At 41.7% G+C, this 115343-nt stretch carries 105 protein-coding genes, 2 pseudogenes and 2 riboswitches (2 of these 109 running past the window's edge); of the genes and pseudogenes, 78 read left to right on the top strand and 29 right to left on the bottom strand.

Going from position 1 to position 115343, the window contains the following annotated elements:
* A protein-coding gene (locus tag J2T13_RS06385; protein WP_429369426.1) for an S-layer homology domain-containing protein crosses the window boundary here: on the top strand, positions 1-1826 show its 3' portion. It extends 241 nt beyond the left edge of the window; 1826 of the gene's 2067 nt are visible here — the last part of the coding sequence; the start codon falls outside the window, past its left edge; the stop codon is at positions 1824-1826.
* A 104-nt stretch (positions 1827-1930) separates the two neighbouring features.
* Here J2T13_RS06385 and J2T13_RS06380 read toward each other — a convergent pair.
* Positions 1931-2873: pseudogene (locus J2T13_RS06380) on the bottom strand (aldo/keto reductase).
* 78 nt (positions 2874-2951) lie between these two features.
* Positions 2952-3758, bottom strand: a complete 807-nt coding sequence (locus J2T13_RS06375; protein ID WP_429369424.1) for an SDR family NAD(P)-dependent oxidoreductase — start codon at positions 3756-3758, stop codon at positions 2952-2954.
* A gap of 287 nt (positions 3759-4045) precedes the next feature.
* Between J2T13_RS06375 and J2T13_RS06370 the strand changes: the two genes are divergently transcribed.
* Both J2T13_RS06370 and J2T13_RS06365 read left to right on the top strand, forming a co-directional pair.
* Positions 4046-4603, top strand: coding sequence for a TetR/AcrR family transcriptional regulator (locus J2T13_RS06370; protein ID WP_429369422.1), 558 nt, complete (start codon positions 4046-4048; stop codon positions 4601-4603).
* A 311-nt stretch (positions 4604-4914) separates the two neighbouring features.
* On the top strand, positions 4915-5466 hold the full coding sequence (locus J2T13_RS06365) for a hypothetical protein (protein ID WP_429369420.1): 552 nt from the start codon (positions 4915-4917) through the stop codon (positions 5464-5466).
* A gap of 223 nt (positions 5467-5689) precedes the next feature.
* Here J2T13_RS06365 and J2T13_RS06360 read toward each other — a convergent pair whose 3' ends face one another.
* Positions 5690-6529, bottom strand: coding sequence for a S1 family peptidase (locus J2T13_RS06360; RefSeq protein ID WP_429369418.1), 840 nt, complete (start codon positions 6527-6529; stop codon positions 5690-5692).
* A 199-nt stretch (positions 6530-6728) separates the two neighbouring features.
* Here J2T13_RS06360 and J2T13_RS06355 point away from each other — a divergent pair, with 199 nt between their 5' ends.
* The 16 genes and pseudogenes from J2T13_RS06355 to J2T13_RS06280 all read left to right on the top strand — a co-directional run bounded on the left by J2T13_RS06355 (position 6729) and on the right by J2T13_RS06280 (position 26876).
* Complete coding sequence (locus tag J2T13_RS06355; RefSeq protein ID WP_429369457.1) at positions 6729-7244, top strand: class I SAM-dependent methyltransferase; 516 nt, start codon at positions 6729-6731, stop codon at positions 7242-7244.
* Positions 7245-7679: 435 nt separating this feature from the next.
* Complete coding sequence (locus tag J2T13_RS06350; RefSeq protein WP_429369416.1) at positions 7680-8474, top strand: Cof-type HAD-IIB family hydrolase; 795 nt, start codon at positions 7680-7682, stop codon at positions 8472-8474.
* A gap of 115 nt (positions 8475-8589) precedes the next feature.
* Positions 8590-9349 (top strand): annotated as a pseudogene (locus tag J2T13_RS06345) (IS3 family transposase); the annotation flags it as partial.
* Positions 9350-9516: 167 nt separating this feature from the next.
* The gene (locus J2T13_RS06340) at positions 9517-10224 is read left to right on the top strand and encodes a DNA alkylation repair protein (RefSeq protein WP_429369415.1); all 708 of its coding nucleotides are present in this window, start codon (positions 9517-9519) and stop codon (positions 10222-10224) included.
* Between the two features lie 146 nt (positions 10225-10370).
* Positions 10371-10451, top strand: a riboswitch (glycine riboswitch).
* Between the two features lie 129 nt (positions 10452-10580).
* The gene (locus tag J2T13_RS06335) at positions 10581-11957 is read left to right on the top strand and encodes an amino acid permease (RefSeq protein ID WP_429369413.1); all 1377 of its coding nucleotides are present in this window, start codon (positions 10581-10583) and stop codon (positions 11955-11957) included.
* A gap of 126 nt (positions 11958-12083) precedes the next feature.
* Positions 12084-12683 carry a YdeI/OmpD-associated family protein gene (locus J2T13_RS06330; RefSeq protein ID WP_429369411.1) on the top strand — a complete coding sequence of 200 codons (600 nt, stop codon included), beginning with the start codon at positions 12084-12086 and terminating at the stop codon, positions 12681-12683.
* Positions 12684-12909: 226 nt separating this feature from the next.
* Positions 12910-13899 (top strand): ABC transporter ATP-binding protein, encoded by a 990-nt coding sequence (locus J2T13_RS06325; protein WP_429369409.1) that lies wholly within the window; start codon positions 12910-12912, stop codon positions 13897-13899.
* The gene (locus tag J2T13_RS06320) at positions 13871-14644 is read left to right on the top strand and encodes an ABC transporter permease (protein ID WP_429369407.1); all 774 of its coding nucleotides are present in this window, start codon (positions 13871-13873) and stop codon (positions 14642-14644) included. Before J2T13_RS06325 ends, J2T13_RS06320 begins: the two co-directional genes overlap by 29 nt.
* Positions 14645-14895: 251 nt before the next feature.
* Positions 14896-16398 (top strand): malate:quinone oxidoreductase, encoded by a 1503-nt coding sequence (locus J2T13_RS06315; RefSeq protein WP_429369404.1) that lies wholly within the window; start codon positions 14896-14898, stop codon positions 16396-16398.
* A 397-nt stretch (positions 16399-16795) separates the two neighbouring features.
* Positions 16796-17392 carry an adenylyl-sulfate kinase gene (gene cysC / locus J2T13_RS06310; RefSeq protein ID WP_429369403.1) on the top strand — a complete coding sequence of 199 codons (597 nt, stop codon included), beginning with the start codon at positions 16796-16798 and terminating at the stop codon, positions 17390-17392.
* On the top strand, positions 17371-19611 hold the full coding sequence (secA2, locus tag J2T13_RS06305) for an accessory Sec system translocase SecA2 (protein ID WP_429369401.1): 2241 nt from the start codon (positions 17371-17373) through the stop codon (positions 19609-19611). Before cysC ends, secA2 begins: the two co-directional genes overlap by 22 nt.
* Positions 19580-20491, top strand: a complete 912-nt coding sequence (locus J2T13_RS06300) for a hypothetical protein (RefSeq protein ID WP_429369399.1) — start codon at positions 19580-19582, stop codon at positions 20489-20491. The genes secA2 and J2T13_RS06300 overlap by 32 nt, the downstream gene beginning before the upstream one ends.
* 86 nt (positions 20492-20577) lie before the next feature.
* On the top strand, positions 20578-24345 hold the full coding sequence (locus J2T13_RS06295; RefSeq protein WP_429369397.1) for a carboxypeptidase regulatory-like domain-containing protein: 3768 nt from the start codon (positions 20578-20580) through the stop codon (positions 24343-24345).
* Positions 24346-24529: 184 nt separating this feature from the next.
* The gene (locus tag J2T13_RS06290) at positions 24530-24655 is read left to right on the top strand and encodes a hypothetical protein (protein ID WP_429369395.1); all 126 of its coding nucleotides are present in this window, start codon (positions 24530-24532) and stop codon (positions 24653-24655) included.
* A 467-nt stretch (positions 24656-25122) separates the two neighbouring features.
* The gene (locus J2T13_RS06285; protein ID WP_429369393.1) at positions 25123-25329 is read left to right on the top strand and encodes a hypothetical protein; all 207 of its coding nucleotides are present in this window, start codon (positions 25123-25125) and stop codon (positions 25327-25329) included.
* A 71-nt stretch (positions 25330-25400) separates the two neighbouring features.
* The gene (locus J2T13_RS06280) at positions 25401-26876 is read left to right on the top strand and encodes a protein adenylyltransferase SelO (protein WP_429369391.1); all 1476 of its coding nucleotides are present in this window, start codon (positions 25401-25403) and stop codon (positions 26874-26876) included.
* Positions 26877-27003: 127 nt separating this feature from the next.
* On the opposite strand, the gene J2T13_RS06275 is transcribed toward J2T13_RS06280, so the two are convergent.
* Positions 27004-27279, bottom strand: a complete 276-nt coding sequence (locus tag J2T13_RS06275; protein ID WP_429369389.1) for a hypothetical protein — start codon at positions 27277-27279, stop codon at positions 27004-27006.
* A 257-nt stretch (positions 27280-27536) separates the two neighbouring features.
* Between J2T13_RS06275 and J2T13_RS06270 the strand changes: the two genes are divergently transcribed.
* Both J2T13_RS06270 and J2T13_RS06265 read left to right on the top strand, forming a co-directional pair.
* The gene (locus J2T13_RS06270; protein ID WP_429369387.1) at positions 27537-28250 is read left to right on the top strand and encodes an ABC transporter ATP-binding protein; all 714 of its coding nucleotides are present in this window, start codon (positions 27537-27539) and stop codon (positions 28248-28250) included.
* Positions 28243-29844: a hypothetical protein gene (locus J2T13_RS06265; protein WP_429369385.1), complete on the top strand. Its 1602-nt coding sequence runs from the start codon at positions 28243-28245 to the stop codon at positions 29842-29844. Before J2T13_RS06270 ends, J2T13_RS06265 begins: the two co-directional genes overlap by 8 nt.
* A 6-nt stretch (positions 29845-29850) precedes the next feature.
* Here the strand turns inward: J2T13_RS06265 and J2T13_RS06260 are convergent, their stop codons facing one another.
* A complete protein-coding gene (locus J2T13_RS06260) occupies positions 29851-30765 on the bottom strand; it encodes a phosphatidate cytidylyltransferase (RefSeq protein ID WP_429369383.1) in 915 nt (304 codons plus the stop codon).
* Between the two features lie 97 nt (positions 30766-30862).
* On the opposite strand from J2T13_RS06260, the gene J2T13_RS06255 reads away from it, so the two are divergent.
* From J2T13_RS06255 to J2T13_RS06230, 6 genes are all read left to right on the top strand, one after another.
* Positions 30863-31405, top strand: coding sequence for a hypothetical protein (locus J2T13_RS06255; protein WP_429369381.1), 543 nt, complete (start codon positions 30863-30865; stop codon positions 31403-31405).
* Between the two features lie 14 nt (positions 31406-31419).
* Entirely contained in the window at positions 31420-31812 is a 393-nt protein-coding gene (locus tag J2T13_RS06250; RefSeq protein WP_429369379.1) for a TetR/AcrR family transcriptional regulator, read from the top strand.
* A gap of 410 nt (positions 31813-32222) precedes the next feature.
* Entirely contained in the window at positions 32223-34496 is a 2274-nt protein-coding gene (locus J2T13_RS06245; RefSeq protein ID WP_429369377.1) for a sulfatase-like hydrolase/transferase, read from the top strand.
* 54 nt (positions 34497-34550) lie between these two features.
* Positions 34551-35588, top strand: a complete 1038-nt coding sequence (locus J2T13_RS06240; protein ID WP_429369375.1) for an aliphatic sulfonate ABC transporter substrate-binding protein — start codon at positions 34551-34553, stop codon at positions 35586-35588.
* 236 nt (positions 35589-35824) lie between these two features.
* Entirely contained in the window at positions 35825-37480 is a 1656-nt protein-coding gene (locus tag J2T13_RS06235) for a hemoblobin-interacting domain-containing protein (protein ID WP_429369373.1), read from the top strand.
* 67 nt (positions 37481-37547) lie between these two features.
* Positions 37548-39185 (top strand): S-layer homology domain-containing protein, encoded by a 1638-nt coding sequence (locus J2T13_RS06230; protein WP_429369371.1) that lies wholly within the window; start codon positions 37548-37550, stop codon positions 39183-39185.
* Positions 39186-39386: 201 nt separating this feature from the next.
* On the opposite strand, the gene J2T13_RS06225 is transcribed toward J2T13_RS06230, so the two are convergent.
* Together J2T13_RS06225 and J2T13_RS06220 are read right to left on the bottom strand one after the other, a co-directional pair.
* Entirely contained in the window at positions 39387-39686 is a 300-nt protein-coding gene (locus J2T13_RS06225) for a DUF2752 domain-containing protein (protein ID WP_429369455.1), read from the bottom strand.
* A gap of 91 nt (positions 39687-39777) precedes the next feature.
* Positions 39778-40116 carry a DUF4234 domain-containing protein gene (locus tag J2T13_RS06220; RefSeq protein ID WP_429369369.1) on the bottom strand — a complete coding sequence of 113 codons (339 nt, stop codon included), beginning with the start codon at positions 40114-40116 and terminating at the stop codon, positions 39778-39780.
* 339 nt (positions 40117-40455) lie between these two features.
* On the opposite strand from J2T13_RS06220, the gene J2T13_RS06215 reads away from it, so the two are divergent.
* On the top strand, positions 40456-40716 hold the full coding sequence (locus J2T13_RS06215; RefSeq protein WP_429369367.1) for a YqkE family protein: 261 nt from the start codon (positions 40456-40458) through the stop codon (positions 40714-40716).
* Positions 40717-40854: 138 nt separating this feature from the next.
* Here the strand turns inward: J2T13_RS06215 and J2T13_RS06210 are convergent, their stop codons facing one another.
* Positions 40855-41007 carry a hypothetical protein gene (locus J2T13_RS06210; protein ID WP_429369365.1) on the bottom strand — a complete coding sequence of 51 codons (153 nt, stop codon included), beginning with the start codon at positions 41005-41007 and terminating at the stop codon, positions 40855-40857.
* Between the two features lie 92 nt (positions 41008-41099).
* On the opposite strand from J2T13_RS06210, the gene J2T13_RS06205 reads away from it, so the two are divergent.
* Complete coding sequence (locus J2T13_RS06205) at positions 41100-42062, top strand: LacI family DNA-binding transcriptional regulator (protein WP_429369453.1); 963 nt, start codon at positions 41100-41102, stop codon at positions 42060-42062.
* Positions 42063-42073: 11 nt separating this feature from the next.
* On the opposite strand, the gene J2T13_RS06200 is transcribed toward J2T13_RS06205, so the two are convergent.
* The 5 genes from J2T13_RS06200 to J2T13_RS06180 form a co-directional block, all read right to left on the bottom strand.
* Positions 42074-43660, bottom strand: a complete 1587-nt coding sequence (locus J2T13_RS06200; protein ID WP_429369364.1) for a M56 family metallopeptidase — start codon at positions 43658-43660, stop codon at positions 42074-42076.
* Positions 43629-44006, bottom strand: a complete 378-nt coding sequence (locus J2T13_RS06195) for a M56 family metallopeptidase (RefSeq protein WP_429369362.1) — start codon at positions 44004-44006, stop codon at positions 43629-43631. The genes J2T13_RS06200 and J2T13_RS06195 overlap by 32 nt, the downstream gene beginning before the upstream one ends.
* A 72-nt stretch (positions 44007-44078) precedes the next feature.
* Positions 44079-44348, bottom strand: coding sequence for a M56 family metallopeptidase (locus tag J2T13_RS06190; protein ID WP_429369360.1), 270 nt, complete (start codon positions 44346-44348; stop codon positions 44079-44081).
* Between the two features lie 31 nt (positions 44349-44379).
* Positions 44380-44763, bottom strand: a complete 384-nt coding sequence (locus J2T13_RS06185; protein ID WP_429369358.1) for a BlaI/MecI/CopY family transcriptional regulator — start codon at positions 44761-44763, stop codon at positions 44380-44382.
* A 393-nt stretch (positions 44764-45156) separates the two neighbouring features.
* A complete protein-coding gene (locus J2T13_RS06180; protein WP_429369356.1) occupies positions 45157-46347 on the bottom strand; it encodes a coenzyme F420-0:L-glutamate ligase in 1191 nt (396 codons plus the stop codon).
* Positions 46348-46473: 126 nt separating this feature from the next.
* Between J2T13_RS06180 and J2T13_RS06175 the strand changes: the two genes are divergently transcribed.
* Entirely contained in the window at positions 46474-47364 is an 891-nt protein-coding gene (locus tag J2T13_RS06175) for a LysR family transcriptional regulator (RefSeq protein WP_429369354.1), read from the top strand.
* A gap of 58 nt (positions 47365-47422) precedes the next feature.
* Here the strand turns inward: J2T13_RS06175 and J2T13_RS06170 are convergent, their stop codons facing one another.
* On the bottom strand, positions 47423-48424 hold the full coding sequence (locus tag J2T13_RS06170; RefSeq protein WP_429369352.1) for a lipoate--protein ligase: 1002 nt from the start codon (positions 48422-48424) through the stop codon (positions 47423-47425).
* Positions 48425-48598: 174 nt separating this feature from the next.
* Between J2T13_RS06170 and cobD the strand changes: the two genes are divergently transcribed.
* The 13 genes from cobD to J2T13_RS06105 all read left to right on the top strand — a co-directional run bounded on the left by cobD (position 48599) and on the right by J2T13_RS06105 (position 62433).
* A complete protein-coding gene (gene cobD / locus J2T13_RS06165; RefSeq protein WP_429369350.1) occupies positions 48599-49708 on the top strand; it encodes a threonine-phosphate decarboxylase CobD in 1110 nt (369 codons plus the stop codon).
* A gap of 8 nt (positions 49709-49716) precedes the next feature.
* A complete protein-coding gene (locus J2T13_RS06160) occupies positions 49717-50442 on the top strand; it encodes an adenosylcobinamide amidohydrolase (protein ID WP_429369348.1) in 726 nt (241 codons plus the stop codon).
* Positions 50443-50447: 5 nt separating this feature from the next.
* A complete protein-coding gene (gene cbiB, locus J2T13_RS06155) occupies positions 50448-51416 on the top strand; it encodes an adenosylcobinamide-phosphate synthase CbiB (RefSeq protein ID WP_429369451.1) in 969 nt (322 codons plus the stop codon).
* The gene (locus J2T13_RS06150) at positions 51407-52024 is read left to right on the top strand and encodes a histidine phosphatase family protein (protein WP_429369346.1); all 618 of its coding nucleotides are present in this window, start codon (positions 51407-51409) and stop codon (positions 52022-52024) included. The genes cbiB and J2T13_RS06150 overlap by 10 nt, the downstream gene beginning before the upstream one ends.
* Positions 52025-52297: 273 nt before the next feature.
* A riboswitch (cobalamin riboswitch) is annotated at positions 52298-52479 on the top strand.
* A 182-nt stretch (positions 52480-52661) separates the two neighbouring features.
* Positions 52662-53672: an ABC transporter substrate-binding protein gene (locus J2T13_RS06145; RefSeq protein WP_429369344.1), complete on the top strand. Its 1011-nt coding sequence runs from the start codon at positions 52662-52664 to the stop codon at positions 53670-53672.
* Complete coding sequence (locus tag J2T13_RS06140) at positions 53672-54718, top strand: FecCD family ABC transporter permease (protein ID WP_429369342.1); 1047 nt, start codon at positions 53672-53674, stop codon at positions 54716-54718. The genes J2T13_RS06145 and J2T13_RS06140 overlap by 1 nt, the downstream gene beginning before the upstream one ends.
* Positions 54715-55500, top strand: a complete 786-nt coding sequence (locus J2T13_RS06135) for an ABC transporter ATP-binding protein (protein ID WP_429369340.1) — start codon at positions 54715-54717, stop codon at positions 55498-55500. Before J2T13_RS06140 ends, J2T13_RS06135 begins: the two co-directional genes overlap by 4 nt.
* 88 nt (positions 55501-55588) lie before the next feature.
* On the top strand, positions 55589-56659 hold the full coding sequence (gene cobT, locus J2T13_RS06130) for a nicotinate-nucleotide--dimethylbenzimidazole phosphoribosyltransferase (RefSeq protein WP_429369338.1): 1071 nt from the start codon (positions 55589-55591) through the stop codon (positions 56657-56659).
* Positions 56656-57228: a bifunctional adenosylcobinamide kinase/adenosylcobinamide-phosphate guanylyltransferase gene (gene cobU / locus J2T13_RS06125; RefSeq protein ID WP_429369336.1), complete on the top strand. Its 573-nt coding sequence runs from the start codon at positions 56656-56658 to the stop codon at positions 57226-57228. The genes cobT and cobU overlap by 4 nt, the downstream gene beginning before the upstream one ends.
* Positions 57225-58031, top strand: coding sequence for an adenosylcobinamide-GDP ribazoletransferase (gene cobS, locus J2T13_RS06120; protein ID WP_429369335.1), 807 nt, complete (start codon positions 57225-57227; stop codon positions 58029-58031). The genes cobU and cobS overlap by 4 nt, the downstream gene beginning before the upstream one ends.
* A gap of 14 nt (positions 58032-58045) precedes the next feature.
* Positions 58046-59623, top strand: a complete 1578-nt coding sequence (locus J2T13_RS06115; RefSeq protein WP_429369333.1) for a cobyric acid synthase — start codon at positions 58046-58048, stop codon at positions 59621-59623.
* Positions 59624-60002: 379 nt separating this feature from the next.
* Positions 60003-61397: an L-cystine transporter gene (locus tag J2T13_RS06110; RefSeq protein WP_429369331.1), complete on the top strand. Its 1395-nt coding sequence runs from the start codon at positions 60003-60005 to the stop codon at positions 61395-61397.
* 352 nt (positions 61398-61749) lie between these two features.
* Positions 61750-62433, top strand: coding sequence for a queuosine precursor transporter (locus J2T13_RS06105; protein ID WP_429369329.1), 684 nt, complete (start codon positions 61750-61752; stop codon positions 62431-62433).
* 657 nt (positions 62434-63090) lie between these two features.
* Here J2T13_RS06105 and J2T13_RS06100 read toward each other — a convergent pair.
* Positions 63091-64179, bottom strand: a complete 1089-nt coding sequence (locus tag J2T13_RS06100; RefSeq protein WP_429369327.1) for a M24 family metallopeptidase — start codon at positions 64177-64179, stop codon at positions 63091-63093.
* Between the two features lie 205 nt (positions 64180-64384).
* Between J2T13_RS06100 and J2T13_RS06095 the strand changes: the two genes are divergently transcribed.
* Together J2T13_RS06095 and J2T13_RS06090 are read left to right on the top strand one after the other, a co-directional pair.
* Positions 64385-65224 (top strand): SDR family oxidoreductase, encoded by an 840-nt coding sequence (locus tag J2T13_RS06095; protein WP_429369325.1) that lies wholly within the window; start codon positions 64385-64387, stop codon positions 65222-65224.
* Positions 65225-65242: 18 nt separating this feature from the next.
* Positions 65243-65752, top strand: a complete 510-nt coding sequence (locus J2T13_RS06090; protein WP_429369323.1) for an N-acetyltransferase family protein — start codon at positions 65243-65245, stop codon at positions 65750-65752.
* 78 nt (positions 65753-65830) lie between these two features.
* Here the strand turns inward: J2T13_RS06090 and J2T13_RS06085 are convergent, their stop codons facing one another.
* Entirely contained in the window at positions 65831-66175 is a 345-nt protein-coding gene (locus J2T13_RS06085; RefSeq protein ID WP_429369321.1) for a winged helix-turn-helix transcriptional regulator, read from the bottom strand.
* Between the two features lie 171 nt (positions 66176-66346).
* Here J2T13_RS06085 and J2T13_RS06080 point away from each other — a divergent pair, with 171 nt between their 5' ends.
* The 3 genes from J2T13_RS06080 to J2T13_RS06070 all read left to right on the top strand — a co-directional run bounded on the left by J2T13_RS06080 (position 66347) and on the right by J2T13_RS06070 (position 69547).
* On the top strand, positions 66347-67093 hold the full coding sequence (locus tag J2T13_RS06080; RefSeq protein ID WP_429369319.1) for a GTP cyclohydrolase II: 747 nt from the start codon (positions 66347-66349) through the stop codon (positions 67091-67093).
* A gap of 60 nt (positions 67094-67153) precedes the next feature.
* Positions 67154-67783 (top strand): VOC family protein, encoded by a 630-nt coding sequence (locus J2T13_RS06075; RefSeq protein ID WP_429369317.1) that lies wholly within the window; start codon positions 67154-67156, stop codon positions 67781-67783.
* A 105-nt stretch (positions 67784-67888) separates the two neighbouring features.
* On the top strand, positions 67889-69547 hold the full coding sequence (locus tag J2T13_RS06070) for a copper amine oxidase N-terminal domain-containing protein (RefSeq protein WP_429369315.1): 1659 nt from the start codon (positions 67889-67891) through the stop codon (positions 69545-69547).
* 188 nt (positions 69548-69735) lie between these two features.
* Here J2T13_RS06070 and J2T13_RS06065 read toward each other — a convergent pair whose 3' ends face one another.
* Positions 69736-70503, bottom strand: coding sequence for a TIGR02206 family membrane protein (locus tag J2T13_RS06065; RefSeq protein WP_429369313.1), 768 nt, complete (start codon positions 70501-70503; stop codon positions 69736-69738).
* Positions 70504-70689: 186 nt separating this feature from the next.
* Between J2T13_RS06065 and J2T13_RS06060 the strand changes: the two genes are divergently transcribed.
* From J2T13_RS06060 to J2T13_RS06045, 4 genes are all read left to right on the top strand, one after another.
* Positions 70690-72309, top strand: a complete 1620-nt coding sequence (locus tag J2T13_RS06060; protein ID WP_429369311.1) for an S-layer homology domain-containing protein — start codon at positions 70690-70692, stop codon at positions 72307-72309.
* Positions 72310-73435: 1126 nt separating this feature from the next.
* Complete coding sequence (locus J2T13_RS06055) at positions 73436-76306, top strand: 2-oxoglutarate dehydrogenase E1 component (protein WP_429369309.1); 2871 nt, start codon at positions 73436-73438, stop codon at positions 76304-76306.
* Between the two features lie 5 nt (positions 76307-76311).
* Positions 76312-77640, top strand: a complete 1329-nt coding sequence (gene odhB, locus J2T13_RS06050) for a 2-oxoglutarate dehydrogenase complex dihydrolipoyllysine-residue succinyltransferase (protein WP_429369307.1) — start codon at positions 76312-76314, stop codon at positions 77638-77640.
* Positions 77641-77773: 133 nt separating this feature from the next.
* A complete protein-coding gene (locus tag J2T13_RS06045) occupies positions 77774-78094 on the top strand; it encodes a rhodanese-like domain-containing protein (protein ID WP_429369305.1) in 321 nt (106 codons plus the stop codon).
* A 113-nt stretch (positions 78095-78207) separates the two neighbouring features.
* Here the strand turns inward: J2T13_RS06045 and J2T13_RS06040 are convergent, their stop codons facing one another.
* Positions 78208-78372 carry a hypothetical protein gene (locus tag J2T13_RS06040; protein ID WP_429369304.1) on the bottom strand — a complete coding sequence of 55 codons (165 nt, stop codon included), beginning with the start codon at positions 78370-78372 and terminating at the stop codon, positions 78208-78210.
* Between the two features lie 175 nt (positions 78373-78547).
* Here J2T13_RS06040 and J2T13_RS06035 point away from each other — a divergent pair, with 175 nt between their 5' ends.
* Positions 78548-78745, top strand: coding sequence for a hypothetical protein (locus J2T13_RS06035; protein ID WP_429369302.1), 198 nt, complete (start codon positions 78548-78550; stop codon positions 78743-78745).
* A 101-nt stretch (positions 78746-78846) separates the two neighbouring features.
* On the opposite strand, the gene J2T13_RS06030 is transcribed toward J2T13_RS06035, so the two are convergent.
* From J2T13_RS06030 to J2T13_RS06020, 3 genes are all read right to left on the bottom strand, one after another.
* Positions 78847-79194 (bottom strand): hypothetical protein, encoded by a 348-nt coding sequence (locus J2T13_RS06030; protein ID WP_429369300.1) that lies wholly within the window; start codon positions 79192-79194, stop codon positions 78847-78849.
* A 111-nt stretch (positions 79195-79305) separates the two neighbouring features.
* Complete coding sequence (locus tag J2T13_RS06025; protein WP_429369298.1) at positions 79306-79569, bottom strand: SemiSWEET family sugar transporter; 264 nt, start codon at positions 79567-79569, stop codon at positions 79306-79308.
* Positions 79570-79706: 137 nt separating this feature from the next.
* Positions 79707-80717 carry an RluA family pseudouridine synthase gene (locus tag J2T13_RS06020; protein ID WP_429369449.1) on the bottom strand — a complete coding sequence of 337 codons (1011 nt, stop codon included), beginning with the start codon at positions 80715-80717 and terminating at the stop codon, positions 79707-79709.
* A 181-nt stretch (positions 80718-80898) separates the two neighbouring features.
* Between J2T13_RS06020 and recQ the strand changes: the two genes are divergently transcribed.
* Both recQ and J2T13_RS06010 read left to right on the top strand, forming a co-directional pair.
* Positions 80899-82764, top strand: coding sequence for a DNA helicase RecQ (recQ, locus tag J2T13_RS06015; RefSeq protein ID WP_429369296.1), 1866 nt, complete (start codon positions 80899-80901; stop codon positions 82762-82764).
* A 15-nt stretch (positions 82765-82779) separates the two neighbouring features.
* Positions 82780-84588, top strand: coding sequence for a B12-binding domain-containing radical SAM protein (locus J2T13_RS06010; RefSeq protein WP_429369294.1), 1809 nt, complete (start codon positions 82780-82782; stop codon positions 84586-84588).
* Positions 84589-84707: 119 nt separating this feature from the next.
* Here the strand turns inward: J2T13_RS06010 and J2T13_RS06005 are convergent, their stop codons facing one another.
* The 4 genes from J2T13_RS06005 to J2T13_RS05990 are packed head-to-tail and all read right to left on the bottom strand — an operon-like array spanning position 84708 to position 88222.
* The gene (locus tag J2T13_RS06005) at positions 84708-85637 is read right to left on the bottom strand and encodes an alpha/beta fold hydrolase (RefSeq protein WP_429369292.1); all 930 of its coding nucleotides are present in this window, start codon (positions 85635-85637) and stop codon (positions 84708-84710) included.
* A gap of 53 nt (positions 85638-85690) precedes the next feature.
* The gene (locus J2T13_RS06000; RefSeq protein WP_429369290.1) at positions 85691-86659 is read right to left on the bottom strand and encodes a type I phosphomannose isomerase catalytic subunit; all 969 of its coding nucleotides are present in this window, start codon (positions 86657-86659) and stop codon (positions 85691-85693) included.
* A gap of 26 nt (positions 86660-86685) precedes the next feature.
* Positions 86686-87267, bottom strand: coding sequence for a class I SAM-dependent methyltransferase (locus J2T13_RS05995; RefSeq protein ID WP_429369288.1), 582 nt, complete (start codon positions 87265-87267; stop codon positions 86686-86688).
* A gap of 1 nt (position 87268) precedes the next feature.
* On the bottom strand, positions 87269-88222 hold the full coding sequence (locus J2T13_RS05990; RefSeq protein WP_429369286.1) for a TIGR01212 family radical SAM protein: 954 nt from the start codon (positions 88220-88222) through the stop codon (positions 87269-87271).
* A 247-nt stretch (positions 88223-88469) separates the two neighbouring features.
* On the opposite strand from J2T13_RS05990, the gene J2T13_RS05985 reads away from it, so the two are divergent.
* Together J2T13_RS05985 and trmB are read left to right on the top strand one after the other, a co-directional pair.
* Positions 88470-88658, top strand: coding sequence for a hypothetical protein (locus J2T13_RS05985; RefSeq protein WP_429369284.1), 189 nt, complete (start codon positions 88470-88472; stop codon positions 88656-88658).
* A gap of 207 nt (positions 88659-88865) precedes the next feature.
* A complete protein-coding gene (trmB, locus tag J2T13_RS05980; protein ID WP_429369282.1) occupies positions 88866-89633 on the top strand; it encodes a tRNA (guanosine(46)-N7)-methyltransferase TrmB in 768 nt (255 codons plus the stop codon).
* Between the two features lie 36 nt (positions 89634-89669).
* Here the strand turns inward: trmB and J2T13_RS05975 are convergent, their stop codons facing one another.
* Together J2T13_RS05975 and J2T13_RS05970 are read right to left on the bottom strand one after the other, a co-directional pair.
* On the bottom strand, positions 89670-90803 hold the full coding sequence (locus J2T13_RS05975; RefSeq protein WP_429369280.1) for an MGDG synthase family glycosyltransferase: 1134 nt from the start codon (positions 90801-90803) through the stop codon (positions 89670-89672).
* A gap of 51 nt (positions 90804-90854) precedes the next feature.
* Positions 90855-91382, bottom strand: coding sequence for a phosphatase PAP2 family protein (locus tag J2T13_RS05970; RefSeq protein WP_429369278.1), 528 nt, complete (start codon positions 91380-91382; stop codon positions 90855-90857).
* Between the two features lie 592 nt (positions 91383-91974).
* Between J2T13_RS05970 and J2T13_RS05965 the strand changes: the two genes are divergently transcribed.
* The 9 genes from J2T13_RS05965 to J2T13_RS05925 all read left to right on the top strand — a co-directional run bounded on the left by J2T13_RS05965 (position 91975) and on the right by J2T13_RS05925 (position 100176).
* Complete coding sequence (locus J2T13_RS05965; RefSeq protein ID WP_429369276.1) at positions 91975-93213, top strand: glycosyltransferase family 2 protein; 1239 nt, start codon at positions 91975-91977, stop codon at positions 93211-93213.
* Between the two features lie 278 nt (positions 93214-93491).
* A complete protein-coding gene (gene infC / locus J2T13_RS05960) occupies positions 93492-93989 on the top strand; it encodes a translation initiation factor IF-3 (protein ID WP_429369274.1) in 498 nt (165 codons plus the stop codon).
* Between the two features lie 18 nt (positions 93990-94007).
* Positions 94008-94208, top strand: a complete 201-nt coding sequence (gene rpmI / locus J2T13_RS05955; RefSeq protein WP_044878148.1) for a 50S ribosomal protein L35 — start codon at positions 94008-94010, stop codon at positions 94206-94208.
* 30 nt (positions 94209-94238) lie between these two features.
* Positions 94239-94598, top strand: a complete 360-nt coding sequence (gene rplT / locus J2T13_RS05950) for a 50S ribosomal protein L20 (RefSeq protein WP_429369272.1) — start codon at positions 94239-94241, stop codon at positions 94596-94598.
* Positions 94599-94870: 272 nt separating this feature from the next.
* The gene (locus J2T13_RS05945; RefSeq protein WP_429369447.1) at positions 94871-95920 is read left to right on the top strand and encodes a BMP family lipoprotein; all 1050 of its coding nucleotides are present in this window, start codon (positions 94871-94873) and stop codon (positions 95918-95920) included.
* A 131-nt stretch (positions 95921-96051) separates the two neighbouring features.
* The gene (locus J2T13_RS05940) at positions 96052-97593 is read left to right on the top strand and encodes an ABC transporter ATP-binding protein (protein ID WP_429369445.1); all 1542 of its coding nucleotides are present in this window, start codon (positions 96052-96054) and stop codon (positions 97591-97593) included.
* Positions 97586-98665, top strand: a complete 1080-nt coding sequence (locus J2T13_RS05935) for an ABC transporter permease (protein WP_429369270.1) — start codon at positions 97586-97588, stop codon at positions 98663-98665. Before J2T13_RS05940 ends, J2T13_RS05935 begins: the two co-directional genes overlap by 8 nt.
* On the top strand, positions 98666-99628 hold the full coding sequence (locus J2T13_RS05930) for an ABC transporter permease (RefSeq protein WP_429369268.1): 963 nt from the start codon (positions 98666-98668) through the stop codon (positions 99626-99628).
* A 200-nt stretch (positions 99629-99828) separates the two neighbouring features.
* Positions 99829-100176: a hypothetical protein gene (locus J2T13_RS05925; protein WP_429369266.1), complete on the top strand. Its 348-nt coding sequence runs from the start codon at positions 99829-99831 to the stop codon at positions 100174-100176.
* An 8-nt stretch (positions 100177-100184) separates the two neighbouring features.
* Here J2T13_RS05925 and J2T13_RS05920 read toward each other — a convergent pair whose 3' ends face one another.
* Positions 100185-100628: a GNAT family N-acetyltransferase gene (locus J2T13_RS05920; RefSeq protein ID WP_429369264.1), complete on the bottom strand. Its 444-nt coding sequence runs from the start codon at positions 100626-100628 to the stop codon at positions 100185-100187.
* Positions 100629-101193: 565 nt separating this feature from the next.
* Between J2T13_RS05920 and ilvB the strand changes: the two genes are divergently transcribed.
* The 4 genes from ilvB to J2T13_RS05900 all read left to right on the top strand — a co-directional run bounded on the left by ilvB (position 101194) and on the right by J2T13_RS05900 (position 106269).
* On the top strand, positions 101194-102942 hold the full coding sequence (gene ilvB / locus J2T13_RS05915; RefSeq protein WP_429369262.1) for a biosynthetic-type acetolactate synthase large subunit: 1749 nt from the start codon (positions 101194-101196) through the stop codon (positions 102940-102942).
* Positions 102939-103427, top strand: coding sequence for an acetolactate synthase small subunit (ilvN, locus tag J2T13_RS05910; protein WP_429369260.1), 489 nt, complete (start codon positions 102939-102941; stop codon positions 103425-103427). The genes ilvB and ilvN overlap by 4 nt, the downstream gene beginning before the upstream one ends.
* 137 nt (positions 103428-103564) lie before the next feature.
* Entirely contained in the window at positions 103565-104560 is a 996-nt protein-coding gene (gene ilvC, locus J2T13_RS05905) for a ketol-acid reductoisomerase (RefSeq protein WP_429369258.1), read from the top strand.
* A 191-nt stretch (positions 104561-104751) separates the two neighbouring features.
* Complete coding sequence (locus tag J2T13_RS05900) at positions 104752-106269, top strand: 2-isopropylmalate synthase (protein WP_429369256.1); 1518 nt, start codon at positions 104752-104754, stop codon at positions 106267-106269.
* An 82-nt stretch (positions 106270-106351) separates the two neighbouring features.
* On the opposite strand, the gene J2T13_RS05895 is transcribed toward J2T13_RS05900, so the two are convergent.
* Positions 106352-107332: an aldo/keto reductase gene (locus J2T13_RS05895; RefSeq protein WP_429369254.1), complete on the bottom strand. Its 981-nt coding sequence runs from the start codon at positions 107330-107332 to the stop codon at positions 106352-106354.
* Between the two features lie 267 nt (positions 107333-107599).
* On the opposite strand from J2T13_RS05895, the gene leuB reads away from it, so the two are divergent.
* The 8 genes from leuB to J2T13_RS05855 form a co-directional block, all read left to right on the top strand.
* Entirely contained in the window at positions 107600-108679 is a 1080-nt protein-coding gene (gene leuB, locus J2T13_RS05890; protein WP_429369252.1) for a 3-isopropylmalate dehydrogenase, read from the top strand.
* 158 nt (positions 108680-108837) lie between these two features.
* Positions 108838-109377 carry a peroxiredoxin gene (locus J2T13_RS05885; RefSeq protein WP_429369250.1) on the top strand — a complete coding sequence of 180 codons (540 nt, stop codon included), beginning with the start codon at positions 108838-108840 and terminating at the stop codon, positions 109375-109377.
* Between the two features lie 226 nt (positions 109378-109603).
* Complete coding sequence (locus J2T13_RS05880; RefSeq protein ID WP_429369249.1) at positions 109604-110011, top strand: hypothetical protein; 408 nt, start codon at positions 109604-109606, stop codon at positions 110009-110011.
* A 245-nt stretch (positions 110012-110256) separates the two neighbouring features.
* A complete protein-coding gene (locus J2T13_RS05875; RefSeq protein ID WP_429369247.1) occupies positions 110257-111360 on the top strand; it encodes an ATP-binding protein in 1104 nt (367 codons plus the stop codon).
* A 165-nt stretch (positions 111361-111525) separates the two neighbouring features.
* On the top strand, positions 111526-112497 hold the full coding sequence (locus tag J2T13_RS05870; protein WP_429369245.1) for an AAA family ATPase: 972 nt from the start codon (positions 111526-111528) through the stop codon (positions 112495-112497).
* A 1-nt stretch (position 112498) separates the two neighbouring features.
* Positions 112499-113659 carry a DUF58 domain-containing protein gene (locus J2T13_RS05865; protein ID WP_429369243.1) on the top strand — a complete coding sequence of 387 codons (1161 nt, stop codon included), beginning with the start codon at positions 112499-112501 and terminating at the stop codon, positions 113657-113659.
* Positions 113616-114878, top strand: coding sequence for a DUF4129 domain-containing protein (locus J2T13_RS05860; RefSeq protein WP_429369242.1), 1263 nt, complete (start codon positions 113616-113618; stop codon positions 114876-114878). The genes J2T13_RS05865 and J2T13_RS05860 overlap by 44 nt, the downstream gene beginning before the upstream one ends.
* 346 nt (positions 114879-115224) lie before the next feature.
* Positions 115225-115343, top strand: partial view of a FeoA family protein gene (locus J2T13_RS05855; protein WP_429369240.1) — the 5' end (the start) only. 133 nt of this gene lie beyond the right edge of the window; the window shows 119 of its 252 coding nt (coding positions 1-119); it begins with the start codon at positions 115225-115227; the stop codon falls past the right edge of the window.

Genomic DNA, 115343 nt, shown 5'->3' with positions numbered 1-115343 from the left:
GCTATGTAAGCGACGGGGATATAAGCTGGGTTCCGGACCATGGATACGGGCTCCCTAATATTGTTAATCTAACCGTCGAAGATACCCAAAGACCCGCTACCCCTGCAGCTTATGCCGTCCAGAATACGCCAATACCCGATATCGATTCTTCAGGTTTCTTTAGTGTTACATTTGACGTGTATGGAACCGATGGGGAACTCGTGACGGGTCAAACAGAAATTTTTGCCCATTCTTCTGATTCCAATACCACGTTCTACAATACAGACGGCGGAGATCTATCTTATGTAAAAGAAGGCATCTCTTCTTACACGGTCGATGGACATGTCACCTTCAGCATCGAGTCCGACAATCTAAGTAGCTTCTCATCTATACCTCTCACTCTAGAATCAGGTCCTACATTAATTTTTGATAGCGCAGGAATTATTCAGGCTACTAAATTATTAGAAATTGGATTTGCCTCCGGAGATACGGCCCAGCACGTTAGCCAGAATCTATCGTTGCCGACTTCAGGGTCTAATGATACTACCGTATCATGGACAAGTGACCATCTGGATATTGTCTCATTGACAGGGATCGTATATCGTCCTGAAGTGGATACCAAGGTGAATCTGACAGCGACGGTACAAAGCAATAATTATCAATCACTTACTAAAACATTCGAACTGTCAGTCGTGAAGAAAGAGCTTATATATAGCGACAATAATTCGCTCCGATTGCTGGAATTAAGCGGTATGATGTTGACCCCATTGTTCAAATCCAACGAATATATGTATACGGTAACGGTGCCTTACGAAGTTAATGAGACGACGGTCACTTATACGACAGATGAAAGTCATGCAACGGCTGCTCTACTGCTGAATGATGCCCCTGTAAATAACCCAATTACTCTACAGGTAGGCGAGAATATTATTAAAGCTGTAGTTACTGCTGAGGATGAAAGCCAGCAACGGTATGTAGTGATGGTTACCCGGAACCTGGCGCCTGTCATTCCAACACCAACACCAACACCAGCACCAGCACCAACACCAACACCAGCACCAGCACCAGCACCAACACCAGCACCAGCACCAACACCAACACCAACACCAGCACCAGCACCAGCACCAGCACCAGCACCAGCACCAGCACCAGCACCAGCACCAGCACCAGCACCAGCACCAGCACCAGCACCAGCACCAAAGAGCTCTTTTTCTTCGGCGGTCGTAAAGAATGTTGAACAGCTATCTGCTACTATAAAAGAATCGCTGGAAGCAAATAAGAATACGAAGGTGACCTTCGGAGATACTGCCTTGCATTGGGCATCGGGCGATATTGGATTGGCATCGCGCCTTCAAATCGTTGCAGGCTATAAGGATGGTAGCTTCAAGCCGAATGCTACAGTATCCCGTGCAGAATTCAGCGCCATGATCGTAAGAGCCTTCCACTTAGAGGCAGACGATAAAAGGGCCTTTTTTAGCGACATAGCCCAGACGAACTGGGCCAAGGCAGATATCGAAATATTGGCATCTAACGGAATCCTAAGCGGCTATCAAGATGGAACATTCAAGCCCAATCAAGAAATTACCCGCGCTGAAATGTTAACGATTATTTCCCGGATCTTGGATTTAACATCATTGAATCAAGGGGGGGCGACTCCATTATTTGCGGATATTACAAATGGGTACTGGGCTCAGAAAACCATTGAAGATGCAACAGCCGCAGGTCTCATTCATGGCATAAGCATGGATCAGTTCGCACCGGATAATAAAGCTACCCGCGCTGAAGCATTAAGCCTTATCATCCGTTCATTGAAGACGGATAATCGTATAGCTAAACTTCTTCAATAGAAGAATAGAACGAAGGTTAAACTTCTGCACGTAAAAATCAAAAAAACTCCTATCTAGGAGTTTTTTTGATAAGCAATGTTAGCAGGTGAATAGCTTCTGTAAATTTAGAAACGTCCCCCAGCAGCGAAGCCTTTTGGAGAGATACGTTCAATTTCTTCGAAATCCGCTGGAGTAAGTTGAACCTGCAGAGCGCCAAGGTTCTCCTTCACCCGGTCTATTCGCGTTGTACCGGGAATTGGCACAATGAAGTCTCCTTGGGCGAGCAACCACGCCAATGCAAGTTGAGCAGATGTACACATTTTTTTTGCAGCCATCTCTTCAATCAGCGTTGCAACTTCCACATTTTTAATGAAGTTATCGCCTTGGAACCGTTCATAATTTCGTCTATAATCATCCTCTGCCAAATCTTCAAACTTTTTAATTTGTCCTGTCAGGAATCCCCGTCCCAGCGGGCTATAAGGTACAAAACCAATTCCTTATGGAGTAGAGAACCGGAAGTACTTCATCTTCCACTTCTCTACTCCATAAGGAATACTCCGTTTCTACTGCAGTACTAGGATGAATGGCGTGAGCACGACGGATGATATCAGTAGGGGCTTCGGATAGACCGATATAACGAATTTTCCCATCTTTGACCAACTCAGCCATCGTTCCAATGGTTTCTTCAATAGGGGTATTCGGATCGTAGCGGTGTTGATAATAGAGGTCGATGTAATCCAATCCTAGATGATAAAGACTAGCATCTACGGATTTTTTGATATACGCCCGATCACCTTTGGGTCCCTGGGTATGTGTTACACCAAATTTCGTGGCAATCACCGCTTTATCACGTCTGTCCTTAAGCGCCCTCCCTACCAACTTCTCGTTTTCTCCGAACCTCTGCTGCGCAAATTCACCATAAATATCCGCTGTGTCAAACATCGTGACGCCGATATCCAGCGCCTCATGAATTACGCGAACCGATTCCTCGTTATTCGGCATCATCATAGTTCCAAGTCCTAATACTGAAACCTCTAATCCCTCACGTCCAAGGGTTCTTTTTGTTATGTCTTTGGATATCATCCAATCAACCTCCTAGAAATAATATTAATGGAACATTACAAGATTTTCCTTCGTTTGAGCCTCTTATTTGGTTTTGCTCGAAGCTGGTATTGAAGCGGCAGTCTTAGATGAAGCTGGACGCGTCATTCGCTCGGTTATGATGGCCGTGAGTTTTCGTGTGAGAAAGCGAGGGCTTTGAGCCAGCCAATAATTAGAGGTTCCATCTATGATATAGCTTCGCCCTTTCTCGATCCCTCGGAAGCCAGCTTTCACAACTGACTCGGGAGTGCCGTTAATTCCTCCTGGCATTTCCGTTGTACCAATCACATCGAAAAATTCCGTCTTGGTCGTTCCCGGACATAATGCAAGGACGCGCACTCCAAGGTGGCGGTTTTCTGCAAAGATTGACTCAGTGAACGAAAGAACAAACGCTTTGGTAGCTGCATAAGTAGCCATATAGGGGATTGACTGAAAGGAGCCAAGGGAAGCTACATTAACAATAATTCCATTCTTTTGCTGCTGCATGTAGGGCAAAAATTGATGGGTCATATCCACGAGTGAGGCTACATTCAGGCTAATCATTTCCTGTTCCCGCTCACTTGAAATCTCCTCGAAACGACCGTGGGTACCGAAACCTGCATTATTGATAAGAATGTTGACGTTCAGGTTAAGCTCCGCAATTTGTTCAGCCAACAGTCGCGCCGCACCTGTTTTGGATAAATCGGCTGGTAAGGCATATGCCTTTATACCATATTTAGATGATAATTCCTTCGCCAGCATCTCTAATTTGTCCTTCGAACGCGCTACCACAATCACATGGCAGCCTATAGCAGCCAGTTCCTTAGCATATGCCTTGCCTATTCCTGCTGAAGCACCGGTAACCAGTGCCACCTTGCCTTTGTAATCGACCATTGTTAAAGCCTCCTGTATAAACAATTATAGTTTTTAGCTGTTACCAATAATTACATTGGAATGTTTATTCCAATTCACTATAGGCATTTAACATAAAAAAGTCAATGGAATCAGAAAAAATATTCTATATTAATTGATTATTTGCTATTTATAGCTGTAATTAAACTTAAATCGCTATTTTAATAGAATAATAATTCCAATAATTGACGAGGTATTAATCGAGTTATATAATTAATTAGAAAAAATATTCCTTGATGGGGTGCAAAATGAGTAAACGTGAAGACATTTTGGTTGCAACTCTTGATTTAATTATTGAAGAGGGCCTGCAATCCGTTACCTTTTCAAAAATTTTTAAGAGGGCAAATGTGGGTTCTAGCACCTTTTATAATTATTATAAAAGCAAAGAGGAACTGGTTAGTGAGCTATTTATGAATGCTCGTACGCATATGGGAGATTCAGTTATGATCGGGAATGATCCCAGTCTGACTGTCTATGAAAGAATAAAAGGTATTCTAAAAAGCATGGTGGATTATGCACTCAGCTATCCCAAGGAACTTTCGTTTATTGAGAATTATTGCGAGTCACCCTATATCTCCGAAGAATTGAGGAATAGGCTAGATCCCTCGGCTATCGAAATTTTCTCAATCATTGAACTGGGACAAAAAGAGGGTGTTATTCGGGAAATGGATATCATATTATGTTGCCAACTCGTCACTGGAATGGTCAACTCCGTTATAAAAGGCTATCTGGCAGGTAAATATTCTTTAGATGAATATCAGATTCAGCAGACTCTTGAAGCTTGCTGGAAAGCAATTAAGGTTTAGTGAAAGAGCTTGTGACAATATTAGGCGGGAGTCCCACAACAAGTGTCTAGAAAGTGATCCTCAACGTCCAATAAGTGGTTCAGCGCCAGATTTTCCTGCTGAAAATAACAGACGGATTGTAAAAATTAGGCACCCCACACATGTGAAGTGCCTAATTTTGATGGTACTGAATTAATTGTGACAGTTTAAATGTAATGAACGTATCTCAATTGTGAGTGCTGTAGTGTCATGTCAATTAAACAGCAAACATGCCGGTTTTTGTCGTTTCTTGACATCTGAAATATGATATAAATCGCATGTTCCTAACAAGAATGAGAAAGCTTTTAATTAATGCAACATCGTCAGTGTTAATATTGGGGCTAATATTAACAGGGTGTGGATCAAATAACCAAGGAAATTCAACAATAAATAGCTCAGCAATAGAATCAGCATCGTTAGAGTCAACACCGGAAATAATTGATGATACTGAATTAACAGGTGTAAGAGGAGTATTTGACTCCGATGACGATTCCTTTAAGGTTGATACAGTACAAATTAAGGGGATTAACCGAGCAACTTCAATCCCTGCTGATCTTAGTGAAACGCTCATCGTTCAGGAAGAAAACAATATTCGGAAGATACGATCAGATCTTGGGTACTATATGGAAGTAAAGATTTCGACTTCTATTTCAGGCGGCACGGTGACGTACGCATATCACTTAAAAGACGATCTTCCACTCGAGCAAATAGACGCCATGAGAACCCAATTAGAAGAGAAGTATGATGAAAGTACAGAAATACTTCAATCCGCGTTGGAACCACAAATTGCTTTTCCGTATGCCCGATCCTGTGGGCGTTTGGATGGTACTAGAAGTTCGTATTAAATTAACAAAAGAAAGAACGCTGTATCTAATCGATATGTATTTTGCCGAAAAAGAATAGTCAGCAAAAAGGTGAATGCTAATTTCATTGGTAACTCAATTACCTTGCTTAATTTATTTTTATCACACTATTTGATTGCTATTGCTATTGCTATTGCTATTGCTGTTTATGGACAATAAATTGGAACCATTTACTTTAAACTGTTTCACCAGGGGTAATTCGGATTTACGGCATCAGGTCTCGCAGCAGGTTGTCCAGGTCGTCAAGCGGTACGGCCAAACCGGCCTGAACAATCTTATCTTGATGCGAGATCTCCGCTGTGGCGTAAATAACGGCAATGGCTTTGCCATACTCGTTGATGACTGGAGAACCGCTATTGCCATTAAATACGGGTGCATCAAGGGCCATCGCCGGTTTTTCTCGGCCTTGAACCGGTACCATGCCTAGTATTTTTCCTTCATTGGCGATTTGCGTGAAATAAAGCGGATTCCCGATAACGTAGACGTGTTCCCCCGGTTCCCACTGCTGCTTCTCCCGCTCGATTTCAATGAAAGGAAGCTCTTGACCGCCCATGTCCACCTTCAATAGGGCAATATCCAGATCAGGGTCGCTCCCCGCCAACTCCGCTTTGTATACCCGATCATTGTCCGGGAATTTAACTAAGGTATAAGCGTTGTCATCGATCACATGAAAGTTTGTCACAATATATCCACCCGAAATGTGGAAGCCCGTGCCTTTGCCTTTGTCCGAGCTGACCGAGACAACCGCCTCTTTATAGCCTTGGATTTCTTCCTGGTTGGATAGCTCCTTAGATTTGAATAAGAAGGGCAGCGTCGTCGTGTTGTAAATTTGCGGCCAGAACGCCAATGTATTTCCGATTAGAGCGGCCACGAGCAGGAAAATAATGGTATTCCTGATCCACTTTCTCTGAGCGACAGGAGGAGACTCGGATTGTTCATCTTCGTCCCATTCGTCCCATTCGTCCTCCATATCCGTCTCGATGTCTTGTTCATCCTCGGAAACATGCAAAGATTTCTCATCGGTTCTATTTGAGTTATTTTCCACGCTCTGACCTCCTCGGACTGTCGTTATCTTATCATGTCATTGTATCATATTAGAATCGCTTCTAAGGCTCGTTTTGTATTTTAGGGAGTAAAGGCAACACGCGACACGGATTTTTAAGACCTCTTTCTTATTCTTTGAATAGGCAGAATGGAACAGCCACCTAGATGTCTTCTATCTTGGGTCGGTATCATCAGATGCCATTCGTGAATATTTAGTTGACGCTAAAAGTAAGAGTGCTATCGATTTTGGGTGTGGAACTGGTCTTCTCGGTATGAACTTGCTAAACGATTTTCATTCCATGCTCTTTCTGGATACATCATCAAACATGATTAATCAAATTAAGCATAAAATTTCCGATTTCAATATTCAGAATGCAGATACATTATGCTTTGATTTTGAAAGGGAAGGTTTATCGGATTTACGTGCAGACTGTATTTTTATGTCTCAGGTTCTACTTCATATTGATGATTATGAATTCGTTTTATCAAGATTATTTGATGTTCTCAATGAAGGAGGATATTTGCTTATCGTAGATTGTAATAAAAATGAAAATATCGTTTCAGATATTGTTCATAACGGATTCCATCAAGATGAATTAACCGACATGATGACGAAAATTGGGTATGAGAATACTCAATCCAAAACTTTTTATACCGGAAGTAAAATATTCATGGGACAAGATGCATCGATGTTTATACTTGATGCTCAAAAGTAACTTGCCGTTACGGACATCGCGGTGAACCGTATCACAAATAGTGGTGAATCGGAGAGTGCCTTAATAATGAGCGACATTGGTTAACTATTTAACACAAAATGACCGAATAAGTATATTCTTGTTCGGTCATTTTGTGATCGCCACCGCCTTGAAGCAGGGATGAGTGGAAAAGACTACGTTTTTGTACACTATGGAACACTCTGAAATCTTTACTGGCGTGGTTTTAGAAGTCTACATTGCGATATTTTGCTTGTTTTCACCTCGAAAACCACCCTCTACTTTTGGCTGTCCACCAAATTCGACCAGGTTAATCTGGAAAAGTTGAGTAACGGGCAGGATACTAAATCATAGGCTCAGATTAATTTAATAGTGAGTCTAGCATCTCTCCTGAATTTAGGATATTATTGGAAGAATTACTTGCGAGGAGAGATAAAGATGTCGGACATAAAGGCAATTGTATTAGACTTGGACGGAACATTGCTCGGTAGTGACAAATCCATATCACCTAGAAATTATCAGACTGTTAAAAGATGTTTTGATTCTGGAATTCATATTATTGTTGCCACGGCGCGACCGCCTAGAGCGGCTAATCAATTTGTAAACAATTTTCCTTTTGTAGACTACTTGGTTTATTACAATGGTGCTCTAATAACATGCAAGTCTAAGCAAACTCAGCGGCACATTAGTATTCCAATGGAGATTAGCCAACAGATTAACAATTTCATCGAATTACATGCACCTCAATCGATAATTTCATACGAGGTCAATGACTCATGGTATACGTGTACACCAATTCCCGACTCGCAACTTGGTCATTTCGGCATCCGTTCAAATGATCCTAAACCGGCGGTTGTTAATAAGGATTTTATTAGTTCACTATCCCCAACCAAAATATTGGTTCATGATTACAGCACATGGAGGGATGTTATCGAGCAATTCGGCGACCATGTGAACGTAATCGCAACCGATGGAGGAGTATTGATTCAAATCATGCAAAAATCAGCCTCAAAGGAAGAAGCTGTGCAATGGGTGCTTAATGATATCGGGGTGAAGTCAGAAAATGTAATGGTATTCGGGGATGACTTTAACGATTTAGGAATATTCCATAAGTGCGGATTTCCGATCGCTATGGAAAACGCGATAATTGAGCTGAAAAATTGTGCGAAACACATTACCGAATCAAATGATAACGATGGTGTTGCTGTTGCTCTTGAGAAATTTGTGCTGTGAATCACAAGCTGATAATGATTCAAGTATCGGATAACGCTAGTTTAATAAACCACCTTATTATGAACTGCTCCCCAATTGTTAGACACCATCTAACTATTGGAGGTGCAGTTTTTTTATGACCAGGTACAGTACAGATGACAAAATCCAAGCCATTGTACGTTACCAAAAGGGATCAGACAGTTTGAAAAGAAACGCAAAATCCATAGGGCTACATCATTCTGTCTTTTCAAATTGGATAAGAGAATATGAGCAAGAAGCTTTTAAAAAGGGCAATACATCATACCCTGCACAGATTAAACTAGACGTACTTAATTATATGAACCAATTCGGGATGTCTGTTAGAGAAACGGCTGCGAATATGGTCATAGTACCATTTTAAGCTGGCGAAGATGCTTAGAATTACATGGAATGGACGCCACACAACCAAAGAAAAAGGGGGCTCATCCTTGAAAAAAATCTAATAAACGGAAGAATCAAACGTTAGTAGTAGGGTCTGTACAAACAAGACAAAGCTCAAGTAGTCTATGAACTAAGGAACGAGTTTTCGGTGAAAGCACTCCAACAGCTAGCAGATATCCCTCGTAGCACGTATTATTACGTGGTAAAAATGTTTTGGTATGCCAGATAGAGATAAGGAGCTAAAAGACGTTATTCAAGCGATTTATGAGGAGCATGAGGGGGTTATGGTTATCGTCGCATTCGCGACGAGTTACTGAATCGTGGGCACCATGTGAATCATAAAAAGGTACAACGTTTGAAAGGTATTGGAATTAAAGTGCTTGGTACGTATGAAGAAATATCGTTCATATAAAGGAACGATTGGCAAAATCACACCGAACATATTAGAACGCAACTTCCAGGCTGAGAAGCCAAATGACCCAACAAGTCGCCTAATTATATAACCTTGTCTAACTTTTAGGGGTGACTTCAAAATACAATATAGCTACCGGGGCTTACCGTATGAACCTTGCGGTTTTATGATATATTCAAGTAAAGATGGCTTAATCCCTAACGAAAAGCATTAAAAAAGGGAGTGCGAACAATGAATCTAGAAATGGTCATGCAAGAGCTTGAAGCTCTTGGCAAGGAACGCACCAAGAAGATATACCAATCCAATGGTGCGCACGAACCGCTGTTTGGCGTGGCTACAGGTGAGATGAAGCCCATCTTTAGGAAAATCAAACGCAATCAACCATTGGCCGAGCAGCTTTATGCTACAGGGAATTACGACGCCATGTATTTTGCCGGAGTGATCGCGGACCCGAAAGCCATGACTGAGGCAGATTTTGAACGCTGGATCGATGGGGCATATTTTTATATGTTATCAGATTTTGTGGTGGCAGTAACTTTGGCAGAAACAGATATTGCGCAAGAAGTATCCGATAAGTGGCTCGCAAGCGGGGAAGAACTCAAAATGTCTGCGGGCTGGAACTGTTACTGCTGGCTAATTGGAAATCGTCCGGACAGTGAATTTTCCGAAGGGAAAATAGCTGATATGTTGGAACTTGTAAAAAATACGATTCATGATGCCCCTGAACGCACGAAATACGCGATGAACAATTTCATGTACACTGTGGGAGTATCCTATCTGCCGCTTCATGATAAGGCGGTCGAGATCGTGGAGGAAGTTGGCCCGGTGGAAGTCAATCCCGGTAGCGCAAAAGGCAAGTTCTTGAACGCTTCGGTTAATATTCAAAAGGTGGCAGATAGAGGGAAGCTCGGCTTCAAACGAAAACATGTAAGATGTTAGTCAATCATTGCCGTACAATACAAAGAGACTATTATCACTGATCATATACTCACATCCAAGTAATATGGTAGAATATCACAACAGTATCACCGTTTAATTAACTTCATAAATCACAAGCTATGATTGCTATGGGTCACACTATAGCAGGAGCAGCTTCTGGAGAGACCGCGGGAATTCCGCGGCGCCGAAGGGTTCACAATCTCAGGCAAAAGGACAGAAGAGTACTGAATATGTATTTGTTATGCTGATCGCCATTATCAGGGCAAATATATATTTGATATTCTTATGAACTGGGAGATTGGATGACATCCAATCTCTTTTTTTTATATTAGTGTATTCATAAGGGGGAACTAAGTATGGCACAACCAGAATTAAAGAGAGAGCTGGCTAATCGGCATGTTCAACTTATTGCTATCGGCGGAACCATTGGTACAGGATTATTCCTGGGATCGGGCAAGGCGATAGAAAAGGCAGGCCCATCCATCATGATCACGTATTTAATTGTGGGCATCGCAGTGTTTTTTGTGATGAGAGCACTAGGAGAACTCCTATTATCTAAAGCGGGTTATCAATCGTTTACGGATATCGCAGAAGACTACCTTGGATCTCGGGTTGCATTCATCACGGGTTGGACCTATTGGTTTTGCTGGATCATGACCGCTATGGCTGATGTCATTGCCGTTGGCGTATATGTGCAGTATTGGTTTGATATCCCGCAATGGGTCCCTGCCATCGCCTGTCTAGTCATTTTGTTAGGACTTAATCTATTGACCGTCAAGAGTTTTGGAGAACTCGAGTTTTGGTTTGCATTAATCAAAGTAGTCACGATTCTCGCCTTGATTGGCCTTGGGATCGTTTTACTGGTTATGGGTTTTAAGACGGATGCAGGATCGGTGACGATACGAAACCTCTGGGAACACGGGGGCATTTTTCCGAACGGCGTTTCAGGTTTCTTACTTTCCTTTCAAATGGTTGTATTCGCTTATGTTGGTGTGGAATTAGTGGGTGTATCGGCAGCGGAAACAGCGAATCCAGAAAAAAATATCCCATCTGCAATTAATAAAATTCCTCTGCGGATTCTATTTTTCTATGTTGGTGCTCTTTTCGTCCTGCTGTGCATTAACCCGTGGACGCAGCTCAGTCCTGCAGAAAGTCCATTCGTGAGAACCTTTACTCTAGTAGGGATTCCAATTGCTGCGGGGATTATTAATTTCGTTGTATTAACCTCAGCCGCTTCCGCCTGCAATAGCGGGATGTTCTCGACAAGCCGGATTCTATTTAACTTGAGTAGGAAGGACCAAGCGTCCCCTCATTTTGGCAAACTGAATAAAAATCATGTACCAGCGAACTCATTATTTATTTCTACGTTTGTCATATCCGTGGGTGCTCTTTTGAGTAAACTCATTCCGGAGCAGGCCTTTGGAATCGTGACAACGATAAGCGCCATTTGTTTCATATGGGTATGGGGCATTGTACTTATATGCCATATTAAGTATAAGAAAACCCGTCCGGACTTACAGGCTAAATCCAAATTCAAAGCACCGTTCACGCCGGCCATTAATTATGTGGTCTTAACGTTGTTTGCTGCGATTCTCATCATTATGTTGTTCGCTGGAGAGACCCGTCCGGCGCTATTGTGTACCCCGTTGTGGTTTATTTTATTATTCATTCTGTATTCTATTAGAAGCAAAAAGGGGAAAAATAACCAAGATAACAGCATGATCAATACATGAGGTTTGTCTATGGTAAAATGATGGGAGACAATTTATTCAGGACTGGTGAGATGTTCAAATATCGTAAAGCAATTAGTTGATGAGGGTATAGACACAATATTATGATGATGAAGAGGGGGGGCCCAGATGACAAATAGTAGTATGAATCCTAAGGTTGAGTTTTTTTTTTTTTTCAGTAAAGCCGAAAAGTGGCAGGAAGAATTCGAGAAATTGAGAATGACCATTCTTGACTGTCAGCTGACCGAAGAATTGAAGTGGGGTGTTCCTTGTTACACGTTTCAGAAAGGAAACATCGTTTTAATACATGGCTTTAAAGAATACTGTGCGCTTCTGTTTGTCAAAGGTGCCTTGTTACAGGATCCCCAGGGCATTCTAATCCAACAAACGGAGAAGGTACAAGCGGGGCGCCAGATTCGGTTCACTAATGTTCTAGAAATAGCTGAAATGGAAACGATCTTGAAAGCCTATATTCATGAAGCCATGGACGTTGAAAAAGCCGGGTTGAAAGTGGATTTTAAAAAGAATGAAGCATTCACCATCCCTGAAGAACTTCAAAATAAATTCGATGAAATCCCTGCATTGAAAACTGCTTTTGAAGCATTGACGCCTGGACGGCAAAGAGCATACATTCATTATTTATCTGAAGCCAAACAATCCAAAACTCGAGCTTCAAGGGTTGAAAAATATACGCAGAAAATTCTCAATGGAGAGGGATTAAATGATTAGGGTGTGTATGCAAGCTTAAGCAAATATAAATAGGATTCCAGCCACATCTCAAAGAGATGGGGTTTTTCGTCGTTACTTGTACAAACACAACCAATACAAATCTCCTTCCTCAGACGGAGAAAGTATCCATCTGAAGCCCGTTAATTAAATTCAGATACTAGAATAAAATAAATAGATAAATCAATTGAATCACTTTTTATATCGTACGGGAGAGGATGGTTATAGGGTGGAGAAAATTATAGAAGTACGGGGTATTAGCAAGGTGTATGGGAAAAGAAAAACGAAAGAGAAGATACATGCCGTTCGTGATGTTTCTTTTGATGTGAATCGTGGAGAGGTTCTCGGTTTATTAGGGCCCAATGGTGCTGGGAAAACATCAACGATAAAGATGCTCTGTGGTTTGTTGGAATCGGATGCTGGTTCTATATATATTAATGGCTTAGATATTTGTAAGAAGAGACTCAAAGCTCTAGAGCATATTAGTGCTGTATTAGAAGGGAACCGAAATCTATATTGGCGTCTTACTGTCCGGGAAAACCTAGAATATTTCGCGGGTAATCGGGGTTGCTCTCGGAAGCAAGTCGCCTATCAAGTGGATAAATTATTAGAGCAATTCAACCTTAAGGAAAAGGAGAATGAGCTTGTCAATGGATTATCTCGGGGGATGCAGCAAAAGCTGGCAATCGCTGTAGCACTATTAGCTAATACAGATGTCATCTTGCTGGATGAGCCAACGCTCGGTTTGGATGTTGAGGTTAGTTATGAATTACGTAACATTTTAAAAACGATAGTTAAAGAAGAAAAACGCACGATTATTATTAGTTCACATGACATGCCCGTCGTTCAGGAGTTATGTGACCGTGCCATTATCATAAATAAAGGTGAAGTTGTGATTGACGACAGGGTGGAGAATTTACTTAAGTTATTTGAAACAAGGGCATATTCAATAAAGTTGGGTGAAAAGTTAAGCGTAGAACAGGAGAGTAAACTGTTGAGTAGATTCCCTCTAAGTACTTATAAAGCAAGCCCACATGAAACTATCGTGGATGTGAATTTAGAGCACAGTCAGGACATCTACGAGTTGTTCGACGTTCTGAAAGAGGAAGGAACGATGGTGGAAAGTATTGATCGTATAACCATCGACTTTGAACAAGTGTTTATTCAGATTGTTAAGGGAGGGAAGACCCATGAAATGGCTCCATTTGTTCAATGCTAATTTTCGTAAGGAATATATTGAGATGAAACGTTATCTACCGAATACTATTGCGTTAGTATTCACTTTTTATATTATATTTCTGGCTGCATTTTTTGGAATTATGTTCATAGGTGATCCAGCCAGTTTTGATACGAATGTTCAATATTCAATTGTAAGTGTAGTCTTTTGGAGCTTAACGATGATGACGATGAACTTTATTGGATTTTCGGTGATAACAGAAGCGACGCGTGGAACGTTAGAACAAATATATATGTCTCCCATGGGTGTGTGGAAAATCATGCTTACGCGGATCATTGGGCAATTTGGCTTACAGTCTGTTATTATGGTTTTCTTGCTTTTTGGTGCGATGCTAACCTCTGGACAGTGGTTGAGTCTTAATCCCATGACAACGATCCCCATCATTGTAGTTACGATGATAAGTATGGTAGGTATTAGCTTTATGATTGCTGGGTTAGCTATTATTGTGAAGCAAATTGAAGCGTTTTTACAGATTTTTCAATTTGTGTTGATGGGGCTTGTATTTGTTCCGTTAACTGTAGCTCCGTTTCTAGCATTCGCCCCATTCGTCAAAGGAGTGAATATGGTCAGAACGGTGATGATAGAGGACCTGACGTTGACACAATTGCCATTGTCAGATTACGGGGTCTTATTATTAAATTCGCTGGTATATTTGATTTTAGGGCTCGTTGTTTTTCAACGCTGCGAGAAAATAGCCATGAAGAAGGGTCTTCTAGGGCAATACTAGCTTACAAAGTGGACTATTTTTTGAGCTCCATTGAGGATTCCAGACGAATCATTCCTTTGAAATTATTAGATAATAGTAGATATTTTAATCTGAAAATAATTATAATAGATTATGATATGCTTACAACAGATTATGATATGCTTATAATTGAGACAGAAACGTTGTGTTCCTAGGTCGCGCTGGGGTTCTTGTTTCACCTAAGCAGGAGCGCCTACATATTTTTGCAAATATAAGGGATAAGGAAGGTCATAATGAGCAACAGTCCAAAAAAAACAGACGTTATCTTAATTGGTGCCGGAGTGATGAGCGCGACATTGGGATCATTACTGAAAGAACTAGCACCAGAATGGGAAATTAAAGTGTTTGAGAAGCTCACAAATGCAGGAGAAGAAAGCTCTAACGAATGGAATAATGCGGGTACGGGGCATTCTGCACTGTGTGAGCTTAACTATACATCCGAAAAATCTGATGGATCTATAGACATTAGCAAAGCTATAAAAATTAATGAACAGTTTCAACTTTCCAAACAGTTATGGTCTTATCTTGTAAACAGCAAGCTGATAAGTGATCCGCAGGACTTTATTATGCAAATACCTCATATGAGTTTAGTACAAGAGGAGAAAAATGTTGCTTTTCTGAAAAAACGATTTGAAGCGCTGTCAAACAATCCCCTGTTTCAAGGGATGGAATTTTCTGATGACCCTGAGAAACTGAAGGAATGGATTCCGCTGATCATGGAAGGCCGTACATCGAATGAACCGATAGCCGCTACAAAAATCGACTCTGGAACGGATGTCAATTTTGGGACTTTAACACGTATTTTGTTTGACCACTTAAAGAGTAAAAACGTCGAGATAAACTACAAGCATAGTGTTAAGGATATTAAACGTGCTAGCGACGGCTCGTGGGAAGTGAAAGTAAATAATATCGATAGCGGTAAAATCGAATATCATACGGCAAAATTCATCTTTATCGGCGGTGGGGGCGCAAGTCTACCTTTACTACAAAAAACGGGTATTCCTGAATCCAAACACATTGGAGGATTCCCGGTAAGTGGACTATTTATGGTGTGTAACAATCCGGAAGTGATAGCGCAGCATCATGCAAAAGTATACGGTAAAGCTAAGGTGGGTGCACCGCCAATGTCTGTTCCGCATCTTGATACAAGATATATCGATAACAAAAAATCATTACTGTTCGGACCGTTTGCCGGATTCTCACCCAAGTTCTTAAAAACAGGTTCAAATTTAGATTTGATAGGTTCCGTAAAACCGAATAATATCATCACGATGTTAGCGGCAGGGGTTAAAGAGATGGGATTGACCAAATACCTGATCGAGCAAGTTATGTTATCAAATGAAAAGCGTATGGAAGAGTTGCGAGAGTTTATTCCCAATGCCAAAACCGAGGATTGGGATATCATGGCAGCGGGCCAACGTGTCCAAGTTATCAAAGATACTGAAGTTGGTGGTAAAGGAACACTCCAATTTGGTACGGAACTTGTTACTGCTGCTGATGGCTCGATAGCTGCATTACTTGGTGCTTCTCCGGGTGCTTCTACTGCCGTTCACGTGATGCTTGAGTTAATAGAAAAATGTTTCCCGCAACATGTGAAAGAGTGGGAACCGAAAATAAAAGAAATGATTCCGTCCTATGGGCTGTCACTAGAGGAAAATCCAGAGCTTCTGCAAGAAATTCATACTTCAACAGCGCAGACGCTTGGTCTAAACGGAAAAGAAAGGCTCTATAGTTAATTCTTTGGATCTATCAAAGCCACTCCATTCGAAATTGAAAGGAGTGGCTTTGTGTATATATGAGGTCATCTATACATAATCCTTACCCTTAAACAGGAGAATCGGAATCCAAGTGAGCAAGAAATATTCTCCATTTATCTATACCCCCCCCCCCCAAACGGGGGATGTTTTTAACAAAGGAAAAGTGATAAAGTTGTACAAAATAGAGCATAATAAAACATTTTATTCCAATTTGTCACATGACAATATTGATGACAACAGTCACTATCATACGTAAAAAATGCTATTTATATTAGATATAGCTAATGTATTTGTTAGTAGAGCAATGCTCAAGAGATGAGTAAAGTCATATTAAGATGAGGGTCATTCTAATGGTGGGTGAACAGGTCACTAAAGAGTGACCCTTTTAACAATAGAATCTAGCAGGAAGAGGTATATATCAATGAGTCAAATGATATGGCTAACAGGGCTGTCTGGTTCAGGTAAATCAACGCTTGCGGAGGCATTGAGACCGCTTATTGAAAATTCTTATATTTTGGACGGAGATGTTCTAAGGAAAGGAATTAATCAGGATCTTCAATTCAGAGAAGAGGATCGGTTGGAAGTAGGTAGAAGAATTGGCGAGATTGGCAAGATTCTACTTGATGCGAACCTGAATGTGATCGTAGCCTCGATCTCTCCATACCGCTCCACACGTGATAAGGTCCGTTCTCTCATCGGGGATTCCTACATGGAAGTTTATGTTCAATGCCCTTTGGAAGTGTGTGAGAAGCGAGATCCGAAAGGCCTCTATAAACAAGCGAGAGCCGGACAAATTAAGCATTTTACGGGTATCGATTCTCCTTATGAAGAGCCTATTCGTCCAGATGTGATCTTGGAGACAGATAAGCTCTCCTTAGATGAATGCGTGTCGAAGATCATTCAATACAAATCACCCATGCAAATTAGAGAGGTATCTGGGGGGATGGGCATATGGGACTCTCCGGAAATTTAACAAGAAGGTTCTGGAATCGAGCGAATTCGAGTGGGTATTTGAACCTAATCACACAATATGGTGATGCACTACAGCATGTCCGAGACGAGGAGCTTAGCCATTTCGTTAGTCAATTACGTGAGAACGCCCCAATGACATTAAACGATGAAGATCGGATGTACCGGTTGTTCGCTGCCGTGAAGGAAGCAGTAAGACGGGTACACGGCTTTGAGTTGCATGATGTACAGCTCACCGGGGGCCTCAGAATGGCACAGGGGCATATCGTAGAGATGGCAACGGGAGAAGGCAAGACTGTAACCGTGGCGTTGCCGGCGAGTTGGTATGCTCTTCAGAACAAAGGCGTACATGTGATGACGTCTAATGCCTACCTGGCTGAGCGCGATTACAAGCATATGAAGTCTGTATACGAAATGTTAGGTTTAAGCGTCGGGTTGAATGGAAGCGGTATTGATGTGGAATCGAAGAAACAAGTATATCAGCAAGCGATTACCTATGGTATCTTTAACGAATTTGGGTTCGATTATTTAAGAGATCATCTTGTTTATGACGGCAGGCAAAGGGTACAGCGAGCTTTACCTTATGCGATAGTGGACGAAGCGGACAGCATAATGATCGACGAAGGGAAGACACCGTTGATTATTGCCGACCGGAACAAGGAACCATCGGAATGGTATGCGATTTGCTCCGATTTGGTCTGCAATTTCCAAATCAATGATGACTATGATTTGGATTACAAGACGAAGCAGGTAAGCTTAACCGATTCAGGTATTGAACGGGCAGAGAGAGCGCTCGGTATCGGTCATTTATTTGATCTTGCGAATGCGCATGTCTTACATATATTGGATCAGAGTCTGCAGGCACATTTCATCATGAAACGAGACTCTGATTATATCGTCGAAGATCAACAGATGAAGATTATCGATTCATTTACTGGAAGAGTGTTAGAAGGGCGTCTATTCAACGAGGGTCTGCACCAAGCGATTGAATCAAAGGAGAGAATTCCTCTATCCATGGAGAATAGCGTACTGGGAGAGATTTCGGTTCAACAATACTTAGCGTTGTATGAACGCGTAAGCGGGATGACGGGAACGATCAAGACGGACGGAGAAGAAGTCGGACGCCAATATGGATTAGCAATCTCCGCTATTCCGACGGCAAAGCCGGTGCGACGGCAGGATGAGCGCGATCTCATCTGTCCATCGAAGGGTGAGAAATGGGAAGCCGTTCTCCGGGAAATCAAAGGCTGTCATCAGGTTGGTCAGCCCGTCTTAATCGGCACGATGACGATCGCGCAATCGGAAGAGCTGGCTCATAAATTAGAGCGAGAGGCGATTCCATTCCGGCTATTGAATGCGAAGAACGAATGGGAGGAAGCGGAGATTATTGCGAATGCTGGACAGAATGGGGCGGTTACAGTCGCCACCAATATGGCCGGAAGAGGGACGGATATTCGGATTGGACAAGGGGTAGCGGAATTAGGAGGGCTCTATGTCATCGGTACGGAACGCCACGAGAGCAGACGGGTCGACGATCAGCTGCGCGGAAGAGCGGGACGACAGGGTGAACCCGGGCGTTCAAAGTTCATTGTGTCTTTGGAAGATGAGCTTATCCTTCGATACGTGAACGAGAATGATATGCATCGCAAGAGACCTGAGCTCCTCTTTAGGCAAGCCCAATGTCGAGCAGAGAATCGCGGGCAAGAGATGCGTACTTATCTAGCACGCATCGACTTGATCGTGGGCGAGCAACGTCAACTGATCTATACCCATCGGAACGAGCTGTGGCAGAGAGGCTCACTCAGATCCATTCTGAACCAACATGTTGTAGAGTATATCAAATCTGATATGCGGCCTAGTTCATTAAATGAAGAAATAGATCTGGAACGATGGCCATCCTACTGGCAGGAAGCGCTCCATTCGCCCAGGCTTAAACATTACATACCGGTGTGGCACAAACGGTATTTGAAGATGCTTGATCGTCATTGGATAAGTCATTTGGAGAGACTGAGGGATCTGATGTGGAGTGTCCACTATCAAACGTATGCACAAGAGGATCCCATCCGTATGTTCCGTCACGCAGCCTATGAGCAGTTCGCGGAAATGCAGCGGCATCTGACGAGGCAAATAGGGGAATGGATGCTTGGGCAAGCTTTGCCGAATTTACTAGAAGGGAAAGGAGGAGGAGTAGATGGTCAACGCACAGCAGATAGAAGTGAGTGAACGTAAGGTTGAAATGCTGTTGCCCAAGAGGCAAACGATTTATTCCGAAGTGGATGTCGAAGGAACGTATCTGATCGCTACCAACAGGGGCCTATTTCTTATTCGCGACTGTGCACTCACGTTACTGTTACGCGGTAATTTTTATGGAATCACTCGCGATGGACTTTCGTGGTATGTCTATGAGTCTGTTGGAAAGGTTGGCCGGATCTTAAAGTTGAATGAAGGCTTCGATCAGGAAATGGACACGAAAGCAGAAATCGCATTCGCTGATCTGCCAGGATGGATCCATCAAATCGACATGATCGACGGCAGTCTGATGATAACCGATACGCCGAATAATCGAATTATTAAGTGGAGCTTCGAAGCAGAGTGTTGGGTTGAATATTATCCTCTGGGCAAATTAGTCGACAAGGAGGAATCTGTAAATTATGGTCATATCAATTCCATCTATAAGCACGATGGAGCCATCCATTTGGTCTGTCATAATCAAACGGTCAAAACCGGAAGGCTCAGTGAAATCTTGAAGGTAGACGCTAACTTCAATGTTATAGAGCGAATCGTTACGGGTTCATCCTGCGCACATAATCTAATTGTTCATCAAGGCGTTAGCTATCATTGCGACTCGACCCATCAATCGTTAAAGGCAGACGGAAAGGTCGTGTTCGAGTCCCAGCACTTTACAAGGGGATTATCCCTCTCGGACGATCAAATTGTAATTGGGGGCTCTGTATTCCTGAGAAGGGAGGAAAGGCATAACGGCAACGGCCACCTGTACGTGCTTCATTCGGACTATTCGCCCCGCACTTCTTTTCTTATTCCAGGGATGGTTCAAGAGGTGCGGAGAGTTGATCGGAGAGACTATTCATTCTCTGAAAAGTAAATGAAAATACGTTATAAAAATTCAAACCAGTAGAGGAGGAATCCGGATTCAAGGGAAGGTAATGACACTTGATCCGGTACAACGACATGATTAGATTTATAAGCGCTGAAGAGAAAGATAAACCGAAACAATTATGGAAAAAAGGGGTCATCAAGACCCTGTCAGCGGCGATGATCATCAGCCCGATGGTCGCGCTAGTTCCGACTGCTGCTCAGGCGGCGCCTTTAGTAGGTGTAGTTCCTACTGTCGGTGATGGGACTTCCATTTCTCCCTATATCATTACAACGCCTGAAGAACTGTACTATATGAATACGAAGCAGAACGGACACTACAAGCTTGGCGCTAACATCGATCTTAGTAATTACGAGTGGAGTCCGATCGGCAATTTCTCAGGAACGTTAGATGGAGCAGGCCATTATATTAAAAATCTGAAGATTACTCAATACAAATTGGACATTGGATTGTTCGGTACTGTTGCTGCTGGAGGTATCGTCAAAAATCTGGGGATTCTGCATGCGGATTTTGCTATTCCTTCTGCTTCAGGAGTACTTAATAATGTTCAAGGCAAAGCAGGAGTCATAGCTGGAACCAATTGGGGTGAAATTGAGAATTGTCACGTGTCCGGTACGATTAAGGTTACTGGTATTCAAACTTATTATACTAATTCGAGAGAGGATGGTGGATTGGTCGGGTATAATGCAGCAGGGGCGACAATTAAAAATTCCCTTGCTCAAGTGGACGTAGGGCAAACCGGATATGCCTTCTATGAAAATGGTCGAATCGGGGGCCTTGCCGGAACGAATGATGGCAGCATCTCCTATAGTTATTTTGTGGGAACCGTAAAAGATGATGTGAATCAATATTATCCACGTTTTGATACTAGTGACCCAGGCGGCAGCGTTGGGGGTGGGTCTCCGGGTACGGTCTTGGCGACCTTCTGGGATTCCACGGTTGGTGGTTCGATCAATAATAACTCCGGTGGTACTCCGAAGACTACGACAGAGATGAAGAGTCAACTCACATACGCGGGTTGGGACTTTACTAACGTGTGGGCGATTCAGGAGGGCGTTACTTACCCCTTCTTGCGCAACTACCAGCCTACGGTTCAAGAGATTTCTGATAAGATGATTAATATAGCAGATGGATCGTACAGCATCGATCTTACCTCCTCGTTCACCGATCCTGCGGGCGAGCCCTTGACGATTACCGCTGTCTCAAGTAATCCGGCGGTTTTAACAACTCAGGTGAGTGGGAATCAGCTATTGCTAACGCCGATTGCACAGGGTACGGTAACGGTTACGGCAACGGCTATAAATTCGCAAGGCGCGGTTGTTACGGACTCCTTCGAAGTAACGGTAGTAACAACAGGATCGGTAACAGGCGTCGTGTATGGATCTGGCAATAGTCCAATTAGCGGAGCGAGCGTATCTATTGGCGGAATCAGTGACGTTACCGATGCGCAGGGTGAATTCACACTCACCAACATTGCGCCCGGAAGTCAGACGGTCACCGTAAGCAGCGCGGGATATAACAATGGATCGGCGACCGTGACGGTAACGGCGGGACAGAGCGTAAGCGCGGGAACGATAACACTTACTGAGGTGGCAACAACAGGAACGGTAACGGGTATTGTGCATGGATCTGGCAATAGTCCGATTAGTGGAGCAAGTGTATCTATCGGCGGAATCAGTGTGATTACAGATGTTCTGGGTGAATTCACACTCACCAACATCTCGCCAGGAAGTCAGACAATCACTGTAGGCAGCGCTGGATATAACAACGGATCGGCGACTGTGACGGTAACGGCGGGACAGAACGTTAGCACGGGAACGATAACACTTACTGAGGTGGTAACAACAGGAACGGTAACGGGTGCGGTATATGGACCTGGCAATAGTCCGATTTGTGGAGCGAGCGTATCGATCGGTGGAATCAGTGACGTTACCGATGCGGAGGGTGAATTCACACTCACCAAAATCGCGCCAGGAAGCCAGACGGTCACCGTAAGTAGCACGGGTTATAACAACGAATCAGCGACCGTGACGGTAACGGCGGGACAGAGCGTAAGCGCGGGAACGATAACACTTACTGAGGTGGCAACAACAGGAACGGTAACGGGTGCGGTATATGGACCTGGCAATAGTCCGATTAGTGGAGCGAGCGTATCGATCGGTGGAATCAGTGACGTTACCGATGCGCAGGGTGAATTCACACTCACCAACATTGTGCCCGGAAGTCAGACGGTCACCGTAAGCAGCGCGGGATATAACAATGGATCGGCGACCGTGACGGTAACGGCGGGACAGAACGTTAGCACGGGAACGATAACACTTACTGAGGTGGCAACAACAGGAACGGTAACGGGTATTGTGCATGGATCTAATAATAGTCCTCTTAGCGGAGCGAGCGTATCTATCGGCGGAATCAGTGTGATTACAGATGCGCTGGGTGAATTCACACTCACCAAAATCGCGCCAGGAAGCCAGACGGTCACCGTAAGTAGCACGGGTTATAACAACGAATCAGCAACTGTGACGGTAACGGCGGGACAGAACGTTAGCGCGGGAACGATAACACTTACTGAGGTGGCAACAACAGGAACGGTAACGGGTATTGTGTATGGACCTGGCAACAATCCGATTAGTGGAGCGAGCGTATCTATCGGCGGAATTAGTGTCACTACAGATGTTCTGGGTGAATTCACACTCACCAACATCTCGCCAGGAAGTCAGACAATCACTGTAGGCAGCGCTGGATATAACAACGGATCGGCGACTGTGACGGTAACGGCGGGACAGAACGTTAGCACGGGAACGATAACACTTACTGAGGTGGTAACAACAGGAACAGTAACGGGTATTGTGCATGGATCTGGTAATAGTCCGATTAGTGGAGCGAGCGTATCTATCGGCGGAATTAGTGTCACTACAGATGTTCTGGGTGAATTCACACTCACCAACATCTCGCCAGGAAGTCAGACGGTCAACGTAAGCAGTGTGGGTTATAACAATGGATCAGCGACCGTGACGGTAACGGCGGGACAGAGCGTAAGCACGGGAACCATTTCGCTTACTGCGGTGACGGGAACCACTCCAACGGGTCCGATTACGCCAACCACTCCAACTCCGGCAACGCCAACGCCAACAACGCCAACGACTCCTGAGCCTTCCAAGCCGGTAGATCCGACGCCTGCAGGAGCAAATGTGTTTAATAGCGGTATCATCGATATCTCCAAGCTAATTTCATTCTTGGAGAGCAAACTGGAAGAAGCGAATCAGTCTCCAATCTCCTTGCAGTTCTCAGATACGAAAGGACATTGGGCAGAACAGGCCATCCTGGCTTTCGTAAAGCTTGGTGCCGTCCAAGGAAATGGCACAGGAGAGTTTATTCCGAACGGCAATATTACCCGAGCCGAGTTTGCGACATTCATGGTACGAGTGTTTAATATCCAGTCAGGAACGGCAACGCATTCGTCGTTTACGGATATAACAGGTCACTGGGGAAGTGATGCGATTCTGAAGCTTGCTCAAGCGGGGGTTATTAAAGGCTATGCAGATTCGACCTTCCATCCAGACCAATTTATTTCCCGGGAAGAGATGATGCTCATGCTAACTCGCATTCTGAACTTTGACTCGGTTTCGAAGGATAGCACGAAAGGCGAGTTCACCGACTTGTCCAATTCCTTCGCAGCAGCGAGCATTAAGGAAGCTGCTCAAGCAGGAATTATCAATGGCACAGGAAACGGTAAGTTCAAGCCGAAGAGTAGTACTACACGAGCGGAAGCATTAACGATCATTATGAATGCATTGAGCCTTGACCCGCAATTGAAGAGTCTATTGGATTCCTTGAAATAATACCATCTACGATTAGAAAAACAATCAATATTTGATGATCCGAAATCGAATAGTATTCCGGATGGGGGGACCTCTGACATAGGGGTCTCCTTTTTATTTCGCTCTATAGATGTTACGCTGAACGTATCAGCTTTCAGCTGCCTTTCGTGTCGAAAAACGGAGTAACAAATGAGGAGAATCACGAATGAAGACAAATGAAAGATTAAAGGTACAGACCTTATCTGATATCGACAATTTAATGGTTCATGGTAGAACAACAAGGTGTCTTTCCCATTGGCTCTTTTTTGGACAGAAAGTGCTATTGAATTAAATGCAAGGGGTCTGAACTATGGATTGAGGTAGAGGCGGATTAAGATAGTTATGAGCCTTGGATTAGCATTGTGATTAACTCTGCTCCTGTAAGTAGACAAATGCTGACAGCAGGAAGGTATTGGGTGTGTGTATTTAGATGGATGAGTGAAGACCCTGATTGCTCGCTACAGATCCATGCCGTGAAATTTGATGGAGAATTGTTGGCAGTTTAGGAGCATTAAAAGAAAATGATTTTGAGTCGTGGCAACCTGACGTTGTGGTGGTTAATCTCGGATCAAACGACGGGGGAGCTTTTCTTTCACCAGAGTGGAACGATGAAGTAACAGGGAAGATGTATAAACAGCGATAAACGAAGATGGCACGTATAATGAAGGAGACTTAACATCCTTTGAGGAAGCAGTCGATAAATTTCTTATTAAGCTTAGAAAATATAATAAAGAGGCATATATCATATGGGCATATGGCATGCTAGGTGCATCGATGATGCCAGCGATCTACCGTGGAGTAGATTCTTATATTAAGAAAACGGGAGATCAGAAGGTTTCGGTTTATCAACTTCCCAATATGACAGATGAAACGGTAGGTGCAAGAAGTCATCCTGGAAGATTAGCCCACGAAAAAGCAGCGAAAGAGTTAACGGGGTATGTAAAAGAAGTATTGTCGATAAATTAGGCTTTGTGTTTAACTTAGCTGTATAGAATGCCATAGAATTCAAAAAAATAACGAAAAGAAGGTTATGCGCGATGACAAAGAGAGATGGAAGATTAGAAGCAGGTTGGAACTTGGATAATAGTTATGCGCGTCTGCCCCAATTGTTTTCTACCCGTATTGATCCAACGCCTGTAAAATCTCCACAACTAGTTATTCTCAATGAGAAGTTGGCAACATCCTTAGCATTAAATATCAAGGCATTGCAGAGCGAAGAAGGCGTTGCGGTTCTTGCTGGAAACAGAATTCCTGAGGGTGCTTTACCTCTTGCTCAGGCTTATGCAGGTCATCAATTTGGGAATTTCACGATGTTAGGGGATGGGCGGGCTGTTTTACTTGGTGAGCAGATAACTCCTCAAGGTGAGCGGTTGGACATACAACTAAAGGGTTCAGGTCGAACGTCTTACTCCCGCGGAGGGGATGGTCGAGCTTCACTTGGGCCGATGCTACGTGAATACATCATTAGCGAAGCCATGCATGGGCTTGGAATTCCTACGACTCGAAGCCTAGCGGTGGTGACAACAGGTGAATCCGTCATTCGTGAAAATGATTTACCAGGTGCCATTCTTACTCGCGTGGCTGCTAGTCATTTGCGCGTAGGTACTTTTGAATATGTTTTACAATCGGGAAATGTTGAAGATATTCGGGTTCTCGCAGAGTATACATTACAACGGCATTACCCAGATGTTGAGGAGGATGATAACCGTTATCTTCATTTACTTCAGGAGGTCATCAAACGTCAGGCTAAGTTGATTGCCAAATGGCAATTAGTTGGCTTTATTCATGGGGTAATGAATACGGATAATATGGCTATTAGTGGAGAAACGATTGATTATGGTCCGTGCGCATTTATGGATACCTATGATCCTGCAACGGTGTTTAGTTCCATTGATAGACAAGGTCGTTATGCCTATGGAAATCAGCCTAATATTGGGGTTTGGAATCTTACACGATTTGCGGAAGCCCTTGTGCCATTACTTCATGACAATCAATCTGAAGCCATCGAACTGGCTCAGGGTGCGTTAGAAGAATATGCTACGTTGTATTATGATACTTGGATTGCGGGAATGAGAGCGAAGCTTGGCATATTTAACGAAGAGATACAGGATGATTCGCTTATCAAAGATCTCCTAAGTATAATGCAGGAGTATCAAGCAGACTATACGAATACTTTCCTTGCCTTAACCTTTAATAAGGTAGAGGATACGGTTCTGTCTGGCACGCCAGAATTTACTGGGTGGTATACGTTGTGGCAGAAGAGACTAGGAAGGCAGCAAGAATCCAAAGACGCAACACATGAGTTGATGCGAAACAGTAATCCTGCGATTATTCCTCGAAATCATCGGGTAGAAGAAGCTCTAGAAGCCGCAGTGAAATGTGGAGATTACAGTGTCATGGAGCAACTACTTGAGGCTCTTTCTAATCCGTATGCACATTCACCAGAACAGGCTGTTTATGCAACTCTACCTGTAGAATCAGCGCTTCCTTACCGAACTTTTTGTGGAACATGATATAGGAATATTTACATAGCGGCCGAATCCTGAGTTTTCCGAGGACCGGCCGTTTAGCTTTTTTTGAAGTCATTGATGGTAGATATATAGTGTATGCAGGATGTTGTTTTTGGTTTTGTTTCTTTAACTATCCTGCAAGCTTGAGATTGACCCATATTAAATAAATACATATAGCGACTAGAATAAAGAAGATGGCGGCAATTTTAGGGTTTCTTCGCATTTTGATTCCATATGCACATAGAAAGATTGCTGCAGCTAATTTGGCGCCACTTTGATAATAACCATTGTTCGAGAATGATGAACTGCTAAATATAATTGAAATCAGCAACGTTGTTAGGATAAGTAATTTAAACCACAGAGGTTCTCTCAAAAATTGTTTGTACATAAATTTAATCTGTTGCATAATCGCATAAGTCCTCCCTAGGATCTTTTCTTTATAGATATAATATAAGGAAAAAAACCAAATATTCTATTTATTTCTAATCTACTATTTTCCTATATGTTAGTGACTCAGACTTACTTATTCCATATTGAGCTAGACAAATGAACGTTTTACATAAGCTATACGTATAATAGTTATTCTGTTAGTAAGTGTATGGGGTTGAAGACATGACGCTATTCAAGAATTATATATACATACCAATGAAGAGGTGAAGGAAGATGCTCACAATAAAACATTTTACCAAGAGCTATAAGGGTGGTAAAAAGGCAGTAAACGATTTGAATTTAGTGGTTGAACGTGGTGATATCTACGGCTTTATCGGTCATAACGGTGCAGGGAAAACAACGACTCTTCGGGCAGTAGTAGGTGTCCTTGACTTTGAAGAAGGAGAAATTGAAATTGACGGTATCTCTATTAAGAAAGACCCAGTCGCCTGTAAGGCGATGACTGCGTATATTCCTGATAATCCAGATTTATACGATCATCTTACCGGCATACAGTACTTGAATTTTATAGGTGATCTCTTTAGCGTATCCAAAGCGGATCGTGAGTCACTCATCAAAAAATACAGCGATGCTTTTCAGATCACGAGCAATTTAGGGGATATGATCTCATCGTATTCTCATGGTATGAAGCAGAAACTGGCTATAATCTCTGCTCTCATTCATAAACCACAGTTGTTAGTGCTAGACGAACCCTTTGTGGGGCTTGATCCCAAAGCTGCTCATATGTTAAAGACAATCATGGTAGATCTGTGCAGCCAGGGGAGTGCAATCTTCTTCTCAACCCATGTGCTGGATGTGGCAGAGAAGCTCTGCAATAAGATAGCGATCATAAAAGCGGGGCAATTGATAACTCATGGCAAGACAGAAGAAGTAAAGGGTAACCATAGTCTTGAAGAAGTATTCCTGGAGTTGATAGCCAATGATTAATATATGGAGATTAACAAAGATACAGTTATTTTCTTCATTTGGCTTGAATAAAGCATTACATACGCGCGATGTTAAGGAAAGACGCAAATTCCTTCTGCTGAGCATCGGTATTCTAATGGGTGTGGCCATGATTGCAGTAGCTTCATTTGGATACAGCTATATGATGGCACTGACCTTTGAACAAATGGGCCGGATGGATCTGTTGCTTGCTATTATGATGGCTGTAACTTCTATTATTGCGTTCTTCACAACGATCTATAAAGCAAGCGGTGTACTATTTAGCTATAAAGATTACGATTTGATTATGTCGTTACCCATGAAGACGAGTCATGTTGTAGCAAGCCGTGTTCTTCAGCTCTATGTGCTGAATTTGTTTTTTACTTTGATGATCATGCTACCAGCAGGTGCGGTATATGCTATAAAAGTGAATCCTGGGGTTTTATATTATCTGTTTTTTCTCATAACACTTTTATTTATTCCGTTACTACCCATCATTGCGGCAACGATCATTGGTGCCCTTATTAGCTGGATCTCTTCCCGGTTTAAAGCGAGTCGAATGATAAGTCTTGTGTTAACCTTTGCCGTAATTATTGTATTCATGGTGGGTTCATTTCGTATTGATGGGAACGAACAGGTAATGATTGATAATATGGGTACGGTGCTGGCAGATATGATATTTAAGCTGTATCCTCTATCAGCTATGTATGTAGATGCCCTTTGCTCGTATCGGATGAGTTCATTCTTATTATTTATTGCGATATCATGGCTTTCATTTATGATATTTTCTACGGTGCTTGGTACAAGATATAAAGCTATTCATACAGGTTTATCGACCTCTCATGCAAGTAGTAAATATATCATGAAGCCGTTAGTAGCTTCATCTCCATTTCGTGCCCTGTATAAAAAGGAACTGCGTCGATATATTAGTTCTTCTTTATATGTGCTGAATACGAGTATTGGCATGATTCTATTACTGGTGATGTCAATTGCGTTATTGTTTACCAGCTCGGAGAAGTTAGGTGAACTGATCGAAATCCCGGAATTGTCACAATATCTGAGTACGCTGGCTCCGATTTTTGTTTCTTTTTTTGTGATTATGAGCTGCACAACATCAAGTTCCATTTCGCTTGAGGGTAATCATTTATGGATACTAAAAAGCTCACCCGTTTCGCATCGATCCATACTCTTTAGCAAAGTTGCGGTGAATCTCACCGTTACAATACCTATCCTGGTCATCAGTTGTGTGATGCTCATGATATCGCTCAGAACGGGATGGATTGAAAGCTTCTTATTGCTTGCGATCCCAATCATATATGCGTTCTTTTCAGCAATGATGGGTGTTATTGTCAATCTGAGACTGCCAAAAATGGAGTGGACAAGTGAGGTTCTGGTGGTCAAACAGAGTGCAGCGGTCCTCGTATCCATGTTGATTGGATTTATCAGTCTAGTCATTCCATTGGGTATATCTCTGCTCCTTTCCCAAGTCAATGGAAGTCTTATCTTGTTAGGTATTGGAATGATTATGATAGCCGTATGCGGTCTTATGTATAGATATATCCAGACAAAAGGGGAGCAGTTGTTTCGGAAGATTTAAGAATCGCTACATAAAATCGAAAAAATAACGGATGACGTGGAAAAAGACCGGCGAGGTGTAGGTCAAGCTATCGACTCGGCTTAAGTAGCTTTTTTTCAAAGCAACGAATTTATCATCATCGCCAATTAACAAATCCCGCTTCAGTACAGAAACCGTTAAGCTACCGAAGAAACCACTCAGGCTGATCAACATACCGGAAACGAGCCCGAAGGTCGGGTTGAGTGGTGTCAGGTAGGGATAAATCAGATACGAGACCCCTGTCGTTACTAAAAATGCGCAAGCAAAACCCTCCCAAGTCAAATGCGGGTTGGCCGTAGGGACCACTTTTCGTTTACCAACATAGAGTGATGCTAGATAGTGTACGACATCATTGAGTTGCGTCAACACCACTAGAAAAAGAACGAGTCCCGCCCCGTACTGCGGCGTAGCAAATTGGAAATAGGCCAAGTGGCTAAGCCCGAAAACCATCAGCATGAGTCCCCATTGGGTCGAGCTAACGCCGTGCAGAAAGCCTAACGTTCCTTTGTTTATCAATCGCGGGAGCGGTAGGAGCAAGAATACATAGACAGGGATAAAGACAATAAACATCCCGTACCACTCGATATAAATCCAATAGAACTGTAGGGGAATGGATAAGTACGCCCACAGGAACAGTCTGCGGTCAGCCTTTCTCGACCTGATCATGGAGAAATACTCTTTCAGCGCGAAAAAGCTGAGTACCATTAGGGATAGTAGAGAAACGATTGGGTTGAAAAGGGTTGCCAAGCAAAAGACGAAGAGCATGCCCCACCAGGTCTTGATTCGAGATCCAATGGGCGTATAGTCTTTATTCGGTTGTATTCTGCCTATCAGATAGTAAATCAATTGGATGGCCGATAAGGCTGCAAAAATAAGCACTAACGTTAATAGCGAACTGTTCATTGCCGATCACCCACTTTTTGCAAGATAGGATTCTATTAGAGGAATCATATGCTATTATGAAGGAATAGTACTAATTTGATAAGGGGAAATATTGCAAATGACAGCTGATCGATCGGTTTTTATCTTACTTACGAATACCGGAACGATTTTTACGAAGATTATTCAAGGCTATACTAAAGCCCCTTACAACCACGCTTCGATTTCCTTTGACCGGGAACTTTCGGAGTTGTACAGCTTCGGGAGAAAGCATCCGAACAACCCTCTGAATGGTGGATTCGTGAAAGAAGATATTAAGACGGGGACGTACAGTAAGTATCCCAATACGACTTGCGTGATCTATGAGCTTCAAGTATCCGAGCGTGAAATCGAGAAGATGAGGCGGGTCTTGCAGGTCTTTATCCAAAAGCACCAAAAGTATCTCTATAACATACTGGGCGTGATTGGGATTGCACTCAAAGAACCGGTCGAATTCAGTAATTCCTACTTTTGTTCGCAATTCGTCGCGGAAATTCTAGAGCGGTCCGGCATAAAGCTATGGAATAAGCTCCCGGCGCTGGTTACACCGGACGATTTTCGGCAAAGCGACCGACTACATTTGATTTACGAGGGGAAATTAGGTCAGTACGAACCTGGATGCTAGGAGGGGGACTAAAGTTGGCCAGAAATGTGGAGAGAGATGTGCAACTTAGGGAGAAACAGCGGAATAATATTTTAGATAAATCTAGGCAATTGTTTGCTATAAGAGGGTTACAGGGAGTTCGAATGCAGGATATTGCCCAAGCTTCTGGAATTACGCCAGCCAATGTATACCATTATTTTAATTCGAAGGAAGATTTACTAATGGAGGTGATTCTTCAATCTCAGTTACTATCGGGTATCCTTGCTGAAGGACAGCAACAAGGACAGATTAAAGCAGGGGATCCTATGCAAATGGCGGCACGCTACGTGATATCGCTATCAGGGTTTAATGTTTATTGTTCTACTGATCTATACGAAGGAATTCAGTTTGAATTTGAGGATATTATAGCGCATCTGAGGCAGGAATAATGGTTTATATGATCTCTTTAACTCACTCAGAAAGAATAGGGTATCTTCTAAATGGTTAATCACCTGTAAACAGATTGGAATTATAAATAATGGATTGACAGTTATTTTCTTTACTGATAAACTGAGCACAGATTGAATAATATTTAATTTGTGAAATTACATAGCTGACCAGACCACTGGAAGCGAACAATGGATTATTGATGAAGATGCAATATTCCGGCGTGAGCCTCATCCAGTGGTTTTTTGTGTTATTTAGACAAAACGTGAGATTCATAGTGCAGTGAAATTCTAATGTGCCTTGCAAATTGCGGTTGAGAGTGGGGTATGAATAAACATTTACCATAAAAAATTTATTCGTTAAACCTACTAAACATATGTGGATTATATAATTAGAAATTGGAGGCGTGAAGATGGCAGAAGATAGATTGTCCCGTTACGTTGTTAATGAGCAAGGAACCGTAGGTCACACACTTGAGGAGACAGTGCCAAGCTGGCCGGAGCGAGCAAAGCCTCCGAAAGGGGCACCCAACGTTGTGTATATTGTGCTAGATGATTTGGGTTATGCGCAGATAGGGAGTTATGGCTCTACGATTGAAACACCAAACATTGATTCTCTAGCAGCCGGTGGATTGAGATATACCAATTCGCACGTGACGGCGATCTGTTCGCCGACTCGAGCTTCCTTGCTTAGTGGGCGCAATCCCCATTCGATAGGAATGTCTTGTGTATCGGATTTGAATACGGGCTATGCACATACACGAGGTAAAGTGAGCAAGGAAACAGGCTTAATTAGCGAGGTTCTAAAGGATAATGGCTACAGTACTTTCATTTCAGGTAAATGGCATCTTGCACCGTACGAAGATCAGAATGCGGCAGGACCCTTTGATAATTGGCCGCTAGGAAGAGGTTTTGAGCATTTCTATGGCTTTTTGGGTGGGGGTACGAACCAGTTCGAGCCGGTGCTGCATCAAGATAATCATGAGGTATTGGCTCCAAAATTACCCGAGGAGGGTTATCACCTCACAGAGGATCTTACAGATAAGGCGATTGCATATGTCAGAGATCAGAAGGCGGCAGCACCAGATAAGCCTTTCTTCCTATACTTAGCGTACGGGGCGACGCATGATCCCCATCATGCGCCGCAGGAATATATCGACAAGTATAAAGGGAGATTCGATCAGGGGTGGGACAAAGTCCGGGAACAATGGTTCGAAAGGCAAAAGGAGCTTGGTATTATACCGGCGGACACGTTGTTGCCTCCACCAAATCCGGGTGTTCAGGCTTGGGACTCACTGAACGAAGATCAACGACGACTTTATGCCAAGGCGCAGGAAGTATTTGCTGGATTTCTTGATCATACCGACTATCATATTGGGCGGGTCATTCAATTCCTTCAAGATATTGAGCAATTTGATAATACGATCATCGTCCTCATCTCAGATAACGGAGCTAGTGGTGATGGTGGCGAGCATGGTACATGGAATATGTCTAAGAACTACAATGGAATCCAAGGAACCTTAGAGGAGAACTTGGCTCATCTCGAAGACTGGGGAGGACCAACGACGAATATTCATTATCCCGCAGGCTGGGCGCAAGCAGGCAATTCACCGCTGAAGTACTATAAAACATGGCTACATGCTGGAGGGGTTAAGACGCCTCTGATTATTCACTATCCAAACGGGATTAAAGACGGTGGGGGTATCCGCCAACAATATCATCATGTCATTGACGTTATGCCAACGATTCTGGAACTGGTCGGTATCGAACTGCCAGCATCCATTAATGGTGTGCAGCAGCAACCGCTTCAAGGTGTCAGTCTCACCTATTCCTTCGATGACTCTCATGCGGTGACCCGTAGAGGCACGCAATATTACGAGATGATCGGGCATCGCGCTATTTACCACGAAGGCTGGAAAGCAGTGACGAACCATCGTGGTGGCTCTAGCTATGAGGATGATATTTGGGAATTATACAATCTGGATAAGGATTTCTCTGAGACAACGAATTTGGCAAGTGAGTATCCTGAAAAGGTAAACGAGCTTATTGAGAAGTGGTGGATTGAAGCAGAGAAATACGGTGTGCTCCCGTTAGATGGCCGTTCTTTGTGGGGGCGTCTGAAGAATTCCTATGGGGATGAGGGCAATGTTCCGCTCGCGGCTAATCACACTTTTCTAAATGGTACCCGGTTCTTAAGAGGACCTGATCTACGTAATCGTTCATTCTCATTCGATGCTTCGGTAGAACGCGTATCAGCAGACGATGATGGAGTGCTCGTGGCCGAAGGCAGTCGCTTCGGTGGATATTCTTTCTATGTGAAGAACAATCGCCTTGTGTTCGTCTACAACTATGTCGGTGAAAAGTTCAATATCATAACCTCAGATATCGAAGTGCCGCTGGGCAAGTCTACGCTGACCTTTCAATATTCTAAGACGGGCGAGCATACAGGTATAGGTAAACTTTACATTAACGGTGATCGGGTCGGAGAAGGTGTTATTGAGAAAACCGCAGCAGTGATGTTCGGTGGTGGTGGCTTTACCGTTGGTAAAAATCCAATATCAGCGACTACAACCGATTACGAGGCACCCTTTGAATTCAAAGGTAAATTGAGCAAAGTTGAGCTGTATACCGAGAATGGAGCCCGTGATGTTGCAGCGGATTTAGTTCTAGAAATCGCAAGCGAGTAAATATAAAACTTATAAATTGAAATTATACTGTGTTCATAGGGGAGAGTTATAACAATGAAAAAATCAATGCTGCTCGGAACTACACTCATTCTCATATTTGCGATCCTATTAAGCGCTTGTGGCAAGGATAGCAACAATCAGGCATCCGTTTCACCTGGGTCATCCAATTCCGCTGTCTCGGGAGAGGCTTCAACAGTGAAGTCGGAGCCATTCACGATTAGTATCGGTATCAACGGGGGTAGCAACCAGCTCAAGCTGGCGCAAAATAAGGGTTGGTTTGAAGAAGAATTCGCCAAAATCAATGGTAAAGTGGAGATCTCCGATTTCCAAAGTGGTCCACAAGCCATCGAGTCCATAGCTGCTAAGCGACTAGACGTAACGACATTGGTGGATGGCGGGGTCATTACAGCATTGGCTGGGAAGGTTGATCTGAAATTAACCTCGTTTCTTTCTACCGGGCTAAAAGGTATTAATTATATCATTGTCCCTAAGGGAAGTGATGTTAAGGAATTGGCTGATTTGAAAGGTAAACAGATTGCCCTAGCAAAGGGCACGACGAACCATGTGTTTTTTGTAAAAGCATTGAAAAGCGTCGGACTCAAGGAATCAGATGTGAACATCGTAAACCTACTTATCCCGGATGCACAGCCTGCGTTCGAGAGTGGACAGTTGGATGCCTGGGTAACCGCTGATCCGTTTGCTTATCAAGAGGTCAACAAGAACGGTGCAACGATAATTGGCAGTGGGGAATCACTAAACATTGCATCACCCGTATTCACGGCATTCAGGGCTGATTTTACGAAAGAGCATCCAGAAGCGATCGAAGCTTACCTCAGGGTCGTCCAAAAGGCCGTCGACTATGAGAAAGCAAACTATGATGAAGCACTAAAAACGTACGCTGAGTTGAAAAAGCAAGATGTGGCACTAGTTAAGGTACTCGCGGATAACTATGGTTCCCAGAACGAAGTTATTCCTGATGATGTCGTAACGGAACTTCAAGCATCCGCAGACCTGCTTTTGGAGCTAGGATTCCTAAAAGAGAAGATCGATGTGTCGAAGATCGTGGACAATTCCTTCATTCAGAATAAATAAAAAAAGAAAGGGAGTTTCCTTTCCCTTTCATTAAAAAATAATGTGATAGATATTCTCCTCTCTAAGTAGACAATTTAGTTGAGAGAAGCTATACAAAGTTTCGCAATAGGATTTAAATCCCCCTCTTATTGCCCACCTTATCCCCCAAACGGGGGATTTTTTTATGGGAAAAATAGGACTATAGTAATAAAGTTAATAATGTCGAATAAACGATGTGAAAGAGGGAGAAATGGCGAATGATGAAAGATGGGAATAGAGTAACTGCAAAAGGAAAGATGAAATTCAGAATGTTGTCCGTGTTGATGGCGTTGGTCTTAGCTCTATCTATTCTACCGATTGGGGCAATGGCAGCTTCATCCCCTATGGTAAAAGGAGAGAATGATGCAATTAGTGTCAAAGTTGGATTAGATCTACAAATGATAGAAGAATGGGGACAAACTGTAACATGGAGTGTTTACGACGTTGAAGCAGGGAATGAACTTTTAACGCAGACTTATGCGAGTATTGAAGCGGAAACGGGTCTACTGACCGGAATAGAAGCTGGCACAGTTAGGGTCACTGCAACGGATAGTCATGGTGATACAGGTAGTAAGGATATCACGGTGGTAGGAAGAAGCCAAGTAGGTGCACTTTCGCGCACTCTTACGTTGCAAGGTGGATCTATGGTCACGTTGGCGAAAACTAAATTCAATGGAATTGCCGGTTCCAACACCTTCTACGCCACATCTGGTCAGGAAAGTGCTGAACCGAATATCTACGAAGGTACACTGGCTTCTTCGCTCCTTAATATTTACAGTATCAATATAAGCAATAACCCGTTTGTGCCTGCTTCTGTTGGGCAGACTATTTCTGTCATTGAGGTTGATGCGGATGGAGTAGTTGTTGGATTTGGTACATTTACCGTTTCAACGGATGGAGAGATTGGTACGAACAAGCCGCCGGTTGCTATTGTGAATGAAAAAACTGTCGTTTTAGGGGATGCCACACTTAATGGTGTAAATGATCTGTTCAAAGATCCTGAAGGCGAATTCATGAATTTTAGCAATTTTACAAGCTCGAATACGGATGTGGTAATAGCTGATCATAATTGGTACGGAAGCATATATAATCAATATTTAGCTTTACATCCGATCGCAGTAGGTACTGCTACTGTGAGTCTTGATGTTACAGATGCTACAGGGGATAAGATTAGGCATACTATGGAAGTTACTGTTAGAAAGCAAGCTCCTTATGTAAATGACAATGAAACAAGTCCTTTTACAAATACTTCAATCGGGCTTACGTTCGAACCGAATTCAGAATGGGTAAGTAAAATTACAGCGATAGAAGTGAACGGTGAAGTTATACAGCCTGAGAACTATACGATTACGAATGAGAAACAATTTACAGATATTTGGAGAACAAATATATATGGGGAAATCCTGTTCCATTCAGGTGTATTACTTGAAGGTAAGAATAGAATCGTTGTCAAAGCGGATGGTTATACATTTGTAGAAGTGAACCAAGATGTTTATAACTCGGAAGACTCTTACAATATGACTACGCTTGTCGATCAGGCGAGTGGTGGGATCACGGCAACGGCTAAAGTGCTCGTGAATATAAATACTGCAGATATGTACAATGTATACGATGAACAAGGTACTGCTGTATTTCAGTTAATGGATGGGGATGTACCCGTTAGTACGGTTTCTTATACGGTTGATGAATTGAATAATTATTCAACGTTTAAAGCTCATTTCAATTTAGCTGATATATCGACGAATGTTAATTACTCGGTTAGAGCTTTTCTCATAAGTGGAGAGAGCATAGATAGCATGGGATATAACCTTGCAACGGGAGTTACGCAAGCAGAATTTGATGAGCTCTTTGCAGAATATTATAACGGGTGGTAAGGAGCATAAAGTATGTTTCTGTCACAACATCTATATTGAATAATAACAGAAAAGAGGTAAAGCATAAGTGAGAAAACGCACATGGATTTTATCACTAATTGTCGTGTTATGCGTAGCCATGTTTCCAGGTACATTGTTCGCGGCTGTGACGGTTAACCCCGTATCTAGCACAATCCATCCGGGTAGTCCAATCAACATCACGGGCACATCCGATCTATCCGAGGTTATTATTAAAGTCTATCGTCCCGATCATAGCATCCTGTACTTTAACGTAGCCGAAGTAGTGAGTGGCATATATAGCGACACGATTACACTTGGGGAGCATGAAGTAGTTGGCACCTATCAGGTTCAAGTCGGTCAAGGGGAACAGATTTCGACGACACCTATGGTCGTGACAGCAGGATCGACAGTGGCGACAGTGGTCAAACCGTCGGCAAGTCCTGTGAGTGGGGCCGTTGCCTCAGGAACAAAAGTAACATTAAGCAGCTTAACGACAGGTGCGGCGATCTACTACACTATTGATGGTAGTAGTCCAACAAGAAGCAGCACTCTTTACAGCACGCCAATTGTTGTAAGCAGCGCTCAGACGATCCAAGCGATTGCAGTATATGAGGGAATGGTAGATAGCGGGATCATGAGCGCCATTTATTCAATAACTTCTTCATCAGATGATGATGGATCTGGTGATGGATCTGGTGATGGAACTGGTAGTGGAACTGGTAGTGGAACTGGTAGCGGATCTGGAGCTGGACCGACGGTTACTCTCGTACCTGATATTTACGGACCCATCGGGGGAGAAGTAGCTAGTAAACGTGTAAAGATTACATTTCCTAGCAATGCTTTATCAGGAAATATTAAAGTCAAGATTGAACAAGTAACGGATGTATCTAGTCTATTGACGACACCAAAAACCATTTTCGTAGGTGATGTCTTTTCAATTACGAAGGATCAACCAGGCAACTTTGATAAGTTTGTCACGATTACGATGTTAGTAGATTTGGCTGATATAGACACCAATAAGTATAAGTATGCCATTCATTGGTTCAATGAGGTAACGAAAGAATGGGTTGTCTTAGATAATACCCAGTTCAACCCAGTTACCGGTCAAATTAGTGGCGATGTTAAACACTTTACAATGTTTGCTGTATTGGCTACTGAGAAAGATGCAGTAGAAGCTGAAGAGGCTAAGACGATTCTAAAAGATATTAAAGGGCATTGGGCTGAGAAACAAATTCAGCAGTTAGTTGATCTTGGTGCAATTTCTGGGTATACCGATGGTACGTTCCTTCCCAACAAAACCATTACGAGAGCTGAGTTTGTTCAGGTATTAGTTAAAGCCTATCAATTAGATCAGCAAGGTAGTCAAGTGTTCTCGGATACCAAGGGACATTGGGCAGCAAAACAGATTTCTACAGCCATTTCGAACGGTATTGTCTCAGGCTATGATGCAGAGCACTTCGGACCTAACGATCCGATTACACGTGAGCAGATCGCTTTGATGATCATGCGGGCAGCAAAACTAGCGCCTGAAACGGACCTTTCATCATTGAGTGATCATGCTGAGATATCTTCTTGGGCACAAGGTAGTGTAGCTGCACTTGTACAAAAAGGAATCATTTCTGGATATTCAGATGGTAGCTTTAGACCCCTTAAACCGGCCACTCGAGCAGAAGCCGTAACGATGATCTTGAACAGCAAAGAATAATACTGATATAAGAATAAGGGTATTGGATGCATTATGCATTCAATACCCTTATTTTCGTACTGGCAAGTGGTTATTGCGTATGATATGAAATTTTTAAGATTAATAGATGAATAGCTTATCTATATTCGACTTAGAACGTACATTATAGCAATGCTATTAACAGTGTTATGAAAGAAGGGGGTTATGTTGTTAACTAAGATACTAACCAACGATCGTTGGAGCTAAGAAATCCAAAAATGGAATATTCCTCAGTAGTCCGAATGCGAGGGTAAGGGTCAACATGACAACCATAATCCCATTACTTGAACGCCGCATTTGCTTTTTTTTTGTAAGGAAATACATCGTATATAAAGGAAGTAAAATAAAAATCAAGGGGTTATATCTAAATGCCTGAGCGAAATCTAATCTTAACAAGGAAAGAACAGCCCTCGTTATTCCACATCCCGGACAATATAATCCTGTTAATTCGTGAAAAACACAGGGAATAGAAATTTGGGTCATTGGCAACCATACTTTAAGATACAATAGTCCTGCAACGCCAAGCGAGACACCCCAATATAGTCTGGGGTGTCTCTTTGGATCAAGGTTAAACTTAGACAAGTTTATTGACATCCGATTGAACTAGGGCGTACGTAACGATACTCAGACCGAAGATCGTAAGGATGACGTATAGAACCGAATTATCTGATACCAATGCACCACGTCGTCTTTGTACTTCTGTGAGTTTTTGACCTATCTGATAAGCCCAAATGAAACTCCAAATTCCACATGTGACCAGTGTTAGAAGGAAATGTTTTCCTCCCGTAAATGAGCTGTCTCCACTTAGATCTCCGACATCATTGGTTAGAACAATAAACCAATAGATCCCATAAATGCCGCATGTGAGTACTGTAAATATAATTGCTAACGCGATATCTCTTTGATTAGTCATTACACACCATCCTGTAAATTTATGTACTTCTAGAATATAAAGAGGGTCTAGAATCTGACCCGTGGAACATCATGATAGATTGACGATCTGAGTAGGTTGGATGCGGTTTTTGGATTACAGTATATTACATAAAATGAACTAATTCGACAATATTATAATAAATGATGAATATATATACAAGACAATAATTTACAATATATGGCGTCCTATTTGTTTGTGAACTTGAATATTTATCTAGTATCTATTAATAATGGGCATTGAAATAAATAAGTCCATTCTTTAATCCTAGAATGAGCTATCTAAAACTGTTATAATGTGGTTGGAAATGGAGATGATGATATGGCTAATAAGAAAAAACCTACCCATGCTCCAAAGCCTGCTTCTGACTATACCCCAACCACGCTGAAAGATTTACTAAGTGGTGAAATCCTTGATCAATTGAAGGCACAGGCAGATGAGATGAAGGCAGAGGAACAGAAGAAGAAGGAAGCTGAACAACTTAGAATTGTAGAGGCACGTCAAGCTGAACAGAAGAAGCTCGATAACAACTTCGAACACTTACTAGAGAATAGTAGTCAAGATTGGCGCAAATTCAAATAAACACAGATAGGCTGCCTATTGAGCTCATTCATTCGAGTGAAGGTAGCCTTTTGTTTGTGGGAAGACATGAAACTTGGATAGTTGCTCACTTAATGAAATACAATAATAGGAGTCGAGTATTTAGAGAGATCCTATTTATTACTCATCGTAGACCTCGAATAAATAGCTGTAGGGGTCTTTTTTCTTTTGTGGAGACTCCTCTTGTTGATAGAGTGAAATAGCTATTGCCGACAAAATGATTATAGAACTACACAACAAAACGTAGCACATTATACCCACTAGTACTACCATATAACATTCCTCCTTTTAGTTAGAGGCTAAGCTTAATGGATGAAACGCGTTTCAGAGCAAGAGAAAGTTTTATTGAAAAGGTGGGCATTCGTATGGCTAATATTAAAGATATTGCAAAGATGGCAGGAGTATCGGTAACGACAGTTTCTCGTGTAATGAACAATCATCCTTATGTAAGCTCAGATAAGAGGGATGCGGTTAAACGAGCCATTGAGGAGAGCAATTATCAAAGGAATATAAATGCAGTTCATTTAAGCAAGGGGAAAACCTTCCTTATAGGTGTTGTTGTCCCGTTCTCGAATCATCCCTACTTTGGGTTGTTAATTGAAGGTATAGCCAATGAAGCTCTACAAAACAACTATAAGTTAGTTCTGTTCCAAACGAATTACGAGGTGGAAAGAGAGATTGAAGCTTTGACTATGCTAAGCGATAAGCAAATAGATGCATTAATCATATGTTCCAGAATATCAGAGTGGAGTACTATAGAAGAGTATGTGTCTTACGGTCCAATTGTTCTATGTGAGGATGCGAGAGGTACAAAGATATCTTCAACGTTTATCGACCACTATAAAAGTTTCTCTAAAGCTTTAGAGTATTTACATGATAAAGGCCATCAAAAAATTGGCTATAGCATAGGAAGAAGAACAGGAACCAATAGCAATCAAAGAGCAACAGCTTATCAAGATTTTCTTACGAAATTCAATCAGCCTTTTGATTCAAATTATGTTTTCTATGATTGTTTTAACTTTGAAGATGGCGAACAGGTAGTACAACGTTTAATAAATATGAGTAATCCACCTTCGGCATTATTAGTTTCTAGTGACCAAGTAGCTGCTGGAATATTAACCTGCTGTAATAAACATCATATTGTAATTCCAAATGAGCTTGCATTAATGGGATTTGATAATCAACCTATAGCGAAAATCATGAATATAACGACGCTTGAAATCCCTTTATTTGAAGTCGGAAGAAAACTATTTCTTCAAGCAAAAGACAACACAACGATTTCTCACGAAGAGATCGTAGTTAGATTAATTGAACGATTAACGGTTTAGGTATCTTCAATCTATTGAAGAGGAGCGAGCACCAGACTGTTCAGGTTTTCTTCTTGGTTCTTGTCCATACCCAAGAAGATGGCGGCATAATAAATATCATCTTGTTTCCAAGAGTAATAGGTTTGACTTTTGACCTTCGTCTTGTCTAAGCCGTTGCCAGAATAGAGGGGTCCAAAGTAAATATGATCGTTGTCGACGTAGGCTGAGATTTCGATGTCGTTCATCTCCAGCTTCCGAATGAGCGAGAGTCTGGTCGTATCGAAAAGCGGTGTTTGGCTCTGATAAAGCGAGAGCTCGTCGTTCTGGCCATAGATTTGGGAATCGTATGCTGCGTGATAGGTATTCCACAGGGCATCCGATCCCTGTCGAAACGAGAACCCGGTGTTCTGATCTCCAGCCTTCAGCAATGTCGAGTCGATCAGCGTCAGCCCAGTGTCGGGTAAGTCGAACGGGAGCTTCACCGTAAAGCCGAGAATATTCTTCGCTTCGAGCAAATCCGTCTGATCGTTTAGAGGAAATGAATTTCCCTCCCCGTCGTAACGGACATGCTGGATCTGCTGCGGGAAAGTAAAGGATTGCACGACTTTTGCCAACTCCCCTTGCGTGATGTTCCTCCGGTTCTGAGGAAGTTCATCTTGTAAGGTATTATTCTCGCTATGATAATTGATCGCGTACGATACGTCCCTGTCCTGCCAGAGGAAGCTTTTGGCTATTTCCTGCTTGTTCTTGTTGCCTTGCGTTTTCGTGAATAAAGTACCTTTGATATTGCCCATCGTAACCATGTCCTGCTGGGTAGAAGGAGCTAGTCCGGCCTGTTGTGAATACGGAGCGCCCCACAATAAATTGTGCTTCAGCATAGTACCCTTACCTTTGGAAGCGATCAAATACATGTTTTTTTCGTCTTTTGTTCCGAAATTGGATACAAAAGTAATGGTTACTATATCAATAAGGTCAGCTTGATTAGCGCTACTGAAAAGCTTATTCAATTCCACATTCCTAAGCTGATAACCTTCGGGCAGATAGTCAGGTACTTTAAAGTCAAAATTGGCAAAATCGTTCGCTCGATCCAGATTATTGAACCATTTGAACGTATCTATCGGTCTGACGATCTTGAACGAAGAAGTCATTTCCTCCATGGGGCCTGTGTTAGCATTAACGTTCGAATCGGCGATCTTTGTAGTTCCCGCCCGATTGGTGAGCAAGATGACGCTCAAGGCAAGAACCAAGATTATAGCGGCAGCAGATAGTTTATACGAACCTTTTCTGAACTTTGCGATCATTGTAATTCTCCGTTTCATATTATTATTGTTGTCAAAGAAATGCGAAAGATTGACCTGGGGGGAAGAGCTTTGAGAAAATAACCGTGACAGCATAAGGAGTGTCATACCGTAGGATGAAGATTCCTGCTCGCCAAGCACTTCAAGTACGCTTGCATCGCATGCGACCTCCCGGTCGACCTTCATTTTTCTCATGGAAAGCCACACAACTGGATTGTACCAGTGGATCATTACAGTCAGCGTCCACAGAGAATTGAACCATAAGTCTTTACGTTTATAGTGGGTCAGTTCATGTAGTGCGTAAGCTGGCGTGAGGGGCAATCGTTACGATATCCTCGGGCAAATAAACTCTCGGCTTCGTCAGGCCATAAATACAAGGGCTATGGAGGGTATTGGTCTCATAAATAGGAATCGTTTTTGTAATGTCCAATTTCTCTTTGCACGCCTCCAGAATGAAGAGTACCTCTTTGTTGTCTAACTTGCGGGATTCTCCAACTCTTATTCTGAATCCCAGGGTAAGAAATAGGAAGTACAGACCCAAGGATATAAGTCCTACAAGCCATATAAGTGAGCTGATCGTTAGCATGTTATCTAGCCAATCCCAATCTGTTGCATACGGATTCGCTTTGGGGTATGGATTTACGATTATAGAACTTAGTTCTTCCATTGGATGGGGACCAGGACTAAGATGTACTTCTTCTTCGCTATTCTGTAAAGCTACACTGGATTCAAAGTTGGTTTACGCCGAAACTTCATGCATATCACTCTTTTTATGTAAAATAAATTCATACTGCATTGCCTGTGGGATAAGATTAAACAGGCTGACAGGGCTTTGTGGAGCTATAGGAACAAGTAGTCTAATCAATACAATAAACCACAATATAAGGAAAATTCTAGGGCCAAGTCGCTTGTTAAGCAGCTTCCGAATCAAGAGCAAAGGCAATATGATTAAAGTTGATGCCAGGGATGCGGTCAACATGAGGGAAAAAATCGCTTCTATTATTTTCATGTACGAGCTCTCCTTCTATCAGACGATATGCTTAGCTATCGTCTCTTTTCGCCTTTTCCAAAAGCTGTTGAAGCTGTTCAATATCTTTTTCGGAGAGTTTTTCTTCTTCGAGAAATTTAGCAAACAACATTCCGACGGCCCCATTATAAATCCTATCTAGGAAGGATTTGTTCTCTACTTTTATATAGTCATTGTGTGAAACCAGTGGATAATATAAGTAGTTCCTACCAGACTTTTCAAATCGAATAGCATTCTTCTTGTGTAGCCGATTAATAAATGTCTTTATCGTCTGATCCGACCAGTGCATCTGATTCTTCAACTCGGAAATGATTTCAATAGCTGACAAAGGTTCCTTCTGCCATAGAAGCTTCATCACTACACTTTCGGCTTCAGTAATGTGTGGAGGATTGTTCATAGTCATCACCATTTTCGAATGATTTTGTTTACAGGTGTAAACGTTAATCAAAGTTTACACTTGTAAACAAAGCGCGTCAAGGAAAATCGAGATCACCGAAAGGGCGAGCTGAAGGTGAAGCAATAGGAAGGAGTACAGGGGCAGAGGTGAACATAAAGGTGAGTTACGGGCATCCTTTCGTGACGTTGTCAATTGATTAGCGGGGAAAAGAGCTTCACTTAGAGCATGTTTTGTTAGATACAGGCTTGACGGGGACAATCTCAGTGCAGATAGTGGTAAAGCAGAGGGACGGAATTCGTATTGCTGAAAGAAACAGAAAAGCTACCCTTAACACTCATTCTATTGAGCGTGAGGATAGCCTTTTATTTATCAAGTAAGCCTGAGTTATTAAGATTAGTTTGTATAGTTATCAAAATATCCTTGTATAAAGATAATCGGTGTTCCTTTGTCTCCGCTTCCTGAAGTTAGATCGGATAGAGAACCTATAAGATCAGTAAGCTTTCTAGGTGTAGTCCCTTGGGCTTCCATCGAGCCTACAAGATCTGATTCTTTATTGCTAATATATTGAGAGATAGCTTGTTTAAGTTCTTCACCTCTTAAATCAGCAAAGTTATTATCGGCAAGATATTTCAACTTTACTTCATTAGGTGTACCCTCAAGTCCTGCTGTGTAAGCTGGGGATACAACGGGATCAGCAAGTTCCCATATTTTACCCACGGGGTCTTTGAATGCGCCATCTCCGTAAATCATGACTTCAACATGTTTGCCTGTTTTTTCTTTGAGTATATCCTGTATTGTATCAACGGTAGGTTGGCAATTCCGTGGAAAAAGTTTCACAGCATCTTCTGTTGATTTATTGGATCCAAGTAGACCGTATTCTTCATTATATCCACTACCATCTATAGACTCTGATAAAATGTTATCGAGGCTATACACTTTATCTCCGCCATTGGCTAATAATATTTTCTTCGTTCTGAATCTTGTGTGTATATCACAAGTAAGAACGTTCTTGGTATATTCTAGAATGGTTTTTGGATTGTTGGAGAATATAACTTCACATTCAACACCATACTCTTCAACTAACGATTTATAGTAAGCAATATAATCAACACCGGTAAAAGGATGTTTATTAATCCCGAAATGATCGCGGAATTGTTGTTCTGTTAGAACATCTATCCAAGGATTAACGCCCTTTTCATCAAGCATGTCTATATCGACTAAGTGATTACCCACTTCATCAGATGGATAGCTAAGCATGAGAACAACTTTTTTAGCCCCTTTTGCAATACCACGAAGACAGATTGCAAAACGATTACGACTTAGGATCGGAAATATAACGCCAACCGTTTCTTCTCCAAATTTAGAACTTACATCTTTAGCGATATTATCGATCGTAGCATAATTACCTTGAGCACGAGCAACGATGGATTCCGTAATCGTAACGATATCTTTATCATTAATGGTAAATCCTTCAACTTCTGCAGCTTTTAACACACTATCTACAACGATTTCCTCTATATTGTCCCCTCGATTTATGATTGGGCAACGCAGACCTCTAACCACTGTTCCAACGACTCTTTCCAATATAATCGCTCCTTATAACCATTAAAGTTAATTTAGATTATTTGTTTGCTTGTACTTGTAATATACATCAATCTAATGATATAAGTAAAATTAATATATAGAATACCAGACATAAGGAGAACTTATATGGCAGGCAAATTGGACTTATATAAAGTATTTTGTAAGGTGGGAAAAAGTGAAAGCTTTTCCAAGGCGGCAAAAGATCTCTACATGACACAACCCGCTGTTAGTCAAGCGATTATGCAATTAGAAAAGGAGTTAGATACAACTCTTTTTAAGAGAACACCAAAAGGGGTATCTTTAACAAACGAAGGTAGTATTTTATTTGAGTATGCAAATTCGGCTATTAATTTAATTCATGTTGGAGAAGAGAAAATTCTGGAATTCAAGAATCTAACGACGGGTGAGTTAAAGATAGGCGTAGGTGATACGATTTCTAGGTACTTTTTACTTCCCTATTTAGAAGTTTTTCATAACAGATATCCTAATATTAAGTTCAAGATTGTTAATGGCACAACATTAGAGATCTGTTCCATATTGAAATCGGGTGAGGTCGATATTGGAATTTGTAATTTTCCGCTTGATGATCCTACGTTAGAACTACGATCCTGTATTGACATTCATGATATTTTTGTTTGTGGGGAGAAGTATAAGACGATATTATCTAAACCGGTAAGTCTTGATGAAGTTGTAAAACTGCCGTTAATCTTACTTGAGCCGAAATCAAATTCTAGAAAGTATGTAGAGGATTATATGATATCTAAAGGAATAAGGGTTTCGCCAGAATTTGAATTAGGCTCACATGATTTATTATTGGAGTTTGCAAAGATAAATTTAGGGATCGCATGTGTAACTAAAGAATTTTCCCAAGATTATTTAAATAAAGGATTGTTATATGAAGTACAACTAGATGAAGAGATACCAAAGAGAAATATAGGCGTATGTTTTTTGAAAAGTGTACCGTTATCACCCACATCTACTAAATTTGTTGAGATCATTGAGAATAAACAGGTGTAAGGTAGAAGGTAGAAGAAGGAACGGATTCCTAAGTGGAACCCGCTCCTTGTATACATACTTACCCTTCCAGAAATACCAGCCCGATGAAATCATCTAGCTCAATGTTACCGAAGTAGTGTTGGATCTCAAATTTCTCCAACGTTTCTCTAACCTCAGCCTCTTCATAACGCTTATCCCGTAATGTATTCTCGATATCAGCAACATCACCTACGCCGAAAAAGTCACCATAGATCTTGATATCATGGATACGACCTTCACTGATGTTCATGCGTAAATCGATAATACCAGCTGGGAATTTCTTCGTATGCTTCACATTAGACTCTGGTGAATTACCGTAGTTCCACTCCCAATTCTGGTAGTGTTCTTTGGAAATTTCGTGGATCTTCTCCCAGTCTTTATCTGTTAAATGGTATTGTGGAACATCGATTGGGTCCATATCGAAGATCGAACGAAGTAACTCGGAACGGAACTCTTCAATCGTCATGGTAACTTCCATCAGGTCACTAATGTTAGCTACACGGCTACGCACCGATTTGGTACTCTTGGATTTGAACTTCTCAGGATTAACACGTAGTGAAGCTTGTACATCATCCAGATTAAGATTGAACATTAATGTACCATGGCTGAACATGCGACCACGTGTGGAGAATTGAGCGTTACCCGAAATCTTTTGTTCACCTACTTGAAGATCGTTACGACCTGTCATTTCGGCATTGACGCCCATCTGATGCAACGCATCGATCACGGGTTGAGTGAATTTCAAGAAGTTATGAAAAGATTGTCCATCATCTTTGGTAATAAAACTGAAGTTTAGGTTACCAAGGTCATGGTATACAGCGCCTCCACCAGATAAACGACGTACCACTTGTACATTGTTATTCTTGCAGTATTCCTGATTGATCTCTTCAATTGTATTTTGATGTTTGCCTATAATTATAGAAGGACGATTAATATAGAAAAGCAGGTAGCTTTCTTCCATAGGTAAATGTCGTAATGCATATTCTTCTATGGCGAGATTAATTGCAGGATCGTGAATCCCTTGATTATCGATAAACAGCATGGTCTGAATCCTCCATTTATATGAACTGATATATAACTAGTATATCCATTGTCATTGTAAACGAAATGTTGTAGAGAAACAAAAGGGGAAATAGAAGAGACATTGACGTAGTTGAATAAGCGGCATGATAATAACAAGATCAACCTTAAATTAAGGCGTAGGGGGAATGAAGAAATGCTCGAAGTATATGGACATGGTGGTGACTTAGAGAGTGCAGCGCAACTTTACGGAAGAGGAGTAGATACTTTCCTTGATTTCAGCGCTAATATCAATCCGCTTGGACCTCCTCACGAAGTATTGGAGAGCCTTCAGGACGCTGTAGCCTCTATTATCCGATATCCTGATCCTGGTCACCGTAAGTTCAAAGAGATTCTAGCAGCGAAGCTAGACGTAACAACAGATGCTATCTGTGTAGGGAATGGTGCGGCTGAGTGTATGGCGCTCCTATTACTTGCTCTTCATCCACGGAAGGTGGGGGTTATCGAGCCATGCTTCTCTGAATATCGTCAATTATCGGAGCAGTTTGGCGCAGAGGTGTCCGCTGTATATGGAAATAGAGAAGACGATTGGAAGGCGCCGGTGAGTGTTATCGAGCAGTTAATACAACAGGTTGACCTTCTATTCATCGGACAGCCGAATAATCCGAATGGTGTGCAGTATAGACTGGAAGAGTTACGAACATTAGCTGAAGCGGCTGAGGAATATGATACATATATCGTAGTGGATGAAGCCTTTATTGATTTCATTCCGGAAGAACAGCGGCAGTCACTGTTATCCGAACTTGCTCGATTTCCGCATCTTCTGTTCGTGCGTTCCATGACGAAGTTCTATGCGATTCCGGGCTTGAGATTAGGCTATACGTTGGCGAATCCTCAAATTGTGAAGCGCATGCAGGGTAAACAAGTCTCATGGAGTGTGAATGGACTTGCTTTGCTGGCAGGCGAGATTTGTCTGCAACTTAGCGAGGAATATGAGCAGAGAACGATGGAGGTGATCTCTACCGAACGTAAAGTTCTGATGATGGGCCTCAAGGATCTCGGGTGCGTGGTAAGTCCAGGAGAGGCCAATTTCCTCTTAGTGGAGCTGCCACATCCTTGGAGTGCTGAAGAGTTGCAGCGTGAGCTAGGAGTGAGAGGTATACTCATTCGTAGTTGTGCGATGTATCCTGGGCTTGGGCCACAGTATATCAGAATAGCAGTTAAGGGATATGAAGCTAATCGTGTGCTGCTTAAGGAAATGTTAGAAGTATTAACGGACAGATCTGAAATTGGATCACAAGAATAGGAGCTGTAATGATGACAACACCTTTTGTGGACGGTATAACGAAGCAATATCATTCTACAGTATGGCCTGAACTCACTTTGACTAGAGAAGATCAACATCTATTACTGCATTCACCAATTCTTTTAGATAGCCTTAGTAGTGCGGTTCACGGTGGAGGCAAAGGTTATATTAACCGGGTTACGAATAGGTATGTAGATCGTTTCTATGAATGCGACGATCCTGAACGAGATATTACGAAATGGCTCGGGGAGTGGAACTATCCACTTGAATCAACTGCAGGATTACTAACTGCGGTTAAGTTAGAACATGCGGCAGTATTGGAGGAACAAGGGGAGTCTGCCTCTCTCTTCTGTTGTACAACAGCTGGAGTATCGAATGGTGCGCGAGCGGGTTCAGAGCGAACTACTTTTCCTGCCTACAGAGCGGGAACGATTAATATAATGTTAATGATTGATGGTCAATTGACGCAAGCAGCCATGGTGAATGCAATCATGACGGCGGTAGAGGCAAAGGCGGCGGCGCTTGCTGATCTAGATATACGCGATTCCGAGAATGGTCTAGTGGCCACGGGAACGACTACGGATGCGATTGTGCTCGGAGTTAGTCAGCACAAGGCATATGTAGCAACGCATGCATATGCTGGAACGGCGACTGAACTAGGTGCGGCTATTGGACGTATCGTGTATGGAACCGTGATGGAGAGCCTTATAGCAGCCAAGGCAAGTCTTCGATGATGGTTATGAATGCCATATGGATTGTAATAACCGCGTATGTTATAGATCTATGGATAGGTGACCCGCGCTGGCTCCCTCATCCTGTTATTTTTATGGGTAAAGCCATAAAGCGTATAGAAAAACTTATACGCCGATACTTTAGCCAACCTGCCGCTCTAAAAAAAGCAGGTATACTCTTACCGATTGTTCTGGTAGGGGGTTCTTTTGCACTGACATGGGGAATTCTGAAAGGGCTATATATGATCCAGCCCTGGGCTGCATGGATAGCGGAGTCAATATTTATAGCCACTACGATTGCTGTCAAAGGATTGAGAGCTGCGGGAATGGAAGTATTCGGTCATCTTAGTAGGGGTGATTTACCTGCTGCTAGGCATGCACTTAGCATGATTGTGGGTCGTGACACGGAACATCTAGAAGAGTCTGAGATCGTACGTGGAACGGTAGAAACGGTAGCCGAGAATATCGTAGATGCGATTGTATCGCCATTATTCTATGCCCTGATTGGAGGCGCACCGCTTGCTATAGCTTATCGTGCAGTGAATACGTTAGATTCCATGGTAGGTTATAAGAATGAGAAGTACATGAATTTGGGCTGGGCTTCAGCCAGATTAGATGATATAGCCAACTATATCCCTGCAAGAATCACAGCGGTATTACTAATCATTAGCGCTAGAATCATGCGACTAGATTATAAGAGATCGTACAGAACTGTAAAGCATGATGCGAGGCTCCATCCTAGTCCTAATAGTGGCTTTCCTGAATCTGCCGTTGCTGGAGCCTTAGGTATAAGAATGGGTGGCGAGAACAGGTATCAAGGGATTGTATCTTTCAGAGCTTATATGGGAGAAGCAACGCGGATTATGAATGCAAGTGATATCAAAGCTACGATCGGACTCATGATCCTGACATCATTGGCATTTGTAGTTGTAGGTCTGTTTGTTATATGGGTTGTAGGAGGGACATTATGGCAGTGACGTTGGAGCTGTTATTGATGCGCCATGGCCAAACACAGTGGAATGTTGATAAACGCTACTTGGGACATCGTGATCAAAGTATATTAGAAGAAGCGCGAGATCAATTGATCCCCCTGCGGGGTCAAGTCAGTGGAAGAAAGTTTAATAAAATAGTCTGTAGTGATCTTAAACGTTGCCGAGAAAGTCTTGCTTTTGTCGCTCCCGAACTTCTAGACGGTGTCGTTTATGATAGCCGTCTGAGAGAGATGGATTTTGGGGATTGGGAAGGAAGGACATATGAAGAATTAAAGGGACTCCCTCTGTATTGTGAATGGCTAGATGATCCACAGATAATCACTCCGCCGAATGGAGAAGCTTGGGATTTATTTCACGGAAGGATCAAGGACTTTCTACATAGCTTAATCCCATTAGCGTCTGAGTCAGGAGGAGATCGTACGAACCCATCGGTGTTCATTGTTACGCATGGCGGGGTAATCAGACAGCTAATAACGATGATTATTCCACAGACATCCTTCTGGGATTTGTCTGTAGAACCCGGGAGCTTAGTAAAGGTACTACTCACTTTAGATGATGAATGTTGGACAGGTACTTTGCGTGGTGAGTATTGAAATATCCTATTTGCTTGGCAGTATTCATATATGGAGATCATATATTTTTGATGGAATCGATCGAACTAACCCGTTGAAATTACAAAAACTTGGTTGTAACAGTCATGCTTTTCACCTATAATCATCAACAGAGATGTAGCGTTCGAACAATCAATTATATATTGTTGATTCTCAAGGTCCCGTAAGGCAAACTGACTATATAGAATGAACTGAAGACCAACCTTACTATTGATTTTTTTTAGAGTCTATAGAACTGTGGGGGAAAACTTTAGTTTAGTCTATCTGCTTGCTGTTCATTCGGGTTAAAAGGGAAGCTGGTGTAAATCCAGCACGGTCCCGCCACTGTATAACAGGAGATATCCTTCTATGTCACTGTTCTGCCATAAGGTAGAATGGGAAGGCTAGGATGTTGATTACCTGTAAGTCAGGAGACCTGCCTATGAGAAGAATGACGGTCCTTCGAGGAAAGGATTACGTATGCAAATAAGTACCTACTGGCGTAAGTTCTAGTTAGAGTACTCTGGACATTTATGAGCAACATAAAGTCTTGTAGACGTAATCCCTGATTCTTTGCATAAAGGATCAGGTTTTTTTGTTGTTATATGTTAGTCAGATAGAAGGGGAGTTAAGAAATCATATGAATAAATTAATGAAGTTGTGGACCACAGGCCTACTCGCACTAGTACTGGCGTTATCACTTGCTGGATGTGGTGCAAATAACACTACCAACAAACAAGCACAGATTACACCAACGGTAGAGCAATCTGTAACGCCTAAGGACCAGCCAGCGACAACAGATGAACTAAGAACGGTATATCCATTAACGGTAATGGATTCAACAGGGGAGTCATTCACTTTCACCGAGGCCCCTAAACACATCGTATCCGTGTCGCCTGCAGAGACGGAGGCGTTATTCGCGATCGGTCTTGATAGTGAAATTGTAGGTGTGGCTGACTATGATGATTACCCAGAGGCTGTTGTGTCCAAGCCAAAAATGGGGGGGATCATGAAACCAAATGAAGAAGCTATTATTGCGGCTGAAGCGGATATTGTATTCACAGGGATTTCGATGAGTGAAGAAGCAGTGAAGAAGTTGCGTGATATGGGAATTCAAATCTTCAAGACGGATCCGAAGACAGTAGATGATATCCTAAGCAATATTGAGCTATATGGCCAAATTACCGACCATCAGGCTGAAGCTAAAGTGGTTACGGATCAGATGAAACAAGAACGTGACGAAGTGATTGAAGCGGTTAAATCGGTTACTGCTGAACTGAAAAAGAAAGTATATGTAGAATTCTCTCCAGGTTGGACTGTAGGTAAGGGAGAATTCATGGATGAGTTGATTACTCTTGCCGGAGGGATTAACGTAGCATCTGACATGGTAGGATGGAATGAGATTAGTGAAGAGAAGATTATTCAGGATAACCCTGATGTGATTCTATACTCTAAGAATGTCATTGATGATACAACGAAAAAGGGTCTAGACGAGATTATTAAAGCACGTAGTGGCTGGGATCAAATAACGGCTGTGAAGAACGAAGCTGTATTCGGTATGGATGATAACTTGCTAAGTCGTCCAGGACCTAGAGCAACGGCAGGGCTTAAAGAAGTAGCGAAAGCTATTTATCCGGATTTGTTTAAATAATGAGTAAGAAGCTAGCGGGTTATGTCGGAGTCGGGATCATACTGCTAGTGCTGACTTTACTGATTTGTCTAGGAATAGGTTCAGTAAAGCTGCCGGTGAAAGATATCGTTATGATTTTAATACATCGCTTACCTTGGATTGGGGATGCTGTGACGCCTACTTGGAGTGTATCTTTTGAACAGATAGTAATCAAAGTACGACTTCCGCGGATTATTCTGGGTATGTTGGTAGGAGCGGCACTCGCTGTAGCGGGTTCAGGCTTTCAGGGTGTTCTTCGGAATCCATTAGCAGATCCTTATACCCTTGGGGTATCTTCTGGATCAGCTGTAGGGGCGTCTATTCTTATCTTTTACGGTCTCCAGTATTCATTATTTGGGGTATGGACGTTACCGCTTGTGGCTTTTGTGGCTGGTGTAATTACGTTGTGGGGTGTATTGGCTCTAGCAAGAGAAGGTGGAAAGATCCCAACAAATAGTCTGATATTGTCTGGGGTAGTGATGCAATCATTTTTGGGAGCGATTGTAGCCTTTCTATCAGCAATGTCTAGCAAAACCATTAACGAAATTTTGTTCTGGACAATGGGAAGTCTGAGTTTGCGAGGATGGTCGTATTCGGTCATCCTTTTCCCGTATCTATTACTCGGATTAATCTTCATATGGAGTCGCGCTAGGTCACTTAATTTGTTATCCCTTGGAGAGCGTCAGGCCACTCATCTCGGACTTCATGTAGAAGGGCTCAAGATCAGTATCTTGTTAGTGTCTACGCTACTGACAGCCGCGGCCGTGTCGGTCTCTGGTATTATTGGTTTTGTTGGTCTAGTTATTCCTCATATGATTCGACTGATTGTAGGTCCAGATTATAGGCTCATTGTTCCCTTGTCTGCGATCGGTGGGGGAATATTCATGGTATTGGCGGACACGGTTGCCCGTTCCTTACTTGCACCGACTGAAATTCCACTGGGTGTCGTTACTGCCTTTGTTGGAGCACCTTTCTTTGCTTATTTGTTATATAGGAATAAAAAGCAGAAGAGAGGGATGATGCTATGATTCAAGTGAATGATGTAGGAAAAAGTTATGGTAACCTTGCGGTACTTCAAGATGTGAACTGGACAGTGCAGGAAGGTGAATGGTGGGGAATTATTGGTCCGAATGGGAGCGGTAAATCGACATTACTACAATTGATATCTGGTGTGGAGAAGATGACTTCTGGTGACATTACGATTAAAGGTAAGGATATCAAAGGCTATAGTCGTAAAGTACTCTCTCAGATGATGGCAGTACTAGAGCAGGATGGACTTCCAGCAATGGACTACCCTGTACGGGATGTGCTGGAGATGGGGAGATTTCCCTTTCAGGATTGGCTAGGTCGCGATCAAGTTGACCATGCGGATATTCTTATAGAGGGAATTATGGCAAGATTAGAGTTGCTTGAGCTATCGGATCGTTCTGTTGCTGAATTAAGTGGAGGGCAAAGACAACGAGTGGCACTAGGGAAGGTAATGGCACAGGAGCCACAAATATTGTTACTTGATGAACCTACGACATTTCTGGATATTCATTATCAACTTCAATTTATGGAATTAGTAGCGAATTGGCGTGCGAATTCAGGAATTACTGTGATTGCTGTTTTACATGACTTGAATTTGGCTGCACAATTCTGTGATAAGCTGTTGGTATTACAGGAAGGTCAAATTGCCGGCATGGGTACACCTCAGGATATTTTAACTGAAAGTCGTATTCAAGATGTGTATGAGGTCGATCCTGTCATTGTGAATCATCCCGATATTGAGGTTCCCCAAGTGCTCCTTGCTCGTAGTAAGCTGAAGTGAAATTAACGTAGGTTGGATAAGTAGATCTCTCAACACTGATTTTTATTTTGGCTATAACACTATTATCAAATAATTAGGAGGATAAATAATGAAATATGATTTCTTGGAACAGATTGGCGAAATAAGCCAACTAGATACGGAAGCTATGGCGGCAGCACAAGCACACATTGCAAATTTGACGGTACCTCCAGGTAGTTTAGGGAAGTTAGAGAAACTAGCTGTCCAGCTTGCGGGAATTACAGGCGAAGTGAAACCAACGTTCACGAAACGCGAAGTTATTATTATGGCAGCAGACCATGGCGTATGTGAAGAGGGCGTAAGTGCCTTCCCACAGGAAGTTACTCCGCAAATGATACACAATTTCCTAGCAGGTGGAGCCGCTGTTAATGTCCTTGCTCGTCATGCAGATGCCGAAGTGGTATGTGTGGATATAGGCGTTATGAGCGATTTGTCTCACCCTAACCTTCTAAGTCGCAAGATTCGTTATGGTACAGCAAATATGGCCAAAGGCCCAGCCATGACACATGATGAAGCTATTCAGTCGATTCTCACTGGAGCAGAAGTTGTTCAAGAAGCTGTACAACGAGGTGTTCGATTATTCGTAACAGGAGAAATGGGGATTGGGAATACGACAGCAAGTGCTGCTGTCATGTGTGCGCTCTCGAACATAGAAGTAAAAGACGCTGTCGGAAGAGGAACAGGGTTGGATGATGCAAAGTTATTACATAAAATAAAAATAGTGGAGCAAGCGCTTCGGGTTAACTCACCTGATGCCGCAGATCCGTTGGATGTGTTAGCTAAGGTAGGTGGGCTTGAGATTGGGGGGCTCGTAGGTGTCATTCTAGGTGCCGCAGCTAATCGTTGTCCGGTCGTTATCGATGGTTTCATTTCTAGCGCGGCAGCCTTGATCGCTAAGATGATTTCACCTGTAGCATCTGAATATATGGTCGTGTCACATGTTTCTCATGAACAAGGACATCGGTTACTTCTTGAACAACTAGATCTAAGTCCTGTCTTGCATCTGGATATGCGAATCGGTGAAGGAACTGGGGGCGTTATCTGTCTACATCTTATTGATGCAGCCTGTAGAATTGTTAGTGAAATGGCTACCTTTGAGAGTGCTGGAATATCATCAGGGGCACAGGAGAATAACGAATGAGTATTCTCGTAACTGGGGGTGCACGTAGTGGGAAGAGCGCTTTTGCTGAGAAGCTATGCAAGATATTAGCACCCGAGGCAATCTATATCGCAACGGCGCAAGCTTACGATAATGAGATGCGGGAGCGCATTGCACTTCATACGATGGAGCGTAGTCAAGCGGACTACGCTTGGACAACTGTAGAGGAACCTATAAATTTAGCTGAGCTTCTTCAAGAATGGGGACAGACAGATCACACGAACGGGGCGAAAGCTCCTACAATTATGGTGGATTGTCTCACACTGTGGTTATCCAATGTGTTGCTGTCTGTAGAAGAACAGCATGAGGTAACTTGGAAGGTGAAAGTTGAAATACAGCGACTTGTTGAACTAGTGGCATCTTATCCAGGAAATCTCATTCTCGTAACGAATGAAGTGGGCGACGGTATCGTACCGGAGTATCCGCTTGGGAGACTGTACCGTGATTTTGCTGGGCTTATGAATCAGGCAGTGGCTCGTGTTTGCTCACAGGTATTTCTAGTTACGGCAGGGATTCCAATTGAACTGAAGAGGTTGGAGTATAAGTTATGAGCAAATGGAGGCAAGCGGCTGCGGCCGCTTTTCAATTTCTAACTCGGTTCCCCGTACGTGGGAATCTTGATTATTCACCCGAGTTGTTTCGTCAAAGTGTGAAATTCTATCCACTTGTTGGCGCGGCTATTGGTTTGTTCGTATGGTCAGGTGCTGCTATATTTTCCTTATTACTTCCCCCACTTCCAGCGGCTGTCTTGACTCTTCTATTATGGGTTGGCGTGACAGGCGGGCTGCATTTGGATGGCTGGATGGATACAGCTGATGGTCTTCTAAGCTACCGTTCCCGTGATCGAATGTTAGAGATTATGAAGGATAGTCGGGTCGGAGCCATGGGTGTTCTAGCCTGTGTGTTACTTCTTATGTTGAAAGTTTCGTTAATTTATTCCCTTCTGGTGGATAGGAGTTACTCGGGTCTCCTATTGTTACCTATGATTTGGAGTCGCTGGTTTATGGTGTACGCGATGTCGGCTTGGCCGACTGCTCGGGGGAAGGAAGGTTTAGCGGCGAATTTCTCAGGATTAGGCCGAGGACCCATACGTCTGACTTTGTTGTGGGCGATTCTGTTGTCAGGTCTTGCAGCAATAGTGCTACCGATGATGGGTGGGGGAGATCAATTATGGACCCCTGTATTCATAAGCTGGATCGTACTTCCACTAATCGCTTGGATCATGGGTGTCTGGATGGCCAAAGCAATGATCGCTAAGTTAGGTGGATTAACTGGTGATACCTATGGGGCACTCAATGAATTTTTAGAAGTGGTCATGCTACTTCTGCTAGTCATATTACACCAACACATATAGGAAGTGGAGCGAATATGCAGAACTCAGAATCAAATATATGTGAAGGTACAAAACAAGCTACCGTGCTGATGATGCAGGGAACAGCCTCAGACGTAGGCAAGAGTGTCATCACTACGGCTTTTTGTCGTATTTTCACGCAAGATGGCTATCTTACGGCTCCTTACAAGTCACAAAATATGGCTCTCAACTCTTATGTGACAGAGGATGGTAAAGAAATTGGCCGCGCACAGGGCGTACAGGCTGAGGCATGTGGTATTCAGGCTACGACAGATATGAACCCGGTGCTAATTAAACCCATTAAGGATATGTATTCACAAGTTGTAGTCCATGGGACGCCCTTTCAGACGATGAGTGCTTTAGATTATCGAAATCTGTTTCTGCCAAAAGCTAAAGACATCGTGATGGATGCACTAGGTCGTTTGCGTGAGCAATATGACATCGTGGTGATGGAGGGTGCAGGAAGTCCGGCAGAAATTAATCTGAAAAGCAATGATATTGTCAATATGAATTTGGCAGGCTGGGCAGATGCCCCTGTAATCCTGATCGCAGATATCGATCGTGGGGGTGTATTTGCTTTTATCGTTGGAACGCTAGAGTTACTTGAACCCCATGAGCGTAATAGAGTGAAGGGTTTTATTATTAATAAATTTAGAGGGGACATAACCTTACTAGAACCCGGGTTAACATGGCTTACGGAACGGACGGGTATTCCCGTGCTCGGAGTTCTTCCCTTTATTGAGGAAATAAAGATCGAGGCTGAGGATTCTGTTGCTCTAGAAGCAGTGCGACTGTTAAATAACGATCACAAGGACATTGATATTGCCGTGATTCAATATCCACGGATCTCCAACTTTACGGACTTTGATCCATTACGAGAGGAACAAGATGTAGCCCTTCGGTATGTGAGGACAATAGAGGAACTAGGACAACCTGACGTCATTATTTTACCTGGGACTAAGGATACGATTGGCGATTTAGAATATCTTCGTAAGCAGGGATTTGAAGAGGCTTTGGAGCGAGCGCTACTTACAAATACACAGATTGTAGGCATATGCGGAGGGTATCAAATGCTTGGTGAGGTGTTGCATGATCCCTATGCAGTGGAGGCAGGTGAACCTCGTAGCGCCAAAGGGTTGGGTTATCTTCCTGTCTCAACTACGTTTCTGAAGGAGAAAACGACGGTTCGCGTCATAGGAACCGTTGCTCCAGAACATCCCATATTCATGGAATCTTGCAGTGGCACTATGGCTGTGGAAGGGTATGAGATCCATATGGGTGAAACGGTATGTTTGGAACAAGGTCAAGCTGTGCCCTTATTTCATCTTCAGCATTTAGAGGGGCAAGTGGAGAATGAAGGATGGGGAACGCCGGATGGTAGCAAATGGGGAACATATCTGCATGGGATATTCCATAATGACTCTATCCGAGATGCTTGGCTTAATCGTCTTCGTGTGGATAAAGGGCTTATCCCAGTAAGTCACACTATCAGTACTAGCATGCGCAAGGAGCAGGAATTTGATCGTGTCGCGGATATCGTTCGGAGTCATGTGGATATGCAGGCAGTGTATACCATCATGGGCATATGTAAGTAGATATAAGAGAAGTAAATCGATCCGTTATTATAAGATTCATATAAAAGGATGTCTCTCAGGTCTGTATAACCTGAGAGACATCCTTTTATATATGGTTACCTAGTTCTTTATGAGGCGATTAATACCATAATGAGGAGGGGGATTTCAGCATACATAGGAATAAGGATAACCATTGTGGAGAGGATAAAAGTAACAAGTAACCATAGATACCGAATGATTAGGAATAATGGTAATGATTTTATATGTAAATAATTAAACCTATAAATATACTCGGTTATATGCTATGATATGAATCGTCTTTTATGTGGTTAGGGTTATCCTATAAGTGGTTATGGTTTATATGAAGTTAAATATTTCATTTAGGAGGAAGAACAATATAATGAATACCTTATGGATTATCATTAATATTATCGTTATGCTGGTTCTCATTGGATTACTGGTATGGATGCAGAAGAAACATATTTCCTTCACTAAGCGTGTATTTACTGGTTTAGGACTCGGGATCGTATTTGGCGTGATTCTCCAATTTTTCTTCAAACCCGACTCCTATGTTATAGGTAAGTCCACGGAGTGGTTTAACTTGGTAGGTTACGGTTATGTTGGATTGCTTCAAATGATCGTGATTCCGCTTATCATGGTATCGATTATCTCTGCCATCATGAATTTAAAGGGTGCTCAGAATCTTGGGAAAATGACTATCTCTATTATTGCAGTTCTTCTGATGACGACGGCAATTGCCGCATCCGTTGGTATTATCACTACGCTGAGTTTTGATCTACAGGCTATTGAAATACAGAGCGGTGACAAAGAACAGGCACAGGGCTTGAAATTAGAGGAGAAGCTTGGTGACGTGGAAGATAAATCGATACCGCAGCAAATGCTCGAGTTCATCCCGACGAATCCATTTGCAGATATGACGGGAGCCCGTAGTTCTTCTACGCTTGCTGTCGTTATCTTCTCAGCCTTTATTGGTGTAGCCGTTCTAGGAATAGATCGTAAAAAGCCAAAGCAGGCTCAGACATTCCGCGATATGATCGATGCAGTGTATGCCGTTGTTATGCGGATCGTTACGCTTGTATTGAGACTGACTCCCTATGGTATTTTGGCGTTGATCACTAAGACAATCGCTACGACGAATATAGAAGAAATATTAAAGTTAATTACCTTCGTTATCGCTTCTTATGTCGCTTTGATCGTTATGTTCATTATTCATTTGATATTGCTTACGCTGTTCGGGTTCAACCCACGGGTATATTTCAAAAAAGTGCTGCCTACACTAACATTCGCATTCACTTCGCGCTCTAGTGCAGCTTCTATTCCACTTAATGTAGAGACGCAAACGAAGAAACTCGGAGTATCGACAGGAATCGCGAATCTTTCAGCGACTTTTGGGGCTACGATTGGTCAGAATGGTTGTGCGGGTATTTATCCTGCGATGCTAGCGGTGATGATTGCTCCAACCGTAGGGATCGATCCAACAAGTTGGGATTTCATACTGAAATTGATTCTGGTTGTCGTCATCAGTTCCTTTGGCGTCGCAGGCGTTGGGGGTGGGGCAACATTCGCATCATTAATTGTCCTCTCTACGATGGGCCTACCTGTTGCCTTAGCAGGTCTACTGATCTCTGTGGAACCTCTAATTGATATGGGCCGTACAGCACTGAACGTGAATGGTTCCATGACCTCAGGCCTTATTTCCAGCAAAATATTAAGAGAGAATGATCATGAAGTTTACAATGACCGCAATATAGAGTTAGATACTTCACAAGTGTAAGTAAGTGGTCAGTCTGAATGTTTGAATAAAAAATATGAGAAGCCAAAGCAGCAATTGCTTTGGCTTTTTCTAAATATAAGAAAGTATAAGTTTCACTTGAATCAATTTCATAATCGCCGATGCATCTAAATCGATTTGCGTAATTATGAAATTGATACTTGATACTCTATTCCTTATATTTCCGCTGAAACGGGTGCCGTCTTTGAAAAAGGACGGCATTGCCGTTTCTACTTGATTATTGTCTAGCCTTCTAGTCCATTCTATGATAAAGTGATACATGTTTTGGTCGCTTTGGAGTGATCAATCCGCGGTTCGTAACCATCCCGCGTAATCAAAACTAGGAGGATTACTCATGTTTAATTTCATATGGGGCATTTTTTATGTGCTCGTCAATTTCTCGCTGTTTGTATTGTGTTACCGTCTATTTGGCAAAAAAGGGCTATACGCCTGGATCGGTGTAGCTACGGTCATTGCTAATATTCAAGTCACAAAGACGATTGATATGTTCGGAATTGTCATGACGCTCGGCAATGCCATGTATGTCAGTCTTTATATGACCAGTGATCTGCTTAATGAGAAATATGGCCGTGAAGAAGCACGCAAGGCCGTATGGTTCGGTTTCTTCACCTTGTTGATGACAACGGTTATTATGCAGATGGCATTAGTCTTTACACCGCAAGAGGGTGATCTGGCTCATACCTCACTCAAACAAATATTTGGGCTTATGCCACGCCTAGCTATAGCTAGTCTTACAGCCTACTTCATCAGTCAATTCCTTGATGTGAGGCTATACAGTTGGATCCGTAAATACTATTCTACGCATGGGCAATTCTGGATTCGGAATAATCTCAGTACCATGATTAGCTCTTTTGTGGATACATTAATCTTCTGTACGATTGCTTTTATGGGTGAGTATGAATGGAATATATGGGTAGAGATCTTAATCACCACATATCTTATCAAGTTTGTATTGACGGCTGTAGGGACACCCTTTCTCTATGTTGCGCGGAGCTTTAAGTTTGACGAAGATAAGTAGAGATGTGTGTTTCATAAGCTAGTCTTTTAGTGAATTAATAAGGGGCACCCTGAAGGGTGCCCCTTATTAATGGTGGCTAGGGTAGGCGGCTGATTGAAGCTCGATGATGAGAATCAAGTTAATATACTACGAGTAAGCGTATTGTGGAATATATAATTTTTATGAATGTATGTTATAGTATTATGTAAATATTTGTATGGAGATTATGAGCTGTGAGATCATTTCGCTTTTGGTTAATCCTAATATCGGTGTTGGTCATTATAGTAAATATCTCAGGGAACGACGACTACAATATATTATTGACTTTAATTAGCCCACTGGTTTGGATTTATGAATCATTTGGATTTGCACGAAAAGTAAATATCCCACTAACGATTGTTTATTTAACTGATTTAGGATTTTGGTATTTTATTGGTTTCTTTTTAGATCGTTGGATTATAAAAATAAAGTCTCGCACTAGCTGATTTCTCTTTCTATGTGGGGTTGATTTACTCTTCTAGGTATACTCTGTAGGTGTAGCATCTCCTTATGCAACCTAAAATGGCCGACCCAGGATCATCTCCTAGGTCGGCCTTTCCTGTTATATCAGTCTTTTAATTAAAAAAGAGCATCTCCACAGATGATAGGACTATTCATGAGCACGCTTAGTCTTTCCAACTACCCTATAACAGTCAATTCTTTAGGGAATGAGGTTAATACTTCTACACCCTTTTCCGTAACAACAATATCATCTTCGATTCGTACGCCACCCAGCCCTGACACATAAACTCCAGGCTCTACTGTGAATACCATACCTGCTTGTACAAGATCTTGGTTGCTTCCATGAACAGAAGGATATTCATGAACATCCATGCCAAGTCCATGTCCAAGTCGATGCAAGAACTGTGGACCATATCCAGCAAGATCAATGACGCTACGTGCGGCTTGGTCAATAGAAGCTAAAGTTACACCTGGTTTAATGGCATGAATGGCTTGAAGGTTTGCTTCAAGTACAGTGTTATAGATCGTGGTTAATTCTTGACTAATATCCCCTACTGCGAATGTGCGCGTAATATCCGAAGCGTAACCATTCGCAAACACACCCATATCGAACATCAATAAATCGCCATTCTGAATTTTACGTTGACCAGCAGAGCCATGTGGTAGAGCTGTATTTGGTCCAGAGAGAACCATTGTTTGAAAAGAAGGGCCATCTGCGCCAAGTTTTTTCATTAAATATTCTATTTCAGCAACGATTTCAATTTCGGTCACACCTACTTTAACTTGTGTCAGACCTTGACGTAGTACCTCTTCAATGAGGTCAATGGCACGCTGTAACCGCTCGATTTCTTCGGGTGTTTTCTGAACTCTGATATCTCGAAGCAACGGGCCAGCATCTTGATAACTTTGTACCTGAAGAAATTGTTGTAGTAGCTCATATTTTGCAATGGTAAGCTGTTCCTTCTCGATTCCTAGTGAACGGATATTTCCCTTCAATTGTTGCTGGAGCAGTAAGTATGGGTTATCCGTGTCGGTGTGACTTACAATATGTTGAACAGAAGAAGCGGCATGTGCAGCCTCTGCATCTAGTGCAGGTACGATCAATACAGGCTCTTCTCCGCGTGTAAGGGTTAATCCTAAGAATCGTTCGTGTGGATCACTGGCGAATCCTGTTAAATAATAGACGTGCTTGGGATCAGTGATCAGCAGGCTATCTAGGCCTTGTTGCTGCATGGTTGAGTCAAGTTGTGCTAATCGTTCATTCATGAAATTTAATTCCTTTCTTCATCTATATTCGTATCTCATCAAGACATGAGGCATTCTCATTACATTATAGACCCCTAATCTATAAAAAGAAAAATCAAGTGAAGTTGTGTAGCTACTTCTATATAATAAAGTCATCTAAAATTGAGAAATGAATACATGTATGAAGTTCAGTAAGCGTTAAGCTAGTAAGAGAGGAAGAGGAAATATGAACGATGCAATTGTTGTAGTAACCGGGGCCAACTCCGGGATGGGGCTTGCGACGACAGTAGAATTGGCACGAAGAGGTGCTCATGTTATTATGGTGTGCAGAAGTGCAGAACGTGGTGAAAGGGCTAAGGAAGAGGCAATTAGACGGAGTGGATCGAAGCAGATTGAGCTGATGTTGTGTGATTTAGGAGATTTAGAAAGTATTCGCCAGTTTGTTGTTGAATTTGAAGCTAAATACTCGGTGCTAGATGTCATAATTAACAATGCTGGCGTTGTTTCCTTGAAGCGTCAATTAACGGTGGATGGGTTCGAGATGCATCTGGGTACGAATCATCTAGGGCATTTCCTGCTTACAAATCTTCTCTTAGGGGCACTTCAAGCGGCTAAGCAGGGTAGAGTGGTGAATGTATCTTCTGGTGCATACAAAGTGGGGAAAATTCATTTTGAAGATCCTTCTTTGGAGCGGGGTTACAACGTGGCGAAGGGATACGCTCAATCTAAGTTGGCCAATATTCTATTCACTAAACAGCTAGCTGTGCGGCTAAAAGGTACGAATGTTACTGTGAATTGCCTACATCCAGGTGCAGTAGGCACGAGTCTTGGTGTTGATCGTAAGACGGGATTTGGCAAAAGTATATATGCGCTGTTAAACCCCTTCTTTTTGACACCAGAGCAAGGAGCAGAGACGGGCATTTATTTAGCTACAGCTCCTGAAGTAAGTCAGGTGAGTGGCGAGTATTATTATAAAAAACAAATACAGCAGCTCAAGCCACATGCCATAAATATGCAGGAAGCTGAGAAGCTGTGGATATGGAGTGAGCAGCAAGTTGGACTCTAATGTCGGAGGAGATAAGGTATGAAACTACAAGAGTATACGATTGATTATGCCCAACTCGAAGATTTAAGCGCTATTATTCATATTTACAACTCTACGATAGCAGGAAGAGAAGCAACAGCAGATTTAGAGCCTGTCACTGTGGACAGTAGATTGACATGGTTCCATGAACATAATGACTTTCATAGACCGCTGTGGGTGATGAAGAACGGTGATCATATGGTTGGTTGGATGAGTTTTCAATCTTTTTATGGGAGACCTGCATACAACGGTACTGCTGAAATCAGTATCTATGTGGCTGAGGAGTATCGGGGGGCGGGCGTAGGCAGTATATTGTTGGATAAAGCTATTGTAGAGTGCCCAAGACTGGGCATTCGTAATTTAGTAGGTTTCGTATTCGGGCATAATGGAGCAAGTCTGAAGCTACTCTCTAAATATGGTTTTATTCAATGGGGACTCCTACCGAATGTTGCCGTGTTAGATGGTGTAGAGCGTGATTTAGTTATTGTAGGTAGGAAGTTGAGTGAATAAAAATAAATAAAAGGCATCTGCTTTCAGCAGGCGCCTTTTATTTGAAATATTAGAAAGGTTAACTTTCATTAATATTTCTTATTCATTTACCATTTCATCTTTCGATTCATGATCAACCGTTACCCATGCCTGAGACCATTGCTCAATTCCTCGAATAATAGGCTCCAGGGCACGCCCCTTTTCTGTCAAAGAGTACTCTATACGCACAGGGGTTTCTGGAAAAACCTCTCTTTTTACTACTCCACTTTGTTCTAAATCCTTTAATCTTTCTGATAAAAGTCTGCCGCTGATGGGAAGTGAAGTCTCGATCGCACAGAAACGCTGTGGTCCTGTTAACAGCTTGTAAATAATAAACCCAGACCAGCGGCGGTTAATAATCTCCATCCCCTTCTCAAAGCGAGGACATAGTTCAGATGTTTTCATAGTAGATTCACCTCTTTATATGTATAGTATAGCGCCAAACCACTTTTAAATATATAGTAATAAATAAAAAGCTTATTACTTGACATACGTAATTAATGAATATATACTAACTTACATAAAGTAACTAATTATTTCGGCGTTGAACTTATAGATTAGAGAAGAGGAATATGTATGATTACCACGGACGTTATAAATCTTTTATCTCATAAAATGAATGTTATAGCGAGTCCCCAAGGTCAAAACCTATGTCTTGTGGGTCCCATAGATCTTCCAGTGCAATTGGATGAAGGCATTGTCCATTTTAAATGGTACACATGGCTCAATCTGGATGGAAAGTCTACTGAGAAGGCGGATATTCTGAACGCGTTAGTACATGCAAACCTTGCGGAATATCAACAATCTTCTGTACTTGTATATGGTGATTTTGAGAACTCAGATAAAGCGTTAGTAAGGATGCACAGCATATGTCATACAGGTGATATTTTTGGGAGCAAGCGCTGTGATTGTGGATTTCAGCTTCACCAGTCCATGAGAATGATTGTGGAACAGGGAAGTGGCGCTCTATTTTATTTATCTAACCATGAAGGTAGAGGCATTGGGTTATTCTCTAAATCGTTGGCTTATATTTTGCAACAAGAAGGATACGACACAGTCGAGGCGAATAATGCTCTAGGTTTCGAAGATGATGTTCGCTCTTATGATGAAGCTATTGCTGTTCTGAATACACTTCGTGAATTGCCGGTCACTCTTATTACAAATAATCCTAAAAAACTGAAGGCATTACGTGAGAATGGGCTTTCAGCTATTGACCATATCTCGCTTTGGGGAGATATTAGTGATTATAATCGTCGTTACCTATCCACTAAAATCAATAAATCAGGGCATATTCCAGATGCTCCCGAAGCCATGATTATATAGAAAAGGTTGAATGGTATGCACATTGAGACAATATCACTATGTACGAACCGATTAGAAGAAATGAAGACATTTTATACTGATATTATGATGTGTGATTGTGAAGATAGTGATGATCATGCCTTTACGGTTAGAGTGGGGCAAACACTGCTGATATTTGAACAACATGAACAGTTACATGAGAATCCCTTCTATCATTTCACAATGAACATTCCACACAATACGCTAGAAGAAGCACGTGCTTGGATGGCTAACTGTATTCCACTTGCGGAAGAAGACAGTAAGATTGTGTATGATTGCCCAGAGTGGAATTCACATTCCATCTATTTCTACGATCCTTCGGGTAATATTGTTGAACTCATCGCTCGGCATTCTCTAGATAATGCAATAGAGCGCCCCTTTAATATGAGAATAGATTTGTTATGTGTAAGTGAAATAGGAATCGTGGTACCAGAAGTAGTACCGTTTGTACGTGGTATGAATGATCTGGGGATTCCCAACTGGAAAGAGGATCATGAGGATTTCACTCCCTTAGGTAATGAGGAGGGGCTGATTATTGTCGTAAAGCAAGGAAGAAGATGGTTTTATTCGAATAAACAAGCATTGTTTTTTCCTGTGAGGATAACCATTAGAGGAATAGGGTGCTTAACATTTATGAATAATGGAGATCGAATTATAGCTCATAGAAGCTAATCACGAAATTGAAATATTTTGTTAATAATTACCTTTACAACGACCTGAACCCACTGGCATAATTAGAGTTAGACATTTCAAATGTCTATTTGGGGAGGGAATGTGATGAAGAGATTTAAGAAGAGTTTGGTCATATCCATTGTATTCTTGTTAGTTGTACTAACAGGGTGTCAGGCCATTGGGGGATTGAATATAAACAAGATGATGGTAGACAGACTTTCAGTGATATCATCAGAATCTAAGCAAACATTTTCACTTGAGCTTATACCTTCGAGTTCGGCTCTAAGTGCAGAAGACAAAGAAATGATTGATTTACTAAATTCATTCTCTATCCGTATTGATCATGCAATTACGCAGGATTCAACGACAGCTTCTGTTGAAGGTGCTATTAGTTTAGATGGTAAAAAGGTTCCTTTTCACCTCTCTGTCGATGATAAGACAATCACGATATGGCTTGAGGGAGCTAAGAAGCCACTATTCATTTCACTAGAGGGTTTAGAGGATGAAGCTTTATCTGAGCTACAATTATCTAATGATGAATCGCTCTCATTTATGAAAGATGTAAGTAAGTTCTTCTTCAATAATGCACCTAATCCAGCTAACATCTCACTCACTCCTGTAAGTGAAAAAGTAAATGGCGAAGAGGTTAGTCTTCAAAAGTTACATCTGGATATTCAAGGGGATGAATTAGTAGGACTAGTGAAGTCATTCCTGACCAGTGTGTCTAAGGATAAGGAAGGCGTCAAAGAGCTAATTGGTACAATGTATGATGTATACTATCCAATTATTGAAGCCTTGATTCCAGTGGATAAGGATTACAATGATGAAGATTATGATGATGAAGAATATAATGAAGAAGAATATAATGAAGATTACGATGGATCTGATTTCGATGGATATTATAATGAAATCAAAGAATCAGCTACGTTTGGTACTTTAGAGAGTATCATTGAAGATAAGGAAGCTACCGTGATTTACTTAATTAACCAGTTACAGAAATCTCTGAATGAACTCCTTGTAGATTATGATAAGGATGTCGAAGAAATGTTTACAGAGACGCCAGAACTGAATGAGATATTAGGCAAAGATACGGTACTCTCAGTGGATGTTATGGTGGATAGCCAATTGCATATTCGTAAGCAGAATATGGATTTAACGGTGCAGATGCCTGATATCGAAGATATGCCACTGAAACAATTGAAGATCCATTCTACAAGTGAAATCTGGAATGTGAATAAACCCGTTACCGTGAATAAGGTGGATACTAGTCATGGAGTAATGGATTTAGACTTGAATAATATGATCGATTTGACACCAGGAGAGTTTCTACGTAACTTTGATCAGCAGTCTGATTCATACCATATACTACAAGACAACATGAACATAAGTGAGAAGTCCTTTACCCTAAATACGATAAAGTACGAAGATGAAGAAGATTATTATACTCCGTATCCAATACCATTTAGTAAGAACAATACAATGATGGTACCTCTCAGATATGTTGCTGAACAATTGGATGCACAATTAGAGTGGGACGGAGTATCTAAGACGACTACCATAACCGAGGATTTGACGGGATCAACCATCGTTCTTAAGCATAACTCGAAACAGGCGACCGTGAATGGTGAAGCCGTTACACTGGTTCAACCTGTTACTGTTGTTAAAGGGGAGGCTTTTGTACCTATGCGCTTCATTACAGAGGCTTTAGGAGCAACCTATAAGTGGAATGCTGAGGATCAATATTTATTGATTGAACGCCAATAAAGATTGAATGTGAATGGCTCATAATGGTCTAAAAGAGGTACGAAGAGGTACGATTTTAATACCAAAAACAGTAGGCGAGGTGGTAATATCCTTGGCCTACTGTTTTTGTTTTTTTATTATTTTCGACCTATTTATTATGTCATTGGCAAATAACAATCCACTGCCACTCTGACATCATTGCAGTCTGTTTATCCACGCAATTCATGATTACCAACGGTTGTTGTTGAGGACTCTTTCTTGAATAAGTCAGGGATTACAAAGAAGGCTAGGTGTAGGATGACAAATGTCAGCAGTGCGATAAGCTCCTCGGCTATTAAATAGTAAGGATGGGGCCCAAGTAAATCAAGAATAGAAGAAGAAGATGGTTTATGCATTAAAAACATATAATTAGATCCAGTAAAGTAGTTGATTACTCCAACGAGTAGGGCAAGTATATTTAGTGCAATCATTGTTATTCCAATAGACTTCCAAGTTGGTTTATAGTTCTCAATCCACGTCATGTACAGTGCAGCCACAATAATGGCAATATGTGCGACGAAGAATTGGATGAACCGGAAGTGCGGATAGGAATAGTCTAGACTAGGTGTGAGTAAGGCTTGAACAGCGCCCGCGATTCCAGCAAAGAATACAATCTGGTAGAGTAATCGATTACGTGTTAATAGCATCGCAATGGCAAGAAGTAAGGAGATACTACATAATTCAAGGGGAAGGCTGTTCTTCATATTCCATATTCCTTGTCCAAGATACCAAAGATTTAGAGTGACCTCTGACATGATCAGAATAATCACAATCGACCACCGAATCACTGCTTTTACTCGGGGACTCCTTTTAATAAATCGCTTGGAAACAAACAGTAAAACTAATAAAGTTATAAATATACTCACAACAAACCAATGAACCATAGAGAACATTTGGAAACGTGCAGTATGGCCATAGTCGAAAAAAGAGTGGAACATAGTGATCTCTCCTCATTTCAGATGAATAAGTTGAAATACATTGTTGAATTGACCTTATCATAATATGGATACTTTATCTAATTATCCTTTAATATCCTATCATACCAATATCTTAATGATGTGGGGTATCCATTCTTTTGGTAGCATGAGGAGGTTGTAGACCTTATATATGGAATGAGGATAATTGTGAACAAGTTCGCTAGAGTTACGTTGAGTTGTTGTATTATATTATTTATGGTTAACGTTCTACAGCTACCTGTGGTAGCCAAATCAAGTAATTCATTTACCGATATTGCAGATAGCTATGCTAAGAGTGCCATACTTGCAGTCTCTAGCAAGGGCCTGATGAAGGGAACCGATGCGACTACATTCCAACCTACCCAAGCTATTACTCGCGCTGAATGGATCACCGTGTTGGAACGTCTATTAGCTTTGAAAGAAGTCAATTCCACGATCCCCTCATTTAAGGATGTAGGCAAGAGTAGTTGGTATTATGGCTGGGTTGAGGCTGGGTATTTGCTTGGACTTACAGAGGGTAAGAGTAGCTCGACATTTGAGCCTAACCAACCGATTACTCGTGAAGAAGCAGCGGTCATGCTGATGAGAGCGTTGAAGTTAAAGGGTACAGGGAAGGGTAGTACAACGGTATTTAGGGATGATCAGGATATTTCCTCATGGGCAAAAAATGCAGTTCAGAGCCTTCATAAGCTAGGCATGATGAATGGATCGCAAGGCTTATTCCATGCTAAGAATCTACTTACAAGACAGGAAACAGCCACGTTGATATACAAAATCATACAGCAGAAGAGCTGGATGAAGTCAATTGAGTCATATAAACAAACAAGTATCCAATTAGGTTGGCAATACGGACAAACAACAGAGGAGTATAAACAGTCGATTCTCTCCTCCAACATTAATACGTTATCACCACGTTGGCTTTTCGTTAAGAATGACGGCTCCGTTAAGGATTCTGTGGATGGTTCACTTGTGACATGGGCCCATAAGAATAGTAAGCAAGTATGGGCTATGGTAGGTAATTATTCAGATGCTGTCGCATCTCATAATGTATTATCTGATTCTACCAAGCGTTCCAAAGTGATTGCGAAATTGACCCAAATTGCAAAGGATAATAACTTAGATGGACTGAATATCGATTTTGAGAATGTGTCAGGTCAAGATAAGGCCGATTTTACGACATTTATATCTACATTAGAGAATAAGCTTGATGCAGTGGGTATATCGCTGTCGGTTAATGTCTCTCCTGATCTGGGAACGGATTGGACAGAAGTATTTGACTATGCTGCGTTGGGAAAAGCGGCTGATTATGTCATACTAATGGGCTATGACCAGCATTGGTCAGGAGCACCTAATCCGGGATCGGTATCATCACTTCCATGGATTACTGGCGGACTTGAATCTCTTTTAAAGCAGGTATCGCCAAATAAGATAATACTCGCGGTTCCGTTCTATAGTAGGGATTGGGAAGTAAGCAGTAAAGGAGCGACTATACGATCTACGGATATTACACTTGGAGAACAAGTGGGGAGAGTCACAACTTATCGTTTGAAGCCAGTATGGAATAAGACGATTCAACAATATATAGTTAACTATCAACAGAATTTAGTACAGCACCAGATCTGGTTTGAGGAAAGTCGTTCACTTACCCTCAAATATCAAATGGGATTAGAGCGTAATATAGCAGGATTCGCATATTGGTGGACAAGTGCCGAAACAGCGGATGTATGGAGTGCTTTACATAACGCTGAGCGTTTCGATCGATATATTTTTGATGAAGTTACTAATTAATAATTAACTTCTATTCCATAAGAAAGGGGCTCCCCTAAGAATTAGAGGGGTTCCTTTTTCATAGAGTAAACATAATTCACCATAGGCATTGGATTACCCTAGGACGGTCTCTGCTATAGCTCGGCAGGTGACAACAATGTTGTGGTCTGCCACTTGCTCCCTCTCCAACGATAATAATGAAAGATACCTGTCCATTCATCAGATGGGTGTGCAATCCAGACTCCTAGCACGCCATATCCTTAATAGCTAGATAATAGGAACGGGTCTTTGAGGAGAATAGATGCTCCTAAATTGATAATACTAAGATCGCCTCAATTTAAAAATTAGTGGTTGACAGAGAGAAGACCTCAGAGGAGTTTTGGAGGAATGTGGACAAGCGGAGCGTTCACCTTTAAAGGAGGATTTCTACCTAATTCAATCCAATTCAAGAAAGCTTCCTTTAACAGTGAGGGTAACATCCTCCAAAACGGAACGCTGTTTCTACTACATTCTAGTGTCAACCGCTGATTTTGGTTTTGAGCCCTAAGATCATTTGTAAATAAGGAGATGATTTCATCACGGTAGGAAGAGATCGCTATAATCGATAAAGCAGTAATTCCGAGTGCCCATCTCAGGAAATCCACATCTATTTATATAAGTTACATGCTTCAAGAAACAGTGATCCGCTCACGAGCATCATATAGACTTCGGTATACTCTTTAAATAAAGTCGGGATATGGTAGAATGATAATAGGAAGTCGCGGCTGAGTATACACACTAGACTGAGCCTAATTCCAAATATAAGGTTAAAGAGAGAGGTGAAGCTGTAATCTGGCTCGCATCTTTGAATTTACGTGCGCTAGAAGCTATGCAATGATGACACCGACACCAAGACCTAATGACTAAATAAAATAATGGTGAACTCACTATTGGCCAAGACACGCCGACTGCGGATGAATTGGACGTAAGTTTGTGGATAGCATATTGATGTACTAGTGTGATCGATCTGTTTTTTAGATCATAACTATACTAAATGGTTATTTTAGCTATTGCATTCTTTTGTTTATAATGAGTAGAGAAGCAACTTCTTTACAATTTCCGTCCAAGTGTGACCTATTATAAAATCAAGACGGAGGTATATCCGATAATGATAACCAATGAGCATAACACAAGCGACCCCTGGCAGACGTATTACGGTCCCAATCTAGGTTACGTACAAGAACAATATGAACGGTATATGAGTGATCCACAGACTGTGGATGAGACATTCATACACTTATTCAGTCTTTGGGGTGCTCCTCCTAGTATTGCTGACTTGGAGCCTACACCTAAAGTACCAACAGAAAGAATTTCTTGGGATCGGAATTTGTTGAAGAAAGGGGTAGACGCTGGCAAGCTCGTATGGAATATTCGAACATATGGACATCTAGCAGCAGATATCGATCCACTCGGTCTCATACCCGCTTCCGATACAAGGTTGCTTGAACCTGAGCAATACAATCTTACAAAAGAAGATTTAAAAGCGTTTCCATCTTCCTTAATTTGGGAGTATGCACCAGATGATGTGTTGACTGGATGGGATGCGATCCTTCGCTTACGCCAGTTATATACAGGTACCATTGCCTATGAATTTAGTCACGTACATGAAGTGCAAGAACGGCACTGGTTGAATAATCAAGCAGAAGCGGCTTCATCTTCTTTAACCTCTGAGGAGCGTGCTTCGCTGCTTGAGCGCTTGTATGAAGTGGAACAATTTGAAGAATTTCTACACCGTACTTTTGTTGGACAGAAGCGATTCTCTATTGAGGGAAATGATGTACTCGTTCCTATGCTTGATGAGATGATTCACGCCATGATTGATGGCGGTGCTAAACATATCCTGATGGGTATGGCGCATCGTGGGCGTCTGAATGTATTAGCTCACGTGTTAGGCAAACCCTATAATAAAATTTTCTCTGAATTTCATCATTCTCCGAATAAGAAGTTAATTCCATCCGAAGGTTCAACAGGTATTAATTATGGTTGGACTGGCGATGTGAAGTATCATTTAGGAGCTAAACGTTTGATGAAGGAAGGAAATGAGCTAGAGGCACGTATTACTCTAGCTAATAATCCAAGTCACTTGGAATTTGTGAACCCTGTCGTTGAGGGATTTGCAAGGGCAGCACAAGAAGATCGGGGACAACCTGGTTATCCGCAACAAGATGTGAATAAAGCAGCGACTGTACTCATTCATGGTGATGCGGCGTTCCCAGGAGAAGGCATTGTAGCCGAAACCTTAAACTTTACGAAACTACCAGGATATCAGAATGGTGGTACGATTCATATTATTGTGAATAATAATCTCGGGTTTACTACCGAAAGTAAGGATTCACGTTCAACACATTACGCAAGTGATTTAGCTAAAGGATATGAAATTCCAATTGTGCACGTTAATGCCGATGATCCCGAAGCATGTATCGCCGCGATGCGCTTGGCTAGTGACTATCGTAATCGTTTCAAAAAAGACTTCGTGATTGATCTTGTAGGGTATCGAAGATATGGTCATAACGAAACAGATGATCCCGAAACTACACAACCTTTAACTTATCAAAAAGTGAAGAATCATCAACGTGTAAGTAGTCTATATGCAACTAGACTTCAGTTGGAAGGTTATTTGAGTGAAGACCAAACTGAACAGTTAAAGCAGGGTGTAATAGATCGTTTGAAGGCTGCTTATGATGAAATTAAGAATAATGAAACGCAAGAAGCGAAGCATCAGTCATTTGCTGTGTTAGTGCCTTCGGAGGAAGAAAAAGTAGTTACAGCGGTACCGCTCGATAAATTACGTAAGATTAACAAGGGATTGTTACAACGTCCTGAAGGTTTCAATGTATATCCGAAGTTGCAGCGGATTCTGGAGCGCCGTGAAACGGCTCTAAATGAGGGTGAAAAAGTAGATTGGGGACTCGCTGAGACGTTGGCTTTTGCCACGATATTGGCAGACGGCCAACCGATTCGTATTAGTGGTCAGGATGCAGAACGAGCCACCTTTGCTCATCGTAATCTAGTTCTACATGATCCAACTTCAGGTGCAACTTATTGTCCGCTTCATATACTTCCAGAAGCGAAGGCTTCATTTGCTATTCATAACAGTCCACTCTCTGAAGCTTCAGTACTAGGATTTGAGTATGGATACAATGTATATTCACCTGAGACGTTAGTGATCTGGGAAGCCCAGTATGGAGATTTCTCCAACTGTGCCCAAGTGCTCATGGATCAATTCATATCTGCTGGACGTACGAAATGGACACAGAAATCAAGTCTAGTTATGTTACTGCCACATGGATATGAAGGACAAGGTCCAGAGCATTCAAGTGCAAGGTTAGAACGTTTCCTACAACTGGCAGGAGAGGATAACTGGACAGTAGCTAATCTGACTAGCGCCTCACAGTATTTCCATTTGCTGCGTCGTCAAGCAGCATCTACCGAGACGGAACTAGCTCGTCCATTAGTTATTATGTCTCCTAAGAGTCTCATTCGTAATCCAAGAGTAGCTTCATCTCCAACTGACTTAAGTACAGGATCCTTTCATCCTGTCGTTGAACAGCCGGGACTTGCTAGCAAACCTGAGTTAGTAGAACGATTAATCTTATGTTCAGGTAAAATAGCTGTAGAACTGGAAGAAGCGTTGGATCAGGGTGAGAATAAGCGGCCAGAATGGTTACATGTTGCGAGAGTAGAACAGCTCTATCCATTCCCAGATATTGAGCTCAAGGGTATAATTAACAGGTTCCCGCAATTGAAAGAAATTGTGTGGGTTCAAGAAGAGCCGAAGAATATGGGAGCTTGGCGTTATATTGAACCACGAATTCGTGAAATTGCTAAAGAAGGAACTCCTATTCAGTATAATGGTCGACCAGAAAGAGCAAGTACCGCAAGTGGTTATCAGAAGGTTCATGCCTATGAACAGCAACAGATTATTTCATCGGCACTCCGTCCAATCATAGTTAATACCAATATTTCGATGAGGAGGTAGCTGATTTGAATGAAATTATAGTACCTGCAATGGGTGAGTCTATTACTGAGGGAACGATATTTAAATGGCATGTTGAGGAAGGTAATTCAGTTACCCAGGGAGATGTCCTCCTAGAACTTGAAACGGATAAAGTTAATCTTGAAATTAGTGCTGAACATGACGGTGTAGTTGAGAAAATTCTTAGACAAGAAGGAGACACAGTCCTGATTGGAGAAGTTATCGGTAGAATTCAATCCGGTGGGGAAGCGTCTAATAATACATCTGTGAAGAATAACGCTGCTGAGTCTAAGGAGAAACAACAGACTCAACAGCAAGTCGTTCCGCCGGTGGAGACATCGCCTTCTCAGAGTAGCCCAGCGAACCGCGAAGAGGCATCGCCTTCTAGTGATAATGGAACCTTCCTAGCAGCTTCGCCTTCCGCTAGAAAGTTAGCTAGAGAACGAGGCATTGATCTAGATCAAGTACAGGACCGAGATACTAAGGGACGGATCTATCAAGAGAATGTTCGTAATTTCTCAGATAAGCCACTTGAAGCTTCAAAGGCTAGTGTGGCTGGGCAAGGAAATAATAAGGCCACATCTTTGGCTAAGGCACCTGTTAGCTCGCCATCGGTTAGCGTGACAGGGGGAGACAAACCATCGGAGAGACAACGGATGTCTCGGCGTCGTGTGACGATAGCTAAACGTCTGGTAGAAGCTCAAAGAACAGCGGCGATGCTTACGACATTTAATGAAGTGGACATGACCGCCATACTTGATCTCCGGAAGCGGCGTAAGCAGGCTTTCCAGGATAAGCATGATGTAAGTCTTGGTTTCATGTCATTCTTTACAAAAGCTGTTGTTGGAGCACTCAAAGCCTTCCCACTCCTTAACGCTGAAATTGATGGTGAAGATATTATTGTCAAGAAATACTATGATATTGGCATTGCAGTCTCTGCGAAAGAAGGATTAGTTGTTCCTGTAGTCCGTGATGCAGATCGTCTTGGATTTGCTGACATTGAGAAGCAAATCGTTGATCTGGCGGGTAAGGCTCGTAACAATTCCCTTGCTATCTCTGAGTTACAGGGGGGGACTTTCACGATAACTAACGGAGGAGTGTTTGGTTCTCTGTTATCTACCCCCATTCTCAATACACCTCAAGTAGGTATTCTGGGCATGCACAAGATTCAACTACGTCCGATTGCTATTGATGAAGAAAGAATGGCAAATCGTCCTATGATGTACATTGCACTTTCTTATGATCATCGTATTGTAGATGGTAGCGAGGCCGTACGTTTCTTGGTTGCAATCAAAGAAATGCTAGAAGATCCAGAAAAGTTACTGCTAGAAGGTTAATTACACTTTTGATGTGTTGCTATATCTTTATTGAAGCAGGCCGTGTAGGCCTGCTTATTTTACATATACATGGCGCTGATTTACAATAGGAGAATATTGCAGAATATAAATAATCAGAGGAGTGTTATATAGGATGAACGAGATGCCAATACAAGAATTGGAGCCTTCAGAGGTTCAAGAAAAACTTGCACTAGGAGAGATTACGATCATTGATGTTCGTGAAGATGAAGAATGGGAAGCAGGACATATTGCTGAGGCTAAGCATATTCCTTTGGGGACACTTCCTGAGCGTTATAAGGAAATTGATCTGGATCAGAACACAGTCATTGTATGTAGAAGTGGAGGACGTAGTGGAAGAGCCTGTGAATACCTTGCTGAGCTAGGGTATGAAGTGATTAATATGACTGGCGGTATGTTAAATTGGCAAGGCGATGTCCAATACGGTAAAGAATAAACTTATTTTGTAAGCTTTAAGGCAAGTTTGTCCTCTATGCAGAAAAACCTCCTAATCTTAGGAGGTTTTCTGCATGAACGGCTGACACCATAAATGTCGAACGTTTATTTATGTTAGTTACACTCATATACATGGTGAGAGGAAGAATGATTCATTCTTTGAAGCTTACGTATGATTTCTTTTTGCCATTTGACATCATCTATCTTTTTAGCGAAATTTAAAAGGTCTAAGTAATCATCAATCTGCAAAGTAGCATATTTCGTTGTGGCAGTGACCATATGTTCGACTCCTTCTTTAGTGGATTCGAAATCTATTGTATCATATCCTCATCCTAATTGATAATGTTTCTCATATAAAAACAGAAATAATATTATAGCTTGTTTATTTTTGGAAAATATAGTATTTTTATAAAGGGATAGAAACTATATTTTATATGGAGGGGAGGAACTTATAATGGAAATGATGATGATGGAAATGTGTATGGAAGAAATGATGTGCAAGATGAAGAACATGAAGATGTGTATGGAAAAGATGTCCAACATGAGCATGAAGGACATGGATATGAACATGATGATGACAAAGATGCAAGACTGTGATGAAATGATGACAATGATGATGAAGTCGATGCGTGAAATGATGCAAACGAACTAATCAACCGTCAGAGTTCGTAATAGTTACTTAATGAATCCCTTAAATTCATTAGTAACCTATATTTGGTCTTGGCAGAGCAGACAACTGCATGCCTTTTTTGTTTATGTTAGAGTGTTTCTTATTTCGCTAATATGATGATGAATATTAATCCGCTGAAGCTTCAAATCCCACATTTTCTCCGACAGACGTAATTTCTCATTATCGTCGTTTGAATGTTCCATTCTTGCATATAGTTCAAGAAGTTCGTCATTAATGGCATCAAATTTCCTCCACAATACGTTCTTCTCCTCATCCAGAATGAGGGAGTGTATCGTTTCTTCGGTAGTTGTCGCCAGCTTGTTAATAATTTCCTCTTGCCATGCTAGATCTCCTACTTGCTTAGCGTAATTTAGAAGATCCAAATAATCATCTGTCCACACGCTAGTATATAAAGTTGGTGTCATTATCATGATTAATAGTCTCCTTCATTTGGGTTATACCAAGTATTATACTCGGTATAATGAGAAAATCAAGAACATTTTCATTATTTCTTATATTTATTTTGAAATAATGAGGTGCTTTTATTTGTATTTCCAAATGAGTGATAGGATAATCATAATCAGGAATAAAGACAGTGTATTTGTTACGAGGAAGGCGTAACCAACACCAGCTAACGCTAGATGGACCCCGTATACCTCCATTAAGCCGATCCCTACAAACAATAAAATAAACGTCTTCTTATTTAAATCTTCAACAGACTTTGTTCTGACAATCTGAATAATTTGGGGAACCCACCCACAGGATAGAATGATTCCTCCAAGTAGTTGCATCAAAGCATAAATCATAGGCTAACCTCCTCTACTGAGCTCAGTATATGCAAGTTGCTCCTATGAGGATTGTAAATAATGACTGAAGGAATAATAAAAAGGAACCCCCACATGCTGCAAGAGCATGTTGAGATTCCGTGATTCAAGATATTGTTCTATGTCGCATCTACAGGAGCACTAGTACGTAAAAAGGCTTTAGGAATATCTGTTTTGAAAGTTAAGACTTCACCTTTGGTAGGATGTTCGAAAGCAAGCACTTGCGCATGTAGTCCAAGTCTGCCGATGGCTTTAGATTTAGCACCATATTTCTTGTCGCCTACGACGGAATGTCCAATATCTTGCATATGGACACGGATCTGATTCTTACGGCCCGTTTCAAGGTTCACTTCAAGTAACGAGAACTGGCTATTGGATTGAACCACTTTGTAATGAGTAATCGCTAATTGTCCATCGTTAGGATGAATACTGGAATACATTTTGAATGTACTATTTTCTTTTAACCATGATTTAATCGTTCCTGCTGGTTTTTTGATTTTACCTTCGACTAGAGCAACGTATGTCCGTTCTTTGACCATGTCTTGCCATGAATTTTGTAGTGTCTGTTGGATCTGCTCACTCTTAGCAAACATCATCACACCTGAGGTGTCACGGTCTAGACGATGCACTACAAATATACGATGGTTAGGGTTTTTCTCACGTACATAGGTTGTTAATTGTCGATAGGCTGTCAATTCATTCTCTTGTTGAGCTGCGATGGATAGTAGCCCAGATTCCTTATTAATGACAATAATATCGTCATCCTCATACATGATACGTAGTCCGACAAGTGGCGTCTCTTCAATAATTCTTTCTTTAGAGATGGTTACGGTGTGTCCTGGTTGAAGTGGGAAATTAAAAGCAGTTTCCGCTTTATCGTTAACGTGTATTTGCCCACGGGCTAGCATAGATTTAATGGAATTTCGGCCTACACCAGATACATGACTCAGTAAGAAGGACAGAAGTTCTGCCTGCTCATTAACCGTATATTGTTTATTGGGTATTGGATTTTTGCTTCGGTTATCTTGGGGACGTTTATTTATTTGTTTGTCTGGGGTTGTTTTCCGTTTAGTTGAATTAGGTTTGTTATATGATTGATGTCCTTGGCTAGGACGCTGATTATTTTTCATCGCAGTATTTTCTCCATCCTCTTTGGTTTCCTGTCCAATAATACCATGTGTGTTCATGCATTGCTATATATGGAAAGTTTAATATGAGAACTCAGGTTGCTCAATCCCGGAAAGCCCAGTAAACTTATAAATAGAAATAGATGCTAAACCGATCTAAAGGTGTAGTAAGGAGTATGTAATAATGACAATGGAATTAATGACAATAGACAGGGCACAAAGTTATCTGCAGAAATATTACGGATATCCAGATTTTCGTGAAGGTCAGAGGAATATCGTATCCAGTCTGCTTTCGAGTAAAGATACCCTTGGAATTATGCCGACAGGTGGAGGTAAATCGATCTGTTACCAGATTCCTGCATTGATGTTGCCAGGACTTACACTAGTCGTATCACCGTTGATTTCTTTAATGAAGGATCAGGTTGATGCATTAACAACAGCAGGAATCTCAGCAGCCTATATCAATAGCACACTTAGTGGTAAGGAAGTTAATGAGCGAATTCGAGCTGCTAGACAGGGAGATTTGAAGCTCTTATATGTTGCACCAGAACGCTTGGAACTGGATTGGTTCCGTGATGAGATGGCGAACCTTCCTCTTTCCTGTGTCGCCGTTGATGAAGCACACTGCGTCTCGCAATGGGGTCATGACTTTCGGACAAGTTATTTGTCTGTCTCTCCCTTTGTGGAGGGATTGCCACAGCGCCCGATTGTAGCTGCATTCACCGCGACAGCGACTCCGGAAGTCATGGATGACATAGTAAAGCTTCTACGCTTAAGGGAGCCTCAGGTATTTGTCACTGGACTTGGACGTGATAATCTGGCTATGTCTGTACTCAGGGGTGAGAATAAGCGTGAGTTTACGATGAACTATACGGCTGAACATGCGCATCAGTCAGGGATTATATACTCTGCTACACGTAAGGATGTAGATGATCTTTATCAGCGGCTACAGGGTGCTGGCATCGCTGCAGGTCGTTATCATGCAGGGATGAGTGATACAGAGCGTGCGAACAATCAAGAAGCTTTTCTATACGATGACATCCGAGTCATGGTAGCTACCAATGCGTTCGGTATGGGGATTGATAAGTCTAATGTTAGATACGTCATTCATTACAACATGCCTAAGAACATGGAAGCATACATCCAGGAGGCTGGACGTGCAGGGCGTGACGGGGAACCGAGTCAATGCATTCTGCTGTTTAGTGCACAGGACATTATGACACAGAAATTCTTGATCGAGCAGAATCAGCAGGATTCTGAGCGTAAGCACAACGATTATCGTAAGCTACAGCAGATGCTGGATTATTGTTATACGAATCGGTGTCTTCGGAGTGAGATGCTGGACTATTTTGGCGAAGTACATGACGGAGCAACTTGTGGCATCTGTAGCTCTTGTACAGATGAGAGGGAACTCGTAGACATGACGGTGAATGCGCAAAAAATATTCTCGTGCATCCATCGTATGCGTGAACGTTTCGGGGTATCTATGGTAGCCTCAGTCCTTAAAGGGTCGCGTAATAAAAAAGTGTTACAGTATGGATTTGATAGCTTATCTACCTATGGAGCCATGTCGAATATGACTGAAAAAGAGATTTCTGAGGTTATCAATGTGATGGCATCGGATGGATACTTGTCTCTATCTGAAGGGCAATATCCCGTTCTAAGACTACAGCCATTGGCGGCAGAAGTGCTTAAGGGCCAGCGTCAAGTGATGCAAAGGGTCGCTAGACCGACACGGACAACAAGTGGCACTACTAGTGGAAGTGGTCGTTCCCGTAGTCGGGATCAATCTCCATCTGCCGTCAATGAAACCATATTCGAGCAGTTGCGACTTGTTCGACGTGAGCTTGCAGGCAAAGAACATGTGCCTTCTTATATTATTTTTAATGATGCTACACTTCGTGAGATGAGTGTGGTATGTCCGCAGTCTGAAAGTGAAATGCTTCATATCAAAGGTGTCGGTGAAGTGAAGTTCCGCAAATACGGGAAACCATTTATGGACTTCTTTCAAGCTCAGGATGCGGGAAACACAGATACTGACTATGAATAAAGAGGGTCGTGAAAGATGAGAGTTGTATTGTCTACTTTAAACGCAAAATATATCCATACATCGCTGGCTATCCGTCTTTTGAAAGCATATAGCGAGAAAGAGTTCGATATTGAACTGGCCGAATATACGATTAAAGATCCTGTGATGAACATTGTCTCCGATCTATATCAGAGAAAGCCTGATGTTATCGGGTTCTCCTGTTATATTTGGAATATCGAAGAGACCATTAGAGTTATCGATATCGTCAAACAGGTCATGCCAGAAGTAATCATTGTCGTAGGAGGACCTGAGGTTTCCTATGATACGGATTATTGGATGGATCGGGTTAAGAACATTGATCATATTGTTATGGGTGATGGGGAGGAAACGTTCCACCATTTGCTACAGACGATTGAAGGGGACCGCAAGTACCATTTTGTATATGGTGCTTCCTATCGCAAAGAGGGAGAAAGTGTTATTAATCCTTCTCGTCCTACGATTGATTTGAATACTCTTCCAACTCCTCACCGTTTCGCAGAGGATATTCCGGACCTTGGTAAACGCATCGTATATTTCGAGACCAGTCGAGGGTGTCCTTTTAATTGTCAATTTTGCCTCTCTAGTATTGAGGTAGGTGTACGATATTACGATATTGAGCACGTTAAGTCTGATCTACTATACTTGATTAGTAATGGTGCTAAAATCATTAAATTCCTAGATCGCACATTTAATATCAATCGTAATTATGCTATGGAAATGTTCGAGTTCCTCATTGAGAATCATGGAGGTTGTGTATTCCAGTTTGAGATTACTGCTGATATTATGCGGCCAGAGGTGTTAGATTATTTGGCTGAGAATGCTCCACCTGGAGTATTTCGTTTTGAGATTGGTGTTCAGTCTACCAATGATCCAACGAATGAATTAGTGAAGCGCCGCCAGAATTTCACGAAATTATCTAGAACAGTGACTACGATCAAGGCTAGTGGTAATATTGATCAACATCTTGATCTCATTGCAGGGTTGCCGGAAGAGGACTACGATACATTCCGCAAAACATTCAATGATGTGTTTGCTATGGAACCGGAAGAATTACAGCTTGGTTTCCTCAAAATGCTCAGAGGGACAGGACTTCGAAACGATGCGGAGAAATATGAATATACGTATATGGAGCATGCGCCTTATGAAATTTTAAGTAGTCATAAGCTCTCTTTTGCAGATATTATTCATCTGAAGCGGCTTGAAGATGTTCTTGAGAAGTATTGGAATGCTCATCGGATGGACCATACGTTGCAGTACTTGATGAAATATGAATTTCCGACGCCTTTTGATTTCTTTCAGGATTTCGGTGATTATTGGGAAGGACAAGGTTGGCAAAAGATTGGTCATCAGCTAGAGGATTTGTTTACTCGTCTGCAGTCATTCCTTGAATATCGCGGTGTTCAGCGTATGGATATTATCTTAGGGCTTATGAAGCTGGATTATTTCATGAATCACAAATACAAGCCACGTAAGATCTGGTGGGATTCAAGGGTATCTAAAGCCGAATGGAACACTTATCTCAAGATGCTGATCGAGCGTCCAAGTGAAGTATCACAGGAATTTGCAGACATGAAGCTTCAAGAACGAGAGCTGCAGAAACATATGGTTGTAGATATTCTTCCTTTTAATTTAGAAGAGGTAATCCAATCGGGGCTTGCAGGTACTGAACTTAGTCCTGCACTCAAAAGTACTGAACTTAACGAAACCGATCAACAAACGTTGTTGATTGTTCTTTACCAACAAGATGAGAGTCAGCGTCCAAGATACTTTACCCGTACTATGGCTTCAAGGGTGATTCAGCCATAGGGATCTTCCCCATCCATTGTCCTACTTTCTGTTAGGACAATAGTAGTCAAAAAGGCTGCACAATCCATTACGGACTGTGCAGCCTTTTTGTTGATGCTGCTGATTGTAGGTTTAAATGATCAACTTTTCACTTGATGCTCTAACCAATCTATAATGTCAGCCGTGACTTCATCTCGATTGATTTCATTCAGCATCTCGTGTCGTCCACCTGGATATAAACGGAACTTCACATTTACAATATCTAACTCACAGTATGTTTGGTGAAGGCGAGATACACCTTTCCCATATAAACCAACAGGATCATCATCGCCCGAGAGGATATAGATCGGTTTGTGTTTAGGAATTCTTTCGTAGGCTGAGGGTTTCTGAATGGCTTGTAACAAGCTGAAGAAATCCCGAAAGAACTCAGCCGTACTGACCTTACCGCAGAAAGGGTCGTTAATATATTTATCCACCTCATTCTCATCACGAGACAACCAGTCAAATGGCGTACGAAATGGAGAGATGCGACGATTATATTGACCAAATATGATGGCATTCATAAGTAAACTATGATGAGATGCACCTTGAACTCTCATGAGAACTTGAGCCAGACTTTTTCCCAGTACTAGGTTACTACGTGGACCATTGCTTCCCGATAGAATATAACCTGAGAATAGCTCACCATGGCATTCCATAATATACTGTGTCAGAAAAGAACCCATACTATGTCCGAACAGGAAATGGGGAATATCCCCATATTTATCTTCTATGACAACTTTAAGATCTAGAATGTCTTGTACCATGCCATTAAATCCATCTACACCACAGTCTCCCAAGCGCTCTACGGTTGAAGCTGTTCTGCCATGGCCACGTTGGTCATGAGCATAGACTGCATAGCCAATCTCAGTAAGTGCGAGAGCTAGCCGTTCATAACGCTTCGCTGTTTCTGCCATCCCATGAACAATCTGAAGAATACCCTTGACTGGTATAGAATTCTCTGGGAGCCATTCGTATACATGAACGTTCATTTGCTGATTATTGATCATTGTAAATGATTGTTGTAGCAAACAATATCTACTCCTTTGGGTGAGAATCAGGCACCTGCTTTAAATAATTACAATTAAGGTAAGTATGAACGAAGCACTGTAGCATTTCCGTCAAGCTCATATTGATCTAAATTAGCAGGAAGAAGGAAGCATTCACCTGCGGTGTAATTTTGTGATCCGCCAGCCCAATTAAGGGTACCACTTCCTTCACAAATAACGAGAATGGTGAAACTCTCAGGCTGAGTCGCCAGCTTCCAATTTCCAGATACAAGCCCTTTCTCAACTACAAAATAAGGTGAGTGTGCGAGTTGAAGCCATTCGCCAGCTTGCGTTATATCCGTCTTCATCATGGTAGCTCCCGATCCTTCAAAGGCAATAACATTTAATGAATCTTCAATGTGAAGATCACGAGGCTTTCCGTCCAATCCTGGACGATTGTAGTCAAATAGGCGATAGGTTGTATCCGAATTCTGTTGAATTTCGGCAACGACGACTCCCGCACATAGGGCGTGGACAGTGCCTGCAGGGATATAGAAGGTATCACCAGTGGAGACAGGAACTTCTCTTAGAGAGTCGAGGACAGTTCCTTGATGTAATGCTTCTGCTAAGCTTTCCTTTGTAACGCCATCATTTAAACCATAAATAATCGTAGCTCCCGGTTTAGCATCTAGAACATACCACATTTCTGTTTTGCCCAATTCACCCTCTGGCAATCCATTATATTCATCTGTAGGATGAACTTGAATAGATAAATCATCGTTACAATCCAATAGTTTAATGAGTAGTGGGAATCGTCCGTTTATTTCGGAAAAGCCTCTAGTTCCAAACCACTCTTTGCCATATTGTTCGCGAATTTGATCAAGTCCTTGCCCTGCAAGCTCACCGTTATTTACAGTAGTTGTGCCGTTTGGATGATCAGCGATCATCCAGCCCTCACCAATGTGTCCTTCAGGAATATCAAGTCCAAATTGCTCTAGAGCACGTCCTCCCCATACTCTTTCTTTAAATTCAGGTTGAAATCTTAACGGGTAAGGATTAGTCATGAATGATCTTCCTCTCGGTATTCTTTTTATTTTTTCTCTAGCGCTATGGCATAGGGTGAATCTGAACGTTGTAATTGCCTATAAATAATAGTTTGTGCTACAGATTGTTCTATATGAGAAGCCCAGGCCGTTACAGCAGCAGCTTCTTGCTCGCCACCCGGATGACCTGGATACAGTACTACAGTAATAATACCACCGGGTTTCAGTAGGGATAGTGCTGTGTCAAGGGCCACGATACTGCTGTCTGTCATCGTAATGATGTGTTTATCTGACGTTCCTGAAGGTAAGTATCCAAGATTGAACATGACAGCAGTGAGATGACCGTGATGCTGAATGGGTATAGTGGTGATCATATCAGCATGACTTTGAGCGAACAATGTGACAGGGGACAGAGGCGTATTGGCATTATGATCTAGTCTTTGTTGAGTGAGAATCAATGCTTCTCGTTGGATATCAAATCCGAACACATGTCCACGAGGTCCAACCGAGCGTGCTAAGAACAGTGTGTCTGTACCCGTTCCAATCGTGGCATCCACCACGATGTCTCCAGAAGCAACCCGCTCTGAGACTAGTTTGTGGGCAAAGCTAAGAACGGAAAGGAAGCCCATATCAATCTTTCCTCCAATACTTTCCTTGCCATGAATTACGGCGTTTTAGTTCATCATCGAAGGCATTTAGAACTTCCCACTTTTTAAGGCTCCACATGGGGCCAATCAGTAGGTCGCGTGGCGCATCGCCTGTTAATCGATGAACGACCATTTCGGGAGGCAAAATCTCTAAAGTATCGACAATTAATTTGACGTACTCATCTTTCTCTAAGAAACGGAGTAGGCCTGCCTCATATTGTTTCACCATAGGTGTTTTGCGCATTAGGTGAAGTAAGTGGATCTTTATACCCTGAACATCCATTTGTGCTACAGCACGTCCAGTATCTAGCATCATCTCATGATCTTCGCCTGGAAGGCCGTAGATGATATGTGTGCAGACACGAATATTGTGTTTGCGTAGTTTAGCTACTGCATCAATATAGCATTGTGTATCGTGAGCACGATTGATAAGCTCGGAGGTAGAATCATGAATGGTCTGAAGTCCCATTTCCACCCATAGGTAGGTTCGCTCGTTCAATTCTGCTAAATATTCGACAACATCATCCGGTAAGCAGTCAGGTCTTGTCGCGATGGACAAACCGACTACACCAGGCTGTTCCAGAATAACTTCAAAGTATTCTCTTAACTGTTCTACAGGAGCATAAGTGTTTGTATAAGCTTGGAAATAGCCAATATACTGAGCATTAGGCCACTTTAAATGTTGCTTATCACGAATGGTGTTAAATTGGGTCACGAGGTCGTCGCGTCGACTACCTGCGAAATCGCCTGATCCTCGAGCACTACAGAAAGTACATCCGCCTTTAGAAGTGGAACCGTCGCGATTGGGACAAGTAAATCCAGCATCAAGCATGACCTTAAAGACTTTATCATTAAATTGTTGGTGCATTTCGTAATTCCAAGTATGAAATTTTTTATCATTCCACAGAAGTGGGGTAGGAACAGCTGAATAATTCATGAGGACTCCTTCTTGAAGCACTTTGTCTAAAATATATACACATCATCCATTGTAACAAAAAAAAGGATAAAAGTTAATGTTGGAACTGTGGAATAAAAGGCTTAAATAAGCAGATATGCTCCTTGATACAACTTACATTTTATGTTATATTTTTATTAGATTAAAACAGCATCTTAGAGGGTATAATAATATAAGAATTCAAATTTCATGGCGTCATGGAACACAATAATACCGTGAGGTGATATTCATGAATTCAATAGCTCAATTAGAAGGTAAGAACATCTCGGTACAACTTACACCAGATGAAGCACTTGCGTTAACGGGTGTAGGATTTAATGGAAACCATGAAGTGAAGGCGACTGCCCGGCGTAAGATTCGCATTGCATTTGAGAAGACATTCGAATTCGAGCATGCCAACTCACCAGACTGTGAATAATCAAATTGTTGGACCCCAATTCCAAATATAAATGTAGGAAACGGAATTCTATAATCTCCTGATTAAGGGGAATTGGAATTCTTTTTTCTTTGGTCATATATCATATTACGCTTTACATTTGTCGATAAGTTCGGCACAATATTGCAATAAGTGACTATTTAACCTTACGGGATGATTCCCTTATAGAAATGAAAGTGGAGGTATGACATGCGTTTACGTGGAAGAAAAGGAATCCGGGAAAGCCTGGAGGAACAGAAAGAACTAGTTATTTTGGATCCTCGAAAGCATAAAGGGAAATGGGCGGCTTTATTTGGGAATGACAATCCAATTCATGTTGAATTCGGAATGGGCAAAGGTCAATTTATTAGTGGAATGAGTTATAATAACCCAGATATTAATTTCATAGGAATCGACATGTACGATGAATTAGTTCGCCGTGCCAGCGAGAAAGCGATTGCGGCTTGGTCTGAACGTCAAATAGAGCTTCCTCCCAATCTTCGATTGGCTTTGGCTAATGTTGAATATGCTGAAGAAGTATTCACCCCAGGTGAACTTGAACGTGTATATCTTAATTTTAGTGATCCTTGGCCTAAAAGTAAGCATGCAAGACGTCGCCTAACTCACCCTCGTTTTTTAGAGAAATATGTATCATTTCTGAATCCTAACGGTGAAATCCATCTTAAAACAGACTCCGAGACGTTATTTGAATTCTCATTAAATTCGTTTGCTGATTATGGTCTTCAGATGAACAACATCTCATTGAATCTTCACAGAGAAGGTATTCAGGAATGGAATGTGATGACAGAATATGAATCCAAGTTCGTAGGTAAGGGGATGCAAATTCATCGATGCGAAGTGATTGTGGGTGAGGTTGCATTGCAACGGTATCATGAGGGGAAGATGCACAAGTATCGTCTCAATGAGAATAAACCAGCTTTGATTGAATCTGAGGTTGTTAATGAAGTAGTGAATTGATCTCAAAAACCATAAAACAAGGTGCCCTCTTTTTTATTAGGAGGGCACCTTGTTTAATTCAAGCATATCAATAATGCTTTGAGCACTTTGCATAGGATGGTACTTGGCAATTTGTTCTAGATGTTCATTACGACGGGACTTGATCTGATCATATTCATGAATGAGTTTATTCATCCACTTGATAATAATCTCAGGGGAGGTGATAGGTTCACCAAATCCCTGTGCAGTAAGATACTGACTGTTCTCCTCTTCCTGTCCGGGCAGAGGGTGGTGGAACAGCATGGGTATGCCCTTGGCTAATCCTTCCGAACAAGTCATACCCCCTGGCTTTGTAATCAGCATATCGGAAATTTCCATAAGTTTATCAACTTCACGAGTGAATCCAAGTAAATGGATATTTGGATGTTTATATTGTTGGATATTTTCCATTTGGCTACGGATCTTATCATTGTTTCCAAGACAAAAAATAATTTGAATGTCATCGGCCCACCTTATTAGGGTGTTATTAATGATGTCATCACTGATGATTCCCCAGCCGCCAGCCATGACTAGTACTGTAGGCATATCGAGTAGCTTAAATTCTTCCCGAATATGTTCTTTACTGGGGTGCTCCCAAAAATTGGGGTGTACTGGAATGCCTGTCACCTGAATATTCAACAAAGGTACGCCACGGCTCATAAGTTTATATTTCACTTCAGGTGTAGAGACTAGGAACTGATCAACTTCAGGACTGATCCATGTACCATGCGCATCATAATCAGTAATAACCGTACATAAGGGCACATTAATACCAAGCCTCTTTAACCGAGAAATGACTGCACTAGGGATGGGGTGGGTACAGACAATGATATCTGGCCGTAGCTGATTCACAATATTTTTGGTATGTGTGTAAAAGATACGATGTAGTGCTAAAGTAGTAAACTTATTGAGTGATTTTTTATATTGGTGTCTATACATCATTCCGATAAGACGGGGTTGCGAAATGATCGTTTTTTTATAGGCCGTTATAATTAAAGGAGCAACTCTTGGATTTAGGAAGCTACCGAGCTCAAGCACCTTTGTCTGAATATCCGGCGAAAGTTTACGTAAACTGCTGGAGAGAGCATAGGCAGCTTGGGTATGCCCTGCACCAAAACCTTCAGACAATAATAAAACTCTTTTTTTCGTCACTTTTCTTTCACCTATTCCTACAAGGGTTTTCATAATCTTACCATATCGACTTTAGGTCCATATTGCAACAGTCATAGTCGCTACAGAACTTCCAATGGCCATACCTGCAAGAACATCCGAAGGGTAGTGCAATCCTAGATATATCCGTGAGAACCCAACTAATAAACTGAGGCTACAAAAGAATGCTGCGAAATTTGGAAATGACAGCATGAAAGGAAGCGCAGTGGCAAAAGCCGCTGTAGTATGACCAGATGGAAAAGAATAATCACTTAAAGGATTGCGAAATGTTCTACTATCGGGTAAGGCAATATATGGCCTAACACGTGGATATATTTTCTTGGCTATGGCTACAGGAATGTGGCTGACTGCAAGTGCAACTGCGGCTTGCGAGCCGGCCGTACTCCAGGGAATAGGAGAGAATATCCAAGTCAACAGACTAAGACTAATCGTAAAGAATGCTCCGCCCATGAAGGTGAGATGGTATAACCAAAAATTAAGAAAGCGGTTATGAAGCCGTCCGTTGATCCATTGGAATAACTGTCGGTCCCATAATTGAAGTCTCAAGAATAAACGTTTCATGCCATTCCTCCGCTATTGCCTGAACGTATCAAGATTGCGTCCGGTAGTGGGCTACAGTACTTATTAATCTTTACATACATCATCCATTTTATCATAGTTATAATTGAAATTAATTTCAATTTAGACACTAAATCGGATATAGGGAGAATGCTGGTTCTTTGACTTTCACCCTATTTAACACGTACAATGGTTCAAATGCAAACGATTCAGTTTAAATTATAGGATAGAATCAAAATCCATTGTTTATTTCGTATGTTTTATATAGATAATACTATTTAGAATAGTAAATTTAAAATAAGGGGGGACTTTAGAAATAAAAAGGTAGCAAAGTGATGAAAATAAGAACTAGGTCTCACGATTTGGAGGCTGAAAGCTTACAGGAGCTGTAGAACCCAATTATTATTCGTTTTTTTGACTTAGATGGCGCTATAGGGATTTTGACAAAAACGTCAAAAACATACAGAATCAAATATGGCATTTAAATTCACATGTTTAAAAAGGGTCATAAGGGAAAGAGTGCAGAAAGAACAAAAGAAAAACTAGAGATAGAAATTAAGATGTAAAAGGGTTGAAAAAGGGGGTATAGAGAATTATGATGGACGCCTTGTTTATCGCGCTCCAACTTGTCTTGGCCGTGGTTGGTGTGTACCAATTCGTGTTCTCTCTATTTGGTATGTACAGGAAGAAAAAGAAAGATCATTTTCCTGCTACCAAATCATTTGCCGTGTTGGTTGCGGCGCATAATGAAGAACAGGTTGTTGGGGCTCTAATAGAGAATTTGAAAAATTTAGATTACCCGAAAGAATTATACGATGTATTCGTAATTTGCGATAATTGCACAGATACCACTGCAGATATTGTACGTCAGCATGGTGTTCAAGCTTGTGTCCGTACGAATACTAATCTTCGAGGTAAAGGTTATGCGATTGAATGGATGTTGAAAGAACTATGGAATATGCCTCGTCAATATGATGCAGTTGTCATGTTTGATGCAGATAATTTAGCTGCTCCGAATTTCTTGAGTGAAATGAATGATGATCTGAACGGTGGAGCACGTGTCATTCAGGGTTACATTGATACGAAGAATCCTGAGGATTCGTGGATTACAGCTGCCTATGGTATTTCTTATTGGTACATTAATCGGTTATGGCAGCTTTCTCGTCATAATATGAATATGGCCAATTTCTTAGGAGGCACAGGAATGTGTTTCGAGACTATGATGCTGAAAGAAATGGGTTGGGGGGCAACGAGCCTCGTTGAAGATTTAGAATTTACGATGCGCAGTGTACAAAGAGGGATTTATCCAAAATTCAATTACGATGCCAAAGTATTTGATGAGAAGCCTTTAACATTCAAAGCTTCCTCTAGACAACGCCTTCGTTGGATGCAAGGTCACTTTACCGTGGCACGTCGATATTTCTTTCCGTTACTATGGCAAAGTATTAAAGAACGGAGCCTTGTTAAGTTTGACTTAGCGCTTTACGGCGTAAATGTATACATCGTGTTGCTAACGTTCCTTATGACAGCAATTATGGGTGTAGACGCAGTTTTGTTTAATGGACCTAACATTGCTAATCTATACGGGTATTTACCTTTATGGTTAAGTTTTGTAGCAGTGGGAGCTAATGTTCTTACGTTCTTGGCGGCCATGGCTCTAGAAAAGATTACCTTCAAGAAGGTGTATGCTTATCTAATCCTGTTCCCAATATATTTGTTATCTTGGTATCCAATCACGTTCTACGCCTTCTTCACACAGAACAACAAACAATGGAGCCATACGGAGCATACGCGCGTGGTAAGATTAGAAGAGGTTCAAAGCAAACAAGTTTAAAACTTTATTGAGAAAAGAATTGACAATCAATAGGCTGTGTGATATATTATTTCAGTACGTTAAAAGAATATTTGGATTTAAGCAGAAGCACCGGCTTCTCACCTGACCGATTAACATCGGCTGGTATTTGATCCAATGATTTATGAATGTAATATTTCATGAACTATTGATCAATATGGGATGCTGGTAGATTGAACCAGCATCCCTTTATTTTGTTTTCACAATAAACTATAGATGAAGAAAGAATCTGGAGGTGGACGGTTATCAGTAAGGAACATATGATCAATGACGAAATTCGGGCCAAAGAGGTCCGCTTGGTAGGCGCAGAAGGAGAACAAATCGGTATTACACCGATACGTGAAGCACTGCAGATGGCAACGGATCTTAATCTCGATTTGGTGAATATGGCGCCTCAGGCTAAACCGCCGGTATGTCGTATCATGGATTACGGTAAGTTCCGCTATGAACAACAGAAGAAAGAGAAAGAAGCTCGTAAGAACCAGAAAATTGTGGATATCAAAGAAGTATGGTTCAGAGCTAACATTGATGAACACGATTATCAAACTAAGCTACGCAATGTTGTTAAATTCTTAAAAGAAGGCGACAAAGTGAAATGCTCTGTGAGATTCCGTGGTCGCGAAATTGCACATGCAAGCATAGGCCAGAAAATTCTGGAACGTGTGAAGGAAGAAGTTGCTGAGTATTCCGTAGTTGAGCGTTTTCCTAAGCTCGAGGGTCGCAGCATGATTATGATTTTGGCTTCTAAGCCACAATAATCCCGAGGAGGAAATATAATGCCTAAAATGAAAACACATAGCAGCCTTAAAGGTCGCTTCAAGATTACCGGAACTGGTAAAGTAATGCGTTACAAAGCTTTCAAAAACCATCTTTTGTCTCATAAATCCAAACGTCAAAAACGTGTACTTGGTACAAACCCAGTCATGGCTCCAGGAGATGTAAAACGTTTGAAACAAGGTTTATCTAACTTAAAATAATTAACAACACTTATTGGGAGGTTTACGAATATGGCAAGAGTAAAAGGCGGATTTGTAGTTCGTCGTAGACATAAGAAAGTATTGAAACTCGCTAAAGGTTATTTTGGATCCAAACACCGTATTTTTAAAACAGCAAATGAACAAGTGATGAAATCATTGGTATACGCATACCGTGACCGTCGTCAGAACAAACGTAACTTCCGTAGATTATGGATCGTTCGTATCAATGCGGCAGCTCGTTTGAATGGCTTGTCTTATAGCAAAATGATGCATGGTTTGAAATTGGCTGGTATCGACGTTAACCGTAAGATGCTTGCTGATTTGGCAGTACATGATCTTCCTGCTTTCAACTCTATTGCTTCAGCAGCTAAAGAAAAAATTAACGCGTAATTATATAATTCTAAAAACCGCCATAATCGGCGGTTTTTTTACTGAGAAGAATAAAACATTCCAAAACCAGCATACGATGTCAATTTTAGTAACGCGAAATTAACGACAAATGTTACCTTGTGGACAATTAAGCGCTTACAAGGTGAGTTTAGTTAAAAAATATGTTATATTAATTTACGTTTAGACTAGATTTTATGGGTAGTAAATTGTATAATTTTCATGTTGATAAGAATGTTGTATACTAAGGACTCAATTCTTAAGGGGGAATAATGATGAAAAAATTATTTAATTTATCACTGGTCATGGTATTAGCATTGTCAGTAGTTCTTGCTGGCTGTGGTAAGAATGAAGAAAAGACAACAACAGAGGGCAGTGGAACGACTGGAGAGACCACAAAAGTTGTTAAACTAGGAATGGTAACAGACGTAGGTGGAGTGAACGACAAATCGTTCAACCAATCTGCGTGGGAAGCTCTTCAAGCTTTGAAGACAGAAGGTACAGCAGAAGTACAATATCTACAAAGTAAATCACCTGACAATTATATCCCAAACCTTAACAAATTTGTTAAGGATTCATATGATCTTACTTGGGGAATTGGATTTGACCTTGGTGATGCAGTGAAAGAAGTAGCTGATAAGAACCCGGATGCTAAACTTGCCATTATTGATGGTGTTGTTGATGCACCTAACGTGAAATCTGTTACTTTTGCTGAACATGAAGGATCCTTCTTAGTTGGTGTTGTTGCAGGTTTAATGACTACCTCTGACAAAATTGGTTTCGTTGGCGGATCAAAGATTCCGGTAATAGTTCGTTTCGCGGCTGGATTCGAAGCTGGCGTAAAAGCTGTTAATCCAGATGCTAAAGTGACCATTAACTATACAGGTGCTTTTGATAAGCCTGATCAAGGTAAAGCTGCAGCTGCAACCATGTATAATGATGGTGTAGATATTATTTTCCACGCTGCTGGAGCAACAGGTACGGGTGTATTTAACGAAGCTACTGCGCGTGTTAAAGCAGGAGAAAAAGTATGGGTTATTGGTGTAGATAAAGACCAATCCATAGAGTTTGGTGATGAAGTTACATTAACATCTATGGTTAAACGTGTAGACCAAGCGGTGAAGAAAGTATCTCAAGAAGTCATTGATGGTACATTTAAAGGTGGTATTGAAACACTTACTCTTAAAGACGATGGTGTAGGTATTGCAGATACATCATCGAAGAATGTTCCTGCTGATATCCTAGCTAAAGTAGAAGAATATAAAGCTAAGATTGTTAGCGGTGAAATTATTGTACCTGATGGAGAAGAAGAAGAAAAAAAATAAGCATTAAATCATCTTGATTTGAAGCTTTACTGTAGAGCTCTAATAGTATTTCAGGACAAGGCTGGTTGTTATGACTGGCCTTGTTCTTACGTGTCAGCCGATAAATGAAAATAAGGAATAAGGGTGATCTCATGGATGCAGCAACCCCTGTCGTTGAGTTAAAGCAAATTACAAAACGCTTTCCAGGCATCATTGCCAACGACTCCATTAGCTTAAAGTTGCAAAAGGGAGAGATCCACGCTCTCCTAGGAGAAAATGGTGCAGGTAAGTCCACATTAATGAATATTTTGTTTGGACTGTACCAGCCTGATGAAGGTACTATTGAACTAAATGGTGAGACTGTAGTTATTGATAGTCCCAATAAGGCAATTACTTTAGGAATTGGGATGGTGCATCAGCATTTCAAGCTAGTACAACCCTTCACAGTCACTGAGAATATTATTCTTGGTAAAGAGCCAAAGAAGCTTGGCATCCATGTTGATTATAAAACAGCAGTGGCCAAGATTAAAAGTCTCTCGGATCAGTACGGGTTGAAAGTGAATCCGAACGCAAAGATTCAAGATATTTCTGTAGGTATGCAACAACGTGTAGAAATATTAAAGACGCTTTATCGGGGTGCAGACATTCTCATTTTTGATGAGCCTACTGCTGTATTAACACCACAGGAAATTACTGAATTAATGAACATTATGAGACGTTTGGTAGAAGAGGGTAAATCAATTATTCTGATTACTCATAAGTTGAAAGAGATTATGCAGATCTCTGATACAGTGACTATTATCCGACGCGGCAAGGTGATCAATTCAGTAAAGACTGAGGATACAAATCCTAACACACTTGCGGAAATGATGGTCGGCCGTAGTGTTTCATTTAAGGTAGACAAGAAGCCTGCTTCTCCTGGTGAAGCTGTACTTAGAGTGCAAGATTTGAAGATGAAGAGCAAAGATAACCTTTCTGTTCTAAATGGTCTTACTATGGAAGTCAAGGCAGGAGAAATATTGGGTATTGCTGGTGTTGATGGCAATGGTCAAAGCGAATTAATTGAAGCCTTAACAGGACTCAGAAAAGTAGACAGTGGAACAGTCACAATGATGGACACTGACATTACGAATTGGAAGCCGCGTCAGATTACTGAGAGTGGTGTCTCACATATTCCTGAAGACCGACATAAACATGGACTCGTCCTTGATTTTTCTGTGGGCGACAATATGGTGCTAGAAACTTATTATAAGGCCCCTTACAATAAAAGCGGTTTTCTAAATCAGCATGCGATTACAGAACAGGCTGAACGTTTGATTAAACGGTTTGATGTAAGAACACCTAGTACGGAAACAAAAGCTAGGTCCTTATCTGGAGGGAATCAACAAAAAGCGATTATAGCCCGGGAAATAGATAAGAATCCAGAATTGCTTATTGCTGCTCAGCCTACGCGTGGCTTGGACGTAGGTGCTATTGAATTTGTACAGCAACAACTCATATCTCAACGTGATCAAGGTAAAGCTGTACTGCTCATATCTTTTGAACTAGATGAAATTATGAATGTATCGGATCGAATATTAGTGATCTATGAAGGTCGAATTGTCGGAGAAGTATTTCCTGAAGAAACCAATGATCAGCAACTAGGTTTAATGATGTCTGGTAGCACGGCGTCAGGAGGTAAGGGATATGAATAAAATACTCAAAATTTTCACCTTAGATAGCCTGATTATTCCTATTGTTGCTGTAATATTTGGCCTTATTGTCGGTGCTCTAATTATGCTATTGGGTGGTTATGATCCCATCGTAGCTTATAGTTCATTGTTATCATCTGTTTTTGGAAGTAGCTATGATTTTGGAGAGACCATTCGTGAGATTACACCGCTAGTTATGACAGGTCTTGCCGTTGGTTTTGCTGCTCGTGCAGGTCTATTCAATATTGGTGCAGAGGGTCAATATATCATAGGAATGACTGCTGCTTCTTTTGTCGGCATTAAAGTTACAGGTCTTCCAACCCTAATTCATGCTCCGCTTGCTATCATCGTAGGGGGTATATGTGGAGGATTATGGGCAGGCATTGCTGGTTATTTAAAGGCCAAGCGTGGTGTGAATGAGGTTATAGTCTGCATTATGTTAAACTGGACAGCGTTGTATTTAGGAAATTATATGGTAAATAATTTCATGCTCCTTAAAGGTCAACAAAGATCGATGGAGATTCAACCTACAGCATCTATTTCTATGGATTGGCTGTCCGTCATGTTTAGTGATGCTCGTATGCACTTGGGAACAGGGATTGCAGTATTAGCTGCAGTATTCTTTTATGTGTATATGTGGAAGAGTAAACAAGGTTTTGAGCTTAGAGCGGTTGGACAGAATCCACATGCTGCAGAATATGCAGGGATGAATGTAAGTGGAAATATTGTCAAAGCTATGTTTGTTAGTGGTGTTTTTGCAGGTCTTGGAGGAGCGTTTCAGGTCTTGGGAGTTTTCCATTACCAAACCATTATGTCAGGAAGTCCAGGAGTTGGATTTGATGGAATAGCGGTATCTCTAATTGGGATGAGTCATCCCTTCGGTATATTACTCGGAGCTGGTTTGTTTGGAACATTAACTTATGGTTCTGACGGCATGAGTTTCGGTGCGGATGTACCTCCAGAGCTTATCCGAATTGTGATAGGTTCCATCATATTCTTTATTGCCGCACAAGGTATTGTGCGCTGGGTACTTAAACCTATCTATCTCAAACGCAAGAAAGAGAAGGTGTTGTAAATGGATTGGATAACAACGCTCGGCCAATTGATCAACACGGCACTCGTTTTCTCGACTGCGCTTATCTTTGCGTCTATGGGAGGGGTTTTCTCGGAACGTTCCGGTGTTGTTAATATCGGAATCGAGGGATTAATGACCTTTGGGGCTTTTGCGGCCGCTGTAGCCACTTATTATGCTGAAGGGGCAGGCATGGGTCCCGCCTCTCCCTATATTGGTCTGTTAGCAGCTATAGTCTTAGGGATTATTGCTTCTCTAATCCATGCAGTAGCGTCTATAACATTCAAAGCTAATCAAGTAGTCAGTGGGGTAGTTATTAACTTTCTAGCCGCAGGGAGTACTCTCTACATGGTTAGACTTCTGTTCAACGGCGAGGGAGAGACAACGCGTCTGACGGAAGTATTTGTTAAAACAGATTTCTTTGGACTGTCTAAAATACCATTAATTGGTGAAATTTTCTTTCATCATTATCCAACGACTTATATTGCGGTTGCAGTTGTAATCATTTCTTATTACGTACTATTCAAAACCCCGTTCGGTATGCGTTTGCGTGCAGTAGGTGAGCACCCAAGTGCTGCAGATACTGTAGGAGTTAAGGTGAATCGGATGCGTTATATCGGCGTTATGATGAGCGGTGCATTAGCGGCTTTAGGTGGGGCGACAGTAACGTTAACGACGACAAGTGTCTTTACCCATAATACGATTTCGGGTCAAGGGTTTATTGCCATAGCCGCCGTTATTTTTGGGAAATGGAATCCCATAGGTGCTTTCGGTGCGGCTGTATTTTTTGGATTTTCTCAGGCGATCGGCAATTATGTTCGTCTGTTCGAATGGTCTCAAAATGTTCCACAAGAGTTTATCTACATGCTACCGTATGTGTTAACTATTATTGTGCTTGTTGCAGCAGTAGGAAGATCCTCTGCTCCGTCTGCGTTAGGTGAACCTTACGATCCGGGCAAACGATAAAGATTGCAATGTAGAAAAGAATAAATATATTTATAGTTTTTAAGCTACATTCCTATCAAGGGATGTGGTTTTTTTTGTGTGAATGATCATTTGAATCTATAAATCATATTTGTGTAGTTCGGCTACTTAAGGGCTATGGAACAAGCGGTTCAAGATTTACTGGAATAGACTGTGATGAAACGGACGAGAGGAGGGATTACATGAAAGGTCATGTGAGTAAGGCAGAAGCGCAGAAATGGTTAGGGAAAAATATTGTGGCCACTAGGAAAAATGGTAGCATGGTTACGGGTAGGTTGGTGCGTATATCGGGGAATCGTCTTATTCTGCAGCGAAGCGTTGGAAAGAAGGTACAGACTAAAGCAATCATCCCACTAGTCTTATTCGATTTATTAGCAGTCGGTACAGCGCCGTTTGTTGGTGCTGGTTATGGATATGGATATGGTGCTCCTTATGCAGGGCCAGGACCAATAGGACCAGTAGGACCAGGGCCGGGATATGGTGGATACGCAGGGTATAATAGCGGAGGACATAATCCGTTTTTCTTCTAAATGAATGATTACAGGAATTTCTCGAGTTCATAGGATTGACTACTGCTGTGTAGGCGGATTGTAGAATAGCCTAACTTAGAATAAAAGGCGAGCCCGCTTGAATTAACTGTATCCACCATTAGTTTGGATCGTTTGCATCCGCGGGAATTCGCAAAGCGTTCTGCATGAACCATAAGTAAATTTCCCCAACGTTTACGCTTCGCGGCGGGTGCAACGGCCAACATATCAATGTATAATAAATCGCCATGTAACATGAAATGGACGAAACCTAAGGCATCTGCTTCATAGTAAGGGGAGGCCACTAAAGTGACACCTTGACTCAATCTTTTTGGTAGTTCTTTTTTTGTCTCATCAAGTTGTTTGGGAGTCATACTTGATAGAGGGACAAGCTCTGTTTCAATTAAATGCATAATGACAGCATCATCCTGTTTAGGTCTTCGATAGCGGATCATACCGTTGTTCCTCCTTTCTTAAACAAACGACTTTTTGAACTCTCACCTGCAGATAAATTCAATCCATCATATGTATGAAAAGGTAAACTGTGTGCTAATATTTCAGCAGAAACGAAGCATATTAGAGTGAGTTTATTTTTTATTAAAAATATGGGTATTGACTATAGTGGTCGATGAATCATATAATGTTTGTAACATTTTAACGAGAATATATGCATCGGCAATGAAGAGGAAGAAGTTTAAAGGGCTCTTTTGTTCAGAGAGTGTGAGGATTTGCTGCAACCTCCACCAAAATCCCTTTTATACGAGCTCACCTCGGAGCTGTTCTCCTGAAAGGCAATCATGTTTATTAGGGAGAATCGATTGGTCCCCGTTACAGACCTTAGGTATAAGAAGTTATACCTGATAAGGCTTTGTATTGCGAAATACAGAGCAAAAATGGGTGGTACCACGGAAGCGACAACCTTTCGTCCCTCACACAGAGAGAAGTCTGTTGTGGAGGATGGAAGGTTTTTTTGTTTTAAGTACATGATACATGGTTGTAATCTTGAGAGGGGGATGACTAATGAGTGAGCAAATTCCAGAAAAACAGTCTACAGAACAATTACGAGAAAAATGGATGAAACCGGAAGTCATTAGTGGCTCGGAGATATTGTTACGTAGTCTTTTACTTGAAGGTGTTGAATGTGTCTTTGGTTATCCTGGTGGCGCCGTACTTTATATTTATGACGCGATGTATGGATTTGATGATTTCAAGCATGTACTGACCCGACATGAACAAGGGGCCATCCATGCTGCGGATGGATATGCACGAGCAAGTGGAAAAGTTGGCGTATGTATAGCTACTTCTGGACCTGGGGCAACGAATTTAGTGACTGGTATTGCTACTGCATATATGGACTCCGTACCTATGGTAGTGATCACAGGTAACGTTGCGACAACCCTAATTGGGACAGATGCATTCCAAGAGGCAGATATTACAGGTATTACCATGCCGATCACGAAACACAGCTACTTGGTAAGAGACGTTGAGGATTTACCAAGAATCATTCATGAAGCCTTTCATATCGCATCAACCGGCCGTAAAGGACCTGTGCTAATCGATATTCCGAAAGATGTATCTGCAGCCAAAACATTATTCCAACCAGGTGAGTCCATCAATCTTCGAGGATACAACCCACGGACAGTACCTAATAAATTACAGTTGGATAAGCTAGTTGCAGCTATCGAGCAAGCAGAGCGTCCATTTATTCTTGCAGGTGGCGGAGTTATATACTCAGGAGCACATGAAGCTCTTCACGAGTTCGTTACCAAAACTGAAATTCCAATTACGACTACACTACTGGGACTTGGAGCATTCCCAAGTGGACATGAGTTATGGACAGGAATGCCCGGAATGCATGGAACGTATGGTTCGAATCACGCTATACAGCAATGTGATCTGTTGATCAATATTGGAGCGCGCTTCGATGACCGTGTGACAGGGAAATTGAATGGATTCGCACCGTTAGCCAAGATTGTCCATATTGACATTGATCCTGCTGAAATAGGCAAGAATGTCCCGACAGATATTCCCATCGTAGGCGATGTGAAGACGACACTAGAGATGATCAATAGTGATGTGAAGCGTACAGACAAAGCAGATGCTTGGAGAGCGCAAGTTAAACAATGGAAACTTGAGCAACCTTTTAGATATAAAGATTCTGAAGAAGTATTGAAACCACAGTGGGTTATTGAGATGCTTAATGAAACTACCAAAGGTGAAGCGATTGTTACCACGGATGTTGGACAACATCAAATGTGGGCGGCCCAATACTATAAGTTCAATAAACCAAGATCATGGATTACATCTGGCGGACTAGGAACTATGGGCTTTGGTCTTCCTTCTGCAATAGGTGCTCAGATGGCAGAGCCGGAACGTCTGGTTATCTCCATCAATGGAGATGGGGGCATTCAAATGTGTTCCCAAGAATTAGCGATATGTGCGATTAACAATATTCCTGTAAAAATCGTAATTATTAATAATCAGGTGCTTGGAATGGTACGCCAATGGCAAGAACTTATTTACGATACTCGTTACAGTCACATCGATCTTGCTGGAAGCCCAGACTTCGTGAAACTGGCTGAAGCTTATGGCGTGAAGGGACTTCGAGCAAGCAATAAAGAAGAAGCACGTAAGGTATGGCAGGAGGCTCTTGATACTCCGGGGCCGGTTGTGGTGGAATTTATAGTAGAGAAGTATGAGAATGTCTACCCAATGGTTGCGCAGGGCTCGACTATTGATCAAATGTTGATGGGAGATGAATCAGTATGAGTAGTATGAGACATACGATTGCTGTCCTTGTAAATGATCAACCAGGTGTGTTACAACGAGTTTCTGGATTGTTTGGCCGCAGAGGATTCAACATTGAAAGTATTACAGTAGGTCAATCTGAAGAAGTTGGACTATCACGTATGGTCATTGTCACAATTGGTGATGACACAACACTAGAACAGATTGAGAAACAGCTCTACAAACTGATTGACGTCATTAAGGTTATTAATCTGGGCTCTAAACCAATGGTAGCTCGTGAGCTAGCCTTGATCAAAGTAAAATCAGAAACATCAGAACGTCCAGAAATTATGGGTGTAGTTGAAACGTTCCGTGCATCTGTAGTGGATATTGGTAGTGATAGTATGATGGTACAAGTGGTTGGAGATACGATTAAAATTGACGCGATGATTGAATTGTTGAAGCCTTACGGTATTCGTGAGTTGTCACGCACCGGAGTTACTGCTATGATTCGTGGTAATGTTTAATGAAGGTGCTGAAATAAATATGTAATCCCCGCATAAAGAGCGGGGGCTTGAGAGGCTCATAAGTAAGAAGGTTATGAACCTTTGAACCACCCGCTCTTTATGAAGGGTTTTTTAAAAATTAAAGGAGGACTTATAAAATGGCAGTTACAACTTATTATGAAAAAGATGCAGAGCTTAGCGTATTGAAAGGCAAAACAGTGGCGGTTATCGGTTACGGTAGCCAAGGTCATGCACAAGCACAAAACCTACGAGATAGTGGATTGAGTGTTGTTATTGGTCTACGTGAAGGTAAATCATTCGAAAAGGCTAAAAATGATGGTTTTGAAGTTCTTTCAGTAGCTGAAGCAACTCGTCGTGCTGATGTTGTACAAATCCTTATGCCTGATGAAACTCAAGCATCTGTATATCGCAATGATATTGAACCGAACCTTAAAGAAGGCGCAGCATTGATGTTCTCACACGGCTTCAATATCCACTTCGGACAAATCACTGCACCTAAGGGTACTGATGTACTTCTAATCGCTCCTAAATCACCAGGACACATGGTTCGTCGTACTTATGTAGAAGGTTTTGGAGTTCCTGGATTGATCGCAATTGAACAAGATGCAACAGGTAATGCCAAAGAAATCGGTCTCGCTTATGCTAAAGGTATCGGTTGTACACGCGCTGGAGTTATTGAAACTTCTTTCCGTGAAGAAACAGAAACAGATTTGTTCGGTGAACAAGCTGTACTATGTGGTGGTGTAACGGCTCTAATTAAAGCAGGTTTCGAAACTTTGACAGAAGCTGGATATGCACCTGAAATGGCATACTTCGAATGTTTGCATGAAATGAAACTTATCGTTGATATGATCTATGAAGGCGGAATGGCTAACATGCGTGATTCAATTTCTAACACTGCAGAGTACGGTGACTATGTTACAGGTCCACGTGTAGTGACAGATGAAACGAAGAAAGCAATGAAAGCTGTATTGACAGATATTCAAGAAGGTAAATTCGCACGTGACTTTATCCTTGAGAACCAATCTAACAATGCTTTCATGACAGCAACTCGTCGTAATGAAGCTAATCACCCTATCGAAGTTGTGGGAGCACAACTACGTGAAATGATGCATTGGATTGATAAGAAGTAATATTGATCATTGCTGAGTTCGTTTAATTAAAATCTATAATCCACAACATGCTACCTTCTTATTGCCAAGCCTATACTTTAAGGCGTTGGAGGGTTAAAGCAGTATAACCTTAATCCAATGCGGCCGTGCACATGCGTGAGCCGCATTGGAAGTTTCTATGGACATATTATTATTTGTAGGAGGTGCCAGTAGTGCGCAAAATATATGTTTTTGACACTACGCTGAGAGATGGAGAACAATCTCCGGGCGTGAACTTAAATACCCGTGAAAAGGTAGAGATTGCATACCAACTTGAAAAACTAGGCATTGATCGAATGGAAGCTGGTTTTCCAGCGGCTTCGCCTGGCGATTTAGCAGCGGTTAATGCTGTAGCAAAGGCTGTCAAGGATGTGACCGTGATTGGTCTCTCAAGATCTCGTGAAACAGATATTGAGGCTGTTCGCCAAGCATTGCAAGGAGCCCAAGATCCATGTATTCACATCTTTCTGGCGACTTCTCCAATTCATCGCAAGCATAAGTTACGAATGGATAAGAAACAGGTACTTGAGACTGCACAATCTTCAATCCGTTATGCGAAGAAGTATTTCTCTAAGGTGGAGTTTTCACTAGAGGACGCAGGACGTACCGAGCTTGATTTTGTAGCTGAAATGGTAGGGATGGCTATAAGAGAAGGCGCTTCTGTTGTTAATATTCCGGATACAGTAGGATATCTGAATCCAGCTGAGTATGGGGCCATATTCAAGTATGTTAAGGAAAATGTACCTGACGTTGAGAAAATACAGCTAAGCGCTCATTGCCATAATGATTTAGGTATGGCCACGGCGAATACGCTTGCAGCTATTCAGAATGGGGCCGATCAGATTGAAGGTACCATTAATGGCATTGGTGAGCGAGCCGGAAATACTGCGATTGAAGAAGTAGCTATGGCTTTAGCAACGCGTCAGGAATTTTTCAATGCAACGACATCCTTGAAATTGTCTGAAATTGCTCGTACAAGTAGACTTGTTAGTAAGCTAACAGGGATGGTTGTTCCAGGTAATAAAGCTATTGTCGGCGCTAACGCATTTGCCCATGAGTCGGGCATTCATCAGGATGGTATGTTGAAGGAAAAGACAACGTATGAGATTATGACACCTGAATCCATTGGCCTTAAGGAAAGTAAACTTGTTCTTGGTAAGCATTCGGGACGGCATGCATTCCGTGAGAAATTGGACGAACTCGGGTATAAGTTAGAGGACCAGCAATTAAATAATGCTTTTGCTAAGTTCAAAGAACTTGCGGATAAGAAGAAGGAAGTATCTGATGACGATCTTCTTGCTCTATTGGAAGAGAGATTGATTGATACACCGGAAGTATTTAAGTTGGAGACGATATATGTTACTTATGGTAATGAATCTGTACCCACAGCTAAAGTACACATCTTAAAAGAAGAGAATCAAGTCATTATTGAGGAAGCTGAAGGAAATGGATCGGTAGATGCAATCTACAATGCTATAGATAAAGCTACCCAAGAAGAAGTGAGACTTGAGGATTATTCAATTAAATCCGTTTCACAAGGTAAAGATGCACTGGGCGAAGTACACGTTGTTCTGGCGCAGAATGATATTGCAGCACAGGGACGTGGATTAAGCACTGATATTCTCGAAGCTAGTGCACGTGCTTACGTGGATGCTGTAAATAAATTGATCGAGAAGCGGAACACATTGTAATTGACTTTTCGTGATCCAAGAAGAATAAGACAGACGCAGCATGACCTAATCATGCTGCGTCTGTCTTATTTGTTATTCATTTTTACCAAGCGTAAGCCTTAGGTGCAGCCCCACCAGGACCAGGGAATATTTCATCTAGACGCTTCATAACGGATTCATCGAGATGAATATTGAGGCAGTGTAATGAGCTTTCAAGCTGTTCAAGCGTACGTGGTCCAGTAATTGGGGCCGTTACTGCTGGATTATGTAACAGCCATGCTAATGCAACATTGTCTTGTGGCTCTCCAAGTTCATTACATAACTCAGCAAATGCTTCAAGCTGTGTGCGATATTGTTCAATACGTTTATTGTCACCACCGCTGCGAGTGTTCTGCAGTTTCATTAATGCATTGCGTCCAAGCAATCCACCGTCAAGTGGGCTCCAAGGAATAATGCCCAGACCAAGACTTTGTGCTGCAGGTAGAACCTCAAGTTCAGGAAGGCGACAAGTTAAGCTGTATTTATGTTGTTCTGCAACGAGTCCTAGGAAGCGACGACTCTTGGCTTCACCCTGAGCAACGGCAATATCCCATCCTGCAAAATTACTTGAACCAACATAGCCAATTTTTCCTTGGTTTACAGCAAGCTCGAATGCTCCCCATAGCTCATCCCATGACACGCTACGGTCGACATGATGCATTTGATATAATTCGATATGATCCGTTTGAAGTCGGCGGAGCGAACCTTCAAGATGACGACGAATCTTGTAGGCAGATAATCCTGCCTCATCATTGGGGCCATCCAAAGGGTCACTCATAGAACCATATACTTTAGTAGCGAGGACGACCTTTTCACGGCGACCACCTCCTTGTTTGAACCAACGGCCAATAATTTCTTCTGTTAGTCCTGAATTCTCCCCCCAACCATAAACATCAGCGGTGTCAAAGAAATTAATACCAGCGTCTAGTGCAGCATCCATCATACGGAATGCTTCTTTTTCATCTGTATGAGGACCAAAATTCATGGTTCCAAGACAGAGCTTACTTACTTTCATACCTGATTTACCAAGAGATGTATATTGCAAATCGTTCAACTCCTTATTATGGATAGTGAATGCGGTTTCTTAGACTCTACTGTATCATTGTAACGGAGATGCTAATGGACCGCAAATGACATAGGGTATATAGGAATAGGTTGTTTTTCACCCTAGGCATGGTACTTTTGTATTGCTCTTATAGGTTAAAACTATCAATCTCATAGATTCTATATCTTTGTCAATACATTGTAAGTATGTAACAATAATAAGAAGTGAATTCAATTCGTGTAGTTAAATAGACAAGGAGCGATGATGATGTCAGTAGTTAAGAAGATAGCGATCATTTCAGGAGACGGTATTGGGCCAGAGGTTGTTGCAGAAGCAGAAAAAGTATTGAAACGTTCTGAGGAATTATTTGGTTATTCTTTTGAAACAGAGCATGCATTATTCGGTGGAATTGCCATTGATGAGAGAGGAACACCATTGCCACAAGATACACTTGATATTTGTAAGAAGGCTGATGCTGTTCTTCTAGGGGCGGTGGGTGGACCTAAATGGGACAATAACTCTAAAGAACTTCGCCCAGAGACAGGATTGCTTGGTATTCGTAAAGAGCTTGGACTTTTCTCTAACCTTCGTCCAGCTGTCGTGTTTGATTGTTTGAAAGATGCTTCGACATTGAAACCAGAAGTGCTTGAAGGTACAGACCTGATGGTTGTACGTGAATTGACAGGTGGTATTTATTTCGGTGAGAAATTCAGACGCGAAAGCGAACATGGGGAAGAAGCGGTAGATACATGCGCATACAATGTTATGGAAATAGAGCGTATTGTTCGCCAGGCTTTTGAAATCGCACAAAAACGTCGTAAGAAGTTAGCATCCGTAGATAAAGCAAACGTTCTTGAAACCTCTCGTCTATGGCGCGAAGTAGTGAACCGTGTTGCACCTGAATATCCAGATGTTGAGCTAGAGCACATTCTTGTAGATAACTGTGCTATGCAGTTACTACGCCGTCCAGCAAGTTTTGATGTTATCGTAACTGAGAATATGTTCGGTGATATTCTAAGTGATGAAGCGGCTATGCTAACAGGTTCTATTGGCATGTTGTCATCGGCATCTATGGGTGAAGGTAGCTACGGATTATACGAACCGGTACATGGTTCTGCACCTGATATCGCGGGCCAAGAATTAGCTAACCCGATTGCGACAATATTGTCAGTCGCACTTATGTTCCGTCTAACCTTTGGATATAGTGATGCAGCAGATTCGATTGAAGCGGCTGTAGCTGAAGTATTAAATGCAGGTCATCGGACGAGCGATATTGCGGTGGATAAGAGCAAAGCTATCGGAACAGGCCAAATGGGCGATCTAATCGTTGCAGCAATGAAAAAATAGCTTAATTATAATAATTATAAAAAAATAATGGATATAATCTTGACTTTGAATTCACTGGATGATAACATTTGAAAAGTAGAATCCACGTGTGATTCTTAACTACATCTAACAAGAGAAACTTTATGCTTCTCTTACATATTTTAGAGGAGGAATTAAGCATGGCAGAACGTTTAGTAGGTAGACAAGCTCCAGACTTTACAATGGAGACAGTAACAGGTGATGGTAAAGATTTCAGTAAAGTAAGTTTGTCCGATTATAAAGGGAAATGGTTAGTGCTTTTCTTTTATCCATTGGACTTCACATTTGTATGCCCAACTGAAATTACAGCACTAAGTGACGCTTATGATCAATTTAAATCATTAGATGCAGAAGTATTGGGTGCTAGCACAGATTCTATTCACAGCCACAAAGCATGGCTAACGACTCCTAGAGATTATAATGGACTAGGTAATATTAACTTTCCATTAGCTTCTGATATTACGAAGAAGGTCGCTAGTGATTACGGCATTCTTATTGAAGAAGAGGGTATTGCACTTCGTGGTCTATTCATTATCGATCCTGAAGGTGAATTGAAATATCAAGTCGTTAACCATAACGATGTAGGTCGTAGTGTAGAAGAAACTATTCGTGTTCTTCAAGCTCTACAATCAGGTGGACTGTGTGCAATGAACTGGAAACCAGGTGACAAGAACCTATAGTTTTTAATTATCAATTTACTGTTCTTTGATTCTAATATCATCCCCCTTGCCTGCAAAAGTTGCTGGTTAAAGGGGGTTTTTCATCTACTCCATAAAAATAGTTTTTAGTCGGACAAATCCAGTTGATATATAGCATACAATGTACTAAGAAAAAGGAATTGTCTGCTTCAATAGCGAATAATTTAAATTAGGAGTAACGGTGGATATCAGAGGAGGGTGAACTACAATGAGTTTTTGCTGTGGAGCGAGTATGGTTGGTACGAAAGGAACGTTAAAGCATTACCGCACTCAAGTCCATAATGTTCCCCTACTTTTTTGTCCGGTCTGCCACCGGGTAGAGGTTCATTATAAAGTGGAGAACGAATATGAAATTCTGGCAGAATATGCACATGGAGATGGAGCTTTTGAAGTGGACTTCCAAGACTATGTCATGGAGGATGAAGAGACCATCTTTGAGAATGTGGTAAACCGAGAAACGGAAGATCCTACGAGCATTGTTCAGAATCAGATTGATATGGCGCTGGATTTACTCTCAGTAGCTAAACTGATCGAGGATGAGAAGTGGGAAAGAGAGCTTAAACAAAGATTAGCTGTGATGAGCCAGAGAAGATTACGATTACAGCATAAGGCATAATTTTCGTTAAAATATAATGACATAACCAATCAAAACTTCTGCTAATGCAGAGGTTTTTTTATTATTTTTTGAGAAAAATGGATTATTTTCACTTTTCCTTCTTTTTCGACAGTTTCTCTGATTGACGCTGATCATTCTCAATGTCTATGATTGACTAGAAAATAAAATAGCAGAGAGGATTCAATTCCGACAGAGGTGAACGTGCATAGTATAAATCATTTATTCCAGATAGGGGAGGAACAATCGTGTTGAGTGAAATTCAGGAAACAATAGTAAAGTCCTTTCAAGTTCTTCAAACGACCCAGCTGGTTAAAGATAAATATGAGAATATATTGGAGCATCTTGACAGCGGGATTATTCTCTTTGACAGGAACGGAATGTTGACCTTTATCAATGTACAAATGGCTAGGTTGTTAGGCGTTTCTCGTAGTTCAATTAGGGGGTGCAGTTTAACGCAAATCATACGTCACTCACAGATGGGTCGGTTTAATAAAAGGAAGATTCTACGTATATATAAAGAGACTATTATTTATAAAAAAAGATACCATGAATTAAGTGATGAGAATGGACGCTATTGGTTATTGACAGTCACTTATGGAGATCAAATGGATGGTGATTATTTAATTAGTGCTAAGGATGTATCCGATCATAAGCAAATTGAACAGACAGCATATCAGAATGATAAATTAGCTATGCTGGGCAAAATCTCAGCATCCATCGCTCATGAAATTCGCAACCCACTTACAGCTATTCGAGGTTTCATTCAGTTACTTCGCCCACATTTACTCCAATTGGGTAAGGATGAATATGCACGAATTATTCTAATGGAAATTGATCGGGCCAATGACATCATATGTGAATTTCTAAACTCCTCTAAGCCCTCTGCCCCTCAGACTATCACCGTTCCTGTCTTACCTTTATTGAAAGAAGTTGTATTGTTAACAGAAAGTGAAGCCCTTTTGAAGGGGTGTGAAATCGTCCTTCATGAGGGACAATCTGCATTGAATATATCAGTTGACGTGAAGCAAATTAAACAAGTGATACTCAACATAATTAAGAATGCTCTGGATGCTATTAGTGATTTAGGTCATTATCATATAGGAATTATTAATCTTGAAGTGAAAGAAGACCTCGACAACGCTTATATTCATATTTCTGACAATGGCAAGGGTATGGATCATAACACACTGGCTAGACTGTTTGATCCCTTTTTTACAACAAAGCTTAGTGGTACGGGGCTTGGTCTCTCTGTGAGTTATCGAATCATCAAGAATCATGGTGGATTTATTTCTGTAAATAGTACAGCAGGGGAAGGGACAGAGTTTATCATCTCACTTCCAAAGGTTTAGTTGTATGGATAGAAGTGATACTTTCGCTTGTTCATGGGAATATCACCTTTTTCTCTTTCTCATGCTGAAATCGTGCTCTGTCGAATGATATAATGACCCTAGTGTAGGATAAGAGTAATCTACGAGCAACCGAGAATCTAATCGGTTACCTAGGGAGTTGTAAAAATGGAAGTAAAGCAAATTCAAGTGTTAGCTAACGAACTCAAGCACAATGTTGGTCGTGTTATTGTGGGTAAAGAAAATGAGATCGAGCTACTCTTAACGGCGCTTATTGCATCGGGGCATGTGCTCTTAGAAGATGTACCAGGAACCGGGAAGACACTTCTAGCGAAAACGATATCGGCTTCTATGGGATGTACGTTTCAACGTATCCAATTTACGCCTGACTTACTGACATCGGATTTAACCGGGATACATTTCTATAATCAAAAGGAAGGCGAGTTTAACTTTCGTCCAGGCCCCTTATTTGCTAATTTAGTACTAGCAGATGAGATTAATCGGGCTACACCGAGAACTCAATCCAGTCTGCTTGAATGCATGGAGGAGCGTCAAATAAGTGTAGATGGAAAGACACATCCATTAGGTAGACCTTTTATCGTACTTGCTACTCAGAACCCTATCGATAATCAAGGGACATTTCCACTGCCAGAGGCACAGATGGATCGGTTTATGATCAGGATGAAGTTAGGGTATCCTTCGACAGAAGAAGGTGTTGAAATTCTACGGCGTACCACTGCCAAAGATGATACTGCAAATTTCATTCAACCTGTGGTGACTCTCAAGCAGATTATGGATATGCAAGAATCTTATAAGACTGTTCACATTCATGAAGATTTACTGCGCTATATCGTTAACCTTTGCGAGTCTACCAGACAGCATAATGATCTGGTACTTGGAGTTAGCCCACGAGGGTCACAGGCTCTGGTAAGAGCGGTACAGGCTAGAGCTGCTATCTATGGCCGGGACTACGTATTGCCGGATGATATTAAAGCGCTTGCACCCTATGTCCTGAGTCATAGGCTAGTATTCCGTAACCGTCTCCAACAGCAAGCTGGGCGGGCTGAAAAGTTATTAATGGAAATTATAGAGGGTCTTCCTGTTCCTAGTGAAGATCAATTGGAAAGCAGCGTGAAATAGCATGGCGGTGTTGTGGCTGTGCCTGTCGGCAGTTCTCATTGCTGTGCTACAAGGGCTAATTTTTGGTGTTTCAGCATTGCGTAAAATTAACTATACTCGTGTCTTGAGTCTTGATCGTTGCTTTGCAGGTGATTCGTTCGAAATGGTGGAGACAATTTCTAATTCTAAAAGTATTCCTGTACTGTGGTTGCGGCTCGAAGCGATGTTGCCTGCGTCTTTTCGTTTCCAGTCTGTGGAAACGGGGGAAGTTAGTCAAGGGAATATATATCAGAATCATCGAAGTCTGTTTACGTTAAAACCTTATTATAGAATAACACGACGTCATCCTGTTACGGCGTTACAGCGGGGCATTTATGCACAAGAGACCGTAGTGATGACAGGAGGCGATCTACTAGGTATTTATAACTCATCTCGACTCTTACCCGTGCATTTGTCGCTCATTGTATACCCGTCTCTTCTTGAACTAAATGAATTGCCACCCTCCTATCGAACATGGCAGGGAGAGTTGGAAGTATCCCGCTTTGTCGTTGAGGATCCCTTCTTAATTACAGGGACTCGTGAATATACAGGGCAGGAACCTATGAATCGCATTCATTGGAAGGCAAGTGCTCGATCTGGAGCTTTACAGGTATATAAACAGGGTTACAGTTCGGATCCCGAAGTATTCATTTGTGTGAATGTTCAAGTCTCACCGAATATGTGGAACGTTGTGAGCAATCCTGAAATGGTCGAGTGGGCACTCTCTTATGCAGCTACTGCAGCGGTCTGGGTTACTGATCGAGGCATGAAGGTGGGGTTCGGTCATAATGGTCATACGGAGTCTACGAAGGATAGTTACGATTCAATAAGAATGATACCAGCGGGTGGGCAGCCTCATCTAGAAGACCTGCTCCAAGCTATGGCAGAAGTACAAATGAAATGTAAGAAACCTTTTGAACAATACTTAATGGAGGAATTGGAGCGGGACTGCGAAGATAGATGGGATTATCTACTGATCACAGCTTTTGTTTCTTCACAGATGGAGGAGCGAATCGAGCTTTTACGTTCACGCGGCCATAGCATCACTATTTTGCCAATAGAGATAGATGGAGCATACGGGCAATACAAGGAGGAACAGCATGCGTCGTCAACGAACGCGTTCTCTACTGATGATTTACGTTAACTCTGGATTATTTGCCTTGCTAGAACTAGCCGTGGTATATCCGCTATTATTGTTATTATCTATTTATGTTAAGGATATGAATGCTGGGGTAGTGGCAGGTCTGATGTGGCTTGGTAGTATGATGGGCAAGATCTGTTTCCAATGGGTTAAAAAAAGAGGGACTTCTTGGCTCAGCAGCATAGCCATATGTTTAGCCGTATTTATCGCTATAGGAGGGCTTAAGTCTGACTGGAGCTCTTGGATCGTTATTACCTTAGTCGTGATTTCTTCACTTCGGGGTAGTTCGGTAAAGACTTGGATTGAACGTTTGCCTGTTAATGTTCAGCTTGTGTCTCTATTTATGGCAGTAGTCATCTCCTTATTTGCTGGATCGAGCCTGTCTGATGGAATGAAGGTTGAATTGTACATAGCTACATTACTGATTCTCTGTTCCTATTTGCTGAACTTACAATCTAGGCAACTGCAGACAGCAGCTATTAGTGATATCTGGGTATCCGCTGCCCTTCGTCCACTGAGGATGATTAATCGAATCTGGATGTGGATCATTATATTGGTATTATTTATAGTGGCCTTGTATAATCAGCTCGCTGAAGGACTTTATTGGCTGTTTCGTTCAGTTGTACAGTGGTTGCTTGGATGGTTGAAATCTGGAGAAGCAACGAATGTCGATCCTCCGCAACAAGGGCCTATAGAGTTGCCACCTATGCTGTCAGAGGAAACTTCTCGCGGTGGTGGAGAGTGGTTAAATGTATTGATCCAGATCGTCGCAATCGTGGCGATCGCCATTGCAGCCTATTTTATAGGCAGATTTGTTTGGAAAATAATTCGGAAATGGATGGGCAGACTTGAACATTTGTGGGGTGTAGCTTCCTCTGTGATGAAAGAAGAGGCGCCATCCTATGTTGACCAAGCTGAAAAAGTAGTGATTCCAACACGTCGTCGTACTATTTTTCGTCAGAAAGATACTCTTCCAGATAATGCAAGTGATCAAATAAGATACTATTACCGGAATATGATTAGAAGAGCTGTCAAGAGTGGGTTATCGTTTTCTACATCTCAGACGCCTAATGAGGTTGCTAATCAACTCGGGACCGATCTGAAGAAGGAGTCATTCGCACAGGAAGTTACTTCGTTATATAATGACGTTCGATATGGGAGTAAGAAGGTAGAGGAATCCGAGATGACACACATTCATGATCAATGGAAGATCGGAAAGTAGTGGGTCAAGTAGTGCGGCAAGGATCACTATAATAATAGATAAACTATGTTGAAGCGGCTTAGTGCCAACTACAACATGGTTTTTTTGTATTTTGGTGAACTTTTTGTTAATTTTTTGTGTTGAAAATGAGGATATTAAATGAAATATTTGTGTCTTAAACGAGACTCGATTTTGCAGAGGTCTTACTGAATAAGGATTTATTGCAATTTGGGTCACTTTCTGGGTTGTAGTAGAGTGCTTATTTGTAATTGACAGTATTTAGAAGATGGACTTACATTGATAACATCAGACCACTGATAGTGGTTATCAATATCAGTGAGGAATAAGGCTTACGGGATAGAAAGGATTGAAAGGTATAGAAAGGATAGAAAGGATTGAAATGATGCCATTGACCATGCTCCCAATAGGAAGTTCGGCAACGATTAAAGAATGCAGAGGTAAAGAGACTACTAGAAAATTTCTAGA

The sequence above is a fragment of the Paenibacillus sp. DS2015 genome (assembly GCF_050433705.1).
GTDB lineage: Bacteria > Bacillota > Bacilli > Paenibacillales > Paenibacillaceae > Paenibacillus_AQ.
Note: the sequence above shows the minus strand (reverse complement) of the source record. Positions and strands in the feature narration are given on the sequence as shown.

Coding starts and splice junctions, on each gene's coding strand:
- J2T13_RS06370 (WP_429369422.1), top strand. CDS start 4,046: ATGAGTAAACGTGAAGACATTTTGGTTGCAACTCTTGATTTAATTATT.
- J2T13_RS06365 (WP_429369420.1), top strand. CDS start 4,915: ATGAGAAAGCTTTTAATTAATGCAACATCGTCAGTGTTAATATTGGGG.
- J2T13_RS06350 (WP_429369416.1), top strand. CDS start 7,680: ATGTCGGACATAAAGGCAATTGTATTAGACTTGGACGGAACATTGCTC.
- J2T13_RS06340 (WP_429369415.1), top strand. CDS start 9,517: ATGAATCTAGAAATGGTCATGCAAGAGCTTGAAGCTCTTGGCAAGGAA.
- J2T13_RS06335 (WP_429369413.1), top strand. CDS start 10,581: ATGGCACAACCAGAATTAAAGAGAGAGCTGGCTAATCGGCATGTTCAA.
- J2T13_RS06330 (WP_429369411.1), top strand. CDS start 12,084: ATGACAAATAGTAGTATGAATCCTAAGGTTGAGTTTTTTTTTTTTTTC.
- J2T13_RS06320 (WP_429369407.1), top strand. CDS start 13,871: ATGAAATGGCTCCATTTGTTCAATGCTAATTTTCGTAAGGAATATATT.
- J2T13_RS06315 (WP_429369404.1), top strand. CDS start 14,896: ATGAGCAACAGTCCAAAAAAAACAGACGTTATCTTAATTGGTGCCGGA.
- secA2 (WP_429369401.1), top strand. CDS start 17,371: ATGGGACTCTCCGGAAATTTAACAAGAAGGTTCTGGAATCGAGCGAAT.
- J2T13_RS06300 (WP_429369399.1), top strand. CDS start 19,580: ATGGTCAACGCACAGCAGATAGAAGTGAGTGAACGTAAGGTTGAAATG.
- J2T13_RS06295 (WP_429369397.1), top strand. CDS start 20,578: ATGATTAGATTTATAAGCGCTGAAGAGAAAGATAAACCGAAACAATTA.
- J2T13_RS06290 (WP_429369395.1), top strand. CDS start 24,530: ATGAAGACAAATGAAAGATTAAAGGTACAGACCTTATCTGATATCGAC.
- J2T13_RS06285 (WP_429369393.1), top strand. CDS start 25,123: ATGCTAGGTGCATCGATGATGCCAGCGATCTACCGTGGAGTAGATTCT.
- J2T13_RS06280 (WP_429369391.1), top strand. CDS start 25,401: ATGACAAAGAGAGATGGAAGATTAGAAGCAGGTTGGAACTTGGATAAT.
- J2T13_RS06275 (WP_429369389.1), bottom strand. CDS start 27,279: ATGCAACAGATTAAATTTATGTACAAACAATTTTTGAGAGAACCTCTG.
- J2T13_RS06270 (WP_429369387.1), top strand. CDS start 27,537: ATGCTCACAATAAAACATTTTACCAAGAGCTATAAGGGTGGTAAAAAG.
- J2T13_RS06265 (WP_429369385.1), top strand. CDS start 28,243: ATGATTAATATATGGAGATTAACAAAGATACAGTTATTTTCTTCATTT.
- J2T13_RS06260 (WP_429369383.1), bottom strand. CDS start 30,765: ATGAACAGTTCGCTATTAACGTTAGTGCTTATTTTTGCAGCCTTATCG.
- J2T13_RS06255 (WP_429369381.1), top strand. CDS start 30,863: ATGACAGCTGATCGATCGGTTTTTATCTTACTTACGAATACCGGAACG.
- J2T13_RS06245 (WP_429369377.1), top strand. CDS start 32,223: ATGGCAGAAGATAGATTGTCCCGTTACGTTGTTAATGAGCAAGGAACC.
- J2T13_RS06240 (WP_429369375.1), top strand. CDS start 34,551: ATGAAAAAATCAATGCTGCTCGGAACTACACTCATTCTCATATTTGCG.
- J2T13_RS06235 (WP_429369373.1), top strand. CDS start 35,825: ATGATGAAAGATGGGAATAGAGTAACTGCAAAAGGAAAGATGAAATTC.
- J2T13_RS06225 (WP_429369455.1), bottom strand. CDS start 39,686: ATGACCCAAATTTCTATTCCCTGTGTTTTTCACGAATTAACAGGATTA.
- J2T13_RS06220 (WP_429369369.1), bottom strand. CDS start 40,116: ATGACTAATCAAAGAGATATCGCGTTAGCAATTATATTTACAGTACTC.
- J2T13_RS06215 (WP_429369367.1), top strand. CDS start 40,456: ATGGCTAATAAGAAAAAACCTACCCATGCTCCAAAGCCTGCTTCTGAC.
- J2T13_RS06210 (WP_429369365.1), bottom strand. CDS start 41,007: ATGGTAGTACTAGTGGGTATAATGTGCTACGTTTTGTTGTGTAGTTCT.
- J2T13_RS06205 (WP_429369453.1), top strand. CDS start 41,100: ATGGCTAATATTAAAGATATTGCAAAGATGGCAGGAGTATCGGTAACG.
- J2T13_RS06195 (WP_429369362.1), bottom strand. CDS start 44,006: ATGGAAGAACTAAGTTCTATAATCGTAAATCCATACCCCAAAGCGAAT.
- J2T13_RS06190 (WP_429369360.1), bottom strand. CDS start 44,348: ATGAAAATAATAGAAGCGATTTTTTCCCTCATGTTGACCGCATCCCTG.
- J2T13_RS06185 (WP_429369358.1), bottom strand. CDS start 44,763: ATGAACAATCCTCCACACATTACTGAAGCCGAAAGTGTAGTGATGAAG.
- J2T13_RS06175 (WP_429369354.1), top strand. CDS start 46,474: ATGGCAGGCAAATTGGACTTATATAAAGTATTTTGTAAGGTGGGAAAA.
- J2T13_RS06170 (WP_429369352.1), bottom strand. CDS start 48,424: ATGCTGTTTATCGATAATCAAGGGATTCACGATCCTGCAATTAATCTC.
- cobD (WP_429369350.1), top strand. CDS start 48,599: ATGCTCGAAGTATATGGACATGGTGGTGACTTAGAGAGTGCAGCGCAA.
- J2T13_RS06160 (WP_429369348.1), top strand. CDS start 49,717: ATGATGACAACACCTTTTGTGGACGGTATAACGAAGCAATATCATTCT.
- cbiB (WP_429369451.1), top strand. CDS start 50,448: ATGAATGCCATATGGATTGTAATAACCGCGTATGTTATAGATCTATGG.
- J2T13_RS06150 (WP_429369346.1), top strand. CDS start 51,407: ATGGCAGTGACGTTGGAGCTGTTATTGATGCGCCATGGCCAAACACAG.
- J2T13_RS06145 (WP_429369344.1), top strand. CDS start 52,662: ATGAATAAATTAATGAAGTTGTGGACCACAGGCCTACTCGCACTAGTA.
- J2T13_RS06140 (WP_429369342.1), top strand. CDS start 53,672: ATGAGTAAGAAGCTAGCGGGTTATGTCGGAGTCGGGATCATACTGCTA.
- J2T13_RS06135 (WP_429369340.1), top strand. CDS start 54,715: ATGATTCAAGTGAATGATGTAGGAAAAAGTTATGGTAACCTTGCGGTA.
- cobT (WP_429369338.1), top strand. CDS start 55,589: ATGAAATATGATTTCTTGGAACAGATTGGCGAAATAAGCCAACTAGAT.
- cobU (WP_429369336.1), top strand. CDS start 56,656: ATGAGTATTCTCGTAACTGGGGGTGCACGTAGTGGGAAGAGCGCTTTT.
- cobS (WP_429369335.1), top strand. CDS start 57,225: ATGAGCAAATGGAGGCAAGCGGCTGCGGCCGCTTTTCAATTTCTAACT.
- J2T13_RS06115 (WP_429369333.1), top strand. CDS start 58,046: ATGCAGAACTCAGAATCAAATATATGTGAAGGTACAAAACAAGCTACC.
- J2T13_RS06110 (WP_429369331.1), top strand. CDS start 60,003: ATGAATACCTTATGGATTATCATTAATATTATCGTTATGCTGGTTCTC.
- J2T13_RS06105 (WP_429369329.1), top strand. CDS start 61,750: ATGTTTAATTTCATATGGGGCATTTTTTATGTGCTCGTCAATTTCTCG.
- J2T13_RS06100 (WP_429369327.1), bottom strand. CDS start 64,179: ATGAATGAACGATTAGCACAACTTGACTCAACCATGCAGCAACAAGGC.
- J2T13_RS06095 (WP_429369325.1), top strand. CDS start 64,385: ATGAACGATGCAATTGTTGTAGTAACCGGGGCCAACTCCGGGATGGGG.
- J2T13_RS06090 (WP_429369323.1), top strand. CDS start 65,243: ATGAAACTACAAGAGTATACGATTGATTATGCCCAACTCGAAGATTTA.
- J2T13_RS06085 (WP_429369321.1), bottom strand. CDS start 66,175: ATGAAAACATCTGAACTATGTCCTCGCTTTGAGAAGGGGATGGAGATT.
- J2T13_RS06080 (WP_429369319.1), top strand. CDS start 66,347: ATGATTACCACGGACGTTATAAATCTTTTATCTCATAAAATGAATGTT.
- J2T13_RS06075 (WP_429369317.1), top strand. CDS start 67,154: ATGAAGACATTTTATACTGATATTATGATGTGTGATTGTGAAGATAGT.
- J2T13_RS06070 (WP_429369315.1), top strand. CDS start 67,889: ATGAAGAGATTTAAGAAGAGTTTGGTCATATCCATTGTATTCTTGTTA.
- J2T13_RS06065 (WP_429369313.1), bottom strand. CDS start 70,503: ATGTTCCACTCTTTTTTCGACTATGGCCATACTGCACGTTTCCAAATG.
- J2T13_RS06055 (WP_429369309.1), top strand. CDS start 73,436: ATGATAACCAATGAGCATAACACAAGCGACCCCTGGCAGACGTATTAC.
- J2T13_RS06045 (WP_429369305.1), top strand. CDS start 77,774: ATGAACGAGATGCCAATACAAGAATTGGAGCCTTCAGAGGTTCAAGAA.
- J2T13_RS06040 (WP_429369304.1), bottom strand. CDS start 78,372: ATGGTCACTGCCACAACGAAATATGCTACTTTGCAGATTGATGATTAC.
- J2T13_RS06035 (WP_429369302.1), top strand. CDS start 78,548: ATGGAAATGATGATGATGGAAATGTGTATGGAAGAAATGATGTGCAAG.
- J2T13_RS06030 (WP_429369300.1), bottom strand. CDS start 79,194: ATGATAATGACACCAACTTTATATACTAGCGTGTGGACAGATGATTAT.
- J2T13_RS06025 (WP_429369298.1), bottom strand. CDS start 79,569: ATGATTTATGCTTTGATGCAACTACTTGGAGGAATCATTCTATCCTGT.
- J2T13_RS06020 (WP_429369449.1), bottom strand. CDS start 80,717: ATGAAAAATAATCAGCGTCCTAGCCAAGGACATCAATCATATAACAAA.
- recQ (WP_429369296.1), top strand. CDS start 80,899: ATGACAATGGAATTAATGACAATAGACAGGGCACAAAGTTATCTGCAG.
- J2T13_RS06010 (WP_429369294.1), top strand. CDS start 82,780: ATGAGAGTTGTATTGTCTACTTTAAACGCAAAATATATCCATACATCG.
- J2T13_RS06000 (WP_429369290.1), bottom strand. CDS start 86,659: ATGACTAATCCTTACCCGTTAAGATTTCAACCTGAATTTAAAGAAAGA.
- J2T13_RS05995 (WP_429369288.1), bottom strand. CDS start 87,267: ATGGGCTTCCTTTCCGTTCTTAGCTTTGCCCACAAACTAGTCTCAGAG.
- J2T13_RS05990 (WP_429369286.1), bottom strand. CDS start 88,222: ATGAATTATTCAGCTGTTCCTACCCCACTTCTGTGGAATGATAAAAAA.
- J2T13_RS05985 (WP_429369284.1), top strand. CDS start 88,470: ATGAATTCAATAGCTCAATTAGAAGGTAAGAACATCTCGGTACAACTT.
- trmB (WP_429369282.1), top strand. CDS start 88,866: ATGCGTTTACGTGGAAGAAAAGGAATCCGGGAAAGCCTGGAGGAACAG.
- J2T13_RS05970 (WP_429369278.1), bottom strand. CDS start 91,382: ATGAAACGTTTATTCTTGAGACTTCAATTATGGGACCGACAGTTATTC.
- J2T13_RS05965 (WP_429369276.1), top strand. CDS start 91,975: ATGATGGACGCCTTGTTTATCGCGCTCCAACTTGTCTTGGCCGTGGTT.
- infC (WP_429369274.1), top strand. CDS start 93,492: ATGATCAATGACGAAATTCGGGCCAAAGAGGTCCGCTTGGTAGGCGCA.
- rpmI (WP_044878148.1), top strand. CDS start 94,008: ATGCCTAAAATGAAAACACATAGCAGCCTTAAAGGTCGCTTCAAGATT.
- rplT (WP_429369272.1), top strand. CDS start 94,239: ATGGCAAGAGTAAAAGGCGGATTTGTAGTTCGTCGTAGACATAAGAAA.
- J2T13_RS05945 (WP_429369447.1), top strand. CDS start 94,871: ATGAAAAAATTATTTAATTTATCACTGGTCATGGTATTAGCATTGTCA.
- J2T13_RS05940 (WP_429369445.1), top strand. CDS start 96,052: ATGGATGCAGCAACCCCTGTCGTTGAGTTAAAGCAAATTACAAAACGC.
- J2T13_RS05935 (WP_429369270.1), top strand. CDS start 97,586: ATGAATAAAATACTCAAAATTTTCACCTTAGATAGCCTGATTATTCCT.
- J2T13_RS05930 (WP_429369268.1), top strand. CDS start 98,666: ATGGATTGGATAACAACGCTCGGCCAATTGATCAACACGGCACTCGTT.
- J2T13_RS05925 (WP_429369266.1), top strand. CDS start 99,829: ATGAAAGGTCATGTGAGTAAGGCAGAAGCGCAGAAATGGTTAGGGAAA.
- J2T13_RS05920 (WP_429369264.1), bottom strand. CDS start 100,628: ATGATCCGCTATCGAAGACCTAAACAGGATGATGCTGTCATTATGCAT.
- ilvB (WP_429369262.1), top strand. CDS start 101,194: ATGAGTGAGCAAATTCCAGAAAAACAGTCTACAGAACAATTACGAGAA.
- ilvN (WP_429369260.1), top strand. CDS start 102,939: ATGAGTAGTATGAGACATACGATTGCTGTCCTTGTAAATGATCAACCA.
- ilvC (WP_429369258.1), top strand. CDS start 103,565: ATGGCAGTTACAACTTATTATGAAAAAGATGCAGAGCTTAGCGTATTG.
- leuB (WP_429369252.1), top strand. CDS start 107,600: ATGTCAGTAGTTAAGAAGATAGCGATCATTTCAGGAGACGGTATTGGG.
- J2T13_RS05885 (WP_429369250.1), top strand. CDS start 108,838: ATGGCAGAACGTTTAGTAGGTAGACAAGCTCCAGACTTTACAATGGAG.
- J2T13_RS05880 (WP_429369249.1), top strand. CDS start 109,604: ATGAGTTTTTGCTGTGGAGCGAGTATGGTTGGTACGAAAGGAACGTTA.
- J2T13_RS05870 (WP_429369245.1), top strand. CDS start 111,526: ATGGAAGTAAAGCAAATTCAAGTGTTAGCTAACGAACTCAAGCACAAT.
- J2T13_RS05865 (WP_429369243.1), top strand. CDS start 112,499: ATGGCGGTGTTGTGGCTGTGCCTGTCGGCAGTTCTCATTGCTGTGCTA.
- J2T13_RS05860 (WP_429369242.1), top strand. CDS start 113,616: ATGCGTCGTCAACGAACGCGTTCTCTACTGATGATTTACGTTAACTCT.